This is a genomic window from Mycolicibacterium sp. lyk4-40-TYG-92 (genome assembly GCF_030209435.1).
Classification (GTDB): domain Bacteria; phylum Actinomycetota; class Actinomycetes; order Mycobacteriales; family Mycobacteriaceae; genus Mycobacterium.
On sequence record NZ_JARVRX010000011.1, the window covers coordinates 170,527 to 275,186 of the forward strand.

116 protein-coding genes, 1 tRNA gene and 1 pseudogene (1 of these 118 running past the window's edge) are annotated in these 104,660 nt (G+C 67.2%); 55 read left to right on the forward strand and 63 right to left on the reverse strand.

All coding sequences use genetic code 11. The features are described from left to right. From clpB to QRN63_RS17735, 5 genes are all read left to right on the forward strand, one after another. Positions 1-1,826, forward strand: the 3' portion of a protein-coding gene (clpB, locus tag QRN63_RS17715) for an ATP-dependent chaperone ClpB (protein ID WP_267315917.1). 721 nt of this gene lie to the left of the window's left edge; 1,826 of the gene's 2,547 nt are visible here — the last part of the coding sequence; its start codon lies beyond the left edge, outside the window; it ends in the stop codon at positions 1,824-1,826. A 191-nt stretch (positions 1,827-2,017) separates the two neighbouring features. Then, on the forward strand, positions 2,018-2,830 hold the full coding sequence (ttfA, locus tag QRN63_RS17720; protein WP_267315916.1) for a trehalose monomycolate transport factor TtfA: 813 nt from the start codon (positions 2,018-2,020) through the stop codon (positions 2,828-2,830). 24 nt (positions 2,831-2,854) lie between these two features. Next, complete coding sequence (locus QRN63_RS17725; RefSeq protein WP_267315915.1) at positions 2,855-3,766, forward strand: hypothetical protein; 912 nt, start codon at positions 2,855-2,857, stop codon at positions 3,764-3,766. After that, a complete protein-coding gene (locus tag QRN63_RS17730) occupies positions 3,738-4,424 on the forward strand; it encodes a TrmH family RNA methyltransferase (protein ID WP_285032063.1) in 687 nt (228 codons plus the stop codon). The genes QRN63_RS17725 and QRN63_RS17730 overlap by 29 nt, the downstream gene beginning before the upstream one ends. A gap of 15 nt (positions 4,425-4,439) precedes the next feature. Further along, positions 4,440-5,606: a glycoside hydrolase family 76 protein gene (locus QRN63_RS17735; protein ID WP_285032064.1), complete on the forward strand. Its 1,167-nt coding sequence runs from the start codon at positions 4,440-4,442 to the stop codon at positions 5,604-5,606. Position 5,607: 1 nt separating this feature from the next. Here QRN63_RS17735 and QRN63_RS17740 read toward each other — a convergent pair whose 3' ends face one another. Continuing rightward, positions 5,608-5,925 (reverse strand): DUF732 domain-containing protein, encoded by a 318-nt coding sequence (locus QRN63_RS17740; protein WP_267315912.1) that lies wholly within the window; start codon positions 5,923-5,925, stop codon positions 5,608-5,610. 264 nt (positions 5,926-6,189) lie between these two features. Here QRN63_RS17740 and QRN63_RS17745 point away from each other — a divergent pair, with 264 nt between their 5' ends. The 3 genes from QRN63_RS17745 (at position 6,190) to chrA (ending at position 8,110) form a co-directional block, all read left to right on the forward strand. Continuing rightward, positions 6,190-6,372: a hypothetical protein gene (locus QRN63_RS17745; RefSeq protein ID WP_267315911.1), complete on the forward strand. Its 183-nt coding sequence runs from the start codon at positions 6,190-6,192 to the stop codon at positions 6,370-6,372. A gap of 88 nt (positions 6,373-6,460) precedes the next feature. After that, entirely contained in the window at positions 6,461-6,913 is a 453-nt protein-coding gene (locus tag QRN63_RS17750; protein WP_285032066.1) for a lipoprotein LpqH, read from the forward strand. A 39-nt stretch (positions 6,914-6,952) separates the two neighbouring features. Then, positions 6,953-8,110 (forward strand): chromate efflux transporter, encoded by a 1,158-nt coding sequence (gene chrA, locus QRN63_RS17755; protein WP_285032067.1) that lies wholly within the window; start codon positions 6,953-6,955, stop codon positions 8,108-8,110. Between the two features lie 11 nt (positions 8,111-8,121). On the opposite strand, the gene QRN63_RS17760 is transcribed toward chrA, so the two are convergent. After that, entirely contained in the window at positions 8,122-8,475 is a 354-nt protein-coding gene (locus tag QRN63_RS17760) for an Rv2640c family ArsR-like transcriptional regulator (protein WP_267315908.1), read from the reverse strand. 98 nt (positions 8,476-8,573) lie between these two features. Here QRN63_RS17760 and QRN63_RS17765 point away from each other — a divergent pair, with 98 nt between their 5' ends. Both QRN63_RS17765 and arsB read left to right on the forward strand, forming a co-directional pair. Further along, a complete protein-coding gene (locus QRN63_RS17765) occupies positions 8,574-8,999 on the forward strand; it encodes an ArsI/CadI family heavy metal resistance metalloenzyme (RefSeq protein WP_285032068.1) in 426 nt (141 codons plus the stop codon). Then, positions 8,996-10,464 (forward strand): annotated as a pseudogene (gene arsB / locus QRN63_RS17770) (ACR3 family arsenite efflux transporter). The gene QRN63_RS17765 and the pseudogene arsB overlap by 4 nt, the downstream one beginning before the upstream one ends. Before the next feature lie 10 nt (positions 10,465-10,474). Here arsB and QRN63_RS17780 read toward each other — a convergent pair. After that, positions 10,475-10,999 carry a DUF1254 domain-containing protein gene (locus QRN63_RS17780; protein WP_267315906.1) on the reverse strand — a complete coding sequence of 175 codons (525 nt, stop codon included), beginning with the start codon at positions 10,997-10,999 and terminating at the stop codon, positions 10,475-10,477. Between the two features lie 159 nt (positions 11,000-11,158). After that, positions 11,159-11,431 (reverse strand): hypothetical protein, encoded by a 273-nt coding sequence (locus QRN63_RS17785; protein WP_267315905.1) that lies wholly within the window; start codon positions 11,429-11,431, stop codon positions 11,159-11,161. 179 nt (positions 11,432-11,610) lie between these two features. On the opposite strand from QRN63_RS17785, the gene QRN63_RS17790 reads away from it, so the two are divergent. Then, a complete protein-coding gene (locus QRN63_RS17790; RefSeq protein ID WP_285032071.1) occupies positions 11,611-12,609 on the forward strand; it encodes an AraC family transcriptional regulator in 999 nt (332 codons plus the stop codon). Between the two features lie 206 nt (positions 12,610-12,815). Then, entirely contained in the window at positions 12,816-14,018 is a 1,203-nt protein-coding gene (locus QRN63_RS17795; protein ID WP_285032072.1) for an MCE family protein, read from the forward strand. 53 nt (positions 14,019-14,071) lie between these two features. Here QRN63_RS17795 and QRN63_RS17800 read toward each other — a convergent pair whose 3' ends face one another. The 8 genes from QRN63_RS17800 to QRN63_RS17835 all read right to left on the reverse strand — a co-directional run bounded on the left by QRN63_RS17800 (position 14,072) and on the right by QRN63_RS17835 (position 21,045). Then, the gene (locus QRN63_RS17800) at positions 14,072-14,713 is read right to left on the reverse strand and encodes a TetR/AcrR family transcriptional regulator (RefSeq protein WP_285032073.1); all 642 of its coding nucleotides are present in this window, start codon (positions 14,711-14,713) and stop codon (positions 14,072-14,074) included. A 71-nt stretch (positions 14,714-14,784) separates the two neighbouring features. Next, complete coding sequence (locus QRN63_RS17805) at positions 14,785-15,276, reverse strand: hypothetical protein (RefSeq protein WP_285032074.1); 492 nt, start codon at positions 15,274-15,276, stop codon at positions 14,785-14,787. A gap of 2 nt (positions 15,277-15,278) precedes the next feature. After that, positions 15,279-17,303, reverse strand: coding sequence for a DUF4185 domain-containing protein (locus QRN63_RS17810; RefSeq protein ID WP_285032075.1), 2,025 nt, complete (start codon positions 17,301-17,303; stop codon positions 15,279-15,281). A 94-nt stretch (positions 17,304-17,397) separates the two neighbouring features. Then, positions 17,398-17,763 (reverse strand): hypothetical protein, encoded by a 366-nt coding sequence (locus QRN63_RS17815; protein ID WP_267315901.1) that lies wholly within the window; start codon positions 17,761-17,763, stop codon positions 17,398-17,400. A gap of 6 nt (positions 17,764-17,769) precedes the next feature. Next, positions 17,770-19,167, reverse strand: a complete 1,398-nt coding sequence (locus tag QRN63_RS17820) for a threonine/serine exporter family protein (protein WP_285032076.1) — start codon at positions 19,165-19,167, stop codon at positions 17,770-17,772. A 30-nt stretch (positions 19,168-19,197) separates the two neighbouring features. After that, positions 19,198-19,602 carry an HNH endonuclease gene (locus tag QRN63_RS17825; RefSeq protein WP_285032077.1) on the reverse strand — a complete coding sequence of 135 codons (405 nt, stop codon included), beginning with the start codon at positions 19,600-19,602 and terminating at the stop codon, positions 19,198-19,200. A gap of 44 nt (positions 19,603-19,646) precedes the next feature. After that, a tRNA-Thr gene (locus tag QRN63_RS17830) sits at positions 19,647-19,721 on the reverse strand. A gap of 28 nt (positions 19,722-19,749) precedes the next feature. After that, positions 19,750-21,045 (reverse strand): hypothetical protein, encoded by a 1,296-nt coding sequence (locus QRN63_RS17835; RefSeq protein WP_285032078.1) that lies wholly within the window; start codon positions 21,043-21,045, stop codon positions 19,750-19,752. Positions 21,046-21,183: 138 nt separating this feature from the next. Between QRN63_RS17835 and QRN63_RS17840 the strand changes: the two genes are divergently transcribed. After that, positions 21,184-21,903 (forward strand): response regulator transcription factor, encoded by a 720-nt coding sequence (locus QRN63_RS17840; protein WP_020098732.1) that lies wholly within the window; start codon positions 21,184-21,186, stop codon positions 21,901-21,903. A gap of 67 nt (positions 21,904-21,970) precedes the next feature. Next, positions 21,971-23,485, forward strand: a complete 1,515-nt coding sequence (locus QRN63_RS17845) for a sensor histidine kinase (protein ID WP_267315897.1) — start codon at positions 21,971-21,973, stop codon at positions 23,483-23,485. Here the strand turns inward: QRN63_RS17845 and QRN63_RS17850 are convergent. The 9 genes from QRN63_RS17850 to QRN63_RS17890 form a co-directional block, all read right to left on the reverse strand. Then, positions 23,432-23,836 (reverse strand): HIT family protein, encoded by a 405-nt coding sequence (locus QRN63_RS17850; protein WP_285032079.1) that lies wholly within the window; start codon positions 23,834-23,836, stop codon positions 23,432-23,434. The two genes, QRN63_RS17845 and QRN63_RS17850, sit on opposite strands and share 54 nt — an antisense overlap. 194 nt (positions 23,837-24,030) lie before the next feature. After that, positions 24,031-24,453, reverse strand: coding sequence for a nuclear transport factor 2 family protein (locus QRN63_RS17855; RefSeq protein ID WP_502888156.1), 423 nt, complete (start codon positions 24,451-24,453; stop codon positions 24,031-24,033). Between the two features lie 71 nt (positions 24,454-24,524). Beyond that, positions 24,525-25,655 (reverse strand): NDMA-dependent alcohol dehydrogenase, encoded by a 1,131-nt coding sequence (locus tag QRN63_RS17860; protein ID WP_267315894.1) that lies wholly within the window; start codon positions 25,653-25,655, stop codon positions 24,525-24,527. A 92-nt stretch (positions 25,656-25,747) separates the two neighbouring features. Continuing rightward, entirely contained in the window at positions 25,748-26,311 is a 564-nt protein-coding gene (locus tag QRN63_RS17865) for a nuclear transport factor 2-like protein (RefSeq protein ID WP_285032081.1), read from the reverse strand. A 17-nt stretch (positions 26,312-26,328) separates the two neighbouring features. After that, positions 26,329-26,535: a ferredoxin Fdx gene (fdx, locus tag QRN63_RS17870; RefSeq protein WP_267315892.1), complete on the reverse strand. Its 207-nt coding sequence runs from the start codon at positions 26,533-26,535 to the stop codon at positions 26,329-26,331. Between the two features lies 1 nt (position 26,536). Next, positions 26,537-27,925, reverse strand: coding sequence for a lanosterol 14-alpha demethylase (cyp51, locus tag QRN63_RS17875; RefSeq protein WP_285032082.1), 1,389 nt, complete (start codon positions 27,923-27,925; stop codon positions 26,537-26,539). Next, entirely contained in the window at positions 27,922-28,776 is an 855-nt protein-coding gene (locus QRN63_RS17880) for an SDR family oxidoreductase (RefSeq protein ID WP_285032083.1), read from the reverse strand. The genes cyp51 and QRN63_RS17880 overlap by 4 nt, the downstream gene beginning before the upstream one ends. Continuing rightward, positions 28,777-29,976, reverse strand: coding sequence for a cytochrome P450 (locus tag QRN63_RS17885; protein WP_285032084.1), 1,200 nt, complete (start codon positions 29,974-29,976; stop codon positions 28,777-28,779). It lies immediately after the preceding gene. Beyond that, complete coding sequence (locus tag QRN63_RS17890) at positions 29,973-30,578, reverse strand: TetR/AcrR family transcriptional regulator (protein ID WP_267315888.1); 606 nt, start codon at positions 30,576-30,578, stop codon at positions 29,973-29,975. The genes QRN63_RS17885 and QRN63_RS17890 overlap by 4 nt, the downstream gene beginning before the upstream one ends. Before the next feature lie 209 nt (positions 30,579-30,787). Between QRN63_RS17890 and QRN63_RS17895 the strand changes: the two genes are divergently transcribed. The 5 genes from QRN63_RS17895 to QRN63_RS17915 are packed head-to-tail and all read left to right on the forward strand — an operon-like array spanning position 30,788 to position 35,599. Next, positions 30,788-32,257 carry an aldehyde dehydrogenase gene (locus QRN63_RS17895; protein WP_285032085.1) on the forward strand — a complete coding sequence of 490 codons (1,470 nt, stop codon included), beginning with the start codon at positions 30,788-30,790 and terminating at the stop codon, positions 32,255-32,257. Positions 32,258-32,308: 51 nt separating this feature from the next. Continuing rightward, complete coding sequence (locus QRN63_RS17900; RefSeq protein WP_267315886.1) at positions 32,309-33,061, forward strand: SDR family oxidoreductase; 753 nt, start codon at positions 32,309-32,311, stop codon at positions 33,059-33,061. Then, positions 33,058-33,909, forward strand: a complete 852-nt coding sequence (locus tag QRN63_RS17905; RefSeq protein WP_285032086.1) for an NAD(P)-dependent oxidoreductase — start codon at positions 33,058-33,060, stop codon at positions 33,907-33,909. The genes QRN63_RS17900 and QRN63_RS17905 overlap by 4 nt, the downstream gene beginning before the upstream one ends. Before the next feature lie 30 nt (positions 33,910-33,939). Further along, positions 33,940-34,383: a carboxymuconolactone decarboxylase family protein gene (locus QRN63_RS17910; protein WP_061002502.1), complete on the forward strand. Its 444-nt coding sequence runs from the start codon at positions 33,940-33,942 to the stop codon at positions 34,381-34,383. Next, positions 34,373-35,599, forward strand: a complete 1,227-nt coding sequence (locus QRN63_RS17915; RefSeq protein ID WP_285032087.1) for a hypothetical protein — start codon at positions 34,373-34,375, stop codon at positions 35,597-35,599. The genes QRN63_RS17910 and QRN63_RS17915 overlap by 11 nt, the downstream gene beginning before the upstream one ends. 5 nt (positions 35,600-35,604) lie before the next feature. Here QRN63_RS17915 and QRN63_RS17920 read toward each other — a convergent pair whose 3' ends face one another. After that, the gene (locus QRN63_RS17920; protein WP_267315883.1) at positions 35,605-36,096 is read right to left on the reverse strand and encodes an EspA/EspE family type VII secretion system effector; all 492 of its coding nucleotides are present in this window, start codon (positions 36,094-36,096) and stop codon (positions 35,605-35,607) included. Between the two features lie 72 nt (positions 36,097-36,168). Here QRN63_RS17920 and purD point away from each other — a divergent pair, with 72 nt between their 5' ends. Further along, complete coding sequence (purD, locus tag QRN63_RS17925) at positions 36,169-37,437, forward strand: phosphoribosylamine--glycine ligase (protein WP_267315882.1); 1,269 nt, start codon at positions 36,169-36,171, stop codon at positions 37,435-37,437. A gap of 66 nt (positions 37,438-37,503) precedes the next feature. Here the strand turns inward: purD and QRN63_RS17930 are convergent, their stop codons facing one another. Next, on the reverse strand, positions 37,504-38,400 hold the full coding sequence (locus QRN63_RS17930) for an alpha/beta hydrolase (protein WP_285032143.1): 897 nt from the start codon (positions 38,398-38,400) through the stop codon (positions 37,504-37,506). Positions 38,401-38,485: 85 nt separating this feature from the next. Between QRN63_RS17930 and QRN63_RS17935 the strand changes: the two genes are divergently transcribed. Genes QRN63_RS17935 through QRN63_RS17945 form a run of 3 tightly spaced genes read left to right on the forward strand, consistent with a single transcriptional unit; the run spans position 38,486 to position 41,757 of the window. Further along, positions 38,486-39,100 (forward strand): TetR/AcrR family transcriptional regulator, encoded by a 615-nt coding sequence (locus tag QRN63_RS17935; protein WP_267316643.1) that lies wholly within the window; start codon positions 38,486-38,488, stop codon positions 39,098-39,100. Between the two features lie 24 nt (positions 39,101-39,124). Further along, a complete protein-coding gene (gene purB, locus QRN63_RS17940; protein ID WP_267315881.1) occupies positions 39,125-40,543 on the forward strand; it encodes an adenylosuccinate lyase in 1,419 nt (472 codons plus the stop codon). Next, positions 40,540-41,757 (forward strand): cytochrome P450, encoded by a 1,218-nt coding sequence (locus QRN63_RS17945; protein ID WP_285032088.1) that lies wholly within the window; start codon positions 40,540-40,542, stop codon positions 41,755-41,757. The genes purB and QRN63_RS17945 overlap by 4 nt, the downstream gene beginning before the upstream one ends. A 45-nt stretch (positions 41,758-41,802) precedes the next feature. Here QRN63_RS17945 and QRN63_RS17950 read toward each other — a convergent pair whose 3' ends face one another. The 3 genes from QRN63_RS17950 to QRN63_RS17960 form a co-directional block, all read right to left on the reverse strand. After that, positions 41,803-42,690, reverse strand: a complete 888-nt coding sequence (locus QRN63_RS17950) for a cyclopropane mycolic acid synthase family methyltransferase (protein ID WP_285032089.1) — start codon at positions 42,688-42,690, stop codon at positions 41,803-41,805. A gap of 74 nt (positions 42,691-42,764) precedes the next feature. Continuing rightward, entirely contained in the window at positions 42,765-43,628 is an 864-nt protein-coding gene (locus tag QRN63_RS17955) for a cyclopropane mycolic acid synthase family methyltransferase (RefSeq protein WP_267315878.1), read from the reverse strand. Positions 43,629-44,005: 377 nt separating this feature from the next. Beyond that, positions 44,006-44,635 (reverse strand): hypothetical protein, encoded by a 630-nt coding sequence (locus tag QRN63_RS17960; RefSeq protein ID WP_267315877.1) that lies wholly within the window; start codon positions 44,633-44,635, stop codon positions 44,006-44,008. A 30-nt stretch (positions 44,636-44,665) separates the two neighbouring features. Between QRN63_RS17960 and QRN63_RS17965 the strand changes: the two genes are divergently transcribed. Both QRN63_RS17965 and QRN63_RS17970 read left to right on the forward strand, forming a co-directional pair. Beyond that, positions 44,666-45,565 carry a phosphoribosylaminoimidazolesuccinocarboxamide synthase gene (locus QRN63_RS17965; protein WP_267315876.1) on the forward strand — a complete coding sequence of 300 codons (900 nt, stop codon included), beginning with the start codon at positions 44,666-44,668 and terminating at the stop codon, positions 45,563-45,565. After that, a complete protein-coding gene (locus QRN63_RS17970) occupies positions 45,562-47,724 on the forward strand; it encodes a S9 family peptidase (RefSeq protein ID WP_285032090.1) in 2,163 nt (720 codons plus the stop codon). The genes QRN63_RS17965 and QRN63_RS17970 overlap by 4 nt, the downstream gene beginning before the upstream one ends. Here the strand turns inward: QRN63_RS17970 and QRN63_RS17975 are convergent. Further along, positions 47,653-48,099 (reverse strand): DoxX family protein, encoded by a 447-nt coding sequence (locus tag QRN63_RS17975; RefSeq protein ID WP_285032091.1) that lies wholly within the window; start codon positions 48,097-48,099, stop codon positions 47,653-47,655. The genes QRN63_RS17970 and QRN63_RS17975 overlap by 72 nt on opposite strands. Positions 48,100-48,178: 79 nt before the next feature. Here QRN63_RS17975 and QRN63_RS17980 point away from each other — a divergent pair, with 79 nt between their 5' ends. The 3 genes from QRN63_RS17980 (at position 48,179) to QRN63_RS17990 (ending at position 51,340) form a co-directional block, all read left to right on the forward strand. Next, complete coding sequence (locus tag QRN63_RS17980) at positions 48,179-48,730, forward strand: TetR/AcrR family transcriptional regulator (RefSeq protein ID WP_285032093.1); 552 nt, start codon at positions 48,179-48,181, stop codon at positions 48,728-48,730. Positions 48,731-48,946: 216 nt separating this feature from the next. After that, positions 48,947-49,651, forward strand: coding sequence for a DUF2334 domain-containing protein (locus tag QRN63_RS17985; protein WP_267315872.1), 705 nt, complete (start codon positions 48,947-48,949; stop codon positions 49,649-49,651). Between the two features lie 48 nt (positions 49,652-49,699). After that, on the forward strand, positions 49,700-51,340 hold the full coding sequence (locus QRN63_RS17990) for an FAD-binding dehydrogenase (RefSeq protein ID WP_285032094.1): 1,641 nt from the start codon (positions 49,700-49,702) through the stop codon (positions 51,338-51,340). A gap of 4 nt (positions 51,341-51,344) precedes the next feature. On the opposite strand, the gene QRN63_RS17995 is transcribed toward QRN63_RS17990, so the two are convergent. Both QRN63_RS17995 and QRN63_RS18000 read right to left on the reverse strand, forming a co-directional pair. Further along, positions 51,345-51,926 (reverse strand): phosphatase PAP2 family protein, encoded by a 582-nt coding sequence (locus QRN63_RS17995; protein WP_285032095.1) that lies wholly within the window; start codon positions 51,924-51,926, stop codon positions 51,345-51,347. 29 nt (positions 51,927-51,955) lie between these two features. After that, complete coding sequence (locus tag QRN63_RS18000) at positions 51,956-52,606, reverse strand: MBL fold metallo-hydrolase (RefSeq protein ID WP_285032096.1); 651 nt, start codon at positions 52,604-52,606, stop codon at positions 51,956-51,958. A 112-nt stretch (positions 52,607-52,718) separates the two neighbouring features. Between QRN63_RS18000 and purS the strand changes: the two genes are divergently transcribed. Beyond that, on the forward strand, positions 52,719-52,958 hold the full coding sequence (gene purS, locus QRN63_RS18005) for a phosphoribosylformylglycinamidine synthase subunit PurS (protein ID WP_267315868.1): 240 nt from the start codon (positions 52,719-52,721) through the stop codon (positions 52,956-52,958). Continuing rightward, entirely contained in the window at positions 52,955-53,629 is a 675-nt protein-coding gene (purQ, locus tag QRN63_RS18010) for a phosphoribosylformylglycinamidine synthase subunit PurQ (protein WP_285032097.1), read from the forward strand. The genes purS and purQ overlap by 4 nt, the downstream gene beginning before the upstream one ends. A 105-nt stretch (positions 53,630-53,734) precedes the next feature. Here the strand turns inward: purQ and QRN63_RS18015 are convergent, their stop codons facing one another. Then, the gene (locus tag QRN63_RS18015) at positions 53,735-54,532 is read right to left on the reverse strand and encodes a family 1 encapsulin nanocompartment shell protein (RefSeq protein ID WP_285032098.1); all 798 of its coding nucleotides are present in this window, start codon (positions 54,530-54,532) and stop codon (positions 53,735-53,737) included. Next, positions 54,529-55,545 (reverse strand): Dyp-type peroxidase, encoded by a 1,017-nt coding sequence (locus QRN63_RS18020; protein WP_285032099.1) that lies wholly within the window; start codon positions 55,543-55,545, stop codon positions 54,529-54,531. Before QRN63_RS18020 ends, QRN63_RS18015 begins: the two co-directional genes overlap by 4 nt. 51 nt (positions 55,546-55,596) lie before the next feature. Between QRN63_RS18020 and QRN63_RS18025 the strand changes: the two genes are divergently transcribed. Then, on the forward strand, positions 55,597-56,856 hold the full coding sequence (locus QRN63_RS18025; protein ID WP_285032100.1) for a M18 family aminopeptidase: 1,260 nt from the start codon (positions 55,597-55,599) through the stop codon (positions 56,854-56,856). A gap of 14 nt (positions 56,857-56,870) precedes the next feature. Continuing rightward, entirely contained in the window at positions 56,871-57,224 is a 354-nt protein-coding gene (locus tag QRN63_RS18030; RefSeq protein WP_285032101.1) for a VOC family protein, read from the forward strand. Here QRN63_RS18030 and QRN63_RS18035 read toward each other — a convergent pair. After that, positions 57,221-57,391, reverse strand: coding sequence for a hypothetical protein (locus tag QRN63_RS18035; RefSeq protein ID WP_267315861.1), 171 nt, complete (start codon positions 57,389-57,391; stop codon positions 57,221-57,223). The genes QRN63_RS18030 and QRN63_RS18035 overlap by 4 nt on opposite strands. 137 nt (positions 57,392-57,528) lie before the next feature. Between QRN63_RS18035 and QRN63_RS18040 the strand changes: the two genes are divergently transcribed. Genes QRN63_RS18040 through QRN63_RS18050 form a run of 3 tightly spaced genes read left to right on the forward strand, consistent with a single transcriptional unit; the run spans position 57,529 to position 60,719 of the window. After that, positions 57,529-57,945, forward strand: a complete 417-nt coding sequence (locus QRN63_RS18040; protein ID WP_285032102.1) for a DoxX family protein — start codon at positions 57,529-57,531, stop codon at positions 57,943-57,945. Between the two features lie 51 nt (positions 57,946-57,996). Continuing rightward, positions 57,997-60,285 (forward strand): phosphoribosylformylglycinamidine synthase subunit PurL, encoded by a 2,289-nt coding sequence (gene purL / locus QRN63_RS18045; protein WP_285032103.1) that lies wholly within the window; start codon positions 57,997-57,999, stop codon positions 60,283-60,285. Positions 60,286-60,338: 53 nt separating this feature from the next. Continuing rightward, a complete protein-coding gene (locus tag QRN63_RS18050; protein ID WP_285032104.1) occupies positions 60,339-60,719 on the forward strand; it encodes a sterol carrier family protein in 381 nt (126 codons plus the stop codon). A gap of 3 nt (positions 60,720-60,722) precedes the next feature. Here QRN63_RS18050 and QRN63_RS18055 read toward each other — a convergent pair whose 3' ends face one another. Further along, positions 60,723-62,066: a DoxX family protein gene (locus QRN63_RS18055; protein WP_285032105.1), complete on the reverse strand. Its 1,344-nt coding sequence runs from the start codon at positions 62,064-62,066 to the stop codon at positions 60,723-60,725. A 216-nt stretch (positions 62,067-62,282) separates the two neighbouring features. Here QRN63_RS18055 and purF point away from each other — a divergent pair, with 216 nt between their 5' ends. Beyond that, positions 62,283-63,815: an amidophosphoribosyltransferase gene (gene purF, locus QRN63_RS18060; protein ID WP_267316642.1), complete on the forward strand. Its 1,533-nt coding sequence runs from the start codon at positions 62,283-62,285 to the stop codon at positions 63,813-63,815. 63 nt (positions 63,816-63,878) lie between these two features. Continuing rightward, the gene (gene purM, locus QRN63_RS18065; protein WP_020098790.1) at positions 63,879-64,961 is read left to right on the forward strand and encodes a phosphoribosylformylglycinamidine cyclo-ligase; all 1,083 of its coding nucleotides are present in this window, start codon (positions 63,879-63,881) and stop codon (positions 64,959-64,961) included. Positions 64,962-65,019: 58 nt separating this feature from the next. Here the strand turns inward: purM and QRN63_RS18070 are convergent, their stop codons facing one another. Then, complete coding sequence (locus tag QRN63_RS18070; RefSeq protein WP_267315856.1) at positions 65,020-65,226, reverse strand: DUF3073 domain-containing protein; 207 nt, start codon at positions 65,224-65,226, stop codon at positions 65,020-65,022. Between the two features lie 204 nt (positions 65,227-65,430). Then, positions 65,431-66,495 carry a CAF17-like 4Fe-4S cluster assembly/insertion protein YgfZ gene (gene ygfZ, locus QRN63_RS18075; RefSeq protein ID WP_285032106.1) on the reverse strand — a complete coding sequence of 355 codons (1,065 nt, stop codon included), beginning with the start codon at positions 66,493-66,495 and terminating at the stop codon, positions 65,431-65,433. Between the two features lie 70 nt (positions 66,496-66,565). Here ygfZ and QRN63_RS18080 point away from each other — a divergent pair, with 70 nt between their 5' ends. Continuing rightward, a complete protein-coding gene (locus QRN63_RS18080; RefSeq protein ID WP_502888158.1) occupies positions 66,566-67,354 on the forward strand; it encodes an aminodeoxychorismate lyase in 789 nt (262 codons plus the stop codon). A gap of 394 nt (positions 67,355-67,748) precedes the next feature. Here the strand turns inward: QRN63_RS18080 and QRN63_RS18085 are convergent, their stop codons facing one another. The 7 genes from QRN63_RS18085 to lmeA form a co-directional block, all read right to left on the reverse strand. Beyond that, complete coding sequence (locus QRN63_RS18085) at positions 67,749-68,408, reverse strand: heme-binding beta-barrel domain-containing protein (RefSeq protein ID WP_285032144.1); 660 nt, start codon at positions 68,406-68,408, stop codon at positions 67,749-67,751. A gap of 293 nt (positions 68,409-68,701) precedes the next feature. Continuing rightward, positions 68,702-69,004: a DUF1416 domain-containing protein gene (locus QRN63_RS18090; RefSeq protein ID WP_020098804.1), complete on the reverse strand. Its 303-nt coding sequence runs from the start codon at positions 69,002-69,004 to the stop codon at positions 68,702-68,704. A 1-nt stretch (position 69,005) separates the two neighbouring features. Continuing rightward, positions 69,006-69,842, reverse strand: a complete 837-nt coding sequence (locus QRN63_RS18095; RefSeq protein WP_285032108.1) for a sulfurtransferase — start codon at positions 69,840-69,842, stop codon at positions 69,006-69,008. 38 nt (positions 69,843-69,880) lie between these two features. After that, a complete protein-coding gene (locus QRN63_RS18100; RefSeq protein ID WP_267315852.1) occupies positions 69,881-70,348 on the reverse strand; it encodes a DUF4395 domain-containing protein in 468 nt (155 codons plus the stop codon). Between the two features lie 101 nt (positions 70,349-70,449). Continuing rightward, positions 70,450-70,542 carry an Ms5788A family Cys-rich leader peptide gene (locus tag QRN63_RS29675; RefSeq protein ID WP_350224456.1) on the reverse strand — a complete coding sequence of 31 codons (93 nt, stop codon included), beginning with the start codon at positions 70,540-70,542 and terminating at the stop codon, positions 70,450-70,452. 29 nt (positions 70,543-70,571) lie between these two features. After that, positions 70,572-70,997, reverse strand: a complete 426-nt coding sequence (locus tag QRN63_RS18105; protein ID WP_285032109.1) for a thioredoxin family protein — start codon at positions 70,995-70,997, stop codon at positions 70,572-70,574. Continuing rightward, a complete protein-coding gene (lmeA, locus tag QRN63_RS18110) occupies positions 70,994-71,791 on the reverse strand; it encodes a mannan chain length control protein LmeA (RefSeq protein WP_285032110.1) in 798 nt (265 codons plus the stop codon). The genes QRN63_RS18105 and lmeA overlap by 4 nt, the downstream gene beginning before the upstream one ends. Positions 71,792-72,000: 209 nt before the next feature. Here lmeA and QRN63_RS18115 point away from each other — a divergent pair, with 209 nt between their 5' ends. From QRN63_RS18115 to pstB, 6 genes are all read left to right on the forward strand, one after another. Beyond that, positions 72,001-72,777 carry a winged helix-turn-helix transcriptional regulator gene (locus QRN63_RS18115; RefSeq protein ID WP_285032111.1) on the forward strand — a complete coding sequence of 259 codons (777 nt, stop codon included), beginning with the start codon at positions 72,001-72,003 and terminating at the stop codon, positions 72,775-72,777. Further along, the gene (mshD, locus tag QRN63_RS18120; RefSeq protein ID WP_285032112.1) at positions 72,774-73,664 is read left to right on the forward strand and encodes a mycothiol synthase; all 891 of its coding nucleotides are present in this window, start codon (positions 72,774-72,776) and stop codon (positions 73,662-73,664) included. Before QRN63_RS18115 ends, mshD begins: the two co-directional genes overlap by 4 nt. Before the next feature lie 149 nt (positions 73,665-73,813). After that, positions 73,814-74,923: a phosphate ABC transporter substrate-binding protein PstS gene (gene pstS / locus QRN63_RS18125; RefSeq protein WP_285032113.1), complete on the forward strand. Its 1,110-nt coding sequence runs from the start codon at positions 73,814-73,816 to the stop codon at positions 74,921-74,923. A gap of 72 nt (positions 74,924-74,995) precedes the next feature. Then, entirely contained in the window at positions 74,996-76,027 is a 1,032-nt protein-coding gene (gene pstC, locus QRN63_RS18130) for a phosphate ABC transporter permease subunit PstC (protein ID WP_285032114.1), read from the forward strand. Between the two features lie 8 nt (positions 76,028-76,035). Continuing rightward, positions 76,036-76,950, forward strand: a complete 915-nt coding sequence (pstA, locus tag QRN63_RS18135) for a phosphate ABC transporter permease PstA (protein WP_285032145.1) — start codon at positions 76,036-76,038, stop codon at positions 76,948-76,950. Positions 76,951-76,966: 16 nt separating this feature from the next. Continuing rightward, positions 76,967-77,743, forward strand: coding sequence for a phosphate ABC transporter ATP-binding protein PstB (gene pstB, locus QRN63_RS18140; RefSeq protein ID WP_267315847.1), 777 nt, complete (start codon positions 76,967-76,969; stop codon positions 77,741-77,743). Here the strand turns inward: pstB and QRN63_RS18145 are convergent. Then, positions 77,740-78,264: a MarR family transcriptional regulator gene (locus QRN63_RS18145; protein ID WP_285032115.1), complete on the reverse strand. Its 525-nt coding sequence runs from the start codon at positions 78,262-78,264 to the stop codon at positions 77,740-77,742. The two genes, pstB and QRN63_RS18145, sit on opposite strands and share 4 nt — an antisense overlap. 74 nt (positions 78,265-78,338) lie before the next feature. Between QRN63_RS18145 and QRN63_RS18150 the strand changes: the two genes are divergently transcribed. Then, on the forward strand, positions 78,339-79,313 hold the full coding sequence (locus tag QRN63_RS18150) for a quinone oxidoreductase family protein (protein WP_285032116.1): 975 nt from the start codon (positions 78,339-78,341) through the stop codon (positions 79,311-79,313). Here the strand turns inward: QRN63_RS18150 and QRN63_RS18155 are convergent. Both QRN63_RS18155 and QRN63_RS18160 read right to left on the reverse strand, forming a co-directional pair. Continuing rightward, on the reverse strand, positions 79,303-80,715 hold the full coding sequence (locus tag QRN63_RS18155; RefSeq protein WP_285032117.1) for a DHA2 family efflux MFS transporter permease subunit: 1,413 nt from the start codon (positions 80,713-80,715) through the stop codon (positions 79,303-79,305). The genes QRN63_RS18150 and QRN63_RS18155 overlap by 11 nt on opposite strands. Continuing rightward, entirely contained in the window at positions 80,712-81,332 is a 621-nt protein-coding gene (locus tag QRN63_RS18160; protein ID WP_285032118.1) for an NADPH-dependent FMN reductase, read from the reverse strand. The genes QRN63_RS18155 and QRN63_RS18160 overlap by 4 nt, the downstream gene beginning before the upstream one ends. Positions 81,333-81,398: 66 nt before the next feature. Between QRN63_RS18160 and QRN63_RS18165 the strand changes: the two genes are divergently transcribed. After that, the gene (locus QRN63_RS18165; RefSeq protein WP_285032119.1) at positions 81,399-82,007 is read left to right on the forward strand and encodes a TetR/AcrR family transcriptional regulator; all 609 of its coding nucleotides are present in this window, start codon (positions 81,399-81,401) and stop codon (positions 82,005-82,007) included. 29 nt (positions 82,008-82,036) lie between these two features. Here QRN63_RS18165 and phoU read toward each other — a convergent pair whose 3' ends face one another. From phoU to QRN63_RS18190, 5 genes are all read right to left on the reverse strand, one after another. Continuing rightward, a complete protein-coding gene (gene phoU / locus QRN63_RS18170; protein ID WP_267315841.1) occupies positions 82,037-82,705 on the reverse strand; it encodes a phosphate signaling complex protein PhoU in 669 nt (222 codons plus the stop codon). Positions 82,706-82,783: 78 nt separating this feature from the next. Next, positions 82,784-84,883, reverse strand: a complete 2,100-nt coding sequence (locus QRN63_RS18175; RefSeq protein WP_285032120.1) for an LCP family protein — start codon at positions 84,881-84,883, stop codon at positions 82,784-82,786. A gap of 2 nt (positions 84,884-84,885) precedes the next feature. After that, a complete protein-coding gene (gene dusB / locus QRN63_RS18180) occupies positions 84,886-86,019 on the reverse strand; it encodes a tRNA dihydrouridine synthase DusB (protein ID WP_267316638.1) in 1,134 nt (377 codons plus the stop codon). Between the two features lie 38 nt (positions 86,020-86,057). Next, complete coding sequence (locus QRN63_RS18185; protein ID WP_267315839.1) at positions 86,058-87,059, reverse strand: acyl-ACP desaturase; 1,002 nt, start codon at positions 87,057-87,059, stop codon at positions 86,058-86,060. Positions 87,060-87,191: 132 nt separating this feature from the next. Then, a complete protein-coding gene (locus tag QRN63_RS18190; RefSeq protein WP_267315838.1) occupies positions 87,192-87,779 on the reverse strand; it encodes a TetR/AcrR family transcriptional regulator in 588 nt (195 codons plus the stop codon). A gap of 63 nt (positions 87,780-87,842) precedes the next feature. Between QRN63_RS18190 and QRN63_RS18195 the strand changes: the two genes are divergently transcribed. The 3 genes from QRN63_RS18195 (at position 87,843) to QRN63_RS18205 (ending at position 90,536) form a co-directional block, all read left to right on the forward strand. Continuing rightward, complete coding sequence (locus QRN63_RS18195; RefSeq protein ID WP_285032121.1) at positions 87,843-88,853, forward strand: oxygenase MpaB family protein; 1,011 nt, start codon at positions 87,843-87,845, stop codon at positions 88,851-88,853. A 111-nt stretch (positions 88,854-88,964) separates the two neighbouring features. Continuing rightward, complete coding sequence (locus tag QRN63_RS18200; protein ID WP_267315836.1) at positions 88,965-89,330, forward strand: group I truncated hemoglobin; 366 nt, start codon at positions 88,965-88,967, stop codon at positions 89,328-89,330. A 63-nt stretch (positions 89,331-89,393) separates the two neighbouring features. Beyond that, complete coding sequence (locus QRN63_RS18205) at positions 89,394-90,536, forward strand: serine/threonine-protein kinase (protein ID WP_285032122.1); 1,143 nt, start codon at positions 89,394-89,396, stop codon at positions 90,534-90,536. 8 nt (positions 90,537-90,544) lie between these two features. Here QRN63_RS18205 and QRN63_RS18210 read toward each other — a convergent pair whose 3' ends face one another. After that, positions 90,545-91,162, reverse strand: a complete 618-nt coding sequence (locus QRN63_RS18210) for an NADPH-dependent F420 reductase (RefSeq protein WP_285032123.1) — start codon at positions 91,160-91,162, stop codon at positions 90,545-90,547. A gap of 3 nt (positions 91,163-91,165) precedes the next feature. Then, entirely contained in the window at positions 91,166-91,492 is a 327-nt protein-coding gene (locus QRN63_RS18215; RefSeq protein WP_285032124.1) for a putative quinol monooxygenase, read from the reverse strand. A gap of 82 nt (positions 91,493-91,574) precedes the next feature. On the opposite strand from QRN63_RS18215, the gene QRN63_RS18220 reads away from it, so the two are divergent. The 4 genes from QRN63_RS18220 (at position 91,575) to QRN63_RS18235 (ending at position 94,914) form a co-directional block, all read left to right on the forward strand. Further along, the gene (locus tag QRN63_RS18220) at positions 91,575-92,417 is read left to right on the forward strand and encodes a MarR family transcriptional regulator (protein ID WP_267315832.1); all 843 of its coding nucleotides are present in this window, start codon (positions 91,575-91,577) and stop codon (positions 92,415-92,417) included. A gap of 44 nt (positions 92,418-92,461) precedes the next feature. Beyond that, positions 92,462-92,800 (forward strand): ArsR/SmtB family transcription factor, encoded by a 339-nt coding sequence (locus tag QRN63_RS18225; protein WP_267315831.1) that lies wholly within the window; start codon positions 92,462-92,464, stop codon positions 92,798-92,800. Next, complete coding sequence (locus tag QRN63_RS18230) at positions 92,800-93,438, forward strand: cation efflux transmembrane domain-containing protein (protein WP_285032125.1); 639 nt, start codon at positions 92,800-92,802, stop codon at positions 93,436-93,438. The genes QRN63_RS18225 and QRN63_RS18230 overlap by 1 nt, the downstream gene beginning before the upstream one ends. Positions 93,439-93,636: 198 nt before the next feature. Further along, complete coding sequence (locus QRN63_RS18235; protein ID WP_285032126.1) at positions 93,637-94,914, forward strand: PE-PPE domain-containing protein; 1,278 nt, start codon at positions 93,637-93,639, stop codon at positions 94,912-94,914. Between the two features lies 1 nt (position 94,915). Here the strand turns inward: QRN63_RS18235 and QRN63_RS18240 are convergent, their stop codons facing one another. Genes QRN63_RS18240 through QRN63_RS18250 form a run of 3 tightly spaced genes read right to left on the reverse strand, consistent with a single transcriptional unit; the run spans position 94,916 to position 98,363 of the window. Then, positions 94,916-96,538: an AMP-binding protein gene (locus QRN63_RS18240; RefSeq protein WP_285032127.1), complete on the reverse strand. Its 1,623-nt coding sequence runs from the start codon at positions 96,536-96,538 to the stop codon at positions 94,916-94,918. Positions 96,539-96,551: 13 nt separating this feature from the next. Continuing rightward, positions 96,552-97,538, reverse strand: coding sequence for an SDR family NAD(P)-dependent oxidoreductase (locus QRN63_RS18245; protein WP_285032128.1), 987 nt, complete (start codon positions 97,536-97,538; stop codon positions 96,552-96,554). Positions 97,539-97,571: 33 nt separating this feature from the next. Beyond that, positions 97,572-98,363 (reverse strand): SDR family NAD(P)-dependent oxidoreductase, encoded by a 792-nt coding sequence (locus tag QRN63_RS18250; RefSeq protein WP_267315826.1) that lies wholly within the window; start codon positions 98,361-98,363, stop codon positions 97,572-97,574. Between the two features lie 80 nt (positions 98,364-98,443). On the opposite strand from QRN63_RS18250, the gene QRN63_RS18255 reads away from it, so the two are divergent. Continuing rightward, positions 98,444-99,166, forward strand: coding sequence for a MerR family transcriptional regulator (locus tag QRN63_RS18255; protein WP_267315825.1), 723 nt, complete (start codon positions 98,444-98,446; stop codon positions 99,164-99,166). 11 nt (positions 99,167-99,177) lie between these two features. Here QRN63_RS18255 and QRN63_RS18260 read toward each other — a convergent pair whose 3' ends face one another. Both QRN63_RS18260 and QRN63_RS18265 read right to left on the reverse strand, forming a co-directional pair. Further along, positions 99,178-99,636, reverse strand: coding sequence for a PaaI family thioesterase (locus QRN63_RS18260; RefSeq protein ID WP_285032130.1), 459 nt, complete (start codon positions 99,634-99,636; stop codon positions 99,178-99,180). Positions 99,637-100,290: 654 nt separating this feature from the next. Beyond that, positions 100,291-100,509 (reverse strand): hypothetical protein, encoded by a 219-nt coding sequence (locus QRN63_RS18265; protein WP_502888157.1) that lies wholly within the window; start codon positions 100,507-100,509, stop codon positions 100,291-100,293. Between the two features lie 90 nt (positions 100,510-100,599). Here QRN63_RS18265 and QRN63_RS18270 point away from each other — a divergent pair, with 90 nt between their 5' ends. After that, positions 100,600-100,770 (forward strand): hypothetical protein, encoded by a 171-nt coding sequence (locus QRN63_RS18270; RefSeq protein WP_285032131.1) that lies wholly within the window; start codon positions 100,600-100,602, stop codon positions 100,768-100,770. Between the two features lie 37 nt (positions 100,771-100,807). On the opposite strand, the gene QRN63_RS18275 is transcribed toward QRN63_RS18270, so the two are convergent. The 6 genes from QRN63_RS18275 to QRN63_RS18295 form a co-directional block, all read right to left on the reverse strand. Further along, positions 100,808-101,509, reverse strand: coding sequence for a hypothetical protein (locus QRN63_RS18275; protein WP_285032132.1), 702 nt, complete (start codon positions 101,507-101,509; stop codon positions 100,808-100,810). Between the two features lie 4 nt (positions 101,510-101,513). After that, entirely contained in the window at positions 101,514-101,723 is a 210-nt protein-coding gene (locus QRN63_RS18280) for a hypothetical protein (RefSeq protein ID WP_285032133.1), read from the reverse strand. Positions 101,724-102,006: 283 nt separating this feature from the next. Beyond that, positions 102,007-103,302: an Rv2253/PknI dimerization domain-containing protein gene (locus QRN63_RS18285; RefSeq protein WP_285032135.1), complete on the reverse strand. Its 1,296-nt coding sequence runs from the start codon at positions 103,300-103,302 to the stop codon at positions 102,007-102,009. Positions 103,303-103,429: 127 nt separating this feature from the next. After that, positions 103,430-103,813: a DUF732 domain-containing protein gene (locus tag QRN63_RS29680; protein WP_350224458.1), complete on the reverse strand. Its 384-nt coding sequence runs from the start codon at positions 103,811-103,813 to the stop codon at positions 103,430-103,432. Between the two features lie 76 nt (positions 103,814-103,889). After that, the gene (locus tag QRN63_RS18290; protein ID WP_285032136.1) at positions 103,890-104,183 is read right to left on the reverse strand and encodes a hypothetical protein; all 294 of its coding nucleotides are present in this window, start codon (positions 104,181-104,183) and stop codon (positions 103,890-103,892) included. Between the two features lie 267 nt (positions 104,184-104,450). Then, positions 104,451-104,660, reverse strand: a 210-nt coding sequence (locus QRN63_RS18295) for a hypothetical protein (protein ID WP_285032137.1), incomplete at its 5' end; no start/stop codon positions are given.

Consider the following 104,660-nt stretch of genomic DNA (forward strand, 5'->3'; position numbering starts at 1 on the left):
ACCTCGGGTCCATGGTCGCCGGGGCCAAGTACCGCGGTGAATTCGAGGAACGGCTCAAGGCCGTCCTCGACGACATCAAGAACTCGGCGGGGCAGGTCATCACCTTCATCGATGAGCTGCACACCATCGTGGGTGCCGGCGCGACCGGCGAGTCGGCGATGGATGCCGGCAACATGATCAAGCCGATGCTGGCCCGTGGCGAGCTGCGGCTGGTCGGTGCGACCACGCTCGACGAGTACCGCAAGTACATCGAGAAGGACGCCGCCCTGGAACGCCGATTCCAGCAGGTGCTGGTCGGCGAGCCGTCGGTCGACGACACCGTCGGCATCCTCCGCGGGCTCAAGGAGCGCTACGAGGTGCATCACGGTGTGCGCATCACGGACTCCGCGCTGGTCGCGGCAGCCACGTTGTCGGACCGCTACATCACCAGCCGGTTCCTGCCGGACAAGGCCATCGACCTGGTCGACGAGGCCGCGTCCCGGCTGCGTATGGAGATCGACTCCCGGCCCGTCGAGATCGACGAGGTCGAACGGTTGGTCCGTCGCCTCGAGATCGAGGAGATGGCGCTGTCCAAGGAAGAGGACGACGCCTCCAAGGAACGCCTGGAGAAGTTGCGGAGCGAGCTTGCCGACTACAAGGAGAAGCTGGCCGAGCTGACGACGCGGTGGCAGAACGAGAAGAACGCCATCGACATCGTTCGTGAACTCAAGGAACAGCTGGAGACGTTGCGTGGCGAGGCTGACCGCGCCGAACGCGACGGCGACCTGGCCAAGGCCGCCGAGCTGCGGTACGGCCGGATTCCGGCGGTCGAGAAGCAACTCGATGCCGCGCTGCCGGTCGCCGAGGCCCGCGAGAACGTCATGCTCAAGGAGGAGGTCAGCCCGGACGACATCGCTGACGTCGTTTCGTCGTGGACCGGCATTCCCGCCGGCCGCATGATGGAGGGCGAGACCGCCAAGCTCCTGCGCATGGAGGCCGAGCTGGGGAACCGGGTGATCGGTCAGGAGCGTGCCGTCGAGGCCGTCGCCGACGCGGTGCGTCGCAGCCGGGCCGGGGTGGCCGATCCGAACCGGCCGACGGGCTCGTTCATGTTCCTGGGCCCCACCGGCGTCGGTAAGACCGAACTGGCCAAGGCGCTGGCGGAGTTCCTCTTCGACGACGAGCGCGCCATGGTCCGCATCGACATGAGCGAGTACAGCGAGAAGCACGCGGTGGCTCGCCTGGTGGGGGCTCCTCCGGGCTACATCGGATACGACGCCGGCGGTCAGCTGACCGAGGCGGTACGCAGGCGGCCGTATTCGGTGGTGTTGTTCGATGAGATCGAGAAGGCGCACCCCGACGTGTTCGACATCCTGTTGCAGGTGCTCGACGACGGCCGGTTGACCGACGGTCAGGGCCGCACGGTCGACTTCCGCAACACCATCCTCATCCTCACGTCCAACCTGGGCGCGGGCGGTACCGAGGAGCAGGTGATGGCGGCGGTGCGCTCGCGGTTCAAGCCCGAGTTCATCAACCGCCTGGACGACGTCATCATCTTCGAGGCGCTCAAGCCCGAGGAGTTGGTGCGGATCGTCGACATCCAGTTGGCGCAGCTGCAGAAGCGGCTGTCGCAGCGGCGCCTGCAGCTCGAGGTCTCGCTCGAGGCCAAGAAGTGGCTCGGCGACCGCGGCTTCGACCCGCTGTACGGCGCCCGTCCGCTGCGCCGGTTGGTGCAGCAGGCCATCGGCGACCAGCTGGCCAAGATGCTGCTGGCGGGCGAGGTGCACGACGGCGACGTCGTCCCGGTCCACGTCAGCGCGGACGGCGAGAGCCTGGTTCTCGGCTGAGCCTGAGGTAGGGGAAAGCCCCGTCACACTCCGGTATGGCGGGGCTTTTCTCGATTTTTCGCAGTTTGTGCACGTCGCGTCACGCAGAGCGCTACCGAACGTGCCCAAAGCACTGCACGAAACAGCCTGTGACCAGCTTGTTACCTTTTCGAGTTCGAGCATTCCGGGTACCAACCAGTAGGCTTGGCCCGATGGTCCCGCTCTGGTTCACGCTTTCCGCACTCTGCTTCGTGGGTGCGGCAGTGCTGCTGTATGTCGACATCGACCGTCGACGCGGCCTCGGCAGGCGCCGCAAGTCATGGGCGAAGTCGCACGGGTTCGACTACGAACACGAGACTCCCGACCTGGTCAAGCGGTGGAGCCGCGGCATCATGTCGACCGTCGGTGAGAACGTGCACGCCCGCAATGTCGTGCTCGGACAGATCCGCGGCGAGGCCGTGTTCATCTTCGACCTCGACGATGTGGCGACCGTGATCGCGCTGCACCGCAAGGTCGGCACCAACGTGGCCGTGGACGTCCGCCTCAAGGACATTCCGGAGCCGCGCGAAAACGACATCTGGCTGCTCGGTGCCATCGGCCCCCGCATGGTCTACTCCACGAATCTCGATGCCGCCCGTCGAGCCTGCGACCGCCGCATGGTGACGTTCTCGCACACCGCCCCGGATTGCGCCGAGATCATGTGGAACGAGCAGAACTGGACTCTGGTGTCCATGCCGATCACCAGCACCCGCGCACAGTGGGACGAGGGCCTGCGCACCGTCCGTCAGTTCAACGACCTGCTGCGCGTGCTGCCGCCGGTGCCGTCCGGCCAGAACAGCGTCGCCGGCCAGGCCGTCGCCCGGCGCAGCGGCTCGCCGAGCCGTCCGCTCAGCGCCGGCCCGATGCGTCAGAACGAACTGCCCGCCGGTCGTAGTAACCAGGCCCCCGGCCGCGCCGACGTCGGCCGCTACACGCAGTTCGCACCGGCCCGTAACGGCCGCCCCGCGCCGAATTATCAGCGCTGATTCCCTCCGGCTAACCTTGGCCGCATGTCTTTTCGCAGGTTGGCCTCGCGGCTGCTGACTGTGCTGCTGGCCGGCGTGCTCGTCGCGTGTTCAGGCGACGGTTCCGCCAACTCGGCCATCTTCGGCGCGCCCAGCGTCAAGGTCGGCGAGTCGCAGGCGCTGCTGGGCTGGAACGTCTCGGTATCCAACCTGCGCTTCCAGGACGACCAGGTGCTCATCGACGTCGACCTGGCCGCCGCGAAGGCCGGCGGGGAACATGCCAAGCCCGAGACGCTGCGCTTCGGCCTGTACGGCGCACTGGCGCACCCCCTCGAATCGAACCTGATCGGTGGCTGCGACGGCGTCCCCAACCTCAAGATCAACCCGGCCGTCGTGCAGAACCCGGACAAGGTAACGGGCACAGTCTGTTTGGGCCCGATGCGCGATCAGTCGCAGGTGCGTGGCGTCTACCTGTACTCGCCCGCCGACCGGATCAAGGACACCACCGTCGCCTACGGTGCGGCGTACCCCGTCGGTCTGACGCCGACCAACGAGTCCGACACCGGGCTGACCCTCAAGGCCACCAGCGTCGACGGGTTCCGGGCCGACGGCGGCCAGCTGATCCCCGCGGCGCTGGGGGACCCGACGGCCTTCACCGGCAAGGGCTACATGCTGCTCGGCCTCGAGATAGCCGGTCTGGCAAGCAGATACAAAGATGACTCGGCCAAGCGCGGCGGACCGCTGATGATCGCGGTGGCGCCGACGCTGCCGCCGCCCGGCCTGTCGCACATGTGTGATCTCTACGGTGCCACGCTGCTGGTGCTGCCGGACGCGAAGGTCGGGGCGATCAACACCCGTGCCTCGCTGTGCACGCAGGGCGACATCAACCAGGCGCTGCTGTACGCCACCGTCACCGTGGTGGGAACGCATGCGGCGGTGTGGATTTCGCGTGAGTGATCAGGTCACCGACCACGCTGACGTGCCGGGCCCCACCGAATGGGGAGCCGGGCCCGGCGTCGGCCCCTGGCCGGGCGCGCTGCCCGACGATCCGCGCTACGACCCGGAGTTGTTGCGCGAGGGCGACACTCGCAATGTCGTCGACGCCTACCGGTATTGGACACGTGAGGCGATCATCGCCGACATCGACCAGCGCCGGCACCCGCTGCACATCGCGATCGAGAACTTCGGCAACGACGCCAACATCGGGGCGGTGGTCCGGACCGCCAACGCGTTTGCCGTGGACACGGTGCACATCGTCGGTCGCCGGCGGTGGAATCGCCGGGGCGCCATGGTGACTGATCGCTACCAGCGACTTATGCACCACGCCACCACGGCAGAATTGCTGGCCTTCGCCGATGACAGGGGGCTGACCCCGGTGGCCGTCGACAACGTGCCCGGCTCGGTGCGGCTGGAGGAGACGACGCTGCCCCGCGAGTGTCTGTTGATCTTCGGGCAGGAAGGGCCGGGCATCACCGACGACGCCAAGACGGGGTCGATGATGACGGTGTCCATCGCGCAGTTCGGCTCGACCCGGAGCATCAATGCCGGAGTGGCCGCCGGGATCGTCATGCACACCTGGATCACGCAACACGCAGGACTGGATCGCGCCTGGTAGGGCAGGATGGAACGCATGGATCAGCGTCCGGTGGAGCGGAGCGACGGGGATGCAGTCTGGGCCAACCGTGCGGCCAGCGCCGAAACGGCTGTGTTCAATCGACATATCCGGCGGCTCTGGGGGATACCCGGCACCCAGCTGGGCGTCGTGGCCTGGCCGTCGACGCGTGCCGACCGGCTGTTCAAGAGCTGGGACTACTGGTGGCAGGCGCACCTGCTGGACTGCATGATCGACGCGCAGCTGCGCGACCCGCAGGAGTACCGGGTCGCCCGCATCAGCCGTCAGATCCGCGGACATCGACTGCGCAACAACGGGTCCTGGACCAACAACTACTACGACGACATGGCATGGCTGGCGCTTGCGCTGGAGCGTTCGGGCCGGCTGGTCGGCGTGGCCCGGCCCAAGGCGCTCAAGACATTTGCGGATCAGTTCCTCAATGCCTGGGTACCCGAGGACGGCGGCGGTATCCCGTGGCGCAAGCAGGACCAGTTCTTCAACGCCCCGGCGAATGGCCCGGCCGGCATCTTCCTGGCCCGCCACGACCGCCTGCGACGGGCGCAACAGATGGCCGACTGGATCGACGACACACTGATCGACCCCGATACGCACCTGGTGTTCGACGGCATCAAGGGCGGTTCGATGGTGCGCGCCCAGTACACGTACTGCCAGGGCGTGGTTCTGGGTCTGGAAGTGGAGCTGGCCGTGCGCACCGGCGATCCGCGGCACGCGGAGCGGGTGCACCGCCTGGTGGCCGGGGTCAGGGATCACATGCTCGACGACGGCGTGATCAGGGGTGCCGGCGGCGGCGATGGCGGTCTGTTCGGCGCCATCCTGGCTCGCTACCTGACGCTGGTGGCCACCACTCTGCCCGGGGAAGCCGCGGAGGACGACGCCGCCAGGACGACTGCCCGCGAGTTGGTGCTGAAGTCGGCGCGGTCGGCGTGGGACTACCGGCAGTCCGTCAACGGCATCCCGCTGTTCGGCGCGTTCTGGGACCGCGCGGCCGAGCTGCCGAAGGACACCGGCGAGGCCGCGAAATCCGTTGACGGCGCGGTGAATTCATCCGACATCCCGGAACGCGACCTGTCGGTGCAGGTGGCCGGCTGGATGCTGATGGAAGCTGCCCACGTCTTGACCGGCTTGACCGGCTTGGCCGGCGACGCTGAGGCCGAGGAGTCCTGACCTACTGTGACTTCGGCGTCAACTCGCGGCAGTACGCGTAGATGGCGAGCCCGCCGAACTTGACGGCGTCGTCGTTGGACAGGTTGCCGGCGTTCTTCTTCAGATAGCTCAGCGCCGAGTTGACGCCACCGCTGCGCATCGCGCTACAGGTGCCGTGCGCGAGCTTGATGGCGGTGCTGTTCGGCATGAGGATGCCCTTGTCGTGCACCGCCTGTAAGAACATCGGGTCGACATCGTCGGCGTGGGCGGGGACGGCCATCAGGATGGCGACCGTCGACGAGGCTGCCGCGAGCAGAGCTGCCGTGCGTGTGCGTTTCATCCGGATCTCCCATGCCAGATCTATTTGCTGACAGGCTACGCGAGGCCCGCCGATCCGGGGCGGAGTCGCGTGTCGACGGACGCCGGAATTTCTTCAGAAGCGTCAGCGTCATATACTTAGACCGCATATTGCATTTTTGATTTTGCTTATTTCGGAGGTTTGGCGATGGCCATGTTGATGAAGATTGCGTCGACCACAGCACTTGCCGCAAGCCTGGGAGCTGCAGCTTTGGGCTTTGGCGCGGGTATTTCCGCAGCTACGCCGGTGACTGACCCCGCCGTGATCCCCATGGACCGCGGCTGGGGTCACGGCCACGACGACTGGGACGGCCATGGCCGTGGTTGGGGTGGTCCGGGCTGGCGCGGTGACGGCTGGGATGGCCCGCAGGTGTACGTCAACCTTCCCTGCGTGACCGGCCCCGCCGGGTTCGTCACCGTCTGCCCGTAGCTGTTCGCCGCCGACGATTGATCTCTGTCGCTCTGGGGAACCCCTGGCGTTGTACCGCCAGATATCCCGGAGGCGAAGGAGGAGAACGTTGGTACGCAAGAGTGTCGTGATCTGTGTGGTCGCCCTAGGGCTGGCCGGTTGTGCCACGGAGAGCCCCGCACCCAAAGCCGGCTCGCCGAATTCGGGCCTGCGCGCACCGCAGATCATCGTCGACGGACAACAACGGGCGGTGAGCGGTGGGGTGACCTGCCATCAGGCCGGTGACAACGTCACGATCGGCATCGGCGACGTGTCCAGCGGGGTCGGTGCCGTGGTGACGACGAACGATCCGCCACAGGTTCGTACCGTCGGCCTCGGCACCGTCGACGGTGTCGCGCTGGGGTTCACGAGTTCCGAGCCCGGCGAGGCGGACAACGCTGTAGCCGCGGTGCGGGGCAAGTCGTACACCATCAAGGGCACCGCCAGCGGCAGCGACCTGAGCAATCCGCGGTCGCCGCAGCAGGTGAGCAAGAACTTCGAGATGGATGTGGCCTGCCCGTGAGGGTGCGCGATACGGCGTGACCCGCCAGGATGATTGGTCGTGACCACGCCCGCAGAGGATGCATCGCCCCGTGTGCCCCTGGGCACCGTCCTGCGGGAGTGGGGCACCATCGGATGTATCGGTTTCGGCGGCCCGCCCACGCACATCAAGCTGTTGCGCAGCCTGTGCGTGGAGCGGCGCCGCTGGATCGGCGCCACTGAGTTCGAAGACGCGATCGCGACGTGCAACCTGTTGCCCGGGCCGGCGTCGACCCAGCTGTCGATCTACTGCGCCTGGCGCGTCCGCGGCCGGCTGGGCGCGCTGGTCGGTGGCGCCGCGTTCATCGTGCCGGGGCTCATCGTCATCCTCGGGCTGGCGGCGTTGTTCCTGGCCGGGTCACCACCACGGTGGGTACTGGCCGCCGGTGCCGGCGCGGGCGCGGCGGTGGCCGCCGTCGCCGTACATGCCGGTGCCGCACTGGTCCCCGCCAGTTGGCAGCGGCGCACCAGTTCCATCCGGTGGCCGGTGTACGTCGCGGCGGGTACGGTGGCGGCGGCGCTGCTGGGTCCATGGCTGGTAGTGGTGCTGTTGGTCTGTGGCGCAATCGAATTGGTGCGCACGACGACGCTGCCCCACTCTGGTGCACGCAGCCTGCCGGTGTTGGCTTTCCAGTCCCTGACGCTGGGCACGGTGGGTTCGCTGTGCTGGGTCGCGCTGAAGGTCGGCGCGCTGTCGTACGGCGGCGGCTTCGTCATCATCCCGCTCATGCAGGCTGACGCCGTCGACCGCTACCACTGGATGACCGGTGCACAGTTCCTCAATGCTGTTGCGCTGGGCCAGATCACGCCGGGACCGGTGGTGCAGACCGTCGCCGTCGTCGGCTACGCCGCCGCGGGATTGCTCGGCGGGGTGCTGGCCTCGGTTGTGGCATTCAGCCCGTCGTTCCTGTTCATCCTCTTGGGCGCCAAGCACTTCGACCGGATCCGCAGCAACAGCTACGTCCGGGCCTTCCTGGACGGCGCGGGTCCGGCTGCCATCGGTGCGATTCTGGGTTCGGCTGTACCGCTGGCCATGTCGATCAGCCAGACCTGGCAGTACGTGGTGCTGGCGCTGGCGGTGGTCGCGGTGTTCAGTCGGGTGAACGTCGTGATCACGTTGCTGCTGGCCGCCGGGGCCGGTGTCCTCGCCACCTCGCTGGGGCTGCCCCTGCCGAGCTGAGCGGGCGCACGTCAGCAGCAGTTCGGGTCGAGCACCCTGCAGAGTGCCGCGAGTGCGTCGCGTCGCGGCGTGTGGTGCACGTTCATGCCCTGTCGTTCGGAGATGACGAACCCGGCGGCACGCAGTTGGCCGAGGTGGTGACTTACGGTCGATTCGGCCAGGCCCACCGCGGCGGCGAGGGAGCCGGTGGTGCAGGGCTCGCCACAGGTGAACAGCAGCGACATCAGTTTGACGCGCGCCGGGTCCGCCAGCGCCTTGAGCCGCATGGCCAGGTCGAGTGCGGCGTCGTCGTCGGTCGGACTCGCGGCGACGGGTGCGCAGCACAACGGCTCCGACATGTCGATGACGGGGAGTGCCTTGGGCATGTAACCGATGCTACCGCAGGATGTTGACATATATCGAAAAGGTGCGGTAGAACGGTCCCAAGGATTTCGATATACGTCTCAGGCCTTAGGGGTGTCCCATGTCACGTGTCCAGCTCGCCCTGAACGTCGACAACCTCGACGAATCAATTGCCTTCTACCGCAGGCTCTTTGGCGTCGAACCGGCGAAGGTGAAGCCGGGCTACGCCAATTTCGCAGTGGAGAACCCGCCGCTCAAGCTGGTGCTGCTGGAGAACCCCGGTCACGGTGGGTCGGTCAATCATCTGGGTGTCGAGGTCGAATCCAGCGATACCGTGCACGCGGAGATCGCCCGCCTCACTGACGCGGGAATGTTCACCGAAGAGGAGATCGGCACCACCTGTTGCTTCGCCACTCAGGACAAGGTGTGGGTGACCGCCCCCGGCGGGGAACGTTGGGAGGTCTACACCGTCCTGGCGGACTCCGACACGTTCGGTGCTGCCTCGCGGGAATCGGCCGACGCGGCGTGCTGCGGGACGCAGGCATGACGCAGACCGCTGACGCCGGTGCGGCGACAGCTCGGCTCTCGACGCTCGACCGGTATCTGCCGGTCTGGATCGGGTTGGCGATGATGGCCGGGCTTCTGCTCGGCCGCTGGGTCCCCGGTCTGGACGTCGTACTGGAAAAGGTTCAGGTGGACGGCATTTCGCTGCCGATCGCGCTGGGCCTGTTGGTCATGATGTATCCGGTCCTGGCCAAGGTCCGCTACGACCGGCTCGACACCGTCACCTCCGACCACAAGCTGCTGGTGTCCTCGCTGGTGCTGAACTGGGTCTTCGGGCCCGCGCTGATGTTCGCGCTGGCGTGGCTGTTCCTGGCGGACCTGCCCGAGTACCGCACCGGGCTCATCGTCGTCGGCTTGGCGCGGTGCATCGCCATGGTCATCATCTGGAACGATCTCGCGTGCGGTGATCGGGAAGCCGCCGCGGTGCTGGTTGCGCTGAATTCGATCTTCCAGGTGCTGATGTTCGCGGTGCTCGGCTGGTTCTACTTGTCGGTGCTCCCGGGCTGGCTGCACCTGCCGCAGACCGAGATCGCGACGTCGCCATGGCAGATCGCGAAGTCGGTCCTGATCTTCCTCGGCATCCCGTTGGCTGCCGGCTACCTGTCGCGTCGGTTCGGGGAAAAAGCCAAGGGCCGTATTTGGTATGAGTCGACGTTCCTGCCCCGGATCGGACCGTGGGCGCTGTACGGGCTGCTGTTCACCATCGTGATTCTCTTTGCGCTGCAAGGGCATCAGATCACCACGCGCCCGTGGGACGTCGCCCGCATCGCGCTCCCGCTGCTGGCGTACTTCGCCATCATGTGGGGCGGTGGCTATGTCCTCGGCGCTGTCCTCGGCCTCGGCTACGAACGCACCACGACACTGGCTTTCACCGCGGCGGGCAACAACTTCGAACTCGCCATCGCCGTTGCCATCGCGACGTGGGGCGCGACCTCCGGGCAGGCCCTGGCCGGCGTCGTCGGACCGCTGATCGAGGTACCGGTTCTCGTCGCGCTGGTCTATCTGTCGCTGGCGCTGCGGCCGCGGTTGGGGGGCCTGCGCGCATGACACCCAAACCCAGTGTCCTGTTCGTCTGTGTACACAACGCGGGCCGGTCGCAGATGGCCGCCGCGCTGTTGACGCACATGTCGGAGGGACGGATCGAGGTACGTTCTGCGGGAACGGCACCCGCTGCTGAGCTCAACCCCGTCGCCGTCGCGGCCATGGCGGAACTCGGCATCGACATCACCACCGAAACCCCGAAGGTGCTCACCGCCGACACCGTGCAAACCAGTGACGTGGTGATAACCATGGGCTGCGGCGACACCTGCCCGTACTTTCCCGGGGTGTCCTACCGCGACTGGAAACTCGATGACCCGGCGGGCCAGCCCCTCGAGGCCGTCCGGCCCATCCGCGATGCCATCGCCGGCCGGGTCCGGGATCTGGTGGACGAGCTGTTGCCCGGCTAGGCCAAGCTGCCTAGTCGGCGATGAGTTGAGTTACGTAGGCACTCAACGGAACTAGCGAGATCCGGTCCAGCAGCTCTTGCGCGGCGGCGCGATCTTCGGCCGTATCCGTGCACTCGACGCGGCCCAGCAGCCAGATGATCGGGGCGAGCGAACGGTGTTCGGTGACACTGGCAGGCAATTCGCCGTTCCAGCTCGGGCCGGTGATGGCATACGTCTGCGGCGTCGTCCAGGCGACGTGCTCGTCGACGTCGTCGAACACATCGGCGCGGCCGGACAGCACCTGGAACAGATATCTGCGGTCGGCTGCGTCCGGCAGGGTCAGCACCCAGGGCTCGGCGTTCACGTCAAGGAATCGGTCGACGTACATGGCGTCGGTTGTGCTCGTCCGCATGAGCTGCTGCAGCGGGCAGCGCCTGGATACTGTCTCGTCCTCGGCGCGACGGCCGCGGCGTCCCGGGGGTCCGGCCAGGATCACCAGTGCGGCGACAGCGATGGACAACGTGCCGCACCACGGCAGAATATCGGCTGCTGACACGACCGCCGTACTCCAATCCGGTTGTGGCCCATTATCGATCGCGGGCCGGGTTCGGTCCGCTCATCCCACTGTGCAGGACGGCGCTGCCCGAAGTCTTGACACCTAGAGACTGATTCTTGACAGTTCGGGACAGCGCCGTCCGGGCCGGCGGCAGAGGTCTCAGCAGGGGGCGCCGGGCGGCGTGTAGTAGGGCACGCCTTCGTCTGTGTAGCAAGGCACTTCGCCGGCGACATACGGGACATGGGCCGCCGCGATCGCGGTGCCGACGGCGACGTCGCCCGCGATGTTGGTGCAGCCGCCGGCGGAGAAGTGGCGGCCGCCGGCACTGGCGCAGACGTCGGCGGCGGCGGTGGGGGCCACCACCAGTGGTGCAACGGTCAAGGCGCCGGCCATCAGTGCGACGGATACCAGCGCGGTGATGCGTGGGGTCATGGTGTTCCTCGGGTTGTTGAAGACGAACGGTCGCGCTTTGCTGCATATCCGGCTTTCGGGGGATGCAGGCAGCGATGGGCCGGTGCGGCGCTGCGCCGGCCCATCGCGGAATTCGACTGTGCTGCACCGTACACGTTTGTGTCTTGACATTTCACGACAAGTTTTTGACAGTTAGAGACATGTCGGTGATCCGGGGGACGGCGCTCACGAGCTTTCCTGAGTTGGTTGCTGAACTCGGCGGCGACAGCGACGCGCTTCTTGCTGCGGCGAACATCGCGGGCGCGGACGTCGGCCGTCACGATCGGTTCATCTCGCTGCCCCGCGGTGTCCAGATGCTCGAGTCCGCCGCGGCGGCTTTGCGCGCTCCCGATTTCGGCCGTCGGCTGGCGCTACGGCAATCCATCGACATCCTCGGCCCGGTCGGGTTGGCGGCGCGCAACGCCGAAACGGTCGCCGATGCCTTCGTCGTCTTCGACAAGTTCATGGCCGCCTACAGTCCGGCGATCAGTGCTCGCATCACCGTCTCCGTCGGCACGGACCTACGCCGCTTCGAGTTCGAATATCTCTTGGACCCGGCGCCGCCACAGGCACAGGCCATCGAGTTGTCACTGGGCGTCACGCTTCAAGTGCTGCGACTTTTCCTCGGGCCGGGCTACCGACCGCTGTCGGTGCACCTGCCGCATTCGGCACGCACGTCGGCCGACGAGTACCAGGCCTACTTCGGCTGCCCGCCGTCGTTCGGTGCACCGGTCGCCGGGTTCACGCTGCGCGCCACCGACTTGGCGCGACCGTTGCCCACCGACCGGATCGCGCATCAGACGGCCATGGACTACCTCATCAGTACCATCGGTGAATCCGAGCCTGCCACAACGCAATTGGTTCGGACCTTGGTTCGTCAGCTGCTGCCCGGTGGGGCCGTGGGACTGCAGGACATCGCCCGCCATGTCGGGCTGCATCCGAAGACACTGCAGCGGCGCCTATCGGCCGAGGGGGCGACGTTCGGGGACCTGGTCGATCAGACCCGCCGGGACACCGCGCAACGGTTACTGCTCGATACCGAGCTGACCCTCGACCAGCTCTGCCGAAATCTCGGCTATGCCGAACAGAGCGTGCTCACCCGGTCGTGCAAGCGGTGGTTCGGTATGACGCCCACGGCATTTCGGAGCAATCGAAGCTGAGGTTCTAGTGGATCCGCGGCCGGCGGCAGTAGTCCGAGAACTCGACGTAGAACGCCGTGCGTTGACCCGGCTGCCGAAGATTCGGCAAACGGCCTCGAACATTCTCAGCAAAACATACACTTTTTGAATAACCGTATGTTGCTATTGAATCGACCAGGGCACATCTGCGTTATTCAACACAGATGACGCAGACGAGGACGAGGCCGATGGCTATCCGCGAAGCGAAACGCAGTCATACGAGGGTGGCGGCAGCGGTGCTGATCAGCATCATGCTGGCCGCGGTGGTGTTCACCTACTTGTCGTACACCGCGGCGTTCACCCCGACCGACACCGTGTCGGTGCTGGCGCCCCGCGCGGGTCTGGTGATGGATCCCGATGCCAAGGTCAAGTACCGCGGTATCCAGGTGGGCAAGGTCGAGCAGATCGACTATGCCGGTGACCAGGCGAAGCTGACGCTGGCGGTTCTCAGTGACCAGATGCGCTACATCCCCTCGAACGCGCGGGTCCGGCTCGGCAGCACGACGGTGTTCGGCGCCAAGTCGGTCGAGTTCCTGCCGCCGGAGCAGCCGTCGAAGGAGTCGCTGCGTCCGGGCGCGCAGGTGCAGGCCAAGGATGTCCAGCTGGAGATGAACACGGTCTTCCAGACGCTGACGGATCTGCTCGACAAGATCCATCCGGTCAATCTGAATGCCACGGTGACCGCGCTGGGTGAAGGCCTGCGGGGCCGCGGCGATGACGCTGGTGCGGCTGCGGCCGGGCTGAGCCAGTACCTGGCGTATTTCAACCCGAAGCTGCCGACCCTGCAGCAGGATTTCAAGGACACCGCGACGGTCGCGGGGATTTACGGTGACGCGGCGCCCGACCTGGCCAAGGTTTTCCAGAACGCGCCGACGGTCAGCAAGACGCTGACCGACGAGCGGGATGACTTGAACGCGGCGCTGCTGGCGTCCACCGGGTTCGCCAACAATGCGTACGCGACCATCTCGCCGGCCGCCGACGACTACATCGCCGCCATCCAGCGGCTGCGCGCGCCGCTGAAGGTCCTGGGCGACTACTCACCGGAGTTCCCCTGCCTCCTGCAGGGCGTGTCCAAAGCCGTCGCGAGGTTCGGTCCGGTATTCGGTGGCATCAAACCGGGACTGTTCGTCGCGGCCAACTTCTTCCCCGGCGCGCCCAACTACACCTACCCCGAGAGCCTGCCGATGGTGAACGCCTCCGGTGGCCCGAACTGCCGTGGCCTTCCGGACCTGCCGTCCAAGCAGTTCGGCGGCTCCTGGTACCACTCGCCGTTCCTGGTGACCGACAACGCCTACATCCCGTTCCAGCCCAACACCGAGTTGCAGTTCGACGCTCCCTCGACACTGCAGTTCCTGTTCTCCGGTGCCTACGCAGAGAGAGACCGCTACTGATCGTCGGCGCTTGAACCCGTCATCGCCGAATACAACGCGACCAACATCCGCCACTAGACGGGCGCGGCAGGCGTGGCCGCGCCACCGGCAGCGGCAGCTTGAGCCAGGACCGCTCCACCGAGCCAGCGACGAAGGTAGTCACGCAGTTCGTCGCGACTGCGACCCGCGGGATTGGGCGCGATGAAGAACGACAAGATGGTGCGCAGGGTGTGCTCGACGAGTTCACGAAGCAGCGTTTCATCGAAACTGTAGTGCGCCCAGTCGACGTCGAACCGGGTGATCACCTGCATTCCCAATTCCATCGCCTGTTCGGAAGCCATCGCGGGGGCGTGGCTGCCTCGGTTGGCCTCCGACAGCACGATCCCCAAATGTGGTGTCCGCGTGATCTCTTCGAGCGTGAACAGCACCCCTTCGGTCATCGCATCGGCGGGGTCGGTGATGCCGGCAACAGCCACAATCAGCCGGTCGAAGAAGGCCCCCACTGTGGTGATCGCCGCCGCCGCCATGAGCGATTCGGCGTTGGGAAAGTACCGGTACACGGTTTGCCTGATCACGCCGAGCGCGTTGGCGACCTCGGCAATGCTGATGCCAGAACCTTTGTCCGCCATGAGTTTGGCTGCCATCGAGACGATCCGGGCGGCGGCGTCCTCATCACTGGCAGGCGGCTGACCATCCCACCCACGCCTACCCGCCATGGCGTCGAGTCCCCCGCATTCGGCCAGGATACCGGCACGCTGTGCTCACGCGGTCGTGCAAGCGCGGTGGCTCAGCCGAGCCGCGTCCAGAGGCAATAGCCGGAAAACTCGACCGAGGACGCCGTGGGAGCGACGTCGAAGTGCAATGTCTGGTCCGGCGCGCCGTCGGTCACCGCGGGCGCGCTGACCACGCCGGCACTGAGCACTGCGCGCTGCTCGACGTGGCACCGGTTCCCGGGGCCGAGCGGGGTGCCACTCCACTTGCCGGACATCAGGTTTGGATTCCGCATGCCCTGACCGCGCAGGGCGATGACGGGGCCGGTGCTCCACCAGCGGTCGCTGGGCTCCGCGGGTAGCGCGACGGCCTGCCAACGCCCTTCGTGACACTGCAGCGGGGTGTTGGCGCCCGCCGTGGGCGCGGGCGTCGTCGGCATGGTGGTGGCTTCGTCGGCCGTGGGCGGACACAGCTGATCCTGTTGGGGCGCAACGGGGTCGGCCGAACATGGTGGCGCCACCGCGGTCGCCAGGGCGACTGCGGCCGTCGCGACGGTCGTGCGGAGCATGGCTACAACTTCGTGAGATCGGTCTTCATGAGCATGACGTTGTACTCGCTCCACAATGACAGGTTCCAGTACAGATCGGTACCCGTGCCCAGGGTCGACGGCGACCAGGGCTGCATCATGGGCGCGTAGATGCCGCCATTCTGTTGCGGCATCAGCACGGTGGCCGCGGACCAGGTGCCCTGCGGGGTATCGGCGGTGCGCAGCACGACGTTGTTGAACTGGTCGGCGTAGAGCGTGACGTACTTGCCCAGCGTCGGGTTGTACTGCACCGACATCTCGCTGACGTGGTTGCCGGCCTTGGCGATACCGCATGCGCCGGTGTCCTGGCCGAACACGACGCCGGCCTTCGACGGGTCCTTGTACCAGCCCTGTTTGATCGCGCCGATGCCGAACCAGCCGCCCGCGCTGCCCTTGTTGTAGTACTCGTACTTGGACGCGTCGAGGATGTCGGCCTCGGCGACCCGGGACACGTAAGCGGCGCCGCCGCGTCCGTTCGGGGTGCCGTACGAGTAGACGTAGCCATCGCCGGGACGAACCAGGGCTGCCTGTTGGAAATTGGCGTTGCCGCCCCAGTTCTGGCGGACGCTCTGCGGTGCGATGGTCCAGTTCTCACCGTTGTCGGTCGAGTACGCCATCGCCGAATAGTTCGTCGTCCATTGGCCGGGCGCGCCCCACTGCTTGACCGACATGAAACTCAGGTACTGGGTGGCGCCGAATTGGGTGCCCGGCGTCGGCACCGAGATGCCCGAGGTCGGGATCAGCGTCACTCCGGACGGCAGGCCCGCGGGGAGCTTGGCGGGCAGGATGATCTGGCGCGCTGTCGTCGGCGACGACAGCGGTGTACCGCCGAACATGTTGCCGTTGAACCACTGGCCGGCCGGAATCGAAATGCCGTCGGCGAGGTTGGCATCCGACGAGCGGAACAGGATGTTGTTCAGCCAGTTTCCGGTCATGTTCGGGCCGCTGAAGGTGTCGCCGAACGCCATCAGCACCTGGTGCTCGTTGATCGGCGTGTTCGGATCGTCGGCAATTCCGTTGTCCCACACGGTGCCGACGTCGGTCCCCCAGACCCCGAACCGGTTGTAGGTGTCGTTGGGGGCGAAGTTGCCTGTCACCCAGTCGACGAAACTCGTCGACGGACTGAGCTGTTGACCTGGCGTGGGGAAGACCGGCCGGGGGTTCATGGCCGCGGTGAGCGCCGCCATGGGATTGCTCAGCACCTGGCCGGTGGTGGTGAGTGCGCTGACGAGGTTCTGCGGCTTGATGGCCGTCAGCAGGTTGTCGATCTCTTTGCGGGCGAAAGCCAGCACGGTCCACGCCAGCGTCGGCTGGGCCGGGCTGCCCGCCGGGTTGAACGCCCAATTCAGTGCGCCGGACACGGCTTTCATCACGGCGGCCACCGGGTTCAGGGGCTTGGCCGCGGGCGCGGTGACGTTCGGAGTGAGCAGGTTCGTCGTCGCGGATACGGGGCTCGGTGCCGCCGTGACCGCGCTGGTGGTGACCTTCATGACCGTCGGTGCGACTGCCGCGGCACTGACCGGCTTGGTGGACGCCGCGGTCTGCGGGGTGGCGAGCGGCTTCGCGGCAGGGGGCGTATCGGGGGTCAGCCGTGGGCGCTTCGGAGTCTTCGGCACCCCGGCGGCGGCCACGGCGGCGTCGGTGGCGTTGTTGTTCTTCGGCTGGTTCGCGCGATCACGCACCTTGCCCGGTGTCTTGGCCGGCTTGTCGGCCTTGGGGTCGGTCTTGGGATCGGCCGCGCTGTCGTCGGCGGTGCCTGTAGCCGGCGTCTCGGTCTTGTCGTCGCCCTTCTTGGGGCGGGGTTTGTCGCGACGCGGTTTGGTTGTGCTTCCCGAAGTGCCGGACGGCCCGGCGTTCTCGCCGGTCGCGGACGTCGCTGCCGGGCCTCCGGATGCTCCTGCTTCGGTCTGGTCGGCCCACGCGGCGCCCTGCCCGGACGCGATCGCGGTTCCGATGCCGAGTGCGACGGCGAGCCTGCCGACCCGGCCGATGTAGCGTGCGGCGCTCATCGTGTCTCCCTGCTGTTCCAGCTAATTAACCAATGGAACAACATCGGGTCGAACCGCGGGAGACTTTCGACGGGGTTGTTTCCGTCTCGATACGTCAGCGGAGCAGACCGGCCTCGCGGAGTGCGTCCTCGTACAACTCGATGGCGTGGTCGATGCCGCGATCGACCCAGCTGTCGACGAAGGCCACCCGGTCGGCGATCAGCTGAATTCCGGTGGCCCAGCGCTCGAAATCCCCAGTGCGGCGCAGGATATCGATTTGGACGCGGGTGCCCTTGACGTGGATGAACCCGCCCAACTCCGTCGTCTGGGGGCGCAGCACCGTGACGTCGAAGCCTTCGATCCGGCCGTCGTCGACGAGTGCCTGCAGGTAGCCACGGGCGTCGCGCAGAGCCGCGAGGGCCTGCAGTTCCCGTCCCTGGGTGGGCAATCCCCAGGCAATCCAGATTCCGGTGTCGGACATGGCGCCTTACGCTACGCGCGCGCCGAGCAGCCGGCGGGGAAGACGCGGGCGACGCATGGTGCGCGCCACCCATTCGCCGAGGGTCACCCCGGCGGCCAGTGTGCAGCCCACCATGACGGCGGTGAACAGGTTTGAGATGGCCGCCAGGGTCTGGCCGGCCATGATCTCGGACAATCCGCGGTAGACCGCGAGACCGGGCACCAGCGGAGTGATGCCGGCGACGGCGACGATGATCGGCGGGACGACGGCGCGCCGGGCCAGCAGGCCGCCGGCCAGACCCACGACGGTGGCGGCCACCGCGGACGCGACGATCGGGCCGAGCCCCGCATTCAAGGTGGACCCGACGAGGCCCGCACCGACAGCACCCGACGCGAACGAGGTGGTGAGCGCCTTCAGCGACGCGTAGCTGGCGAGTGCGAAGGCCGCTGACGCCAGGCCGCCGGTGAGCACCATGATCGGCAACGGCGCATAGGGGAGCACCTCCTGCTGCATGGGCGGCAGGCTCGCGCCGAGGGCTGAGGTGAGTCGGAGCGCGATGCCCACGCCGCCGACCAGTCCTGCGGTGAAGACCATCACCTCGATGAACCGGCCCGCCGCCGTGACCGGCGCGCCCGTGATGGCGTCCTGCACCGAACCGACGAGCGACAACCCGGCCATGAGCACGATGATGCCGGACACGATGATGCGGTACGGCGCAACAATGGCGCTGTGTTCGATGGCCAGCTTGTAGATGAACGCGGCCGGTACCGTCGCCATGAAGCCGCCCATGACCTGCTGGAAGAAATAGGGCAGACCGAGCTTGCCGAGAGCGACGTTGGTGCCGTAGATCGCTGCGGTGGTGACGAACGAGACGACGGCGAGCGTCGGGCTGCCGCCGAGCATGAGCGTCACTGCGGCCGCCATCAGGGCCCAACCTGACAGCGCGACCTTGCGTGAATACGGATGGTCGGCGGCGACGATGTGGTCCAGCGCCGCGCGGGCGGGCTTGAGGCCGAGGTGGCCGCGGCCGATCTGCCGCAGGAGCGTGTCCACCTGTTCGAGGCGCGTGTAGTCCAGCGAGCGGTACTTCACCGTGCGCATGTAGTTGGTCGGTGGCAGGCCCGGACCGCGCCGCGCCGAGACGTGGATGGCGTTGTAGGTGACGTCGACGGCGCAGTCCGGCAGTCCGTAGGTGGCGGCGACGAAGGCGATCTGCTTACTGGTGTCGATGGCGCCGGTACCGGAGTCCAGCAGCACCTCGCCGACGTTCATCGCCAGCTCGACGACCTCGGTGACGGCGCGCTCGTCGCTCAGGTCGACAGGCTGCGCCGGCGCGATGACGGGCAGGCCCGCGGTGTCGGCGGTGGACGGCCGGTCGCCGAGTATGCGGCGTCGAGCGGAGGCGACGCGGTCACGCAGTGTCACACCAGAAGCGTAGGTCCCAGCTCGGCTGCCCTAGTACGACTGTCCATTGGCGTAGCGCTCACGACGGAAGTGGCGACCGTTGCCGCGGTTGCGGCTCTTGTACGTCGGCAGCTGGGAGTCACAGTTCGGGCAGATCAGCCGCAGGTTCTCCCGGCAGTTGTTCGTCGGGTTGCCGTCGATGTGGTCGAGTACCAACACCAGTGACTGGTCGTGCCAGGTCGTGTCCCCGCCGCAGATCGCACAGCAGTTGGATTGAGCGCCGGCGAGGTACTGCCTGATGTAGTGATCGTGATAGGTGGCGACATACGCCTCGCCTGTCTCGAGCCACCGCTTCGTTCGGGCGTCGCTGCGGGTCGCCGCCTGACATGAGTTGCTGCAGTAGACCTTCTGGCTGCGCTTCACGAGCGGAGTGCCACAACCACGGCATGACCTCATAGAGCGACGCTACGACGAGCCACCGACAAGCCGCGGCTGCGTAGTGGAGCCCCCGGTCAGGATTGAACTGACGGCCTTCCGCTTACAAGGCGGGTGCTCTACCACTGAGCTACGGAGGCATGCGGTTCGACGGAACCGCCCCAAATCTTAACCTGTGCCCGGACCCGGTTGCTCTTGGCCGTTCTCGCCGCCGGTTCTCTGGGCGGCCCGAGCCGCTGCCCGCTTGCCGCGCTGGCGGCTCAGCGGGATGCGCCCGGCGATGTTGCTCAGCGGATTCACCGCGTCGTTGAGGACGAGAACCGCGTCGTACAGCTTGTCGACGGTCGGGGCGAGCCCGGCGAGCACGGGCGCCAGTTGGTTGAGGTTGTCGACGACGTCGTTCAACTTCATCAGGGCACCGTCGGGTGCGGTCAGGACGTCGATGGCGCCGCCCTCGTCGAGGAGTCGTTCGGCGATACCGCCCTCGCTGAGCAGGCGGTCCACGAGGCCGCCGTCGGCGAGCATCTTGTCCACCGACCCGCCGTCGCCGAGGAGGCGGTCGGCGATGCCGTCAGGGCGCAGCACCCGATCGACCACGCCGTTGTCGGCCAGTAGTCGATCGGCGATACCGCCTTCGCCGACCAACCGATCGGCGATGCCTTCGGGTCGAAGGACCCGGTCCACAATGCCGCCGTCTGCGAGCACCTGGTCCACGACGCCGCCTTCGGCGAGCCCACGATCTGCCACCCCACCCGGGGCGAGCACCCGGTCAAGGATGCCGTCGGCGGACAGTACGCGGTCGACGACACCGCCGTCGGCAAGGACGCGGTCGGCTGGGCCGCCCGGTTCGAGCAGTCGGTCGACGATGCCGCCCGTACTCAGCAGCCGGTCCACCACACCGTCGTCGGCGAGGAAGCGGTCGGCCGGCCCGTCTTTGGCGATCAGGCGGGCGGCGATGCCGTCTTCGCTGAGTACCCGGTCCACGACACCGTCCGGGGCGAGCACCTGTTCGGCGAAGCCGCCGGGGGCGAGTACTCGCGACAACGCCCCTTCGTCGGATGTCAATTGGTCCAGCAGGCCGCCGTCGAGGGTCAGCTGGTCGATGATGCCGCCGGGTGCCAGTGCCCGTGTCACGGCGCCGCCCTCGGCGGTGAGGCGGTCGAGGAGGCCGCCGTCCTGGCTGATCTGGTCGACCAGACCACCCGGGCGGAGCAACCGGTCGAGCACGCCGCCCGGCGCCAGCGCCCGGCCGAGCGGAGCGTCGTCGTCGACCAGTCGGGTGAGGCGGCCGGCCCGGCTCAGCGTGTCATCGAGGCCGAGCATGGACATGACGGGCGAACCCACGCTGGTGTCGCCGAGTGCGTGTTGCACGGTCGACAGCGTGCCGCTGGCGATTTCGAGACCGGCGCTGGCGATCTTGAGCGGCGTCGAGGCCAGGTCTGACAGGGCTTTACCCAGATCCATCGGCCAAGTGTATGGCGCGGATCACATTTGATGTTGCTGAGGTAGATACCGGCGGTCCGGCTATTTAGCTGGATGACTCACAGTATGTTCACAGCTATCGAGCAGGGAGGATTTAAGGGCCGCGAGGACCATGGCTGCATGGCTATGGCTGCAGTTCCTGAAGCGACGCCCGAAGCTCGGATTCTCGTCGTCGACGATGAGACCAACATCGTTGAGCTGCTTTCGGTGAGTCTGAAGTTCCAGGGCTTCGAGGTGCACTCCGCCTCCAACGGCCCCGCCGCACTCGACAAGGCCCGCGAGGTCAAGCCCGATGCGGTGATCCTCGACGTGATGATGCCCGGTATGGACGGGTTCGGCGTGCTGCGCCGGATGCGCGCCGACGGCATCGACGCGCCGGCCCTGTTCCTCACCGCCCGCGACAGCCTGCAGGACAAGGTGGCCGGCCTGACGCTCGGCGGCGACGACTACGTCACCAAGCCGTTCAGCCTGGAAGAGGTCGTGGCGCGACTGCGGGTGATCCTGCGCCGCACCGGCCGTGGCGTCGAAGAGCCGCGCAGCGCCCGGTTGACGTTCGCCGACATCGAGCTCGACGAGGACACCCATGAGGTGTGGAAGGCCGGCGAACCGGTGTCGCTGTCGCCCACCGAGTTCACCCTGCTGCGCTACTTCATCATCAACGCGGGCACTGTCCTGTCGAAGCCGAAGATTCTCGACCACGTGTGGCGCTACGACTTCGGCGGTGACGTGAACGTCGTCGAGTCCTATGTGTCGTACCTGCGCCGCAAGATCGACACCGGTGAGAAGCGCCTGCTGCACACGCTGCGCGGGGTCGGTTACGTGCTCCGCGAGCCGCGGTGATGAGCGCTCGCGCGAAGAACAGACGGCGCTGAGACGTTTTTGGCGAGCCATCGCCAACAATGGAGTGATGACACGCCGACAGGGCGAGCGCAGCGACGGGATAGGCCGCGTTACCCATGGCATTCCGCTGCGGGTGGGGCTGGTCGCCGCGACGGTGCTGCTGGCCGCTCTCGGTCTGCTGGCCTCCGGCGTCGCCGTCACCTCGATCATGCAGCACAGCCTGATCAACCGCGTCGACGAGACGCTGCTGGACGCCTCGCGTAGCTGGGCGCAGGAGCCGCGGCGGATTCCGGCCACGCCCATCGAAGGCCCGAACCCGGCGCGGCCGCCGTCGAACTTCTATGTCCGGGGCATCGACCCCGACGGCCGGGTGTGGATTGCCGTCAACGACAACGACGCACAGCCGGCGCTGCCGGACAGCAATGACGTCGGCCCGGTGCCGACGACGGTCGGCTCGATCCACCACTCCGACGTGAAGTGGCGGGCCATGACGGTGCGTAGTCCGTCGGGCGAGCTGACGACGGTGGCGATCGACCTCTCCGATGTGGCATCGACGGTCCGCGCGCTGGCGTGGTCGCAGGTCGGCATCGGTGCCGCGGTGCTGCTGATTCTCGGAATCGCCGGTTATGTCGCGGTGCACCGCAGCCTGCGCCCGCTCGACGAGGTGGAGCGGACGGCCGCCGACATCGCCGCCGGGCAGCTGGACCGTCGTGTTCCGGAGCGGGACTCACGTACTGAGGTCGGCCGATTGTCGTTGGCGCTGAACGGGATGCTCGCGCAGATTCAGAATGCGGTGGCCTCGTCTGAACAGTCGGCGGAGTCGGCGCGCACGTCCGAGGACCGGATGCGCCGCTTCATCACCGACGCCAGCCACGAGTTGCGGACGCCGCTGACCACCATCCGCGGATTCGCCGAGCTGTACCGGCAGGGTGCCGCCAGTGACGTCGAGATGCTGATGAGCCGCATCGAGAGCGAGGCCCGGCGCATGGGGCTGCTGGTCGAGGATCTGCTGCTGCTCGCGCGGCTGGACCAACAGCGGCCGCTGGAGCAGCGGCCCGTCGACCTGCTGATCCTGGCCACCGACGCCGTGCACGACGCGCGGTCCATCGCGCCGCAGCGGTCGGTGTCGCTGGAATTGCTGGACGGCCCCGGCACTCCCGAAGTCCTGGGCGATGAAGCGCGGCTGCGCCAGGTGCTGGGCAACCTGGTGATGAACGCCGTGCAGCACACCCCGGAGACGGGCGGCATCACGGTTCGCGTCGGCACCGTCGACGGCGACGCGGTGCTCGAGGTCTGCGATCAGGGCCCGGGCCTGTCGGCCGAGGACGCCCACCGCATCTTCGAACGCTTCTACCGCACCGACTCGTCGCGCACCCGGACCAGCGGCGGAACGGGGCTCGGGTTGTCGATCGTCGACTCCCTGGTGCGGGCACACGGCGGCGTCGTCACCGTGACCACCGCGCCGGGCCACGGCTGCCGGTTCACGGTGCGTCTGCCGCGTATCGGCGGCGCGGCCGACTCTGCAGAATCAGCCGGCGGTGGCGAGGGCGGCGATGATCTTGGCCTGAGCCTCGTCGAGTGATTCCGGCGACGGGTTGCGGTCGACGTTGGCGAACCCGAAGTCGGACAGGTTGCGGGCCGGGAACACGTGCACGTGCAGGTGCGGCACCTCGAGCCCGGCGATGATGACGCCGGCCCGTTCGGTGTCGAACGCCGTGCACACGGCGCGGCCGATCTTCTGCGACACGGCCATCACCTTGCTCCACAGCTCGGGGTCCACGTCCTGCCAGTTGTCCACCTCGGCCCGGGGCACGACCAGGGTGTGGCCCTGCGTCATGGGCTCGATGGTGAGGAACGCGACGACGTCGTCGTCCTCGTAGACGAATCGGCCCGGCAGGTCGCGGTTGATGATCATGGTGAAGACGGACGGCATGTGCCCAGCCTATTGCTCGACGCGGGTGCCGGACAGCCAGGGCTCGATGTCGGTCGCGAAGGGGCTGTCGCCGATGGACTCGTAGTCCTGCTGAAAAGCGTCCGCCGTCAAGTGCTTTCGTGGATTGCGGCCGGTCCGCACAAATCCCGAGAACTCGAATTTGACGGCCGCGCGGCCCGGTTCTACGCCGCCAATCAGTTGGTCTGATCGGCAGGCTGCTCGAACGTCATGGCTTCGAGGTTCCAGTACCCGCGCAGGTTCGTGATGAGCCCGTCGCCGTTGACCTTGTAGGTGAAGACGCCGCGGACGCTGGCGACGAAGCCGTTCGGGAATTCGGTGCGCAGCACCAGGATGTAGGCGATCTCGTCGGGCGAGCTGGACGGGAACGTCTCCTCGCACGTCACCGTCAGCTGGTTGGGCCCGATGTTGGTGTCGTAGAAGGCGGCGAGGGCCTCCTTGCCCTTCACGCCGGTGCCATCCGGGTTGGTGACGGCCTCACCGATGGGGTCCTCGACGACGATGTCGTCGGCCATCAGGGCGAGCCAGCCCTCGCGGTCGTGGCTCTGCACGCAACGCCACGACGACTGCGAGGCGGTGACAACTGGGTTCTCGGACAAGGGTTTCCTTCCAATCATGCCGAAACGGCATTCCAGCAGCTGGAATGCCGTCTCGGGGTGGCGCGTCTCGCTCAGCGGTCGGCGTCGGTGTACCGGATGACACCGCGGATGTTGCGGCCCTCCAGCATGTCCTGATAGCCCTCGTTGATCTGTTCCAGCTTGTACTGGCGGGTGACCATGTCATCGAGGTTGAGGCGGCCGGCCTTGTACATGGCCAGCAGTGACGGGATGTCGTGGTGCGGGTTGCCGCCACCGAAGATGGTGCCCTGCAGGCGCTTCTGCATCAGCGTCAGCATCGACAGGTTGAGCTTCACATCGAGGCTGGCCATGTTCGCCACCGCCGTCACGACGCAGGTGCCGCCCTTGCTGGTGATGTTCAGGTAGTTGTCGATGTCCTCGCCGTGCAGCTCGCCGACGGTGACGATGGTCTTGCTGGCCATGCGGCCTTCGGTGACCTCGGCGACGCCGGCCATGGCGCTGAAGATGTCCGGGTAGGCGTGGGTGGCGCCGAACTTCAGGGCGTTGTCGCGTTTGAACTCAACGGGATCCACGACGAAGACGTTGCGCGCACCGGCGTTCAGCGCACCCTGGAGCGCGCCGGTGCCGACACCGCCGACGCCGACGATGCACACGTCGTCGCCGGGGCGGACGTCGCCGCTGCGGACTGCCGAGCCGTAGCCGGTGGTGACGCCGCAACCGACCAGGCACGCCACCTCGAACGGGATGGTCGGGTCGATCTTCACGACCGAGCTCTTGTGCACCACCATGTACGGGCTGAAGGTGCCCAGCAGCGTCATCGGCAGTACCGGGGTGCCGTCCGCAGTGTGGACGCGGTTGGTGCCGTCGGAGACGGCGGCGCCGGTCAGCAGATACATCCCCAGGTCGCACAGGTTGCGCATGCCGGCCTGACACGACGGACACTCGCCACACGACGGGATGAACGACAGCACGACGTGGTCGCCGACCGCGATGTGGTCCACGCCCGGTCCGACCTCGACGACGACGCCCGCACCCTCATGACCGCCGAGCACGGGGAATCCGGCCATCGGGATGTCGCCGGTCACCAGGTGGTGGTCCGAGTGGCACATGCCCGAGGCTTCCATCTGGATCTTGACCTCGTCCTTGACGGGGTCGCCGATCTCGATCTCCTCGATCGACCACGGCTTGTTGAACTCCCAGATGAGAGCACCTTTTGTCTTCACCGCATGTGCCTTCCACTAGAACCTGTTTCAGTTAGCGTAGAGGGAATAGTTACGTTCGTCACACCCACCCCCCAACCAACTGCTTGGCCGGTTCACCAGATCGGGACCGGAGCCTCGCCCAGCGGGTAGTAGCCCGGCAGCTGCTCGCCGGCGAGGCTGCGCTGGATGCGTTGCTGCATGCCTTTCGACAGTTTTCCGGCCGTCATCAGGTCCAGATAGAGCTTCTGCACGTGACCGAAGTCGAAGAAGTCGCGCTGCCAGGCGATCTTCGGTTCGCCGTCGACGTTCTCCAGCCGGAACCAGCTGCCGCCGATGCCGTAGATCTCGCGCGCGGGGGCAGATGCGTCGTCAGGATCGCCGACGATCTGCTTCCAGAAGCCGACAACCTCGCCCTGCTTGTCGTCGATCACCACCCGCTGGTACGGGTATTTCCAGCCCTCGAGGCCTTCCATCTCCAAACCCAGAGCGATGTCGCGGATTTCGGCCTTACCGAGGCACATGACGTCCTCCTTGGGACCGATGTTCCAGCCGTAGGTGGCGTCCTCGGTGTAGAAGTCGGCCATGGGCTTCCAGTCGCCGGCCGCCTCTGCGTCACGGTTGACCTGCAGCCACCGTTCGACCCACTCTTCGAGTTGTGCGCGGGGGAATGACGTCATTGTCTTGTCCTTTGTTTTCAGCTGGTTTCGCGGATGAACAGGGCCTGCGTCGGGCACTCGGCGACAGCGCGCTCGATCTCGTCGCGCGCCTCGTCGGGTGGCGTCTCGTCGAGGATCTCGACGGTGCCGCGCTTGGGGACGTTGAAGTAATCCGGTGCTTCCAGGGAACACATCGCGTGGCCCTGGCAGAGCTCTCGGTCGACCTCGACGCGGTAGGAACCCATCTCAGGCAACTTCCCCGGTCGCTGCGCTTCCACCCGCCGAATCGCGCCTCCGGTAGCGGACGGTGGCGGGACGGGCCAGCTGGACGACCATCTTCGAGTGGTCGTTCTGGTAGCTCTCCGGAGGCTGCGCCATCTCGAACTCGTACTCGCGCAACAGAACCGAGAAGATCGCCTTGATCTGCATCTGGGCGAACGCGGCCCCCACGCAACGGTGCTTGCCGGCGCCGAACGGGATCCAGGTCCACCGGTTCAGCAGGTCTTCCTGCCGTGGCTTCTCGTACCGGTCGGGGTTGAAGGCGTCGGGGTCCGGGAAGTCCTCGGGAAGCCGGTTGGAGATCGCCGGGGAAGCGGCCACCATCTGACCCTTGTGGATCGGGTGCTCGGCGACCTCGAACTCGTCCTGCGCGACGCGCATCAGGATGATCAGCGGCGGGTGGAGGCGCAGCGTCTCCTTGAGCGCGTTGTCCAGGTTCGGAATCTGGCGCAGCGCATGGAAACTCACCTCCTGGCCGTCGGCGTAGAGATCGTCGAGCTCCTGCTGGACCTTGGCGTAGAAGTCAGGGTGACGCAGCAGTTCGATCAACGTCCACGACGACGTGCCCGAACTGGTGTGGTGCCCGGCGAACATCAGTGAGATGAACATGCCGGTGACCTCGTTGGCGCTGAAGCGGTGGTTGCCCTGTTCGTCCTTGATCGAGACCAGGACGTCGAGCAGGTCGCGATCGCTCTTGTCGGTGGGCGGGTTGGCAATTCGGCCGTTCATGACCTCCTGCACCAACTCCACCAGGTTGGCCCGGGCCTCGTCGCGGATGCGGAAGCTCTCGATGGGCAGGTAGGGGTCGACGTAGCAGAGCGGATCGGTGCCGCGCTCGAGCAGGTGGTAGTAGTTCGCGAACCGCGAGTCGAGCTGGTTGCGGAACTTCGGGCCGATCAGGCAGGCCGTCGAGGTGTAGATGGTGAGCTCGGAGAAGAACTCCAGCAGATCGATTTCGCCGGAGTCGCCCCAGGTCTCGGTCATCCGCCGGACTTCGCGCTCGATGGTGGCGGCATGGCCCTTCATCTGCTCGCCGCGCAGCGCGGTGTTGTGCAGCATCTCGGCCCGGCGTTCGGGGTCGGCGTCGAACACCACGCCCTCACCGAAGATCGGGGTCATGAACGGGTATGCCTCGGCCTGGTTGAGTTCGCTGTCGCTGGAGCGGAAGAAGAACTCGTTGGCCTCGGAGCCCGTCAGCAACACCACCTGCTTGTCGGCGAGCTGGAACCAGCCGACATCGCCGCATTCGTCGCGGACGCGCTGCATCAGTCCGATCGGGTCGGTGCGGAACTCCTCCAGGTGGCCGTGTTCCTCGGCGCCACCGGAAACCCGTTGTACCTCTTTGGTGATGGTCATTGACCGGTCTCCTCTTTGCTCCTCGCGTCCGCGGGCATCCCTTCCTCGCCCAGAGCGAGCGACTGACGTTCCTTTGCTTCGGCCAGCGGTGCTTCGGGCTGAAGTTCCATGTTGGCGATGTATCCGCCGCGCGGGGTCTCGGCGACGAACGTGATGGCGCGGGCCAGGTCGGCCGCGCGCAGGAAGTAGCTGTGGCGGGCCTGGCCCCACTTGGCCCAATCCTCAAGTGCCGGGCCGATTTTCTCGGCCGGCAGGCTCCAGCCCATCGAGGTCATGGTGGGGCCGGGATGCACCACCGAGGCGCGCACGCCGGTGCCTTCGAGCTCCATCTGGAAGTTGGTCACCATCGCGACCAGACCGGCCTTCGCGGCGCCGTACGCGCCCATGTGCGGGCGCTGGCGCAGCGCCACGTCCGAGCCGACGAAAATCAGGTCGCCGCGGCGGCGCTCCACCATGCCGTCGAGCGCGGCGCGGGCCATCCGGTTGGCGCCGACCAGGTGAATCTGCAGCTGCTCGGCGAATTCGTCGGTGCTCATCTCGTGCAGCCGGCCGAAGTTGGTGTCACCGGCGCCGGTGACCAGCACCTCGATGTCGCCGAGCGCGGCGGTGGCCTTCGCGACGAAGTTCTCGACCGACGCGGTATCGGTGACGTCGAGCGGCAGCGCAATCGCCTCGCCGCCTTCGGCTTTGATCTGGTCGACGAGTTCCTGACACTTCTCCACCCGTCGGGCGCCGAGCGCGACCGGGAAGCCGTGGGCGGCGAGGGCAGTCGCCGTCGCGGCGCCGATGCCCGAGGAGGCGCCGGCCACGATGGCGGGCCGGCGGGCGGGATGCGGTTCAAAACGGGCCATTTAGCGTGCCTTCACTGTCATCGGGAGGTGGGCAAATCCGCGGACCGAACTCGAGTGCACACGGACGCAGTTGTCCTCGTCCACCTCGTAGCCGCGGATACGTTTGAACAATTCGGTCAGGGCGACTCGGGCTTCCATCCGGGCCAGGTGGGCACCCAGGCAGAAGTGGGCGCCGCTGCCGAAACTCACCAGCTTCGAACCGATATCACGGCCGATGCGGTACTCGTCGGGCCGGTCGAACACGCGGTCGTCGCGGTTGGCCGAGCCGGCGAGCAGAATCAGCACCTCGCCCGCCGGGACGGTGGTGCCGTAGAACTCGAGGTCTTCGACGACGGCCCGGGCCAACAGCTGGCTGGAGGTGTCATAGCGCAGCGTCTCCTCGATCCACGGCGAGATCAACTCGTGGTCGTCGAAGACGGGGGCCAGTTGGTCGGGGTTCTGGTAGCCCCAATAGGCAGCATTGGCAAGAAGTTTCGTGGTGGTCTCGTTGCCGGCGATCACCATCAGGAACAGGAACGCCATGATCTCGTCGTCGGTCAGCTTGTCGCCGTCGATCTCGGCTTCCACCAGCGCCGAGGTGAGGTCGTCGGACTGGTTCTTGCGGCGCTGCTTGACCATGGCGGCGTAGTACATCAGCAGCTCACCCGATGCGGCCATGGCGGACGCCGGGACGTCGGCCGTCCCGTCCTCGCGGTGCATCACGCCGTCGGCCAGCGCGCGGATGCGTACGCGGTCTTCTTGCGGCACGCCCATCAGTTCACTGATGACGTCCATGGGCAGCTTGCCCGCGAAATCGTCGACGTAGTCAAAAGTGTTCTGCTGCAGCGCCTCATCGAGGTGCTGGACGGCGATCTCCGTGACCCGAGCTTCGAGCTCGCGGATGCGCCGCGGCGTGAAACCCTTCGAAACCAGGGTGCGCAGCCGCAGGTGTGCCGGATCATCAAGGGCCAGAAAAGACATCACGCGGTGGGCTTCGTCGTTGCGGGAGATCGGATCCAGCGAGACGCCGTGCTTGTTGGACAGGGCGGTGCTGTTGCGGAAACCGCGCAGCACGTCCTCGTGGCGGGACAGCGCCCAGAAGTTGAGCTTGTCGTTCCGGTAGATCGGCGCCTCGTCCCGCAGCCGCCGGTAGTACGGGTACGGGTCCTCGTGGAAGTCGTAGCTGTAGGGATCGATCAGCAGTTCTACATTGGCTGTCATGCATTGTCTCCCACGATGAGTCCGACGACATACGACAGCCGGTCAGCGATCTGGTGATAGGTGTAGACGCCGCTGCCGGCGTTGACGAGCGCACCGAAGTACGTCATCTCGAGGGCCGAGAGCAGACGCGGATCGGCGTCGGGGCCGACGGCTGAGCGGATGCGCTTGTGGATTTCGCCACCGATCCGGTCGCGCACCTTGCGGACCGTCTCGTCGTCGCCCGACAGCAGGGCCGTCGTGCAGGCCGCGGCCACCCCGGGTTCGTCGGCGACCACCAGCGCGAGGCTGCGCAGGGCCTGCTCGACTCGGCTGGCCATCGACTGGTTGACGTCGGTGAAGTAGGGCACCTGCCGAACCATGTCCAGGTACACCTCGGCGATGAGGTGGTTCTTGGACGAGAAGTACGTATAGGCGGTTGCCGGCGCGACCTTGGCTCGCGCGGCGACCGCGCGCACCGTCAGGTCGGCGTAGGAGGACTCCCGCAGCATCTCGCGACCGGCGGCCAGGACCTTCTGGAAGGTCTCCTCCTGGCGGCGGTTGCGCGGCTGGTCGTCCGCTTCTTGGCTGGCGCTTGTGAGCGCGGCCACTGCATCGCTGGACACATGTCCAAGTTAGTCGATGGCGTGCCGTGGAAGCAAGATGGTCCAGGAAAATGCCTGACAAATCGGCATTTATGTGCCGTTTTCGGTTTGTGATTCTGCCCAACCCTTGCTACCCGGCGGCGCGTGAGGTTATGGTTCGACTGAACATATCGGACAGCTGTCCAACTGAAATCACATTGCTGGACTGCGTCCAGTGGGCAGGAGTGCAGATGACCTTGCTGGGTGATCGCGAAAGTCGCCTTCTCATCGACGGAAAATTGGTGCCGGGTTCGCGGGGCACGTTCCCGACCGTCAATCCCGCGACCGAGGAAGTCCTCGGGGTGGCTGCCGATGCCACGGTGGGCGACATGGCCGACGCCATCGACGCCGCCCGCCAGGCCTTCGACGAGACCGATTGGTCCACCAACGTCGAGCTCCGCGTGCGGTGCCTGCGGCAACTGCAGCAGGCCATGCGCGACCACAGTGACGAATTGCGCGAACTGACCATTTCCGAGGTCGGCGCGCCCCGGATGCTCACCGCCGGAGCGCATTTGGACGGACCGATCGCAGACCTGAGCTTCGCCGCCGACACCGCGGAGAGCTACCAGTGGACCACCGACCTGGGACATGCCACGCCACAAGGGATTCCGACCAACCGGACCATCGCTCGCGAGGCCGTCGGGGTCGTCGGCGCCATCACGCCGTGGAACTTCCCGCACCAGATCAACCTGGCCAAGATCGGCCCGGCACTCGCGGCGGGCAACACCCTGGTCCTCAAGCCCGCCCCCGACACCCCGTGGGTCGCCGCGGTGCTCGGCGAACTGATCACCCAGCACACCGACTTCCCGGCGGGCACCATCAACATCGTCACCTCCCGGGACCACGGGGTCGGCGCCCTGCTGTCGAAACACCCTGATGTGGACATGGTTTCGTTCACCGGCTCGACCGTCACCGGTCGTGCCGTGATGACCGACGCCGCGGAGACCATCAAGAAGGTGTTCCTGGAACTCGGTGGCAAGTCGGCCTTCCTCGTGCTCGACGACGCCGACGTGGCCGGCGCCTGTGCCATGGCTGCATTCACGGCATCGATGCACGCCGGCCAGGGCTGCGCGATCACCACCCGCCTCGTGGTGCCGCGGGCCCGCTACGACGAAGCCGTCGCGGCCGCGGCAGGCACGATGGGCGGTATCAAGCCGGGTGACCCGTCCAGCCCGCGCACCGTCTGCGGTCCGGTGATCTCGGCCCGACAGCGTGACCGGGTGCAGAGCTACCTCGACCTCGCCATCGAAGAGGGTGGCACCTTCGCGTGCGGTGGCGGCCGGCCCGCGGACCGCGACACCGGCTTCTTCATCGAGCCGACCGTCATTGCCGGCCTGGACAATTCGGCGCGCGTCGCCCGCGAGGAGATCTTCGGACCGGTGCTCACCGTCATCGCCCACGACGGCGACGACGACGCCGTCCGCATCGCCAACGACTCGCCGTACGGCCTGTCCGGCACGGTGTTCTCGGCGGACCCGCAGCGGGCGGCCGGCGTGGCGGCGCGTCTGCGCGTCGGCACCGTCAACGTCAACGGCGGCGTCTGGTACTCCGCCGACGCGCCCTTCGGCGGCTACAAGCAGTCCGGCAACGGCCGGGAGATGGGCATCGCCGGGTTCGAGGAGTACCTGGAGACCAAGTGCATCGCCACGCTGGCCACCTAGGCCTGGTGAGCGAAAACTTATGGCTGACAAGAATTTAGACGAAAGGTAATCATGAGCAGGTTCGAGAACAAGGTCGCGATCGTGACCGGGGCCGGCGGCGGTATCGGTCAGGTCTACGCCGAGGCGCTGGCCCGCGAGGGTGCTGCCGTCGTCATCGCCGACATCAACGTCGAGGGCGCGGAGAAGGTCGCCGCCGGTATCAAGGCCGATGGCGGCAAGGCACTGGCTGTCCGGGTCGACGTCTCCGACATCGATTCGGCCAATGACATGGCCGCCCAGGCAATCGCGGAGTTCGGCGGTATCGACTACCTGGTGAACAACGCCGCGATCTTCGGCGGGATGAAGCTCGACGGCCTGCTGACCGTCGACTGGGACTACTACCGCAAGTTCATGAGCGTCAACCTCGACGGGGCGTTGGTGTGTACCCGCGCGGTATTCCCGCACATGGAGAAGCGTGGCGGCGGCGCCATCGTCAACCAGTCCTCCACCGCGGCCTGGGTTTACGCCAACTTCTACGGCCTGGCCAAGGTCGGCGTCAACGGCCTGACGCAGCAGCTGTCGCGTGAGCTGGGGTGGCGCAATATCCGGATCAACGCCATCGCGCCGGGACCTATCGACACCGAGGCCAACCGCAGCACCACGCCGCAGGCCATCGTCAAGCAGATCGTCCAGACCCTGCCGCTGGCGCGCATGGGCACCCCTGAGGATCTCGCCGGCATGTGCCTGTTCCTGCTGTCCGACGAGGCCAGCTGGATCACGGGGCAGATCTTCAACGTCGACGGCGGACAGATCATCCGGTCATGAGTTCTGACGTGAAGCTCGGATACATCGGTCTGGGCAACCAGGGCGCCCCGATGGCCAAGCGGCTGGCCGAGTGGCCGGGCGGGCTCGTCGTTTTCGACATGCGCGCCGAGGCCATGGCGCCGTTCGCCGAACTCGGCGCCGCCCTGGCCGACGGCATCGCGGAAGTCGCCAAGGCCGACGTCATCAGCGTGACGGTGCTCAACGACGAGCAGGTCCGTGACGTCGTGGCGCAGCTGACCTCTCGCGCCGCGCCCGGCACGGTGATCGCGATCCATTCCACCATCGAGCCCACGACGGCCGTCGAACTGGCCGAGCAGCTGCGGCCCAAGGGGATTCACATCGTCGACGCTCCGGTGAGCGGCGGCGCGCATGCGGCGAGCAAGGGCGAGCTGGCGGTCATGGTCGGGGCCGACGACGCCGCCTACGACAAGGTCAAGCCCGTCTTCAAGCAGTGGGCATCGTTGGTGGTGCGCGCCGGTGAGCCCGGCGCCGGCACCAAGATGAAGCTGGCACGGAACATGTTGACGTTCATCGGTTTTGCCGCCGCGTGTGAAGCGCAGAAGCTGGCCGAGGCATCGGGTATCGACCTGCAGAAGTTGGGCCGGGTGGTGCGGCACAGTGACGCGCAGTCGGGCGGTCCCGGCGCGATCATGGCGCGCGACGACACCAAACCGCTGGCGCCCGACCACTTCCTTTACCACATGTTCGTCCATACCCGTGGACTGGCCGAAAAGGATCTGTCACTGGCGCTCGGTCTGGGTTCGGCTGTGGGAGTGGACCTTCCGCTCGCCGAGCTGGCACTGGCCAACCTCGCCGACGGACTCGGCGTACCGCATGACAAGGATTGATGTCCCCGGACGCGAGGAGGAGCAAAGATAATGGACGAGTTGCGCGCCAAGGGCCTGGCGAAGATGAACGAGGTCTACGGCTGGGAGATGCCCAACATCGAGGGCGACCCGTACTTCGACCTCACCGTGGACCACCTGTTCGGCACCATCTGGAGCAAGCCCGGGCTGTCCATGCGAGAGAAGCGGCTGATGACGTTCACGTGCGTGACGGCTGTCGGTTCGCAGGACCTCGCCGAGATCCAGATCAACGCCGCCTTGCTCAACGAGGAGTTCACGGAGGCCGAGCTCAAGGACATCGGCATCTTTCTGACGCAGTACCTCGGCTTTCCACTCGGTTCGGCGTTCAACGGTGCCGTGTCCAAGGTGGTCGCCAGGCGGCGCAAGGCAGCCGAGAAGGGTGTGGCCGAGGACCGCAAGGCCAATGTCAACGCCGCCGTGAAGATGAACACGGGGAGCGAGCTCGATGACAAGTAGGTACGCGTCGCTGTCGCGTGCTGAGCTCGCGGCACTCGTGCCGGAGCTGCTGCTGATCGGCCAGCTCATCGACCGCGCCGGGATGGCTTGGTGCATCGTCGAATTCGGCCGGGAAGAGATGCTGCAGGTCGCCATCGAGGAGTGGGCCGGGTCCAGCCCGCTCTACACCAAGCGGATGCAGAAGGCGCTGAAATACGAAGGCGTGGATGTCATCACGATCTTCAAGGGCCTGCAGCTCGACATCGGTGCGCCGCCGCAGTTCATGGATTTCCGGTACACGGTGCACGACCGTTGGCACGGCGAATTCCATCTCGACCACTGCGGTGCGCTCATGGACGTCGAGCCGATGGGTCCGGACTACGTGCGCGGCATGTGCCACGACATCGAGGACCCGACGTTCGACGCGACTGCGCTCGCGACCAACCGGCGCTGCCAGGTGCGGCCGATCCACCGGCCGCCGCGCGTCCCGGCGGACCGGACCCCGGCGTGCGCGTGGACCGTCATCATCGACGAGTCCTACCCCGAGGTCGATTTCATCCCGCAGCTCGACATCATCGGCGCGACCAACGCTTACCGCTGCGAGCTCGACGACATCGACCCCGCGGACGAGGGCCAGGCCGACTACTCCGGCCCGCTGGTGAGCGACGTCGACTTCTCGGTGTTCTCGCACTCGGCGCTGGTGCGCATCGCCGATGAGGTGTGTCTGCAGATGCACCTGCTGGTGCTGTCGTTCGCGCTGGCGGTGCGGGCCCGCTGCAATGGCGACGCCGACAAGGAACGGTCCATCCGGACCAAGTCCCTCATCGGTATCTCCGGCGTGGCGGCCGAGCGCATCCAGAAGGTGCTGGACCTGCCGAACGATGCCACCGGGGCGTTGCGCGTACTGGAACTGCACCCGCTCATCAACCCGGCCGCGTATGTCTCCGTTGATGTTTCGGGCGACGAGGCACATGTGCGCCCGTCACCCGCGCATGAAGACGGTGCCTGGGTCACCCTGGTGTCCCCGGAATCCGACCTGCCGCTGCAGGCCATCGCGACGGCCGTCAACCCGCTGCTGCGGGCCGAAGTGTCCGGCGACGCCACCGACTGGACCGTCCGGTTCATCGAAACCGACACCCCGGCAAAGGAACTCGGTGAGGTCTCGGTGTGCAAGGTCAGTAGCGGCGCGGCCTGGGTTTTCGAGGAACGCAAATCCCTGCCGTTGACGGTGGTGTAGCGCGCTCAGAAGTCGTCGAACTCGCTGTCGAGACTCTGGATTCGGCCGGCCACTCCCGACAGGTCGGTGTGTGAACGCTGGATGATGTCGGCGACGTCGCCGCTGGCCTTGCCGATCGCCGACCACAGCGCGTGGTCGGCCGCGGCGGTCGGCGTCTTCTTGGATTCGTCGGCGAGGTCCGTCACCCAGCGCTTGAGCGCGTCGAGTTCGCGGCGTCCGCCGTTGACCACGTCGGCGGACCGCTCGAGTTCGTCGCCCACGCGCTTGTCGAGATCGGCCAGCCGGCCGAGGGCTTGGGCGTGCTTGTCGTTGGCGTCGGCGTAGCGGTCGGCCGCGCCGCCGGTCCAGTGGGCGCCGGGACCCGCCGCCTTCACCTGCTCCTGCAGCTCGCGCAACTGGTCGCTCTTGTCGAACTCGGCGCGGTCGTGCGGAACGCCCTCGCCGAAGGTCGCGCGGGCCCGCTCCCACATCAGCAGGAAGGCATCCAGCGGCTCCACCGGTGCGGACCTCCTCGCGTGCGTCGGGCCTGCCCAGTTTAGGACGAGCCGACCAGCTACTAGGGTGTGGCTGTGCGCGTCCTCGTGATCGGCTCCGGTGCCCGTGAACATGCCCTGCTGCTCGCCCTGAGCCGCGACCCCCAGGTGGACCACCTGGCCGTCGCTCCCGGCAATGCCGGTACCGCCGCTGTAGCCGAGCAGCACGACGTCGACATCACCGCCGCCGACGAGGTGCTCGCGCTGGCCAAGAAGCTGGCCGCCGATCTCGTCGTCATCGGCCCCGAGGTGCCGCTGGTGCTCGGCGTGGCCGACGCGCTGCGCGCCGCCGGCATCGCCACCTTCGGGCCGTCCAAGGACGCCGCCCGCATCGAGGGCTCCAAGGCGTTCGCCAAGGACGTCATGGCCGCGGCCGGCGTTCGCACCGCCACCAGCGAGATCGTCGACAACCCGGCCCACCTCGATGCCGCCCTGGACCGCTTCGGCCCGCCCGCCGGCCAGCAGGCCTGGGTCGTCAAGGACGACGGTCTGGCCGCCGGCAAGGGCGTCGTCGTCTCCGCCGACCGGGAGGCCGCCCGCGCCCACGCCGCCGAACTGCTCGAATCCGGCCACCCGGTGCTGCTCGAGTCGTTCCTCGACGGGCCCGAGGTGTCGCTGTTCTGCGTTGTCGACGGCGAGACCGTGGTGCCGCTGCTGCCCGCCCAGGACTTCAAGCGCGTCGGCGACAACGACAGCGGACCCAACACCGGTGGCATGGGCGCCTACACGCCGCTGCCGTGGCTGCCCGCCGCGGTCGTCGACCAGATCGTCGACGAGGTCGTCAAACCCGTTGCCGCGGAACTGGTTCGGCGAGACAGCTCGTTCTCGGGCCTGCTGTACGCGGGCCTGGCCATCACCTCGAAGGGCCCGGCCGTCGTCGAGTTCAACTGCCGCTTCGGCGATCCCGAGACCCAGGCGGTGCTGGCACTGCTGGAGACGCCGCTGGGCACGCTGCTGAACGCCGCCGCCACCGGCACCCTGGACTCTGTCGGTGCGCTGCAGTGGAAGGACGGGTCGGCCGTGACGGTCGTCGTGGCGGCCGAGAACTACCCGGGACGCCCCCGCGTCGGGGATGTGATCACCGGATCGGAGACGTCGGGCGTGCTGCACGCGGGCACCACCCGCAAGGCCGACGGCAGCATCGTCTCCTCCGGCGGCCGGGTGCTGTCGGTGGTCGGCACCGGTGCGGACCTGGCGGCCGCGCGGGCCGAGGCCTACCGCATCATCGAGTCGATTCGCCTGCCGGGCAGCCATTTCCGGACCGACATCGGCCTTGCCGCCGCCGAGGGCCGCATCTCGCTCTAGCTCGCGTGCAGACGCACAACTGTCGATTTCAGTGCGAAGTCGACAGTTTTACGTCTGTTCACGGGACTACTGGACGAGGTGCGGGGCCAGCCAGGAAATCTCGGCCGGCAGCTGCGCGCTCCAGAACGACGCGTCGTGCCCGCCGGGGGAGAAGCCACCCGCCGCGCCGTTCGGTAGTTGCGCGATGAACTGCTTGGTCGCCGAGTAGAACGGGTCGCTGTCACCGCAGTCGATCCGGATCGGGATACCGGCCAGCCCGGGCAGACCCCACACCGAGTTGGCCGCGTAGTCGGCCGCGCCGTCGAACGCGCCCGGGGCCGTCGCGCCCGAGGACGTCCACAACGCCGGGCTGACGGCGCAGATCGCCGCCGTGCGGGCCGCGCCCAGCCGGGCACCGAGCAGCAGCGCGCCGTACCCGCCCATCGACCAGCCGAGGAAACCCACCCGCGAGGTGTCGAGGCCCTGCGCGGCCAGCATCGGGATCAGTTCGTCGAGCACCATCGCGCCCGAATCCTCCCCGGAAGCCCGCTTGTGCCAGTAGCCGCCACCGCCGTCGACGGCCACCACCGCGAACGGCGGCAGCCCGGCGGACACGGCCTGTGCCAGCCCCTGCTCGACACCGCCGGCCATCACCGTCGCGGCGTCGCTGCCTTTGCCGTGCAGCGCGATCACGGGCCGCAGCGGGACGGTCTGGCCCGGCGGGCGGGCGATGGCCCAGTTGGTGGAGATGCCGCCGCGGGCCTGCGAGACGAATGAACCGGTCACGTAGGTCGGTGCCGGATCTGCGACGGCCGGGGGTGGCGCAAGAGGCGCCCCGACGCTCGTCATGGTCACCGGGGTCGCGGTGACGGTCGGGCGGTTCAACGTCGACCCCAACGCGAAAGCGCCGGCGGCCCCTGCGGCGGCGCCCGCTCCGAGACGGAGGACGGCGCGTCGACTGAGTTCTGCCATGGCCGCCATCATGCCATCGGCATTTCTGAGCATTGCCTAATGGATTACGTGAAATCGTGATCGCCGCGTGACCATTCCTGGCAGCATTTAGTGGGTGATGACAGCAGTCACCCCAAAGGGGGAACGGCGACGGTATGCGCTGGTCAGCGCGGCCGCCGAGCTGCTGTGTGAGGGTGGCTTCGACGCCGTCCGGCACCGCGCGGTGGCGCAGCGGGCCGGGCTGCCGCTGGCCTCCACGACGTACTACTTCTCGTCGCTGGACGAGCTCATCGAAAAGGCGGTCGAGCGCGTCGGAGAATCGGAATCCCAGCAGCTGCGCATGCGGGTCTCGTCGTTGTCGCGGCGCCGCCGCGGCGCGGACGCGACAGCGGATCTGCTGGTCGATCTGCTGGTAGGTGACGGTAACCGGGCGTCCGACCAGTTGATCTCCCGCTACGAGCGGTACATCGCCTGCGCCCGCCAGCCCGGGCTGCGCGACGTCCAGCGGCGCATCCTCAAGCAGCGGTCCGACGCCGTCATCGAGGTGGTGGAACGGTCCGGGCGCTCGGTGCGCGCCGAACTGCTCACGGCGCTGGTCTGCGCGGTGGACGGGGCAGTCGTGGCGTCGATGGTGAGCGACGGAGACGGCCCGCGTGCGACGGCCCGGGCGACCCTCGTGGACGTCATCGACGTCTTGGCCCCCTTCGACCAAGAACGCCGGGTCGCCTTATAAGCGGGCTTAGTAGGCTGTAACCCCGTGAGCATCCCCAACGTGCTGGCCAATCGTTACGCCAGCGACGAGATGGTGGCCATCTGGTCCCCGGAGAACAAGATCGTCGCCGAACGCCGGCTGTGGCTGGCTGTGCTGCGCGCGCAGTCCGAACTGGGCGTGGCGGTGCCGTCCGGCGTCGTTGCGGACTACGAGCGGGTGCTGGAGCAGGTCGACCTGGATTCCATCGCCGCGCGGGAACGCGTCACCCGGCACGACGTCAAGGCGCGTATCGAGGAGTTCAACGCGCTGGCCGGCCACGAGCACGTCCACAAGGGCATGACGAGCCGCGACCTCACTGAGAACGTCGAGCAGCTGCAGATCCGGCAGTCGCTGGAACTGGTGTTCTCGCACGGCGTCGCGGTGGTGGCCCGGCTCGCCGAGCGCGCCGCGCTGTACCGCGACCTGGTGATGGCCGGTCGCTCGCACAACGTGGCGGCGCAAGCGACCACGCTCGGCAAGCGATTCGCCTCGGCCGCGGAGGAGACGCTGGTCGCGCTCACCCGGCTGCGGGAGCTGATCGACCGCTACCCGCTGCGCGGCATCAAGGGCCCGATGGGCACCGCGCAGGACATGCTGGACCTGTTCGGCGGCGACGCGTCGCGGCTGGCCGATCTGGAGCGCCGGGTCGCCGAATTCCTGGGATTCACCGAAGTTTTCACGTCCGTCGGGCAGGTGTACCCCCGGTCGCTGGACCACGACGTGCTGTCCGCTCTGGTGCAGCTGGGCGCCGGCCCGTCGTCGTTCGCGCACACCATCCGGCTGATGGCGGGCCACGAACTGGCGACCGAGGGCTTCGCGCCTGGGCAGGTCGGCTCGTCGGCCATGCCGCACAAGATGAACACACGCTCGTGCGAGCGCGTCAACGGCCTGCAGGTCGTGCTGCGCGGCTATGGCTCAATGGCCGCCGAACTGGCTGGGGCGCAATGGAATGAGGGTGACGTCTTCTGCTCGGTGGTGCGCCGCGTGGCGCTGCCCGACGCGTTCTTCGCGATCGACGGCCAGACCGAGACGTTCCTGACGGTGCTCGACGAGTTCGGCGCCTACCCGGCGGTGATCCAGCGTGAGCTCGACCGTTACCTGCCGTTCCTGGCGACGACCCGCATCCTGATGGCGGCGGTGCGGGCCGGTGTCGGCCGCGAGACCGCGCACGAGGTCATCAAGGAGCACGCCGTCGCGGTCGCGCTCGCGATGCGCGAAAAGGGTTTGGAGCCCGACCTTCTCGACCGGCTGGCTGCTGATCCGCGGCTGCCGCTCGACCGCGTCGAGCTCGATGCGGCACTGGCCGACAAGCAGGCGTTCAGTGGTGCGGCCGGCGACCAGGTCGACGCCGTCGTCGCTGCGGTGGACCGGCTGGTGGCGCAGTACCCGGAAGCGGCCAAGTACACCTCGGGCGCCATCCTGTGACCTTGGCGGGAAGTTTGGCCGGGGTCGACCTGACCGACCTCGACAACTTCGCGTCGGGCTTCCCGCACGAGCTGTTCGCGCGGCACCGCGGCGAAGCTCCGGTGTACTGGCACGAGCCGACCGACAACACCCCCGATGGCGAGGGCTTCTGGTCGGTTGCCACCTACGCGGAAACCCTTGCGGTGCTGCGTGATCCGGCGGCCTTCTCGTCGGTGACAGGCGGCTCGCGGCCATTCGGCGGAACCCTGATCCAGGACCTGTCCATCGCCGGCCAGGTGCTGAACATGATGGACGACCCGCGGCACGCGGAGATCCGGCGGCTGGTCTCGTCGGGGCTGACGCCGCGGATGATCGCGCGGGTCGAGGACGACCTACGCGCGCGCAGCCGGGCGCTGCTGGACGCGGTGTCGCCGGGGGTTCCGTTCGACTTCCTGGTCGACATCGCCGCCGAGCTGCCCATGCAGATGATCTGCATCCTCATGGGTATCCCTGAATCGCAACGGCATTGGCTTTTCGAGGCCATCGAGCCGAGCTTCGATTTCGGCGGTTCGCGCAAGGCCGCCATCACCCGGTTGTCCGTCCAGGAGGCCGGCTCGCGGATGTACAACTTCGGCATGGAGCTGATCGCAGCCAAGCGGGCCGAGCCCACCGACGACATGCTGTCGGTGGTGGCCAATGCACCCGACGTGTCGGACATCGAGGTGTACCTGTTCTTCAACCTGCTGTTCAGCGCGGGCGCCGAGACCACCCGCAACGCGGTGGCCGGCGGACTGTTGGCGTTGTGCGAGAACCCCTCTCAACTGGCACTGCTGCGCGCCGACCTGTCGCTACTGCCGTCGGCGGTCGAGGAGATGGTGCGCTGGACCTCGCCGTCGCCGTCCAAACGGCGCACCGCCACGCGTGCCGTGTCGTTGGGCGGCCGCGATATCGAGGCGGGGCAGAAGGTGGTGGTCTGGGAAGGTTCGGCCAACCGCGACGAGCTGGTATTCGAGCGAGCTGACGTCTTCGACGTGACCCGGAAACCCAACCCGCACTTGGGCTTCGGGCAAGGTCTGCACTACTGCCTCGGCGCGAACCTGGCCCGCCTGGAGTTACGGGTGCTTTTCGAGGAGCTGCTCACCCGCTTCCCGGACATCCGGGTGGTCGAGCCGCCGGAATGGACCCGCAGCAACCGGCATACCGGGCTCCGGCACCTCTGGGTCTCCCTGTCGTGACTTGTGCACGAAAATCCGCGCGCGGCGCGGAAAATCGTGCACAAATCACGCGGCCGTGCGCTTGTGATAGCTGGCGAGGGTGACGTCGAGCAGGCCTTCGGTGAAGTAGCGTTCGCAGCCGCGCAGATACTTCATGAAGCGCTGGTAGACCTCCTCGGATTGGATTTCCACCGCCTTCTCGTGGTTGGCCTCGAGCGCGTCGCCCCACGTCTTGAGCGTCCGGATGTAGTGCGGCCGTAGGGATATGGCCTCGGGGACGACGAAACCGGCAAGTGCGCCGTGCTCGATCATCATGTCTGTCGTCGGAATCCGGCCGCCGGGGAAGATTTCGGTGACGATGAATTTGATGAAGCGGGCGGTTTCGAAGGTGACTTTCTTGCCGTCCGCGTTCAACTGGTACGGATGGAAGCCGACGCTGCTCTGAATGGTCATGCGGCCGTCGGCGGGAAGAATCTCGAAACACCTCTTGAAGAAATCCGGATAGCGTTCGAAACCGAAGTGCTCGAAGGCTTCGATGGACACGATGCGGTCGACGGGTTCGTCGAATTGTTCCCACCCGTGCAGCAGCACCCGGCGGGTTCGGTCGGTGTCGATGCCGTTCAGGAGTTCTTGGGTGAACGCCTTCTGGTTCTTCGACAACGTCAATCCGATGACGTTGACGTCGTACTTCTCGACTGCTCGTCTGGCCGTGGCGCCCCAGCCACAACCGATGTCCAACAACGTCATTCCGGGTTTCAGGTCGAGCTTGTCGAGGTTGAGATCGATTTTCGCGAGCTGCGCGCCTTCGAGGTTCAGGGTCGGAGGTTCGAAGTAGGCGCAGCTGTAGGTACGCGACGGGTCTTGGAACAGCGCGAAGAAATCGTCGGACAGGTCGTAATGGGCTTGGATCTCTTCGAAGTGCGGGCGCATTTCTTCTTGGGAACCAGCAGGCATGGATCCGTGCTTTCCAACGCAGCGCTATGCCACGTCTTTGTGATGGCGGTCTGGTAGAAGGCTGTTGTGGTCGGTCACTTCTGCAAGGTGAATTGGTTGACGTCCACCTGGCGGCGACGGAACATGTCCGCACAGCCCGTCAGATATTTCATGTAGCGGTCGTAGACCTCTACGGATTGCACCGCGATCGCCTCGTCGCGATGCGCCTCCAGCGCCTCGGCCCACAGATCCAGGGTCCGCGCATAGTGCGGCTGCAGCGATTGCACCCGGGTCACCCGGAATCCGGCCGCGCCGGCCTGGTCACAGACCATCTGAATGGACGGCAGACGGCCGCCGGGGAAGATCTCGGTGATGATGAACTTGATGAACCTCGCCAGCTCGAAAGTCAGTGGTACCCCGAGTTCGGCGGCCTCACCCGGATTGATGCCGCAGATGGTGTGCAGCAGCATGACGCCATCAGGCGGCAACGCGTCATAGGCCATCTGAAAGAACGCCGGATATCGGTCGTGACCGAAATGCTCGAACGCGCCGATCGACACGATGCGGTCCACCGGTTCGTCGAACTGCTCCCACCCCTCCAGATACACGCGGCGCGAACGCGTGGTCTCCAGGCCGTCGAGCAGTTGATTGACATGTGCGGCTTGGTTTTTCGACAGGGTCAGCCCGACGACATCGACGTCGTACTTCTCGGTTGCGCGCCGCATCGTCGCGCCCCAGCCGCAGCCGACATCGAGCAGTGTCATGCCCGGCTCGAGGCCCAGCTTGCCCAGCGCGAGGTCGATCTTCGCCAATTGGGCCTCTTCCAGCGTCATGTCGTCACGCTCGAAATATGCACAACTGTAGGTCTGGCTCGGATCCAGAAACAGTCTGAAGAAATCGTCTGACAAGTCGTAATGCGCCTGGACGTCCGCAAAATGCGGTTTGAGTTTTTCTGCCATGGCTTCCTCTCCTGGCCGACGGCCTGGGAATGCTGATCGCGCGTACACCTGCTCAGCCGGCGACGTCGACGGCGCGTAGGAGGTGTGTTGTGCCCTGTACACGTTTGCGGTGCCCGCACGGTTCACGAGCACGACAACTGGTATTCGTTGCCAGGTTTGAGTTGGATGGGTCCGGCGCCGAAATTGATGGATTGCCCGGTTGCTGGAGCGACATCGGCGCAGCGATCAGCAGCGCAGGAATTCGCGGTCTGGCGGCGCCCGCGCTGCTGGAGCGGTGAACCAGAGAAGCCCTGAAATATGTTGCCGACGGCTTACCAGTGAAGCAACGACTCAGCGGCAATGCAAGGGCAAACCTTGAGAATCGTCGGTGTCGTCCGTCAGGACGATGTGGGGCGGGCCGGGCGTAGACCGGCCGACCGCAACTCGAGTGCCGCCAGCTTCCGGATGGCGATGGTGTCGTGGGTGCGCCAGGCGGTCACCGGGTCGTCGGAAACCTCCGTCAACTGTGCCAACGGCCGGTTGGCCAGCGCCCGCAACGCCAGCAGCTGCTCGCCGGCATCGGTCGACGCCAGCGTCACCGCCGTCCACTTACGGCGGAAGAACCTGATCCGCAGCACCAGCCACGGCATCGCGACGGCGAGGATCGGCGGCAGCGCCACCGCCAGCGCCAGCACCCACGCCAGCCAGCCGGCTGTGCTGTGCAGGCTGTCACCCGCGCCGGCGATGTCGACCGCGGCGTTGCCGGCCGACCGCAACGGGCCGCCGAACGCCTTCCCGATCAGGGGAATGCCGTCGGCGTTATGGCCGGCGGAGGCCAGGCTGCCGGCGACGCCGTCGGCGCCGTCGTGCACCTGGCGCCCGACGTCGGCGATGGTGGCGATCGCGCTGTGCACCGCGACGCCGACGGAAACCCAGATGGCGAACCACACCAACGCGACGACGTCGCTGGTCAGCTGGGCGAGCAACCGGCCCGGCGTCCGGGCGTAGGGCACGTAGCGCGAACTCATGCCAACCATCCCAACAGATAGGGTGGTCCGATGCGCCCAGCTTTGTCCGACTACCGGCATCTGACCAGCGGCAAGGTTCGCGATCTGTACCGCATCGACGACGACCACCTGCTGTTCGTCGCATCGGACCGGATCTCGGCTTTCGACTATGTCCTCGACAGCGAGATCCCGGACAAGGGCCGCGTGCTCACCGCCATGAGCGTCTTCTTCTTCGACTATCTGGCCGAGCAGCTGGGCACCGCCAACCACCTCGCGGGTCCGGCCGACGACGAGCGCATCCCCGCCGAGGTGCTGGGCCGCGCGCTGGTGGTGCGGAGCCTGGAGATGATGCCGGTCGAATGCGTGGCGCGCGGATACCTGACCGGTTCGGGGCTCATCGACTACCGCAACACGGGCCAGGTGTGCGGCATTGCGCTGCCGGCCGGCCTGACCGAAGCCAGCCGCTTCGCCGAGCCGCTGTTCACGCCGGCGACCAAGGCCGAGATCGGTGCGCACGACGAGAACATCGCGTTCGACGCGGTCGTGAAGCTCGTCGGCGCCGAGCGGGCCGCGCAGCTGCGCGACGAGACCCTGAAGGTCTACAGCGCCGCCGCCGCGCATGCGTTGACCAAGGGAATCATCCTGGCGGACACCAAGTTCGAGTTCGGCGTCGACGCCGACGGCGGGCTGGTGCTGGCCGACGAGGTGCTGACCCCGGACTCGTCGCGGTACTGGCCGGTGGACGGCTACGCCGAAGGTGTGGTGCAGCCCAGCTTCGACAAGCAGTTCGTCCGGAACTGGCTGACCGGTCCGGACTCCGGCTGGGACCGCGCCGGTGATACCCCGCCGCCGGCATTGCCCGACGACATCGTCGAGGCCACCCGGGCGCGGTACATCGAAGCGTACGAACGGATTTCAGGCCGCCGCTTTGCCGATTGGATCGGCGCATGAGCATGAGCACGCCGCCCGTCGCCAAGAAGGTCGAGCACCGCCGCGAGCACCACGGCGATGTGTTCATCGACCCGTACGAGTGGATGCGGGACAAGAACGACCCTGAGGTGATCGCGCTACTGAACGCGGAGAACGCCTACACGGAGGAGATCACCGCGCCGCTGGAACCGTTGCGGCAGAAGATCTTCGACGAGATCAAGGCCCGCACCAAGGAGACCGACCTGTCGGTGCCGACGCGTCGCGGTGAGTGGTGGTATTACGCCCGCAGCTTCGAGGGCAAGCAGTACAGCGTGCACTGCCGGTGCCCCATCAGCGATCCCGACGACTGGACCCCGCCGCAGCTCGACGAGCACACCGAGGTCCCCGGCGAGCAGGTGCTGCTGGACGAGAACGTCGAGGCCGAGGGCCACGACTTCTTCTCGCTCGGCGCGGCCACCGTCAGCGTCGACGCCAACATCCTGGCGTACTCCGTCGACACCGTCGGCGACGAGCGATACACGCTGAAGTTCAAGGACTTACGCACCGGCGAGCTGTACGACGACCGGATCACCGGCATCGGTGCGGGCGGCACCTGGGCGGCCGACAACCGGACGCTCTACTACGTCACGGTCGACGATGCCTGGCGGCCGGACACCGTCTGGCGACACCGGCTGGGTTCCGGGCTGCCCGGCGAGAAGGTGCACCACGAATCCGACGAGCGGTTCTGGGTGGGCGTGGGCCGCACCCGCAGTGACAAGTACATCTTCATCGCCGCGGGCAGTGCCGTCACGTCCGAGGTGCGCTACGCCGACGCGCGTGACGCCAAGGCAGAGTTCGCGGTGGTGTTGCCGCGTAAGGACTCCGTGGAGTACTCGGTCGAGCACGCGGTGGTCGGTGGCGAGGATCGGTTCCTGATCCTGCACAACGACGGTGCCGAGAACTTCGCGCTGGTGGATGTGCCGGTGGCGGAGGCCCCGCTGACGAACCTCGACGGCGCCCGCACGCTCATCGAGCACCGCGACGATGTGCGACTCGACGGTGTCGACGCCTTCGCCGACCAGCTGGTGGTCAGCTATCGCCGGGAAGCGTTGCCGCGAATCCAGCTGTGGCCCTTCGATTCCGACGGAAACTACGGCGAAACCCAGGAGATCGCGTTCGAGTCGGAATTGATGTCGGTCGGTCTGTCGGGCAACCCGAACTGGTCGTCGCCGCGGCTGCGGGTGGGGGCGACGTCATTCGTCATCCCGGTGCGGATCTACGACCTGGACCTGGCCACCGGCGAGCGAATCCTGTTGCGCGAGCAGCCGGTTCTCGGTGACTACCGGCCAGAGGACTACCTCGAGCGCCGGGACTGGGCGGTGGCTGCCGACGGCACGAAGGTGCCGCTCTCGATCATCCAGCGGGTGGGCGCGCCGACCCCGGCACCGGCGCTGCTGTACGGCTACGGCGCCTACGAGTCCTGCGAGGACCCGCGCTTCTCGATCGCCCGGCTCTCGCTGCTGGACCGCGGCGTGGTGTTCGTCATCGCGCACGTGCGCGGCGGCGGTGAGCTGGGTCGTGGCTGGTACGAGCACGGCAAGCTGCTGGAGAAGAAGAACACCTTCACCGACTTCATCAGTGCCGCAGAGCATCTCATTGCAACCGGGGTCACCCGGCCGGAGAATCTCGTCGCCCTCGGCGGCAGTGCCGGCGGTCTGCTGATGGGTGCGGTCGCCAACATGGCGCCCCAGCTGTTCGCCGGCATCCTGGCGCAGGTGCCCTTCGTCGACGCCCTGACCACCATCCTCGACCCGTCCCTGCCGCTCACCGTGACCGAGTGGGACGAGTGGGGTAATCCGTTGGCGGACAAGGAAGTCTACGACTACATGAAGTCCTATACGCCGTACGAGAACGTGACGGCCCAGGACTATCCGAACATCCTGGCCATGACGTCGCTGAACGACACCCGGGTGTACTACGTCGAGCCGGCGAAATGGGTTGCCGCGCTGCGCAGTACCAAGACCGACAACCATCCCGTCCTGCTCAAGACCGAGATGGCGGCCGGGCACGGCGGCACGAGCGGGCGCTACGAACGCTGGAAAGAAGCTGCGTTCCAGTACGCCTGGGTGCTAGCCACCGCGGACCGCGACAAATATGGCAGCGGCCAGGTAGACGACCTCCTGGACGGAGCGCACGCCTAGGTTCGACGCCATCGACGGCGGAGTATCGGGCATCTGCGCGGCGTAGATGTTGGCCGGAAACATGGCCAGCATCAACAGGAACAGGCAGATCGCGGCCGCGACGCGCGTGGGTGGAAACAGGAGCCCGGCGGCGCCGAGCAGTTCGAGCACGCCGGTGACGGCCACCAGCCGTTCTGGCGACGGCAACTGCGGCGGGACGATCGCGATCATGTCGCGCCGCATGCCGGGGGTGAAATGTGCGACACCGGTCATGAAGAACATCAGGGCCAGGCCGACCGCGATGGCGCTCGGCCAGCTGTCGAAATACCCGACTCCGAGCCAGCCGGCCACGCGTGCGCCCAAACTGCCCAGTACGAGAGCGAGAAGAACGGCCACGAGCTGTGCCTCCATAATCTAGTCGGTGTCTAGATTGAGGATAGCGCTGAACTTGGCGCTGTCAAGATAAGATGCCGCCATGGCCAAGGACAGCTACCACCATGGCGACCTGAAGGCCGTGATCCTCGAGCAGGCGGCCGCCCTCGTTGCCGAACGTGGCGCCGACGGCATCTCCTTGCGCGAGTTGGCCCGTGCCGCCGGGGTGTCGCATGCCGCGCCGGCGCACCACTTCACCGATCGGCGGGGGCTGTTCACCGCGCTCGCGACCGAGGGGTTCACGCAACTGGCTGCCGCCCTCGGTACCGTCGAGTCCGAATTCGCCTACGCGGCAAAGGCTTACGTGCAGTTCGCCCTCGACCACCCCGGCCACTACGCCGTCATGTTCGACAAGACGCTCTACGACGCGGCCGACCCGGCGCTGCGCGCCGCCGAAGCCGAGGCGGCCGCCGCGCTGACGGGCGGCGTCGCGACCCTCGCCGATCCCAATGCGCAGAACGACCCCGAGGGCTCGGCCCTGGCTGCCTGGTCGCTGGTCCACGGTTTCGCCCTGCTGACCCTCAACGGCGCCGTCACCGACGGCGACCCCGTCGATACCGCCGAACGTCTCGCCCGGATTCTCTTCTCCGGCTGAGTAGAACTTCCCGCGAGCGGCCGTGTCTGCGCGGCAACACGCCGGGTTTCGCGTGCAGGGAGGTGTCGCTCACCGCTGCCGAGCGGCCGCGTTTTGTACACATACGTCGGCGTTTCGCGTACAAACACGGCCGCTCGCGCTAAAGGGGAGCCAGTGTTCAGGCGGCACCAATGTCACGGCAACCGCCGGGACACCTGACGTTGTCACACTGCTTACATGGCTGGCCAATTGATCGTCTCGATCTCGGGTATCCGGGAGCGCACGCTGGGCGACGTCGCCGACTTCTGTACCGAACTCGACGCCCGGCAGATTCCCGCGTCGCTGCTGGTCGCCCCGCGACTCAAGGGCGGTTACCGGTTGGACCGGGACGCCGCGACGGTGGACTGGCTGACCGCCCGTCGCGCCGGCGGTGCCGCGGTGCTCCTGCACGGGTTCGACGAAGCGGCCAGCAAGAAGCGCCGCGGCGAGTTCGCCGCCCTGCCCGCGCACGAGGCCAATCTGCGGCTCATGGGCGCCGACCGGGTGCTCGAACACCTCGGTCTGCGCACTCGCCTGTTCGCCGCGCCCGGCTGGACGGCATCACAGGGCACCGTGACCGCATTGCCCCGCAACGGCTTCCGGTTGCTGGCCGGCGACAGCGGCATCACCGACCTGGTGCGCTCGACGACCCTGCGGTCGCGCGTATTCGGCATCGGCGAAGGCTTCCTCACCGAACCGTGGTGGTGTCGTACCCTCGTGCTGGCCGCCGAGCGCACGGCCCGGCGCGGCGGCACCGTCCGGCTTGCGGTGGCCGCCGCTCAACTGCGGCGGACCGGACCGCGGCAGGCCATGCTCGACGCGATCGACCTGTCACTCATGCACGGTTGCGCCCCCGCGGCCTACGAGTGGACCCCGGACCCGGCGTTGAACGAGGCAGCCTGAACCGAGCCATCTGACTCGCCAACCGCGAGGGGGCGCTAGCGTGACCCCATGGACGCTGACGTCATCGTCGTGGGGGCCGGGCTGGCCGGATTGGTCGCCGCCGCCGAACTGCTCGAGCGGGGCCGGTCGGTTCTGATGGTCGACCAGGAGAACGAGGCCAACATCGGCGGCCAGGCGTTCTGGTCGTTCGGGGGACTGTTCTTCGTCGACAGCGCCGAGCAGCGCCGGGTCGGCATCCGCGACAGCTACGAACGGGCGCTGGAGGATTGGCTGCGCACAGCAGGTTTCGACCGCGACGAGGATCACTGGCCCCAGCAGTGGGCGCGCGCCTACGTCGACTTCGCGTCCGGCGAGAAGCGGAGCTGGCTGCGTGAGCGCGGCCTGCAGACCTTTGCCCTGGTCGGCTGGGCCGAACGCGGCGGCTGGGACGGCAAGGGCCCGGGCAACTCGGTGCCGCGCTTCCACATCACCTGGGGCACCGGTCCGGCACTGGTCGACATCTTCGCCCGCCGGGTCGTCGGGCACCCCAAAGTGCGGTTCGCGCATCGCCACCGGGTCGACGAGCTGATCGTCGACGGCGGAGCGGTCACCGGCGTGCGCGGTGCGGTGCTGGAGCCGTCGGCGACGGCCCGCGGTGCAGCGTCGTCGCGTAACACCGTGGGGGAGTTCGAGTTCCGGGCGCAGGCGGTGATCGTCGCCAGCGGCGGCATCGGCGGTAACCACGACCTGGTGCGCGAGAACTGGCCCAAGCGCATGGGCCGGGTGCCCGGCCAGTTGCTGTCCGGCGTGCCCGCACACGTCGACGGCCGCATGCTCGGCATCAGCGCGGCCGCCGGCGCGAGCGTCATCAACAACGACCGGATGTGGCACTACACCGAGGGCATCACCAACTACGACCCGATCTGGCCGCTGCACGGCATCCGCATCCTGCCGGGGCCGTCGTCACTGTGGCTCGACGCCACCGGCAAGCGGTTGCCCGACCCGCTGTATCCGGGCTACGACACCCTGGGCACGCTGGAGCACATCTGCCAAACCGGTTACGACTACACGTGGTTCGTGCTCGACCAGAGCATCATCGCCAAGGAGTTCGGCCTGTCCGGCCAAGAGCAGAATCCCGACCTCACCGGCAAGAACCTGCGGGAGGTGCTGGGGCGGAGCCGTAACGGTGGACCCGGTCCGGTGCGCGCATTCGTCGACAAGGGCGTGGACTTCGTGTCGGCGAACACGTTGCGCGACTTGGTTTCTGCCATGAACAAGGTGCCCGACGTCGAACCGCTGGACTACGCGACCGTCGAGGCCGAGGTCGCCGCCCGCGACGATGAGATGACCAGGAAGCTCAGCAGTGACGGTCAGACCGTCGCCTACCGGGCCGCACGTTCCTACCTCCCCGACCGGTTGGCCCGCATCGCCGGACCGCACAAACTGACCGACCCCAAGGCCGGCCCCATGATTGCCGTCAAGCTGCACATCCTGACCCGAAAGTCGTTGGGTGGCTTGCACACCGACCTCGATTCCCGGGTGCTGACGCCGGCGGGCGCGGTGCTCGACGGATTGTATGCGGCGGGCGAGGCGGCCGGTTTCGGTGGCGGCGGCGTGCACGGCTACCGGGCGCTGGAAGGCACCTTCCTGGGCGGTTGCATTTTCTCGGGCCGGGCCGCCGGGCGGGCCGCCGCCCGCGCCGTCGGCTGAGTTCCTACCCGCGAGCGGGCGACTGTGACTTGGCGGCGCCCCTGGCACGCGGGGAACGGTGCAACACCTGCGGGCCGGCGGCCAGGATCGCCAGACACACCATCGAGGTGGCATAGAGCGCGCCGCCGATGATGTCGGTGAAGTAGTGGAAGTCGTTGCAGGCCATGCCGATAGAGGGGATGGCGGCGCCGATCGTGGCGATCGTGACGCTCCACACGTGCACCCCGATCCCGAGCACCAGCATGGCCGCGACGGTGATCGCCACGGTGGTGTGACCGCTGGGATACGCCAGATTCTCGCCGTACCAGGGCCGGCCGAACAGCACTTTGAGCACCTTCGCGCCGATTATCGAGATGACCGGGCACAGCGCGGCGACGGTGGCCAGCCGCCACTCGCGCCGCCACAGCGGGATGCCGATCGCCAATAGATAGAGCGGCACCAGCACCTTGACGCGGTTCAGCAGCAGCATCCAGTACGGGTGGTCGCCGAGCAGTGCGCGCGACGTGTCCATGAACCAGTGATCCACGGCCGAGTCCCCCGACCGGACGACGATGCCCAGCGCGATCATCGCGGTGAACCCGACCACGGGCCACCACACCAAAAACCGTCGCGCGTTCAGAACCGCGTCTCCTGCTCGGGCGTCAGCACCCGGAAGTCGGTGTCGGTCATCTCGTCGAGCCGGCCGTAGTAGATGCCCTTGGCCTGTTCGGCGACGACGCCCTGATGGATCGGTACCGCATGCTGCGGCGCGACGGCCCGCAGGAAGTCGACGGCCTCGGCGATCTTCATCCACGGTGCCGCGGCCGGTGCGGCCAGCACCTCGACCGGCTCGTCCGGCACGAACAGCGCGTCGCCCGGATGCATCAGACGGGCTGCGTGACCGGCATCACCGACGAGGTACGAGATGTTGTCGATGATCGGAATCTCCGGGTGGATCACGGCGTGCTTGCCGCCGGTGCCGCGCACCGTCAGGTGACCGATCGACAGCGTGTCGCCGACGTGTACGGCCTGCCAGGACCCGCCGAGCTGCGCTGCGGTCATCGGGTCGGCGTACAGCCTGGCCTGCGGATTCGCCTCGACGAGGGTCGGAAGCCGGGCCGGATCGGCGTGGTCGGGGTGCTGATGGGTGATCAGGATGGCGTCCAGTCCGGTGATGCCCTCGAACCCGTGCGAGAAGTTGCCGGGGTCGAACAGGATGGTCGCCTCCGCATCGCCATCGGTGAATCGGGCCAACAGGCAGGAATGTCCGAAGTGCGTCAGCTCCATCAGTCCATTGTGCGGGCAACGCGGCTGACGAGGGCGCCGGTAGAGTAACTCTGCATATTCCCGTCGCTGCGCTCGCCCAGTCGAGCAATCCGACCCGAACAAAGGAGCGCGCGTGGCCCGCGTCGTTGTGCACGTGATGCCCAAGGCCGAGATCCTGGACCCGCAAGGCCAGGCGATCGTGGGAGCGCTGGGGCGCCTCGGGATCACCGGAGTGTCCGACGTCCGCCAGGGCAAGCGGTTCGAGCTCGAGGTCGACGACACCGTGTCCGACGAGACGCTCGAGCACGTCGCCGAGACGCTGCTGGCCAATACCGTCATCGAGGACTTCGCGGTCCACCGGGAGAACGCATGACCACCAAGGTCGGTGTCATCACCTTCCCCGGCACCCTCGACGACGTCGACGCGGCGCGCGCGGTGCGCGCCGTCGGTGGCGAGTCCGTCAGCCTCTGGCACGCCGATCCCGACCTCAAGGGCGTCGACGCCGTCATCGTCCCCGGCGGTTTCTCCTACGGCGACTACCTGCGCTGCGGCGCGATCGCCAAGTTCGCGCCCGTCATGACATCGGTCGTCGAAGCGGCCGGCAAGGGCATGCCCGTGCTGGGCATCTGCAACGGCTTCCAGGTGCTGTGCGAGGCCGGGCTGCTGCCGGGCGCGCTGACCCGAAACGAAGGCCTGCACTTCATCTGCCGCGACGTGTGGCTCGAGGTCACCGCGACGTCGACCGCATGGAGCAGCCGCTACGAACCCGGCGCCGACATCCTGATCCCGCTCAAGTCGGGTGAAGGCCGGTACGTCGCGTCGGAGAACGTGCTCGACGAACTCGAAGGCGAAGGCCGCGTGGTGTTCCGCTACCGCGACAACATGAACGGGTCGATGCGCTCGATCGCCGGGATCAGCTCGGCCAACGGCCGCGTCGTCGGTCTGATGCCGCACCCCGAGCACGCCACCGAGGCCCTCACCGGTCCGTCCGACGACGGGCTGGGCATCTTCTTCTCGGCGCTCGACGCGGTTCTGAGCGCCTGATTCGTCGCGCCCGATCAACAATGTCGGGCTGAGAGCGCAGTCGAGGCTATATAGCGCTTCTCGGCGCTCTCAGACCGACATTGTGTCGGCGTCGCGGTTTGAGACTCAGCTGTTGAGCGCGACCGACGCCTCGGCGGTGTACACCAGGAACGTCAGCGTCTCCTGCAGGTACAGCTGCACCGTCTCGGCATCGTGCGACAGGTAGCCGATGGTCACGTCGGTGCCCAGCTGCAGATCGAAATCGCCTCCGCGCGTGGACAATACGAACGCGCCGTCGATGGCGGGCGCCCAGATGATCTCACCGTCGACCAGTCGGTTGAGGTGCTCCAGCAGCGGGTAGCCGTGCTCGGTGGTCTCGCTGACCTTGGTGTAGGCCTCCGCCGACAGCAGCACCGAGTAGGGCCCGTCCACACCGGCCAGACGCAGTTCCGACAGCGCCTGCGAGATGACGTCCGGGTAGCCGCGCGGGTCACTCGGCAGGGCCAGCGCCGGGTTGGAGCTGGCGGCGCGGATGCCCTCGATCTGCGCGGCGGGGTAGCCCTCGAAGATCGCCCGGTCCTCGGAGAACGCCAGCTTCTTGGCGGCTTCCTTCACCGGGTCCCAGTCGGAGTCCTGGGCGCCGCGCTCGACGTCGTCGATGGCCGTGCGCGTCACCGTGAATGGCACCCGAAGGCGCACCAGCGGGCGCGCCTCCCGAAGATGCGCCACCACACCGTCCGCCGGTGACGTGACGTCGACGAGGTGGCCGGTGCTGACCGCGGCCGTCTTCGGCCCACCCGGTTCGCTGACGTCGACGACGCGACGGCCGGCGATGTGCCGCTTGAACGTCCGGGCGGCCTCCTCCTCGATCTGGGCCCACGCGGCCGCGGTGATCGGAGCGAGATCGCGGTACAGGTTGTTCATTGCGGTTGACCTTTCAGACTGCCGATGGACAGGGTGCCGGTGGACTTGGGTTGGGCTTCGGGTTCGGCCGGTGGTGCGACGGGCAGGGGCGGCGGGGCATCGAGGAAATCCACTGTGGGAGTGAAGAACAACACGCCGGTGACCGCGGTGGAGAAATCCAGGATGCGGTCGGTGTTGCCCGGCGGATCGCCGATGAACATATTGCGCAGCATCCGTTCGGTGACGGCCGGGTCGGCCGAGTACGCGATGTAGTACGTGCCGAATTCCCCTGAGCCGACGCGGCCGAACGGCATGTTGGCCCGCACGATCTGCAGTTGGTTGCCGTCGTCGTCCTCGATGACGTTGAGGGCCAGATGCGAGTTCGGGGGCTTGACGTCGTCGGCCATCTCGATGTCCTCGAGCTTGCTGCGGCCGATCACCCGTTCCTGCTCGGTGACGCTGAGCGACTCCCACGACCCCATGTCGTGTAGGTACTTCTGCACGTGAACGTAACTGCCACCGGCGAATTCGGGATCTTCGTCACCGACGAGCGCCGCGACGACGGCATCGGGACCGTCCGGGTTCTCGGTGCCGTCGACGAAACCCAGCAGGTCGCGGTTCTCGAAGAACTTGAATCCGTGGACCTCGTCGACCACCGTGACCGCGCCGTCGAGCGACTTCAGAATCTGGCTCGCCAGCTCGAAACACACGTCCATGGCGTTGGCCCGGATGTGGAACAGCAGATCACCCGGGGTCGACGGCGCGTGGTGACGTGCACCCTGCAATTCGGGGAACGGGTGCAGCCCGGCCGGTCGCGGCCCGCTGAACAAGCGGTCCCAGGCGTCCGAACTGACCCCGGTCACCAGGCTCAGACGGCTTGCGGGCGTGCGGAATCCGACTGCCCGGCCAAGTCCGGACAAGCCCGTGAGCGCTTCGTGCACTTGGGGCTCGGCGCCCTCATCGATCGTGGCGATGAGGAAGATGGCGGCAGACGTCAAAGTCGTGAGTACGGGCTGAGGCCGTGCGGGACACACGAATCCGACCCTAGCGGCAACGGTCTCGGATTTCCGGGTGATGATGGCCTCATGACCGGAGCTACTGCCGCGGGCCTCTGCGGGTTCATCGACGCATCGCCCTCGCCGTTCCATGTGTGCGCGACGGTGGCCGCGCGTCTGACCGCCGCCGGCTTCACCGAACTCGCCGAGACCGACGCCTGGCCCGCCTCGCCGGGCAACTACTTCACGGTGCGGGCCGGCTCGTTGGTGGCCTGGAAGGCGACGGACGCCGCGACTCCGTTCCGCGTCGTCGGCGGCCACACCGACAGCCCCAACCTGCGGGTCAAGCAGCACCCGGACCGGTTCGTCAGTGGCTGGCAGGTGGTGGCGCTGGAGCCCTACGGTGGTGCCTGGCTGAACTCCTGGCTCGACCGCGACCTCGGCATCAGCGGCCGGCTCTCGGTGCGGCGCGGCAACGCCGTCAAGGACGTCCTGGTCCGGATCGACGACCCGATCCTGCGCGTGCCGCAGCTGGCCATCCACCTGTCCGACGACCGCAAGGGCGTCAGCCTCGACCCGCAACGGCACGTCAACGCGGTGTGGGGCGTCGGGACCGGGACCCGCGACTTCGTGGCCTTCGTTGCCGACCGCGCGGGCGTGGACGGCGGCGACGTGCTGGCCGCCGACCTGATGACGCACGACCTGGCGCCCTCTCGGCTGATCGGCGCAGACAGTGATCTGGTGAGTGCGCCCCGGCTCGACAACCAGGGCACGTGCTACGCCGGCTTGGAAGCGTTCCTGGACGCCGACGCCGACCGGTACGTGCCGGTGCTGGCGCTGTTCGACCACGAAGAGGTCGGGTCGACGTCCGACCACGGCGCCCAGTCCGATCTGCTGCCGACGGTGCTGGAGCGCATCGCGCTGGCGGCCGGCGGCGCGCGCGAAGACCTGCTGCGGCGGCTGGCCGGGTCGATGGTGGCCTCGGGCGACATGGCGCACGCCACCCACCCGAACTATCCCGAGCGGCACGAGCCCGGCCACCTCATCGAGGTCAACGCCGGCCCGGTGCTCAAGGTGCAACCCAACCTGCGGTACGCCACCGACGGCCGGACGGCCGCGGCGTTCGCGCTGGCGTGTGCGCAGGCCGGGGTGCCGCTGCAGCGGTATGAGCACCGCGCCGACCTGCCGTGCGGGTCGACCATCGGCCCGATGACCGCTGCGCGCACCGGCATCCCGACCGTCGACGTGGGCGCCGCACAGCTGGCCATGCACTCGGCGCGCGAGGTGATGGGCGCGCTCGATGTGCCGGCCTACGCCGCGGCGCTGCAGGCGTTCCTGTCACCGGCCTGACCTACAGTCGGGCCATGGCACTCAAAGTGGAGATGGTCACGTTCGACTGCACTGACGCGCAGGCGCTCGCCGACTGGTGGGCCGCGCAATTCGGCGGCAAGGTGCACACCCTGATGCCGGGGGAGTTCTTCGTCGTCAATCTGGCTGAAGGTCCGAACCTGGGTTTCCAACAGGTCGACGACCCGACGCCCGGCAAGAACCGGCTGCACCTGGACTTCCACCTCGAAGGCGACATCGAGCCCGAGCTCGAGCGCCTCAAAGCCGCGGGCGCCACGGAAACCGCGCGGCACGCCTTCGGCGAGGTCGCCCGCTGGGTGGTGCTGGCCGATCCCGAGGGCAACGCGTTCTGCATCGCGGGCGCGGCCTAGGGGCCGGTCTGGTCGACCAGTTCGACGCCGGGGGAGACCAACGGCTCAGACGCGGCATGCCACGCCTTGGACGCGACGACGATCGCGCCGGCACAGATACACACCAGGGCCACGATCACGGCGAACACCGCGAGCGCACCCCGGTTGAGGCCAAGGTGGAGTCTCATCCGGCCACGCTAAAACCGCGGGATGAGGCCCCGATGGGTCCTACCTAGCAGCCCGCTGTGTGTGCCGTCGCGATGAGTTCCCGCGGTCGCACGAGTCGACTTAGTGTTGAACCGTCGATCGAGAAACGGAGTCCGCCATGGCCGAGGATGTATCGAAATCAAAGGCCGCCCTGGCCGGCCGCACCACACCGGAGAAGGTCGGCCTCGGGCTGAGCGCCATTCTCTTCCTGTTCCTGCTGGCCGATGCCATCCCGAAGATTCTCGGGGTGGAGTTCGCGCGCACCGCGACCGAGGGACTCGGCTTCCCGCCGTATCAGACGTACGTCATCGGATGGGTCCTGCTGGCCTGCGTCATCGCGTGGGTGATCCCCCGCACCGCAGTGCTGGGCGCGGTCGGACTGACGGCCTATCTCGGCGGCGCCGTGACCATCGACATGCACCACGAGGCGTGGTTCCCGGTGGTATTCGCGGTGACCTTCGGATTGCTCATCTGGGCCGCTCTCATCCTGCGGCGTCCCGCGCTACTCAAGGTGCTGGTCGACGGGGACGAGTAGCCGGCGTTCGCCGTGGCGGGCGGGCCAGTTCGGCAACGGTAGACTCTCTGCGTGACGTCCTCGGTCGATACCGTCAATAACGCGACTACCACGCCCGATCAGCCGCAGCCGTATCGCGAGCTCGGTCTCAAGGATGACGAGTACCAGCGCATCCGCGAGATCCTCGGCCGTCGGCCCACCGACGCCGAGCTGGCCATGTACTCGGTGATGTGGAGCGAGCACTGCTCCTACAAGTCCTCCAAGGTGCATCTGCGCTACTTCGGTGAGACCACCACCGACGAGATGCGCGCCGGCATGCTGGCCGGTATCGGCGAGAACGCCGGCGTCGTCGACATCGGCGACGGCTGGGCCGTCACCTTCAAGGTCGAATCGCACAACCACCCGTCGTACGTCGAGCCCTATCAGGGCGCGGCCACCGGCGTCGGCGGCATCGTGCGCGACATCATGGCCATGGGCGCCCGCCCGGTCGCCGTCATGGACCAGCTGCGCTTCGGTGCGGCCGACGCGCCCGACACCCGCCGCGTGCTCGACGGCGTCGTCCGCGGTGTCGGTGGCTACGGCAACTCGCTGGGCCTGCCGAACATCGGCGGCGAGACGATCTTCGACCCGTCCTACGCCGGCAACCCGCTGGTGAACGCCCTCTGCGTGGGCGCGCTGCGGGTCGAGGACCTGCACCTGGCCTTCGCGTCCGGCACCGGCAACAAGATCATCCTGTTCGGCGCTCGCACGGGCCTCGACGGCATCGGCGGCGTCTCCGTGCTGGCCTCGGACACCTTCTCGGGCGACGAGTCCGGCGCCGGCCGCAAGAAGCTGCCGAGCGTTCAGGTCGGCGACCCGTTCACCGAGAAGGTGCTCATCGAGTGCTGTCTCGAGCTGTATGCCGCGCACCTCGTGGTCGGCATCCAGGACCTCGGTGGCGCCGGATTGTCCTGCGCCACTTCGGAACTGGCGTCCGCTGGCGACGGCGGCATGCACATCGACCTCGACAAGGTGCCGCTGCGCGCAACGGGTATGACCCCCGCCGAGGTGCTCTCCAGTGAGTCGCAGGAGCGCATGTGCGCCGTCGTGACGCCGGAGAACGTCGACGCCTTCATGGCCGTCTGCCGCAAGTGGGACGTGCTGGCCACCGTCATCGGTGAGGTCACCGACGGCGACCGGCTGAAGATCAGCTGGCACGGCGAGACCGTCGTCGACGTGCCGCCGCGCACCGTCGCCCACGAGGGCCCGGTGTACAACCGGCCCGTGGCGCGCCCCGACACCCAGGACGCGCTGATCGCCGACACCTCCGCCAATCTGCCCCGGCCCAAGACCGGCGACGAGCTGCGCGCCACCCTGCTGCAGTTGCTCGGCAGCCCGCACCTGTGCAGCCGCGCCTTCATCACCGAGCAGTACGACCGCTACGTCCGCGGCAACACCGTCCTCGCCGAGCACGCCGACGGCGGCGTCCTGCGCATCGACGAGGCCACCGGCCGTGGCATCGCGGTGTCGACCGACGCGTCGGGCCGCTACACGCAGCTGGACCCGTACACCGGCGCACAGCTGGCGCTGGCCGAGGCCTACCGCAACGTCGCGGTCACCGGCGCGACGCCCGTCGCCGTCACCAACTGCCTCAACTTCGGCTCGCCGGAGGACCCGGGCGTCATGTGGCAGTTCTCGCAGGCCGTCCGCGGCCTCGCCGATGGCTGTGCGGCACTTGGCATTCCGGTCACGGGCGGCAACGTCAGCTTCTACAACCAGACCGGCTCGACCGCGATCCTGCCGACGCCGGTGGTGGGCGTGCTCGGCGTGATCGATGACGTGCACCGCCGCATCCCGACCGGAATCGGCCTGGAACCGGGCGAGACGCTGATCCTGCTGGGCGACACGTACGACGAGTTCGACGGCTCTGTCTGGGCGCAGGTCACCGCCGACCACCTGGGTGGCGTGCCGCCTCGCGTGGATCTCAAGCGCGAGCAGCTGCTGTCCGAGGTGCTGACGGCCGGTTCGCGCGACGGCCTGATCTCGGCCGCGCACGACCTGTCCGAGGGCGGGCTCATCCAGGCCGTCGTCGAGGCCGCTCTGGCCGGCGAAACCGGTTGCCGCGTGCTGCTTCCCGAGGATTCGGATCCGTTTGTGCAGCTGTTCTCCGAGTCGTCGGGCCGGGTGCTGGTCGCGGTGCCGCGCACCGAGGAGAGTCGCTTCACGGCGATGTGCGAGGCCCGCGAACTGCCGGCCGTCCGCATCGGCGTGGTGGATCCGGGCAGCGACTCGGTGGAGGTGCAGGGTCAGTTCAGCATCACGCTGGATGAGCTGCGCACCACCTCCGAGAGCGTGCTGCCCGCCCTGTTCTCCCATGAGTGATTTGTGCACGAAAATCCGCGCCGGCCGCGGAAAATCGTGCACGAATCGCTGAGATGGTGACGCGCAAGGCGCCCGACCCGGCGGCGACCCGCGCGGCGGTGTTGCAGGTCGCCGACTGGCTGCGCGACGAGCGGGCCGAGGCGCCACCGCGGGCCGCGATCGCGGAGGCCGTCCGGCTGACGGCGCGCACGCTGGCGGCCGTCGCGCCCGGCGCGAGCGTGGAGGTCCGCGTTCCGCCTTTCGTTGCGGTGCAGTGCATTTCGGGCCTCAGTCACACCCGTGGCAATCCGCCCAACGTCGTCGAGACGGACCCGCGCACGTGGCTGCTACTGGCCACCGGGCTGTTGTCGCTCGACGACGCGGCGGGCGTCATCGGGATGTCCGGGTCGCGGGCGCCGGAGATCGGCCCGTGGCTGCCGCTGGTCGACCTGTAGCGCTCACTTGAAGAACGGGTACTCCTGAACCCAGTGGAAACCCCTGTTGCGCAAGGTGAATCGGTCGAGATCGACCTGATCGAGGGTGATCTGTACCGGACGGCCGTGCAGCGTGCCGGTCAGCTGCAGCTGCTGGGCCGAGGGGCGTGACACCTTGAGGTCGGCCAGCGTGGCACCGCCGGGTTCCGTCGCCTTGATGGTGTCGGAACTGATGGTGGCGGCCGTGTTCACCAGCTCGCCGTTCATCCGCTGGTACGTCAGTGCGCCGTCCTTCTCGAAAACCAGGCGTTGCCAACGGGTCTGATCGGTCGTCAGGGGTGGCAACGGCCTGCCGTCCACGCTGAACTCCCGCACCGACCAGATGCCGTACAGCTCAGGCTTGGCGTGGCCGCCGCCGTAGGCGTGCCACGCCTGCCAGCTGCTCCAGGCGCAGCCGATGAGGATCCACAGTCCCAGCGCGGCCTGCACGGTGGCGGCTCGGCGATTGGCCCGCTCGGAGCTGAACAGGGCGGGTTGGCTGACCGGCTCCGACGGGCGTTGCAGGACAAACAGGTCCAGCAGCCGGCGCAGCTGCGGGGCGAGGAGCACCAGGCTCATCAGCAGCAGATGTCCCGACAGGATCTTGACCGGCACATCGAAGGTCATGTTCAACAGGAACACCTGGGCCATGCTGGCCAGCCCGAGCAGCGTCCCCAGGGTCGCGGTACGCGGCAGGAACATGAGCAACCCGGCCAGCACCTCGACGGCGCCGAGCGTCATCTCGTACGGGTGCGAGCTGCCCACCTGCAGCCACAGCACCGACGTCGGGCTCAAGTCCCCGTAGGACCGCAGCAACGCGCTCGGCGGCGGCGTCGGCATCTGGGTGGGCACCAGTTTGGCGAACCCGTAGAACAGCATCTGCCCGGCGACGCACAGCCGCACGAACGTCAGAAACCACGCCGACAGCCGCGCGTAGTCGGGCCGCTGCCGGTCCACCAGCGTCCACACCGCGGTCCCGACGGCTGCGACCACCAGTAGGCAGAACACCAGCACCCAGATGGCGGCCTGGTCGCCGCTGCCCGAGTCCGGGTGCAGCACCGCCTCGGCGCCGAAGACCTCGCGGCCGACCCAGGTGAGCGCCGGGCCCAGCACCGTCATCTGCCACATCACCGCTTGCTCCGGCAGCCACTGGCCCACGATCCCGAAGAACGCGAAGGTGATCTGCGCGAACAACACACAGAACAGGCCGAAGTACAGGAAACACCACCTGAATGCGATCTTCGTCACTGCGGACCATGGCCGGGTCGGGTCGGCGGCGACGGGATCTGGGGCGGCAGTACCGGGACACTCGGAAAGTTGGCTGGCCATGAAATCCATATAAACAGCCGGACTGAAGTGGGCTGATGGGACGGCTCGCGGCCGGGCACGAAGCCGTTCGTGGCGCGCGAGCCGGGCCGGAAACGGACCCGACAAATGCGCCTCCGGTGAACGACGCGCCAACAGACGGGAGATTCGATTCCGTTTCGCGCCCAACGGGACCGTAGACTCGGACACGTCACCAACCGCCTCCCCGGGAGCAGCCCTATCGTGACCGAACAGACCGAGAACGAGCCACGCGAGGAATGCGGCGTATTCGGGGTCTGGGCCCCAGGCGAGGATGTGGCGAAGCTCACGTACTACGGCCTCTATGCGCTGCAGCACAGAGGGCAGGAAGCAGCCGGCATCGCCGTCGCTGACGGATCTCAGATCCTGGTGTTCAAGGACCTCGGCCTGGTCAGTCAGGTGTTCGACGAGCAGACCCTCGCCGCCATGCACGGCCACGTCGCTGTCGGGCACTGCCGCTACTCCACCACCGGCTCCACCACGTGGGAGAACGCGCAGCCGGTGTTCCGTAACACCGCCGCCGGCACGGGCGTCGCGCTCGGCCACAACGGGAATCTGGTCAACACCGCCGAACTGGCTGCCCGGGCCCGCGAAGCCGGCCTGATCAACGCGCGGGGCCACGTCGCCGCCACCACCGACTCGGACATCCTGGGCGCCCTGCTCGCGCACGGCGCCGCCGACTCGAGCTTGGAACAATCCGCGCTGGAACTGCTGCCGCAGGTCCGGGGCGCGTTCTGCCTGACCTTCATGGACGAGAACACCCTGTACGCCGCACGCGACCCCCACGGGGTGCGTCCGCTGTCCCTCGGCCGGCTGGACCGCGGCTGGGTCGTCGCCTCCGAGACCGCCGCGCTGGACATCGTCGGCGCCTCGTTCGTCCGCGACATCGAGCCCGGTGAGCTGCTGGCCATCGACGCCGACGGCGTGCGCTCCACCCGGTTCGCCAACCCCGAGCCCAAGAGCTGCGTCTTCGAGTACGTCTACCTGGCCCGCCCGGACAGCACCATCGCCGGCCGCTCGGTCCACGCCGCGCGCGTCGACATCGGCCGCCGGCTGGCCCAGGAGAAGCCCGTCGACGCCGACCTGGTCATCGGGGTGCCCGAATCAGGCGTGCCCGCGGCCGTCGGCTACGCGCAGGGCTCGGGTATCCCGTTCGGTCAGGGCCTCATGAAGAACGCCTACGTCGGGCGCACCTTCATCCAGCCGTCGCAGACCATCCGTCAGCTCGGCATCCGGCTCAAGCTCAACCCGCTGAAGGAAGTCATCCGCGGCAAGCGGCTGATCGTCGTCGACGACTCGATCGTCCGCGGCAACACCCAGCGCGCCCTGGTCCGCATGCTGCGAGAGGCCGGCGCCGTCGAGGTGCACGTGCGCATCGCGTCGCCGCCGGTGAAATGGCCGTGCTTCTACGGCATCGACTTCGCCACCCCGGCCGAGCTCATCGCCAACGCCAAGAGCACCGAGGCGAGCGAGGACGAGATGCTCGAGGCGGTCCGGCATGCGATCGGCGCCGACTCGCTGGGCTACATCAGCCGCCAGGGCATGATCGCCGCCACCGAGCAGCCCGCCACCCGGCTGTGCGCGGCCTGCTTCGACGGCAACTACCCGATCGAACTGCCAGGTGAAGCTGCCCTCGGCAAGAACGTCGTCGAGCACATGCTGGCGTCCGCGGCCCGCACCGGCCTGCCGCTGACCGCCGACAACGACAACGCCTCAGCCCTGCGCCGTCCCTGACCTGACGGCCGTCAACAGGCGCGACGTGCATCCGCGAGGGTGCGACCGGTAGCCTTGGGGCCGATGACTAGCCAGGATGAGCGAGCTGAATCGATTGGCGCCTCCTACGCTTCGGCGGGGGTTGACATCGAGGCAGGCGATCGCGCCGTCGAATTGTTCAAACCCCACGCGAAGAAGGCCACCCGCCCAGAGGTGCGGGGCGGCCTCGGAGGTTTCGCCGGGCTGTTCGGCCTGAAAGCCGGGTACCGCGAGCCGCTGCTGGCCTCGTCGACCGACGGTGTGGGCACCAAGCTCGCCGTGGCGCAGGCCATGGACAAACACGACACCGTCGGCATCGACCTCGTCGCGATGGTCGTGGATGACCTCGTGGTGTGTGGCGCCGAGCCACTGTTCCTGCAGGACTACATCGCCGTGGGCCGCACCGTGCCCGAGCGGGTGGCCGAGATCGTCTCGGGCATCGCCGAAGGCTGCGTGCAGGCCGGCTGCGCGCTGCTGGGCGGTGAGACCGCCGAGCACCCGGGGCTGATGGAGCCCGACCACTACGACATCTCCGCGACCGGAGTCGGCGTCGTCGAGGCCGACGATCTGCTGGGCCCCGAGAACGTCCGCCCCGGCGACGTGATCATCGCCATGGCCGCCACCGGCCTGCACTCCAACGGCTACTCGCTGGCCCGCAAGGTGCTGCTCGAGATCGACCGCATGAGCCTGTCCGGACATGTCGAGGAGTTCGGCCGCACGCTCGGTGAAGAGCTGCTGGAGCCGACGCGCATTTACGCCAAGGACTGCCTGGCACTGGCCGCCGAGACCCAGGTGCGCACCTTCTGCCACGTCACCGGTGGCGGACTGGCCGGAAACCTGGAACGCGTCATCCCGCACGGCCTGACGGCCGAGATGGACCGCGGTACCTGGACGCCGGCACCGGTGTTCCAGATGATCGCCCAGCGCGGCCGCGTGGAGCGTGCCGAAATGGAGAAGACGTTCAACATGGGTGTCGGCATGGTCGCCGTCGTCGCGCCGGAGGACACCGACCGCGCGCTGGCGATTCTGACTGCCCGGCACCTGGACTGCTGGACTCTGGGCACCGTGAACAAGGGTGGCAAGAGCAGCGTTCGCGCCGAGTTGGTGGGCCAGCACCCGCGCTTCTGACCTTCAGGTCTGCGCGGGGCTGGGCCTGCGGCCCTGGACTCAGGGCCGCTCGTGGGGTCTAGTGACGCCAGTCGTCCTCGGGTACGACCCAACGACCGTCTAGATCGTCGGCGTCGTCGTCCAAGTCGTTGTCGACGGCACTGCTGTAACCAACGGAGTCGTTCGAGAGCTCTCGTTGCAACCGAGTGAAATCGGTCTGCGGTGAGCTGTACTTAAGGTCTCGAGCAACCTTGGTCTGCTTTGCCTTTGCCCGGCCGCGGCCCATAGGGGACCCCCTCGCGCAATAACGGAGCGGCCCGATGTGCAGGCGGCTCCGATCTGAGTGTTGTTTATTGTCCTGCCGTTAGCTTACCGTGCCCGGCGGTCTCATGCTGGCAGGCCACCCTCACCGGGGATCCGGAGGGCGGATAAGGCGAGCGGTCCAGGCGTGATGCAGGAAGACAGGGGACAACTGGCACACCGACGGCGCCTACCGGGCGCCGCCGCGCAGCCGGTCCACCGCGGCCCGGCCCGCACCGGCGGACGTGTCCGCTCCCGGCAGCGAGTCCGCGTCGATCGCGGCGGGCACCTGGGCGTCGCCGCCGGTGGTCAGCTCGGTATCGGCCGGAACGCCGCGCTTGAGCAGCGCCAGCGCGATCGGGCCCAGGTCCACATGCTCCGCGACGGTGCCCACCCGGCCGATCGTCCGGCCACCGGCAAGCACCGGATCACCCGTCGCGGGACGGTCGTCACCGCCATCGAGATGCAGCAGCACCAGCATGCGGGGCGGCTTGCCCAGATTGTGGACGCGCGCGACGGTCTCCTGGCCGCGATAGCAGCCCTTGTCCAGATGCACGGCGCCAACGCTCGGCCCGCCGATCCAGCCGACCTCATGCGGAATCGTGCGCTCATCGGTGTCGACGCCCAGCCGCGGTCGCAGCGCCGCCACCCGAAGCGCCTCGTAGGCCCACAGCCCGGCCGGCCGGACGCCGGCGTCCAGCAGCCGCTGCCGCCACGCTGCGGCATCGGCCCGCGGCACCACCAGTTCGATCTCCTGCGGGCCCAGCCGACGCACGAAACCGCCCTGGGGCAGTGCGGCCGCGGTCCACTCGGTATCCGGGGTCGGCAGATCCAGCTGGTTGACGGCGGGCCCGAGCAGTGAGAGCACCGCGAGGTCGGCCGGGTTCACCTCGACCTTCGACCAGAACACCATCTTGCGGAGGAAGTCGGCGAGCGGCTGCCCGCGCCACGACTCGGTGTCCAGCGTGGTGACGCCGCCGAGCTCGGTCTGCAGCCAGTGGTCCTCGACCCGGCCCTGTCCGTCCAGGCTCAGGTTCTGGACGACGGACCCCTCCGGCAGCGAGCTGACGTGCTGGCTCGAGATGGTGTGCAGCCAGCCCTGGCGGTCATCGCCGGTGAGCTCGATGGTCGCGCGGTGGCCGCGGTCCACAATGATCGCGTCGACGGCCGCACTGCGCTGCTCCCCGAGCGGGTCGCCGTAGTGCCAGACGGCGCCGGCGTCGGGTCCGGATTCGGGGGCGGGAACTGCACTCATGCTTCGAGCCTAGTTCGCGCGCCCGACTAGCCTTCTGGCCGTGACCACCAGGCCGACCGTCCCGCCGCCCATCGTCGTCGCGGTCGACGGCTGCCGGGCCTCGATTCGCGCCGACGATCCGGTGTTCTCCCGCGGCGACGGGGTCTTCGAGACGGCGTTGGTGCGCGACGGCGTCGTGGTCCTGTTCGACGAGCACCTGACGCGGTTGGCGGGGTCGGCCGCGCTGGCGGGCCTGCCGTGTCCCGACGCCGTCAGGTGGCGGACGGCGGTGTCGGCCGGAATCGGCCAGTGGCCGGGTGGGGAAGCGGTGCTGCGGCTCGTGCTGGGCCGCGGCAGCGACGCTGCGGTCGCCTTCGTGATGGTCTCGGCCGTGCCGGCGCGCGCTGCCGCAGCCCGTCGGGACGGCGTCGCGGCGGTGACGCTGGTGCGGCCGCCCTGGCCGCTCGCCGCGGCGAAGTCGCTGTCCTATGCGGCGAACGTGGCCGCGCTACGCCATGCCGAACTGGCCGGCGCCGGCGACGCCGTGTTCGTCGACGCGACGGGCGCGGTGCTCGAAGGACCACGGTCGGCCGTCGTTCTGGCGGTTGCTGGTTCAGCGGGCGAACCGGTTCTGGTGACGCCCGATGCGTCGTCGATCCTGCCGTCGACCACACAGCGTGCGCTGTTCGCGGCCGCCGCGACACGCGGGATCGACTGCGTGTACCGGCGCGTGACGGTACACGATTTGATTGCGGCACAAGGTGTTTGGCTGCTGTCGGCGATCACGCTGGCGGCGCGGGTGCACACCCTGGACGGGCGGGCGCTGGCGCGTTCACCGTTCGAGACCCTGATTGCCGAGCTGATCGACGGGCAGATCTGAGCCCGAGAAAAAACGGTTGTCGAGGCTCAGAGCCGGGAGTACGGTCGCACGTACACAGGGAAGGAGGTGGTCCGACAAATTGATTGATTCTTTGAGGACATGTGAGGTGGCTGCCCGCCAGTAGCGCCGGGTAATTCGTCCGAGCGCACTCGCGAATTCCCGCAGCCACCCGGCCCCCGAGCCTCCCGGTCTTGTCCAACCAGGAACCTTGGCTCGGGGGTCGCCTCATGTCCGGGGGCGGTGCTCGCCGCCGCGAGTGCAACACCATGGCGATTTTCGGAGCTGGTTTCCGCCGCTTGGTTACCTTCGCGGCCGGCGGCGATCAGGATCAGTGCCGGCCGGCGTGTGTGCGGTCGTCGACGCGGACGTCCCCGCGTCGACCACTTGGCTGAGGTCAGCCGACGAAACGCGACAGCCGCGCGGACAGGTGCGGCGTCAGGCCGCCGTCGGCGTCGACGCGCTCCTCGACGTAGGCCAGGTCGCCGTTCTCGATGATCCCGTACAGCCGCTTCGCGCCGCCGACGAGCATGCCGGACTTGCTGCGGGCCAGGGCGTCGGTCGCCAGTTCCCAGGACGCGTGGTTCAGCGGGGTGCCGTAGAACAGCTCGACGTAGCCGGCCGAATGCGCCAGCAGCAGCTCGATGGCCTGCGACTCGTCCTGTCCGCGGGGATCGTTCGGGTCGTTCACGAACCGCCAGTAGCCGGTCTCGCGCAGCCCCGGGCCGGCGTAGTCGCCGTTCTCGTCGAGCCGCCAGGAGCGGGCGTCCCAGTTGAGATAGTCGCCGCCGTTGTGCGACACGATGATCTGCTGGCCGAACCGGTAGTCGCCGGCGGAATCGCGGCCTTCGCCCTCGCCGCGCCAGACGCCGACGAGCGGCAGCAGGGCGAGCAGGGCATCGTTGAAGTCCGCGCCTTCACGCAGATTGGCGGTGTCCGCGGGCAGCGGCAGGTCGTCGAACCCGGGCACGTTGCGCGCGGCCGTGGCCTTGGCGCGATCAGCCGCCGCGGCGATGGCACGGTCACCGGAACCGGCCAGCGCGCCGAGTTCGCCCAAGCCGTCCGAGGCCGAATCGCTCCTCGCTTGCGCGGGGTCCTGGTCGGACGTCACGACTCGTCGGTGATCAGGCGGTACAGCGCGTACAGCGCGAACCAGGTGATGGCCAGCGTGGCCGCGACCAGCAGGATCTCGAAGAAAAGCACCACGGACAGACAGGTTACTAGGGATGCCGGTGTGACGTGCGCCGCACCGGCCCCTGACATGCGACGAGCGGCCGCATTTGTACGTCCGGACACGGTGTGTCGGGTACAAACACGGCCGCTCGCGGCCAGAGAGTGGAGCGCCGGCTCCTAAGCGACCTTGACGTCGACCTCGTGGATGCCGGCACCGGTCGGCGCCACCACGGCGTCGCCGTTGCCGACCTTGGACAGCGCACGCAGCGTCCAGGTGCCGGGCGCGGCGAAGAACCGGAAGTCACCCGTGGCCGACGCGACGACCTCGGCGGTGAACTCGTCGGTGCTGTCCAGCAGCCGCACGAACGCGCCACCGACCGGCTGGCCCGAGCCGTCGACGACGCGGCCGGTGATAACGGTTTCCTTCTCCAGATCAACGCTGGCCGGCAGCGTCAGGCCTTGCTTGGGTGCAGAGCACATATCAGTTTCCCAACTCGATCGGGGCACCCACCAGGGAGCCGTATTCGGTCCAACTGCCGTCGTAGTTCTTTACATTCCGGTGGCCCAGCAGTTCCTGCAGCACGAACCAGGTGTGCGACGAACGCTCACCGATGCGGCAGTAGGCGATGGTCTCCTTCTCGCCGTCAAGGCCGGCGTCGGCGTAAATCTTGGCCAGCTCCTCGTCGGTCTTGAAGGTGCCGTCGTCGTTGGCGGCCCGGCTCCACGGCACGTTGATGGCGCTCGGCACGTGGCCGGGGCGCTGGCTCTGCTCCTGCGGGAGGTGCGCCGGCGCCAGAATCTTGCCGGAGAACTCGTCGGGCGAGCGCACGTCGACCAGGTTCTTGGTGTTGATCGCGGCGATCACCTCGTCGCGGAATGCGCGGATGCTGTTGTCGATCGGCTTGGCCTCGTACGAGGTCGCCGGGCGGACGGTGGCGTCCTTGACCAGTGGGCGGTCGTCGAGCTCCCAGCGCTTGCGGCCACCGTCGAGCAGCTTGACGTCGTCATGCCCGTACAGCTTGAAGTACCAGTAGGCGTAGGCCGCGAACCAGTTGTTGTTGCCGCCGTACAGGACGACGGTGTCGTCGTTGCTGATTCCCTTGTCGGACAACAGCTTCGAGAACTGCTGCTGGTCGACGAAGTCACGCTTGACCGAGTCCTGCAGATCATCGCGCCAATCCAGCTTGACGGCGCCGGGGATGTGCCCCTCGTCGTCGTAGGCGCTGGTGTTCTCGTCGACCTCGACGAACACCACGCCGGCGGTGTCGAGGTTGTTCTCGGCCCATTCGGTCGAGACCAGGACGTCGGAACGTGCCATGTACGAATTCCTTTCGGTTGCTTTTGAGCTCTGGCAGGTCAGGCGGCGGGGGCCGCGGTGCGGCGCAGCCGCGCCACCAGGGGATAGATCTGGCAGCCCAGGCAGATGCCGAAGGCAGCGTTGAGGAAGGCGGCGATCAACGCGAACGCGGTGGCACCGAGTCCCAGCGCGGTGATACCCGTCGCGAAGCCGACGAATCCGGCGATCGCGAACAGCAGCCCGACGAGTTGGGCGAACTTCAGCGGCGCGACGGGTTCCTTCTCGGTCACCGGACCCAGCCGCGGCGCGATGAAGGTGGCGAAGATCCGGCCGTAGGGGTGCTTGCGCGGCCCGCCGATGGCGCCGATCGCGAACACCACGGCCTGCACGCCGAGAATGACGGCCGCGGCGGTCGGGCTCGCAGCCGACGCCAGCAGCGCAGCGACCAGTACGCCGGTGGTGACCCAGGCCGCGAAGCGGGGGCCACGCACGTCGACCTGCGGGGTTTCGATGGAATTGTCTGACATGGGAAAGCTCCTGTTGTTAATGGGAGGCGGCCGCAGGGTCTGATTCGCGGCCCGCCGCGGAAAGCTGCTCGGAGCGCAACACGAAACGACGGCGCGGCTACTCAGCAGCTACAACAACAACAGCAACAACCCGCAACGCGGCACAGATCTACTGCGCGACGCTTGGTGAGCAGGAGCTCGCGGGGGGCTAACACGGCAGACAGCTTACCCAACAACGGGGTGCTCAAGCCAACAGCGGTAGCAGGGCCTCGCGCAGATCAGCGGATTTCGGGACCCCCGCGGTGCGGTACCGCTGCTGCCCCGAGGCGTCGAAGATGAACGTCGTCGGCAACGAGAGCACCGACAGGCGTCGGGCCGCAACGGGATTGGCGTCGAGGTCCAGCTCGACGTGCGCGACCCCGAGGTCGTCACACACCTGGTCGACGACGCGGCGGACGGCCGCGCAGGGTCCGCACCACGTTGCGCTGAAATGCACGACGGTCGGGCCGGTGGTGGACAGGCCGAGATCGGAGTTGTCGTTTTCGGCGGACGGTTCGGCCGGCGCCACTTCCCTCATCAGGCCCGCGCGCAGCGTCAGCAGGCGGCCGATGATGTAGGCGATCCCGAGTGCGGCGACCAGGACCGTCAGCACCACAACTGTGGAGTTCATGATTGTCTGAACCCATCCAGCGGCACGGTTACTCCCGTCGCGATGCCTTCGATGATCACGTCGGAGCCGCGCGCCCCCTCGCTGGTCGGGGTCAGCCCGAACGGCAGCTTCATTCCCGGCATCGTGGTGGAGAACGCGCGCAGGACCGCGGGCTTCTTGTCGTCGGGCACCGGCTCTTCGGCGGTGCCCGGGCCGGTGAGCACCTCGGTGGCGGTGAAAACCAGGTTCGTGTGGTCGGCACCGGTGATGGACAGGTCCACCGAGACGCTGACGCGCTTGTTGAGGCCGGCGGCGGTCGGGGTCCCGGTGAACACCAGGCCGTGGTTCTCGGAGATGCCGGATTCGGTGGTGCCGCCGGTGGCGTCGTTCGAATCATTGGTGGGGGCTTCCACCAACAGGTCCTTGATGCCCATGAAGCGGCCGACATGGGTCGAGTCGACGATGATGCGGCTTTCCAGCTTCGCCGCGGTCAATTTGGCGTCGGGTCCGATCAGCCAGGACTTGGGAGTTGCGACCATGTCGTACAAGGTGGCCTCGATGGAAGCCTTCCCCACGACGGGGTGCGCGACGGCGGCCGCCTTGACCTCGACCTGCTGGTAGCGGCCCCGTGCCGCCTGGGTGCCGAAGGGGAATCCGAGGATCGACACCCACGGGTCGAAGTGCAGGTGGGCCGCGGTCCGGACGCTGCGGGCCATGCGGTATTCGGCGAAGATGGCAAAGCCGAAATCGGTGCCGACGACCGCGAGGATCAGCACGGCCGCTGGGATCAGCAGCCGCTTCAGCACCGTACGCATCCGGACATTCTGGCGTACGCCCAGCCGCGTGACGTCGCGACCGGCCGTTCAAAGCCGCTAAATCGCAGGTGGCAAGCTATCGTTAGGTCATCGTTGGCCGGTAACGGTCACGTGTCAGCCATGATTCTCCGGGGTTGAATCGGATTGAACCGCGACAGCGTCGTCGCCGGGGACGGTCCGGTGCGGCCCCGGACGCACTGGAGGACCCGTTGGATCTTCTGCTACTGACCGTCGACCCGCACCCGGAGTCTGTACTCCCGGCGCTGGCGCTACTGCCGCACAGCGTGCGGCCGGCACCCTCCGAGGTGTCGTCGTTGCTGGAAGCCGGCAACGCCGATGTGGCGATCGTCGACGCACGCACTGATCTCGCGGCCGCCCGCGGACTCTGTCGTCTGCTGGGCAGCACCGGCGCGTCCGTGCCCGTGGTGGCCGTGGTCAACGAAGGCGGCCTGGTGGCCGTCAACGTCGAGTGGGGCATCGACGAAATCCTGCTGCCCGGCACCGGCCCGGCCGAGATCGACGCCCGGCTGCGGCTGCTGGTGGGACGCCGCAACGGTGTCGCCGACCAGCAGAGCGCCGGCAAGATCACGCTCGGCGAACTCGTCATCGACGAGGGCACCTACACCGCCCGGCTGCGGGGCAAGCCCCTGGACCTGACTTATAAGGAATTCGAGTTACTGAAGTATCTGGCGCAGCACGCCGGCCGGGTGTTCACCCGCGCCCAGCTGCTCCAGGAGGTGTGGGGCTACGACTTCTTCGGCGGCACCCGCACCGTCGACGTGCACGTCCGGCGCCTGCGCGCCAAGCTCGGCCCCGACTATGAATCGCTGATCGGCACCGTCCGCAACGTCGGTTACAAGGCCGTTCGGCCCGCGCGCGGCCGCACCAACGGTGCCGCCGAGGCGGTCGACGACATCGACGACGATGACGACGGCGACACCGGTGACGTCGAGAACGGCGCCCGGCAGACCCTGCCCGCGCAGTGACGGAACTGACGTGGCACACCGCGCTGAGTGCTGCCGACCAGACCGCCATCCGTGAACTCGTCGCGGCGGCAACCGCCGCCGACGGCGTCGCCCCCGTCGGCGACCAGGTGCTGCGCGAACTCCCGCTGGACCGCACCCGGCACCTGCTGGCACGTGCCTCGGGCGCGTTGGTCGGCTATCTGAATCTCGCGCCCGACATGGCCGAGGCCGTCGTCGCCGTCGACGCGCGGCGGCAGGGAATCGGCAGCGAACTCATCCGCACCGGCCTGGCCGCCGGTGGCCCGGCCACCCGAATCTGGGCGCACGGCAACCTCGATGCCGCGCGGGCCACCGCCGCCGCGCTCGGTCTGACCGCGGTGCGCGAACTCTGGCAGATGCGCCGCTCGCTGGCTGCGCTGCCTCCTCTGACCCAGGTACCGGGCGTTCGGCTGACCACATATCCGGGACCCGAAGTCGACGCCGAACTGCTGCGCGTCAACAACGCGGCGTTCCACTGGCACCCCGAACAGGGCGGCTGGACGCAGGCCGAGGTGGACGAGCGCCGGGGGGAGTCGTGGTTCGACCCGGCCGGGCTGTTCCTGGCGTATGACGCCGCCGACACCGCCGGCGAGCGGTTGCTCGGCTTCCACTGGACGAAAATTCACCCAGGTTCCGGCCTGGGTGAGGTGTACATCGTCGGGGTGGGCCCGGACGCGCAGGGCCGTGGCCTCGGTGCGTTGCTGACGCTGGCCGGTCTGCACTATCTGGCCGACCGGCTGGGGCCGGACGGGACCGTACTGCTGTATGTCGAGGCAGACAACACCGCGGCGGTGAAAACCTACCGACGGCTGGGGTTCGAGTTGTACAGCGCCGACGTCGCCTACGCCGAAGCCCCAACCGTTAGCTGAATCAGCGAGTTGGCTGAAAAGTCCCTGACCGTGTTCACCCGGTGTTCATTCGGCATCAGGAATACGTCCACCACGGCCGCATACGTTGCGCGGGAGTCGGAAGCCGACCCTTGAAAGCCGACCATCGGCCGACACCGAAAGTAGGACCCGTGAAGTTCACCAGCATCGGTAAAGCATTCGTCGTCACCGCAGCGGCCGCATCGCTTGCCGTCGGTATGACCGCATGTGGCAACGACAACAAGTCCGGCACCGCGTCGTCGTCCGGTTCCGCCTCGGCTGATTGCGGCGGCAAGAACGCGCTGACCGCCGAGGGCTCGACCGCGCAGCAGAATGCGATCGCCGAGTTCAACAAGGCTTGGGGCCAGGTCTGCTCGGGCAAGAACCTGTCCTACAACGGCACCGGCTCGGGTGCCGGCCGCCAGCAGTTCATCGCCAAGCAGGTCGACTTCGCCGGTTCCGACTCGGCGCTGGCCAAGGAGCAGATCGAGAAGGCAGCCGAGCGCTGCGGTGGCAACCCGGCGTGGAACCTGCCGCTGGTCTTCGGCCCCGTCGCCCTGGCCTACCACCTCGAGGGCGTGAGCAAGCTGGTCATCAACGCCGACGTGCTGGCCAAGATCTTCCAGGGCGAGATCAAGAAGTGGAACGACCCGGCCATCGCCGCGCTGAACGCCGGCACCACGCTGCCCGACACCGACATCAAGCCGGTCTACCGTTCGGACTCGTCGGGCACCACCGACAACTTCCAGAAGTACCTGTCCGCCGCGGCTCCCGACACCTGGAAGAAGGGCGCCGGCAGCGAGTTCCAGGGCGGCGCCGGTGAGGGCGCGCAGAAGTCGGCCGGCGTCGTGCAGGCCGTCCAGGCCACCCCGGGCGCCATCGGCTACGTGGAGAAGAGCCCGGCCGCGGCCGCCGGACTGCCGTTCGCGCAGATCGACACCGGTTCGGGCGCAGTCGAACTGACCGACGACAACGCCAAGAAGGCCATTGCCTCCGCCAAGTTCGCCAAGGACGGCAACGACCTGGCCCTCGACCTGAAGTCGCTGTACTCGACCAAGGAAGCCGGCGCCTACCCGCTGGTGCTGGCCACCTACGAGATCGTCTGCTCCAAGGGCTACGACGCCGACACCGCCGCCGCGGTGAAGTCGTTCCTGAAGGTCGCCGCCAACCAGGGTCAGGCCAACCTGTCGAAGGCGGGCTACATCCCGCTGCCCGACGCCTTCAAGTCGCGTCTGCTGCAGTCCGTCGACGCAATCGCTTAAGTAGCGCTGGCGCTCCGGTTCCATCGCAGCGAGGATGGAACCGGAGCCCACGATCGTTAGGTTCCTGACAGGATGACAGTGACAACACCGAACCCAGCTGACGCGGGGTCAGGGGAGGCGCTCGCCGCACCCTTCCCCACGCCGTCGCCGGTGGCCACCGACCCGTCAAAGGGGTCGAAAGTGCGCGTGGGCGACCGGGTTTTCCGTCTGCTCGCCGAGGGCTCCGGCGTTCTGATCGTCGCCCTCATCGCGGCCATCGGTGTGTTCCTGCTGTGGCGCGCCGTCCCGGCATTGGCCCGCAACAAGGAGAACTTCTTCACCTTCGGCGGCAACTGGGTCACCACCGACACCTCCGCGATGCACTTCGGCATCTTCGATCTGTTGCAGGTCACCGTCTTCGTGTCGGTGTTCGCGCTGCTGATCGCGATGCCGGTCGCCTTGGGTATCGCGATCTTCGTCACGCAGTACGCGCCGCGCCGGCTGTCCGGTCCGCTGGCGTATGTGGTGGACCTGCTGGCCGCGGTGCCGTCGATCGTCTACGGCGTGTGGGGCCTCTACGTGCTGGCACCCGTGCTCAAGCCATTGGCGTTGTGGCTCAACGAGAATCTCGACTGGCTGTTCCTGTTCAAGACCGGCAATGCGTCGGTGGCCGGTGGCGGCACCATCTTCACCGCGGGCATCGTGCTCGCGGTGATGATCCTGCCGATCATCACCGCCGTGAGCCGTGAGGTCTTCATCCAGACGCCACGCGGCCAGATCGAGGCCGCGCTGGCGCTGGGCGCCACCCGGTGGGAAGTGGTGCGCACCACGGTGCTGCCCTTCGGTCTTTCGGGCTACATCAGCGGTGCCATGCTCGGCCTCGGCCGCGCGCTCGGTGAGACCATCGCACTGCTGATCATCCTGCGCGGTACGCAGACGCAGTTCAGCTGGACCCTGTTCGACGGCGGCTACACGTTCGCCAGCAAGATCGCGGCCACCGCAAGCGAATTCAACGACCAGTACAAGGCGGGTGCCTACATCGCCGCCGGCCTGGTGTTGTTCATCCTGACGTTCGTGGTGAACTCCGCGGCGCGCGCCGTCGTGGCCGGAAGAGGGGCGAAATGAACGCCAAGATGGCGGCGATGCTGGAGCGCCCGGTCAAGCACCAGTCGTTCGAAGGGGTGGGTCTGCGCCGGAAGGTGACCGACAACCTCGCGACGGTGCTCGTCAGCTTCTCGGTGCTCGTGGCGCTGATTCCGTTGGTGTGGGTGCTGTATTCCGTCATCACCAAGGGCTATAAGGCACTCACGTCGGCGGAGTGGTTCACGAACTCGCAGTCCGGCATGACGGCATTCGTCGAGGGCGGCGGCGCGTACCACGCCATTGTCGGCACCGTGCTGCAGGCGCTCGTGTGTGCCCTCATCTCGATCCCGATCGGCGTGATGGTGGCGGTGTACCTCGTCGAGTACGGCGCCGGCACCCGACTGGGCAAGGTCACCACCTTCATGGTCGACATCCTGACCGGTGTCCCGTCAATCGTCGCCGCACTGTTCATCTACGCGCTGTGGGTGGCCACGTTGGGCTTCCAGCGCACAGGTTTCGCGGTGTCGCTGTCACTCGTGCTGCTGATGATCCCCGTCATCGTGCGGTCCACCGAGGAGATGCTGCGCATCGTCCCGATGGACTTGCGTGAAGCCAGCTACGCACTGGGCATTCCCAAGTGGAAAACCATTGTGCGCATTGTCATTCCGACAGCGCTGTCGGGCATCGTCACCGGCGTGATGCTGTCGCTGGCCCGCGTGATGGGTGAGACGGCCCCGCTGCTGGTCCTGGTGGGTTACGCACAGGCCATGAACTTCGACATGTTCGGCGGCTTCATGGGTTCGCTGCCGGGCATGATGTACGACCAGATCGGCGCCGGTGCCGGTGCCAACGAGGTCCCCACCGACCGGATGTGGGGCGCGGCGCTGACCCTGGTGCTGCTGATCGCGCTGCTGAATGTGGCAGCGCGGTTGGGCGCCAAGTTCTTTGCCCCCAAGAAAGTTTGAGCAGGAGTACGGGATAATGGCCAAGCGTCTGGATCTCAAGGATCTCAACATCTATTACGGTTCCTTCCACGCCGTGCAGAGCGTCAGCCTGTCGGTGGAGCCGCGCAGCGTGACGGCGTTCATCGGACCGTCGGGTTGCGGCAAGTCCACAGTGCTGCGCACCCTCAACCGCATGCACGAGGTGATCCCGGGCGCCCGCGCCACCGGCTCGGTGCTGCTCGACGGTGACGACATCTACGCCGCCGGCGTGGACCCCGTCGGCGTGCGCAAGACCATCGGCATGGTGTTCCAGCGCCCGAACCCGTTCCCCACCATGTCCATTCGCGACAACGTGGTGGCCGGGCTGAAGCTGCAGGGCGTGCGCAACAAGAAGACGCTCGACGAGGTCGCCGAGCGATCGCTCAAGGGCGCCAACCTGTGGAACGAGGTCAAGGACCGTCTCGACAAGCCCGGCGGTGGTCTCTCGGGTGGTCAGCAGCAGCGGTTGTGCATCGCCCGCGCCATCGCGGTGCAGCCCGACGTGCTGCTGATGGACGAGCCGTGCTCGGCGCTCGACCCGATCTCGACGCTCGCCATCGAGGACCTGATCGCAGAACTGAAGCAGGACTTCACGATTGTGATCGTCACGCATAACATGCAGCAGGCCGCGCGGGTGAGCGACCAGACGGCGTTCTTCAACCTCGAGGCCACCGGCAAGCCCGGCCAACTGATCGAGATCGACGACACCGAGAAGATCTTCTCCAACCCGACCAAGAAAGCCACCGAGGACTACATCTCCGGCCGCTTCGGTTAGGGCTCGCGAGGCTTCTGCTGGGCAGGGACGAGGCGCACGCCGTCGCGGTCGGCGGCCAGCAGGTCCTGCAGCATCCGGTCCAGCACCGCCAGCTCGGCGGCGGTGTAGCGCGACAGGAAGTCGTACCTGCCGGCGTCCATCTCGTCGTGCATGCGCTGGTGTACCTCGATGAGGAGTTTCCCGTCCGGGGTGGGGTTCAGCTGCAGCTCTTTGCGATTACCCGGCACCGGTGACCTGCTGACCAGCCCGGCATCGACCAGACGCTGCACATGCTTGGACACCGTGCCCTTGAGCTGCCCGGAGCGGGCGGCCAGCCCCACCACGCTGATCGGCCCGTCGGCGAGCACCGCCAGCAGATGCAGGCTGAGGGTGGGCAGCTCACGCACGGCGCGTTCAAGCCGCGCCGGACAGCGTTCGGCAAGGTAGTCGCGTTCGGCATCGCTCTCGTCGGTGTCGAACTTGTCCGCCACCGCACCCACCAGTGCACTGATCTCGGTGATCAACGCAGACTTGGTTTTCACGGAAACCATCTTGCCATCCCGGCTGTGCGCGGCATATAGTTTCCAAAGAAACCATTTCGATCTGAGGAGCGCGCATGAAAGCAGCGGTCGTGCACGAGTGGGGCCGGCAGCCCCGGTACCTGGATTTTCCCGAACCCCAGCCGCGCGACGGCGCCGTCATCGCCACCGTGGAGGCGTCGGCACTGACCAACCTCAGCCGCATGGTGATCATGGGAAAGCACTACAGCAGCAAGGAGATTCAGCTACCAGCCATCGCCGGGGTGGACGGTGTTGCCCGCCTCGATGACGGCTCCCGGGTGTACACCGCGTCGCTGGCACCGTACGGGCTGATGGCCGAACGCACCCTCGTCAACCCGGCCGACGCCGTCCTGGTGCCCGAGCACGTCGACTCCATCACTGCAGCCGCGGTACCCAATCCCGGCATGTCGGCGTGGATGAGCCTGGACTACGCCGCCCAGACCAAACCCGGCGACCACGTGCTGGTCCTCGGCGCCACCGGCGTCACGGGATCACTGGCCGTGCAGTTGGCCAAGTTCGTGTTCGGGGCCGGACGCGTTGTGGTGGCCGGCCGCAACCCCGAACGACTGGAGTGGCTCCGCACTGTCGGGGCCGACGACGTCATCACACTCGGGTCGGCCGATCTCACGGAAAGCGTTGTCGCCCAACACTCGGCGCAGCCCTTCGATGCCGTCATCGACTACCTCTGGGGCATGCCCGCACAGCAGACCCTCGCTGCCCTGGCCGCCGCGCATCCGTCGGCCCACTTCCACGCCACGCGCTTCATCCAGGTCGGGTCGATGACCGGCGCGAGCATCGACATCGACGCTGCAACATTGCGCAGCACCGGAATCACGCTCCAGGGCGTGGGCATCGGCAGCGTCCCGCCAGAGGCGCTACGGCGTGCGCGCACCGAAGGTCTGCCCCGCTTGTTCGCGATGCTCGACGCCGGCGAACTACAGCTGACCACCGTAGCCCGCCCGCTCGCCGGCATCGAAAGTGTCTGGGCGGCAAAGGAACCCTCCGGCACCCGAGTCGTCATCACGCCCTGATGTTTGGCTGCCGATTCGTTCGGTGAATGAGCGTGGCTCCGCCCAGTGCGCCGACCGCACAGATGGTGAGCGCGGCGAACACGGTATGGAAAGCGGCAGTGGTGTTCGGAAGTCGGGATGCGATCAGGACGGCGCAGATCGCTCCGCCGAGCGAGCCGCCGATCCGTTGAATGATGTTGATCTGGGTGATGGCGTCCGGAAGCTGCGCCGCGGTCACGGCTGCGTAAGCGGCGACGCCCGCCGGAGTGGCCACCATGGCGACGGCGGCTCCGTACGCGATCAGCATGGGCTGAATGATCCAACCGCGAGCGTCCACCGGCAGGATCATGAACGGCGCCGTGGTTGCCACCGCGATGACGGAACCGACGAGCGAGACCCTGGCCGGGCCGTAACGGTCGATCCATCTCCCGGTGAGTGGTGCGAACACGACGGTCGCGGCCGCCACGCCGAAGAGGCTCAGGCCGGCGTGGATCGGGTCCAGGTGTCGGCCGATTTGGAAGTACAGCGTCTGCACAATGCCGCTGCCGAAGACCAATGCTCCGGAAAAGATCGCCGCGATGGCGCCGGCACGGTAAGCGGCGTTGCGGTAGAGGCGCACATCCAGCAGCGGGTCGGCGGTCCGGGAGGCGTGGGCGACGAACCAGGCCAGCGCGGCGATCCCGGCCGCCGCGGCTGCGGCGGTGGTGGCACTGATCGTTCCAGAGTTGCCCCATTCGGTCAGCGACAACACGACCAGTGGCATCCCGATGGTGACCAGCGCGAGCCCCGCCTTGTCGATGCCCTTGGTCTCGGCAGGTACCCCGCGGGGGATGTAGCGGCGACCCAGGACCAGCCCCACGGCGCCGATGGGCAGGTTGATCGCGAAGAGCCACGGCCACGGCAACGCGTGCAGGAGGAGGCCACCGACGAGGGGGCCGATCGCCGGCGCCGCGCCGACGGCGATGCCGAGGGTCCCCATCACGCGACCGAGACGGTCTGGTCCGACGGCTTGGCCGAGCAGGGTCTGTCCGGCGGGGATGAGCACGCCTCCGGCAAGCCCTTGCAGGACTCGTGCGGAGATCAGCAGACCGATGCTCGGTGCCAGGGCACAGAGCCCGGAGGCCAGGGTGAAGCCGGCCAGTGCCGTCAGCCAGACCCGCCCGGTGCCGAACCGGCGGCTCAGCCAGCCGGCCAGCGGAAGCGAAAGTCCAAGCGCGAGCAGGTAGCCGCTGGCCACCCATTGGGTTTCGCCGAGCGATGCGTCGAGGTCGCGGCTGATGGTGTCCAGACCGATGTTGACCAGGGATGCGTCGAGACCGCTGGCGAACGCACCGAAGACGACAACCCAGCACATCCGCCACGTCGTCCGATCGATCGGCGCAGCTCGGTTCGTCGCGTCGGGCCTGATCTGTGCCCGGCTCACGGTTCGGCTCGCTCCCGCAACGGGCGCAGGACGCGCGCCCAGTCGACGATCTCGTCGAGCATCCGGTTCAACACGCCGCTGTGGTGCTCAGCTGGTGCGAACGTGCCGGGCTCGGTCATGTCCGGGATGTCGAAGTCGGTGAACAAGCCGAGCGCGACCTGTGTACGCACCGTGGCGACTTTCACCTCGGCCAAGGTCAACCGCAGGTGCTCCACCGCGCGGGTGCCGCCGCTCAGCCCGTAACTGACAAACCCGGCGACTTTGTCGTTCCATTCGGCGAACAGGAAATCGATCGCGTTCTTGAGCACCGCCGGCATCGAATGGTTGTACTCAGGAGTGACGAAGATGAAGCCGTCGAACCGGGCCACCGTCGCCGCCCACTGTTTGGTGTGGCTGTTGCGGTATTCGCCGATCGCCGCGGGCATCGGCTCATCCAGGAGCGGCAGGTCGAACTGGGTCAGATCGACAATCTCGACAGCTGCATGCTTGCCGAGGTGCGCCGCGGCGGCCTCCAACACCCAATCGGCGACCTGGGGGCTTCGTCGGCCCGGCCGGGTGCTTCCCAGCACGATGGCGAGGCGGACAGGGTGGTGTGGGTTCTGCGTCACGTGTGTCATGTCCATCAAAGTACAACGATCATTGCATTGGTTGCAATGATCGTTGTACTTGGGCAGACTTAAGCCGTGCCTACCGTGAGAGCCGACAAGCAACGCGATCTGCTGGACGGGGCCCTGCGCGTCTTCGCCCGCGACGGGTACAGCCGCGCCAGCATCGACGCCCTCGCGCAGGCGGCCGGCGTGTCGACCCGCACGATCTACAACCACTACGGGGACAAAGCGGGTTTGTTCAAGGCAGTGATCCTCGATAGTGCGACCCGGGTCGCGGAGCACGAGATCGCCCTCGCTGATCGGCTACTCGGGCGCATCGTCGACCTGGAACGCGACCTCGTCACCTTCGGGATCGCCTGGTCAACGCCAGACCCGGCCACGGCCGACCATTTCGCGCTCGTCCGGCAGATCCGGGCCGACTCGGCCCACATCGACCCCGACACCCTCGCTGCGTGGCAGGATGCCGGGCCCATCCGAGTGCGCCGCGCCCTGGCCGTCCACCTGAAAGCGCACGCCGCCGCGGGTCTGCTGCACATCGACGATGCGGATATTGCCGCGCTGCACCTGGTTCAACTCACCGCGGGCAGTGTCGCTGCCGCGTCCGACATCAGCGCAGAACACGTCGTCCGTGCCGGCATCAGCGCGTTCCTCGGCGCCTACCGACCAGAACACGCCCGCCGCTGAAACCGGCGGGCGTCCGCAGCAAAGACGGCCTAGCGGATTGTGGGCAGGCCGTCGTCGTCGGAGAAACGGCCGGTGACCTGGAAGATCACCCGGCGCGCGACCTCGACGGCGTGGTCGGCGAAGCGTTCGTAGAAGCGGCTGAGCAGCGTCACGTCGACCGCCGCGGTCACGCCGTGCTTCCACTCGCGGTCCATCATCACGCTGAACAGATGACGGTGCAGGTCATCCATCGCGTCGTCTTCTTCCTGGATGCGGGCGGCGCGCTCGGGGTCCTGGGTGAGGAGCACCTCTTGCGCGGTGTTGCCCAATTCGACTGCCAGGCGGCCCATTTCGGCGAAGTAGCCGTTGACCTCCTCGGGCAGTGCGTGCTGCGGGTGCCGGCGTCGGGCGATCTTGGCGACGTGCAGCGCCAGCGCGCCCATGCGGTCGACGTCGGCGACGATCTGGATGGAGCCGACGACGGAGCGCAGGTCACCGGCGACCGGGGACTGCAGGGCCAGCAGGACGAAGGCCTGCTCCTCGGCCTGCGCGCTCAGGGTGGCGATGTTTTCGTGGTCGGAGATGACCTGCTCGGCCAGCACCAGATCGGCCTGCAGCAGGGCCTGGGTCGCGCGCTCCATGGCAACACCCGCCAGTCCGCACATCTCGCCCAGGCGGTTGGTCAGGCCTTCAAGCTGCTCGTGGTACGCGGTACGCATGCGCTCCAGACTACTTTCTGGCCATGAGACGTGCCGTGATCTGGCAGTGAACGCCCGGTGAATGGGACAGGTCAGATGCTATTTGCAGGTGGTGTCGGCCGCATTGGTGATGCTGAGGTCTTCCGGCAGCTTGGTCGGCTCTCCGGACAGGCTGCCGTGGGTCACCCGCATCTGGGCCGCTGAGCCGCCGGCCGCCGGGGTTCCCACTGCGGTGAAATCGGTTCCGAGCACCACCCGTACCACGTCTCCCAGGCCGGACACCCGCTCGACGTGGGCGCCGGGCAGCGTGGACGCCACGGTCGCGGCGGCCTGTTCGTGCCCCGCCGAGAAGAACACCGTCGTCGACGTCACCTGGCCCTGATAGTCGTCCGGCGAGTTGACGGTGAAGCCGTGCTGCTCGAGTTCCTTGGTCGCGGTCGCGGCCAGGCCGTCCTGACCGGTCGAGTTGGACACCCGGACCGTCACCTGGCTCGGGTCGGTCGTGGTGGTGTTGACCTCTTCGCCGTCCGGGGCGGCCGCGGTCGTGCTGGGCGTGGCCGCCGCGGATGGGACCGGGGCCTTGTCGGAGTTGCGTTCCTCGGGCAGCGGATCGTCGTTGATGATCGCGTCGAACAGCGCGCGCATGTCGTCGACCCGCGGCGGTTCGTTGCCTTCGGAGTCGGTGACGCCGGTGGGCACGGTGACGAAGGTGACGCGGCCGGCGCTGACGCCCTGGATGGACTGACCGAGCTGCACCAGGTCCTTGGTGGTGACGTTGTCGACCGAGGAGTCGTTGATGAACAGGTTGACGACGTTGTTGAGCTTGCCGACGTTGAAGAACGTGTCCTTGGAGATCATCGACCGCAGCAGGGATGACAGGAACATCTGCTGACGCTTGATCCGACCGTAGTCGCCGTTGACCTCGGTGGTGACCTGACGGGCGCGGACGTACTGCAGCGCGGTGTGGCCGTCGATGACCTGACGGCCGGAGTGCTCCAGCACGGTGCCCAGCTCGTAGTCCTCGAGGGGCGTGCTGCTGCAGACCTCGACGCCGCCGACGGCGTCGACGAGTTTGGAGAATCCGGCGAAATCGACTGCCATGAACCGGTTCACCGACAGGCCGGAGAGCTTCTGGATCACCTTCACCAGGCACTTCGGTCCGCCGAACGAGTAGGCCGAGTTCAGCTTGGTCTCGGTGTAAACCTGGTCGGGCCCATAGCTTTTGGTGTCTTCGTCGTAGATGGGCCCGTAGCCGCCGGTCTTCGGATCCCAGGCTTCACACTGTGTCGGCTTGATCGCCAGGTCGCGCGGGAACGACACTGCCACAACACGTTTGCGGTTCGCTGGAATGTTGACCAGCATGATCGTGTCGGAACGTGTGCCGCCCGCGTCTTCGGTGGTACCGGCGCCCATGTCGGCGTTCTGGCCGTAGCGGCTGTCCACGCCGACGATCAGGAAGTTCTCGTCACCGAATTGGGCGTTGGGGTCGATGATGTCGCGGGAGTTGAGGTCCAGCGCCGAGACCCGGTTCATGTTGTTGTTCTTGATGTTCTGCCACTGCCAGGCAGCACCGGTCATCGACAGCGCGATGACGGCCACCAGGGCCATGAGGATGCGGCCGGCCACCGCGAACCGATGGCGGGTGTGGTGATCGACCGGTGGCGGAGTGTCGGCATGCGTCGGACGCTCCGGATGGTCGATGTAGTTCCGGACGTCAGTGCGCACCACGGCGTGCGGCCGTTCGGGCAGCGTGCCGGGTTCGGCCGGCGGTGCGCCGAAAACCTCTGTGACGGGATCGGATTCGATTCGACGGCGGGCGGTGCGCGGCGGTTCTTCAGCAGCGGGTGCATTCGGTGCGCCGGCAGGCTCGGGCGCCGGCTCGGGCCGCGTCGGGCGTACCGGCTTCGGCGCGGTGCGCGGTGGCGCGGCAGTTTTCTGTTGCGACGTGGTTTCGGGTGGCGCGGGTGCCTCGATGGCGGGCGCCGGCGGGACCGCGCCGCCGGAGAGCCGGGCGATGAGTTCGGCGACCGTGACGCCACCACCGCCGTGGCTGCCGGTGACCTCGTCGGCCGGCGGTTCGGGTAGGTGACCGGCGCGTTCCCACGGCGCCCGGACGGGGCCCGCGGCCCGCGTCGTACGGGTTACCCAGGGGTTGTCGCCGTCACCCTCACCGGGGGTGGTCCGGTCGCGGTCGCTCACGTCTACCCGCCAGAGTTGACCACGTCGGCGCCGAACGGCACCGTGCAGTCGTCGGGGTCGTCCAGCCAGCCTTCGGGCAGCACCACGGAACCCGGCGACCCCTGCCGGCCTCGCGGGCCCTCTGCGCAGTCCGGGAACGGCACATCGGAATCCAGTTGGGTGAGCAGCTCGTCCAGCTCGGCCAGGGTTTTCACCAGGGCCAGCGCGCGGCGCAGGTCGGCACCGGCGGGCAGCCCGTGCAGGTACCAGGCGACGTGCTTGCGGATGTCGCGCATGCCTTTGTCCTCGCCGAAGTGGTCGGCGAGCAGTTGGCCGTGCCGGCGGATGATGTCCGCGATCTCGCCGAGCGTCGGCGGCGTGGGGCGGGGCTGACCGTTGAAGGCCGCCGACAGTTCGGCGAACAGCCAGGGCCGGCCCAGACAGCCGCGGCCGATGACGACGCCGTCGCAGCCGGTCTCGGCCATCATGCGCAGGGCGTCGTCGGCGTCGAAGATGTCGCCGTTGCCGAGCACCGGGATGCCGGTGACGTGGGCTTTCAACGCGGCGATCTGGTTCCAGTCGGCGGTGCCGGAGTAGCGCTGCGCGGCGGTGCGGGCATGCAGCGCGACGGCGGCGGCACCTTCCTCGGCGGCGATCCGGCCGGCATCGAGGTGGGTGTGGTGGGCGTCGTCGATTCCGATCCGGAACTTCACCGTGACGGGGATATCAGTGTTTTCGGTGGCGCGCACGGCGGCCGCCACGATCTGACCGAACAACTTGCGCTTGTAGGGCAGCGCCGAACCGCCGCCGCGGCGGGTGACCTTGGGTACCGGGCAGCCGAAGTTCATGTCGATGTGGTCGGCCATGTTCTCGTCGACGATCATCTTGGCCGCAGCGTACGTGGTGGCCGGGTCGACGGTGTAAAGCTGCAGCGAGCGGGGTGACTCCTCGGGCGCGAACGTCGTCATGTGCATGGTGGCGGCGTTGCGCTCGACGAGGGCCCGCGCGGTGACCATCTCGCAGACGTAGAGGCCGCTCACGGTGCCCACGCGGGCCAGCTCCTGCTCGCGGCACAGAGTGCGGAAGGCGACGTTCGTCACGCCCGCCATGGGGGCGAGGACGACCGGGGATTGCAATGCGATCGGCCCGATCTGCAGGGCAGATCGGGCCGTCGTCGGGCCATTGGCGGTAAGGGTCATCCGGCCGAAGTGGACACCAGGAGGTTCTTCATCGCCTTCTTCTCGGCAACCTTGCGCTCGCGCTCCAGACGACGCTGCTTGGCCACCTCGAACTTCGCGCAGGTGTCCTCGAGCTCGTTGATGATCCGGCCCAGGTCGTCACGCAGGCGCGCGCCTTCACCGGTGAAGTCTTCGCGCTCGAAGATGCGCCACTTCTTGAGCACCGGCATGAGGACGTCATCGAGGTGGATGCGCGGGTCGTAGACGCCACCGACGGCGATGATGACGGCCTTGCGGCGGAAGTCGGGCACGGTGTACCCGGGCATCTTGAAGTTCTCGACGATGCGGTGCAGCGAGGCCATCGCCTGGTTCGGGTTGATGTCCAGGCCGGCGGCCGAGACATCGCGGTAGAAGATCATGTGCAGGTTCTCGTCACCCGAGATGCGCTGCAGCAGCTGGTCGGCGACGGGGTCATTGCAGGCCTTGCCGGTGTTGCGGTGCGAGACGCGGGTGGCGAGCTCCTGGAACGAGACGTACATGACCGAGTCGAACAGGCTCTCGGCGAACAGGTCGCCCTGCAGGTTCTGGCCGGGCGAGAAGCCGCGGGTGACCTGCTCGACGCGCAGTTCCTCGAGCTCGACGGGGTCGCAGTTGCGGGTGACGACGAGGTAGTCGCGCAGGGCGATGCCGTGGCGGTTCTCCTCGGCGGTCCAGCGGTTCACCCAGTAGCCCCAGGCGCCGTCCATGCCCATGTTCATCGCGATCTCGCGGTGGTAGGACGGCAGGTTGTCCTCGGTCAGCAGGTTCTGGACCATGGCGGTCTGGGCGACCTCGGAGAGCTTGGCCTGGTCCGGATCCCAGTCCTGGCCGCCGAGGGCGTAGTAGTTCTTGCCCTCTTTCCAGGGGATGTAGTCGTGCGGGTTCCAGTCTTTCCGCATGCTCATGTGGCGGTCGACGAGCTTCTCGACGACCGGCTCCAGCTCGTGCAGGAGCTGCAGGTCGGTGTAGTCGGCTGTCATGGCGCCTCCCGGTGCGATGTATCTGTACCTGTTGGTAGCAGTCAGAGTATCTGTGTCGGGTAGTGACATCAAGTTGCTGTGACGCATGTCTGTTCGGTGATTCTGAACTGTGATGTCGGCGCGTGCTAGGTGTTACCGGTGTGAGGGCACCCGGCTCATCAGCATGTCGACGCAGTAGTCGACGAACTGTTCGCGCGTGACGGGCAGCTTGCCGCCCAGATATCCGGTGAACAGTGCGGTGAGAGCGCCGATCAGGCTGGTGGCCTCGAGCGCCCGCCGCGCCGGCTCGCCGTCGGGGAACATCTTGTGCTGCAGCAGTTCGATGAAGCTCGGCATCCAGTCCGCGCCCGAACGGGTGAGTACCGGTTCCTGGGCCGGTGCGATGAGCAGCACGCGGCCGCGGGTGGGGTCGTCGACCATCATCGTGACGAACCGCTCGACGGCGTCGCGGGGGCTCTGCGATGTGGTCAGCGCCGCCATGGCCGTGGTGCACACCTCGTCATACACGGCGCGGACGAAATCCTCACGGTCGGTGAAGCTTTCGTAGAAGTAGCGCTCGGTCAGGCCCGCCGTGCGGCACACCGCCCGGACGGTCGCCGCCGGGCCGTCGGAATGGCCGAGGGCGGCGATGCCGGCTTCGATGAGCGCCTCGCGACGCCGCGTCGGGCGGTCCGCCAGTGGGACGGTGGACCAGCGGCCCTGTCGTTGACCGGAAGGCACGTGACTCCTAAGCTGTGGCTGACAACGCGTGTAGTCAGGATACCCGCTGACATCCAGGAAAGAATGCCGGTGACCCAAAATACTTCCGACGCATGCCCCGTGACCAGCGATTCTGCCCCCGTGGCGGCAGGCTGCCCGGCCTCGCCCGGGGGGTACGACGCGGTGCCGCTGGGCCCTGACTCTCTGACGTGGAAGTACTTCGGCCAATGGACCGGGCTGTTTCAGGGCACGTGGGCGGGCTCCATGCAGAACATGCACCCGCAGCTCGGCGCGGCGGTGGAGGAGCACTCGATCTTCTTCATGGAGCGCATTCCGCGGCTGCTCCGTTCGATCTACCCGATCGGCGGCGTGGTCTTCGACGGTGACCGCGCGCCCAAGACCGGCGCCGAGGTACGCGACTATCACATCGGGATCAAGGGCGTCGACAAGCAGGGACGCCGCTACAGCGCGTTGAACCCCGACGTCTTCTACTGGGCCCACGCGACGTTCTTCAAATCCACCCTGCTGGCCGCCGAGAAATTCGGCGGCGGCATCTCCGAAGCCGACAAACGACAGCTGTTCGATGAGCACGTGCAGTGGTACCGCATGTACGGGATGAGCATGCGGCCCGTGCCGAAGAGCTGGGAAGACTTCCAGGTCTACTGGGATCACATGTGCCGCAACGTGTTGGAGAACAACTACGCGGCGCGCGAGGTCATGGATTTGTCCACCATGCCCAAACACCCTTCGCTGCAGTGGATTCCGGACTGGCTGTGGTCCCAGAACCTCAAGGTGATGCAGCGCTTCCTGACCTTCATGACGGTGGCTCTCTACGACCCGCCGGTGCGCGAACTCATGGGGTACTCGTGGTCCGCCCGTCAGCAGTGGGTGCACGACAGGCTGTGCGAAGTGATCACGCTGGTCACGAAATACGGCCCGAAGCGCAGGCTGATGCATCCGCGCAAGCGGTCGGCGATGGACCGCGCGACCGGCCGGCTGCCCATCGATTCGCCGCTGGTCGAGACTCCCGCACGCAACCTGCCGCCCCGCGAATATCGGGGCCAGCCGCAGTTCTACTGCCCAATTGTGGACTGACCCAGGCACTTTGCGGCACTCGCAGCAATCCGAGGGGTCTGTGAGGCCGATTTAGTCGCCGGGTCACCGTCGAGCAATGGTTAGGCAACACGGCGGGTGTTGGCTCGATGCATGACGAGCATCTATGAGCAGATCGGAGGGGCCGAAGCGCTCGAACAGGTGGTGGCGGACTTCTACGAGCGCGTGCTGGCCGACACCGAACTCGCCGGCTTTTTCGCCGGCGCCAACATGTCACGGCTCAAAGGCCGGCAGGTGGAGTTCTTCGCCGCGGCTCTGGGTGGTCCGGAGCCATACACCGGCGCGTCCATGCGGGACATCCACCGCGGCCGCGGGATTTCCCGGCAGCACTTCAATCTGGTGGCCGCGTATCTGAGTGAAAGCCTGGCCGCGGCCGGCGTCCCGGCGCGGACCGTGCAGCGGATCATGGCAGCGATCGCGCCGCTGGCCGGCGACATCGTCGCGGCAAAGAGCGCCTGAGAGCCTGCTCGTTTTCGGCTGACGCGGGGGTCGGTCGAGAGTGATTCGGGCTAGCGTGGGGTTATGCGTCACCCCGGGGTTCTCGCCGACCGCTACCAGTTGCGGGGGACGCTGGGCCACGGAGGTATGGCGGAGGTCCGCGACGCCTGGGACGCCCAGTTGCAGCGTCCGGTGGCCGTAAAGCTGCTGCATGCGCCGCTGAGCGCACAGCCGGAGTTCCGGCGCCGTTTCGCGGTCGAGGCCCGCGCCGCGGCAGGACTGAGCCACCCGCATGTCGTTGCCGTCCACGACTACGGCGAGCAGGACGGCACGCCGTACATCGTCATGGAACGGCTGCCGGGACGCACGCTGGCGGATGCCATCGCCGCGGGTCCGCTCTCGCTGCAGCAGGTTCGGTCGGTGCTCGACGATGTGCTCTCGGCGCTGGCGGTGGCCCACGCCGCCGGCATTCTGCATCGCGACATCAAGCCCGGGAACATCCTGCTGGACGATTTCGGGTCGGCCAAGATCGGCGACTTCGGCATCGCCAAGAGCGCGGAATCGAACCACACCATCGCGGGCCAGGTCGTGGGGACGATGGGCTATCTCAGCGCCGAGCGGCTGTCGGGGCATCCGGCGACCGTCGCTGACGATCTCTACGCGGTCGGTGTGGTCGGATACCAGGCGCTCACCGGCCGCGCGCCCTTTCCGCAGGACAATCTGGTTGCGCTGGCCCGCGCTGTCTCCGAGGGGCATCCGGTACCGCTCAACGTGTTGCGGCCCGACGTCGATCCGGCCCTGGCGGCCGTCGTCGAACGTGCGATGGTTCGCGACCCCCGCCTGCGGTTCAGCAGTGCCGACGAGATGCGGGCGGCCCTGCACGGGGCGGTGCCGGTGGGGCGGCCGCCGACGTTGGTGCTCGCCGATCCGCTCCCCGATCCGGTGACGAGGCCGTTGTTGGTCCGCAGCCCGCGGCGCCGGTCGCGGATTCTGTTGTGGGCCTTGGCAGCTCTGGTGACCGCGGTGACGGTCATCGCCGTGATCGTCGATGCCGCGTCACGGACGTCGACGCCGGCGCCGGTCGGGACCAGCACGCCGGAGCCGGTACCGACCTCGACCCCGGCACCGGTATCGACTCCGTCACCGGTGGATGACGCTCCTCCGCCCAACGGCCACGGCAATGGAAAAGGCAAGGGCCACAACAAGCCTGGGCACCGCGCCGATTGACGGCGGGATCAGCTGTCGATGTGCAGGACCCCCAGCGCCCATTGCGTACCGAGGCCCCGGCGCAGCGCCATGTGGATCCACAGCAGCGCCAGCGGCTCGAGCAGCCGAGCCGCAGTGAGGTCTCCGGCGTCGAGGGTTTCGAAACCGAGCTCCTGAACCAGTTGTGCCGCAATGTCTTTGGCAGTGTTGTCGTCGCCACAGACGAACATGACCGGAGCTGTCGGCAGTGCCGGGGTATCCATCATCGGGGCGCCGATCTGATTCATCGTCTTGCACACCCGGGCGCCGGGGGCCCAGGCGGCGATCTGTTCGGCGCCGGATGTCGTATGGCCCAGATCGAGCGCGGCGACGTCCGGGGTGAGCGGATTGGTGCAGTCGATCAACACTTTTCCCGTCAGGTCTCCGCAGGCAGTGACCGCCGCCTGCGTGCCCTGCCACGGTGTGCAGACGGCCACTACCTCGGCGTCGGCCACGGCGGTCGCGTTGTCGGTCACTGCCGTGCCGAGGCCGGCGTGCCTGGTGTCCCCGGGTTGCCTGACGCCATAGGTGATCTCGTGTCCGAGGCGCTGCCAGGCGCGCCCCAAGGTGCTGCCGACGTTTCCGGCGCCGATGATCGCGATACGCATCGGTCAGCCCGCCAGTGCCACGTCGTAGTGCTGCATCTCGTCGACCTGATCGACGAACGGCGCGATGTGCGAGAAGAAGGCGCGGAACTGCGGGCTGCGCCGGAACTTCTCGAGGTGATCCTCGACCGAGGTCCAACGGATCCGCAGAATCCAGCGATCCGATTCTTCGACGCACCTGGTCAGTTCGTAGCCGAGGCAGTGGTCGCTCTCCGACAGCGGAACGGCCGCGGCTTCGTACGCCGCTACGAAGGCTGCGGCGCGGTCAGGTGGAATCCGGTAGCGAATGTATTCGACGACGGGCGAGTGGTCCGTCGATTTGGAGCGATTCATATGGTAACAATGCTTGAACTCAAGCAATGTTGCAATGGATTGTTGCCGAAAGTTGGCGTGACCTGGCGGTATCGTCGTCGTCGTGGGTGAAGCGAGGCGGACTTATGGCGTCCCAGAACACGAGGCGACCTGGGACAGCGTCGACTACCTCCTTGCCGACTGGGCCCGGGAACGCCCAGATCTGGATTTCAGCCCGCTGGCGGTCGTGTACCGGATGGGGCAGGTGCGCCGACTGTTGGAGCAGCGCATGGCGGAGGTGTTCGCGCGGCACGGGCTGACCGCCGCCGACTTCCTCGTGATCGTCACGCTGCGGCGCGCCGGGCAGCCCTATCGCATGCCCCAAGCGCGGTTGATGGACGCGCTGGGGCTCACCTCGGGCACCGTGAGCCTGCGGCTCGAGCGGTTGGTGAAGGCCGGCAGTGTGATCCGCGAGCCCGATCCGAATGACCGGCGCGGCAGCATCATTCAGCTGAGCGAGTCGGGTCTACAGCTCTTCGATGCGGTGGCGCCCGAGCATCTGGCCAACGAGGACCGCCTGTTGTCGGCGCTCACGGCCGGCCAGCGCACCGAACTGGCCGGGCTGCTTCGTCACCTGCTCGTCTCACTGGAACCGCCGCGAACCTCGGCGGACGCGTACCTGGGGATGTCGCTCGAACCGGCGCATGTCGCCCGCACTCTGCGCACCGCCGTCGGCCTGAGTGACACCGCGGGGCTGCTGGTGTCGACGGTCGAGGTGGGTAGTCCGGCCGCGGCCGCCGAACTGCAGCGCGGAGATCTGATCACGGAGGTCGCGGGGGCGCCGGTGTCCAATCTCGGCGCCCTGGCCGTGGCCCTTGCCGAACTGGATGAGGGGGCAGCCGTCGAACTTGTGGTGCTGCGCGGCGACGAACCGCGCCGAGTGGTGCTGCGACGGCCGTCGACTTGAGTACATGATTTCTTGAATACAGAAAATGATGTACTGTCGGCGGCGTGGCGACACTGCAGCACACCGACGCCCTTGCTCGGTTCGGTCATGCCCTGTCCGATTCGACACGCACGCGAATCCTCTTGAGCCTGAACCGGACTCCGGGCTATCCGTCCGACCTGGCCGAGCAACTCGGCGTCTCCCGGCAGATCCTCTCCAACCACCTGACGTGTCTGCGGGGCTGTGGCCTGGTGGTGGCGGTGCCGGAAGGCCGTCGCATGCGATACGAACTGGCGGACCGCCGCATCGGCCGGGCGCTGGACGACCTCATGGGGCTGGTCCTCGCCGTGGATCCCGACTGCGTGTGCGTCGGCGCCGACGGCGAGCCGTGCGGGTGCGCCTGATGACGCTCACCGAGGTCCGGCGCGGGCAGCTGGCGCGGCGCATCCGGTGGCTGGTCGCGGCGACCATCACCTACAACGTGATCGAAGCCGTCGTGGCGCTGGCGGAAGGGGCTCGGGTGTCGTCGGCAGCGCTGGTCGGTTTCGGCCTCGATTCGGTGATCGAGGTGTCCTCGGCCGCCGCAGTCGCCTGGCAGTTCGCGGGCGCCGACCCGGAAGCTCGCGAGAAGACCGCGCTGCGCATCATCGCGTTCTCGTTCTTCGCGCTGGCCGCCTACGTGATGGTCGACGCGGTCCGCGCCCTGCTGGGCTTCGGTGAGGCCCGGCACTCGACCATCGGCATTGTTCTTGCGGCCGTGAGTCTGGCCGTCATGCCGGTGCTGTCGTTCGCGCAGCGCCAAGCCGGCCGCGAGCTCGGATCCCGTTCGGCGGTAGCCGATTCCCAGCAGACACTGCTGTGCACCTACCTGTCGGCTGCGCTGCTGATCGGCCTGTTGGTGAACGCGGTCCTTGGGTGGTCGTGGGCCGACCCGATCGCCGCAGTGGTGATTGCGGGGATCGCGGCGAAGGAAGGCGTCAACGCATGGCGGGGCGACGCCTGTTGTGCGCCCGTCGTTGGTGGGCGTGGTTGCTGCGACTGATGCGCTGGCGAAGCTGTATAAATTTGCCGCTGGCGTAGTGATTCGGGCGAATCAGCGGCAATGTACGTTGAAATACCCTGCTATTGACTGACTGGCCATTGATGATTTGGATTTGCCATGTGTGCCACTGGGCAACGTAGTACGGTGCCGGATTAGCTGGTGGGTGATCCAGCGTGAGACCGACGAATGGCAGGTCCCATGGCCGGGAAGCATCGCGAAGCTCGACGTGCCGCGACGCGGCGATTCTCGCGCGGGGCCACCGCGGCAACTGTCGCCGCTGCCGGCGTCGCGACAGCGTTCAGCACGGCCGCGACGCATGTCCCGGTGATGTCGGCGCCGGTGGCATTGGCGGCATTGATCACGCCGGCCAACTCGACGGCGCAGTTCTTCGCGGGGTCGCAGTACTACAACCGCGACTGGAGCCAGTACGGGCAGCCGCAGGTGGTGCCGTTCCTTGCCGGGCCGAACGGGATCGCGAATGCGGTGGCGGCGAATGCCGACGACCCGCGCGGCATCGTCGTGCTGTCGTCGGGCTGGGGCGCGGGGCAGACGGGCACCGCGATCGGAATCCTGCAGAACCGGAACGATCCCGCGTTCGACAACGTGACGCTCGTGGTGCTCGACAACAACACCAACCGCGCCGGCGGCGGGTTCTGGACCACGTACTGGTTCGGTGCACCGTTTCTGCTGACCTCGGCCGCCCCGACGCCGAGCAACACCAAGGTCCCGATCGTCGACGTCGCCTACGAATACAACGTCAACTCGGATGCGCCGACCTACCCGATCAACGTGCTGGCCGACGCCAACACGTTGGCCGCCTACCTCGGGGATTACGGCGTCGAGAGGACGGCGCCGGTGCCGGATGCCGCGCTCGAACCCGTCGCCCCGGGTGCGCAGCACTACCACTACATCGTCGCGCCGGACGGCACCGTCGTTGATACGGTGCCGGTTCCGGGGAACATCACCTACGTGACCTTCACGTCGCCCGGGCTGCCGCTGCTGCGTCCGCTGCGAATGATCCCGGGCGGCAACATCATTGCGGACCCCATCGAGCCGGCGCTGAAGGTGATGGTCGATGCCGGCTACAAGGACAATTCGCCGATACCGCAGAATCCGGGGGAGACCCGGCCGGTCGGTCTGTTCCCGTCCGCGGCGGAAACGCAGACCGCCTTGGGGAAGCTGCCCGGTGCCGTCCAGGAGGGTGCGCAGGCGGCGGCGGGTGACGCCCCTGCGCCGCTGGCAACGACCCAATCGAGCCCAAAGACGTTGGCCGCGAACACCGATGGGCCGCCGGCCAAGAACCCTGTCGATATGACGGCGGGGAACAAGGTCGCTCCCCATGTCGGCCTGCCGAACCCGGTCGGCATGGCGAGCCATGCCGCGGGAGCCGTCACCTCGACGGTGGGCGGGTTGGTAAGCGGGCTGCTCGGCGGGCTGCCGAAGGTGAGTGCCCCCAGCAGCAGCCCGTCGAAATAGGTCAGTCCGTCCGCGCGGCCAGATCCCGCTTGAGCACCTTGCCGGTGGGGTTGCGCGGCAGCTCGTCGAGGAACACCACCTCGCGCGGCACCTTGTAGCGGGCGAGGTTGTCCTTGACGAACTGCTTGACCTCCGCCTCCGATACTTCGATCCCCTTGACGGTAACCACGAAGGCGCACAGGCGTTTTCCGAACTCCTCGTCGTCGACCCCGACGGCGGAGGCCTCCACGATGGCCGGGTGGGTGACCAGCAGTTCCTCGACCTCGACGGGGAAGACGTTCTCGCCGCCGGAGACGATCATGTCGTCGTCCCGGCCATCGATATAGAGGCGACCCTTGTCGTCGAAGTGCCCGACGTCGCCGCTGGCCATCAGGCCGTCGATGAACTCCTTGGTGCCGCCACCGGTGTAGCCTTCGAATTGCGTTGCCGCCCCGACGAATATCCGACCCGTTCCGGGGGCGGGCACCTCACGGCCGCTGTCGTCGAAGATCTTGATCCGGCAGCCGAGCATCGGCTTGCCGACCGAGGTGGGCGCGTCGCGGATGTCGGACGGCGTCGCCATGGTCGCGAGTGCCACTTCCGTTGAGCCGTAGAGGTTGTAGACCACCTCGCCGAGCAGGTCCTGCGCCGCGGTGGCGACGGCGGCCGGCAATTGCGAGCCGGCGCAGAAGATGGCGCGCAGGCTCGTGGTGTCGTAGCTGCGGACGGTGTCGTCGCCGAGGCCGAGCACGCGCTGCAGCATGACCGGCACGACGCAGACCGTGGTCGCCTTGTGCCGCTCGATATCCGACAACAGTTGCTCGGCCTCGAACTTGCGGCGCAGCACCAATTTCGAGCCGAGGGCGATCGTCATGATGGCGATCAGCAGTCCGGTGCCGTGGAAGAGCGGCGGCCCGATGATGGTGGCTTCGCGGGCCCGCATCGGCAGCCGCTCCAACAGACCACCCGGCAGGATGAAGCTGCGCGGCTCGGCGCGCGGTGCGCCCTTGGGGGTGCCCGTCGTCCCGCTCGTCAGCAGGATGATCTTTCCCGCCTTGGGCGGTGCGGGCGGCGCCTTCGGCGAGGCGTCGGCCGCGAGGGCATCGAGATCGTCACTGGCGCTGTCGATGTCGGCGACGAACGTACCGTGCCTGGCCTCGATGTCCGCGACCAGATCGGTGAACTCGACGTCGTGCACCAGCAGATCGACACCTTCGCGGTTGGCGACCTCGGCCGCCTGGCGGGCCGAGAACGCCGTGTTGAGCCACACCGCGTTGACCCCGGCACGCGACGCGGCGAACGCCACGATCAGCGGACCGCGGTGGTTGCGACACAGGATGCCGACGGTATCTCCCGGGGCCAGACGGGCGCGGAATGCGTTGGCAATTCGGTTGACCGCCTCGTCGAACTCGGCGTACGTCAGCTCGCCGCGTTCGTCGGCGATCGCCGGATAGGCGCCGTGCCGAATCGCGGCGATGCGCGGCGCGGCCCCGAACGGCCCGTAGGTGTTGAGCGCCTGGAGGACCTGCACCAACCGGTGCGGCAGGTCGACGCCGATGGCGCCGGCCCGCACCAATGCCGCGAGGGCGCGGGTTTCGAGGCCGGCCCGCCGGGCCGGCTCGGCAAGCAGTGAGTTCAGGTCCATCGGCATTCCTTTTCTATTCCGCCGCAACGGTTTCGGGCGACTCCGGTGCCGCCTGGGCAGCGGCGGACTCGCCGAACATCGAGTAGACCTTGTTCCGCACCAGGTCGAACGGACGTGGGCTGAGGGCGTCGGTGAGGGCCGTCAGCTGTCCGGACGGCGGGCTCAACCGGCGCGGCCGGTGCATGATCGCGTCGCACAAGGTGGCCGCAGCCTGCTCGGGCGTCAGGGTGGGGAAGCGGTCGTACATCTTGGTCGGGGCGATCATCGCGGTCCGCACCAACGGCATGTGCACCGTGGTGAACGTGATGTTCTCCGACACTGTTTCACCTTGCAACGTGTCGCAGAGTCCGTCCAGTGCCGACTTGCTGGCGATGTAGGCGCCGAAGCGCGGCAGCTTGGTCTGCACGCCGATCGAGGACACATTGATGATGTGCCCGAAGCCGCGCTCGCGCATGCCCGGCGTGAACTTCAGGATCAGCTGGACCGGCGCGAAGTAGTTCAGCTGCATGGTCCGCTGGTAGTCGTGCATGCGGTCATGCGACAGCTCCAGCGAGCGCCGGATGGAGCGGCCGGCGTTGTTGATGAGGATGTCGACGTGACCCAGGTCGGCCAGCACCTGGTCGGCCATGGCGCCGATGGCGTCGAGGTCACTCAAGTCGCAGGGATAGACGTGCGCGGTTCCGCCGTCGGCGCGGATGTCGTCGGCGACGCGCTCCAGGTTCTCCCGGGTCCGGGCCACCAGCACGACCTCGCCGCCGGCCGCACCGATGCGGCGGGCGGTGGTCTCACCGATACCCGCCGAGGCGCCGGTGATCACGACGATCTTGCCCTTGACGGCGTCTTCGAGGGTGTAGCCGGTGAGCGCGTCGACCACGGTCTGCAGGTAGATCGGGCGGGTCTTGATGGGCGTGTTCATGACGCTGGCGAACACGGCAAGCGGTTTGGCGCTGACGGCGGCGACGGGCTTGGTCGCCAGTGCGGTGAGGTCGGAGAGATTCATGGCAGGGGTCCGTTCTTGGGGTTGCGGGTGGTTTCAGCCCAGGGCCCGGCGGGCCAGGCGCAGGGCGGGCAGCAGCAGGGCGTGGGGAGTGATCGAGCCGGTGATGGCCATGAGCTTGACGACGGTGCCGGGGATCACCTGGCGGGCGCCGGCCTGCATGCCGTCGACGGCCTGGGCCGCGACGTCCGCGGGGGAGACCTGAGCCGGGCGCAGGCTGAATTCGTGGGCTGACGCGATCTCGGCCCATTCGGTGGGGACCGGTCCGGGGCACAGCGAGGTGCAGGAGACGCCGGTGCCGCGCAGCTCTTCGTGGACGGCCTCGGAGAACGAGTTGACGAACGCCTTCGACGCGCCGTAGGTCGCCATGGACGGCATGGGCTGGAAGGCGACGACGGAGGCGACGTTGAGGACGGCGCCCGCGCCCCGCTCGACCATGCCCGGCAGGACAGCGTGGGTGAGTTCCTGCACCGCAACGACATTGAGCTCTACCTGCTCACGTTCGCGGTCCATCGGCAGGGTGTGGAAGGCGCCGCTGGTGCCGAAACCCGCGTTGTTGATGAGGCCGGCGACCGGCCGGGTGCGCAGTTCCTCGATCAGGTTCTGGCGTGCCGCGCCGTCGGCGAGATCGCACGGCCGCACCGTCACGCCGACGCCGTGCTCGGCGCGCAGTTCGTCGGCCAGGGCGTCAAGCCGGTCCTGACGGCGGGCGACCAGATAGAGGCTGTAGCCGCGGGTGGCGAGCACGCGGGCGAGTTCGGTTCCGATTCCGGACGAGGCACCAGTGATGACGACCTCGGTGGTGCCAGAGGGCTTCGGCAGAGTCATGTGGCTCTCATTTCATGTCGACGTGTGACTGTGCCAGTAACACTGGCACAGTGTGAATGTTGGTGTCTATACTTCGTGGAATGACAGATGTCACAGTCGAGGAATTCACCATCGACGAACTCGCTGCGCGCACCGGCACGACGGTGCGAACCATTCGCTTCTACAACGAGAGCGGCCTACTGCCGCCGGCTGAGCGGCGTGGCCGTCTCGCGTATTACGGTGCGCCGCACCGCATTCGGCTCGAGCTGGTGCAGCAGCTGCAGCAGCACGGCTACACCCTCGCGGCCATCACCAAGGTGCTGGCGCGGCTGCCCGACGGCGCGACGGCCCATGACCTCGCCGTGCGTGCGGCACTTCTCACACCGTGGAGCCCGGCCGAGGACGAGACCGTCGACCTACGCGAGCTCGAACAACGCGCTGGTCTGTCGCTGGACGACAGGGCGCTCGAAACCCTCGAGGCGCTGGGTGCCATCCGGCGCCTCGATGACGGCACGTTCAGCGTCCGGCAGTCGGTGCTCGGCGCGGCCATGAACCTGCGCGACACCAACGTCCCGGCTGAGGACGTCCGCCGCCTGGCCGGCGTCGTCGACAAGCACATCGACGCCCTTGCCAATGAGGTGACGGATGTCGTCCTCAGCCGGATTCGGGAAGCCGAGGACCCCAACGCGTACCTCGCGCGGATCGCCAAGGTGGTGCCCAACTTGCGGCCGCTGGCGGCGCAGATGATGGCCGACCGGTTCACCGCCGCGATCAATCAGGCGGTGCAGGAGCGCGTGGCGGAGCTGGAGATTCCGGCTAAGTAGGCCGCAGGCGGTTACTTCCGGCGGAGTTGGCAGGTCGCCCTGGTGGTGGCGACGACGGTCCCCTCGGCATCGGTCACGACCGCTTCGACGACGTACTCGGACTTGCCGTTCTGGGTGGCCTCGGCCTCGATCCGCGCGATGTCCTCGTCGCTCAGTTCGGCTTGCGCCCGCACGTCGGATTTCGCCGGTGCCGTGTACTGGATCGACATGTCCTTGACCAGCGGGAAGAACTGGCTCTGGTCGAACGCGGTGAGGGCGAGAATCCCGCCGAGCACCTCGGCGACGGTGAACAGCACGCCGGCGTACATGACGCCAAAGTGGTTGCCGTTACCGGCGATTGGGGCCGTCGTGGCGGCGAAGCCGGGACGGACGTCGACGACTCTGACGCCCAAGCCGTGGGCGGACGGGATGGTGGTCGCGAACATCGAGTTCATGAACTCGAGCTGGGCGGCGTCGGCGGTGTTCGTCACGCCGTTCAGGCTATCCAACGCGGTTAGTCCGGCTACTGACTTCGCGGACTTGTGGTGCCCCCACCAGGGCTCGAACCTGGGACCTGCGGATTGCAGGCGATGATTCCCGACACGCCGCGTTGGTTGCGGATAGTTCTGTGGCGCAACTGCTTTGCGGCGCGGTGAACACTCGGTGATTGCCGCTGATTCTCGGTGTGTCCTGGGTATTTCAGCCCAATAAGCGTCAGATTCGTCGCCATGAGTAGCTGACTATGCGTCGTCGATCGTTTTGAGGACACGTTTCGTACTCATACTCGTGAGTCGGATCTGGGTGAGTCTTACGTTCAAGCCAGAGCTCCATTAGAGAGGCGCCGACATGTGCGAGCTCCTTGATGAACTTTCGACGACGTGCCAGCTTTGTCGCCGGTTGCACATCGACTGCGATACCTGCCCCTGCGTTCAGCGCCTTGGGCATTGGGTCATCGAAGGATGCGATCACTGCAGAATCCGAGACGACACGTCAGGGGCCAACTCTGCGATGACGACCGGTTGAGAGACGAGTCAGCGCACGGCCGGCCGTCTCAACGGTCAGGGGTTCTTGAGCGCCCACCCCGGCACCCAGTGGGTGACGGTCTTCTGCTGCTGCCCGAACACGATCGGGTAGGTCACGAGTCCTCACCATTGGCCTTTGACGCAGCGCGCCCAGCAGGTGAGCTGGCCCGTGACGACCAGGTGGAGCTGTAGGCCACCCGGCTGGTAATGCTCGTGGTGGTGCGGTTGCCGTGGAAACAGGGTGGCTAGGTCGATCTGCGCGTTGCGCGGTGGGTCGACCCGGCGGAAGTCTGTCGCCGGGTGTCGGCCGGTATTGCTGATCGCCGGCAGGTCATCCTCCATTCGATACTACGTTCGAATGGAGGATGGTCCCGGATGAAACTACCGGCGCACTAGTCACCAACCTTGGGTCCGGTCCTGCAAACTGACGGTATGACGACTGAATCAACGGGCGCACATTTCGACGCAGGCAAGCCGCTCTACATCGTGGTGGACCAGAATGGCCAGGCCCTCAGCTATCACGAATCGGAACACGGCGCCGAGAGCCAGTTGGGTAGCCGAAGCGACGCGACCGCAATCCGGCTGGCGGAACTCCATCACTAGCAGGGTTACAAACGCGTCTGGCCTTACTGGCCGCGGCTCATTCCGAAGGCGCGTTCACCGACCAGCCCAAGTTTTTTAGTGCTTCGGCGGCCAGTCCGGGGTACTTGCGCACCGCTGCCCTCAGCTGCAGCTCTTGAAACGGGCGCCTCGTCGCGTTCAGCGCTTCTTGCCAGCCTTGCCGTGCTTCAACTAGGCCTTCCACGATCAGCAGCTCAATCACGTCCTCAACGCTTGGGCGGAACCGCCGCCCCCCGACGGGACCTACGGGTAGGTGCAGCTTCGACAATGGCCGATCGCCGAGCATGGCGCTCACAACATCCCAATGCTCGGACGATGCGCATATCTGAAGATGCGCCTCCGGGTATCCCCGCTCTTTGTCCTTATCCCGTTCGTAGTCGTAGTGGAGCAGTTCCTTCGACAAGTCCGCATCGAGGGCAAGCATGGTCATTGACTGCTTGACCATCATGTAGTCGTTCGTGTCATCCACTTCTAGATGCATGAAGAAGCCCAGGTACAACTTCGCCTGCCTGGTCCCGATGGTCAGAGGAATCCCAGTTTGAAGGTCCTGATCCTGGGCGGAAATCTGGTAGCCGATGTTCATGCCGGCCTTAGCGCCAGGTGTAACCGCTGGACGCACAACGGCCTTGAGCTTGACGCCGTTGCAAACTGTCTTGTTCAACGTGTCGCTCAGGGAACTCGCGAGTGCTTTGGCCTCCGCTTGAATGTTGATCCCGGGCAAGACTTCAGCCGGCGTCAATCAAGCCGTACAGGTCCCCTATGGCCATCCAGGCAAGGCGCGCGCGAGTACTGGTGTAATGACCGTCTTTTGCCTGTTTTGCGAGGTCGTCGAAGCTAGCAGCGCCAGCCCGCCTCAGCGCGTTCCGAATCGCCTGCCGGGTGTCGTCCAGGGAAGCCGTTTCGACGAAAGCTTCGGGCTCGGTCACAGCAGTCATGTCAGTAACTCTCTTTCCTCGTCGAACGCGACGATAAAGCGTCCCTCTGACAACTTCTAGTCCGTACGTGTCCCAGTATGCCCGCAGGTGTCCACCGGCTTCGCCTCAAACACGAAACTACGCGGCGGGATGCTCAGCAATCGCTTCGCCCAAGATATCCGCTCCGGGACCCTGTGAGACCCGACGCGCGTGGAGGATAGGTCTCCGCTGATTCCATTCCGCCAGTCAGGCGCGGTGCGTACGGGCCTGGGGGTCGGTACGAGTCTGGTGTGTATGGGTTCGGTCAGTCGAGGAACAGCGTCGGGTCGGCGATTACGACGCTCGGCGGGATGTCGCCTGTCCGGATGGCCGTCATCGGCGACTCGTACACCCGGCCCTCATGGCCGCATTGGTTAGTGATGGTGACCGCGGTTGTCGCCCCACGTAGCGAGCCGTCGGATTGCCTGGTGAGCGTCCACTTGATCCCGTAGATATCGGACTGCGCACCACCTCCAGGGCAGGCGTCAGGCGGCATTGGAGAGAGAAGTGGTTGAGTCCACTGACCATCGATGTAATCCAGAGTGATCGCCTGGCCGGTGTTCTGCTGCGGATTGTCTGTGATCACTTGGGCCGCGGTGGCAACACATCCAGCACTGGCGCAAAGAGATCGAATCGCCCACACCTCCGTACGCGCCTTCGCAGGCCCGGTGGCGGGGAGTCCGTTGACTGTTTGCTTGGTGTGATCGATGGTGAATCGATACATGCCGTCGAGCGGCCCGGGGCGCCGAGTCGGGTCCGGGGTCGACGCCTTGATTGGACTCGGCTCAGGTAGGTGCACGGTGGATGGCGTGTCGCCGATCCTGTTCATCGTGACCGGCAAATCGATGACGTTGCCGCGGAACCCGCACTCATTGGTCACTGTGTGCCCGAATGACGAACCGCGTAATTCCTCCTTACTCACTGGCTCGATGTCCCAGAAGGTGCGTTGGGTGTGGCTACCCGGGGCGATGCGATTGCCCGTGAATAGGCATTCTTGCTGAGGGACTGGACCAAAGAGTGGGTCTGATATCCAGTGCCCTCCGATGTATTGCAGGTTCAGGATGACGGTCGGCGACCGGGGTTGATCATGGTGGTTCGAATCGAGCGGAGTGGCGCTGGCAAGGCAGGCTGCGTCTCCGCATTGGGACCGAAACGCCCAAAAGGTCGTGTTGCCTTCCGGCGCGGCGGCTGCGATGCCGTTGACCTTCTGTTTCGCAGCGTCGTAGGTGATGCGATAGACGCCGTCCAGTGGTGGCGGCTTTGGAGCGCCGGCGGCCATGCTGGCGATGGACGGCGTGGCGGGTGAGCTAGCGGTTGGCGATGGCCGACTGCCCAATGCGTACCCCACATAGACAGCCACTGCGACGATCAGGACGAGGCTGACGACGACCGCCGCGACTGTGATGCGTCCCGGTGTAAACCACTCGCGGCGAGGCGGGTCGAGAACCTCGGTCTCGGCGCTGTACGCGAGGGCGTCACCCGATGCTGGGCTCAATTGTGTTGGGCCGGCCGACGTTAGGGCATCGTGGTCGACGTGATCAGGCTCTGCATCGGCTGGCACTGCTACTCCTGGCGGACTGGTGACATGTGCCGATCCTATGAGCCGGCTATATCCCGATATTGGGAATTGGCCGCCCTACTTTGCACGCTTAACATCGAGACGCCGACTAAGCGCTTTGGATGTCTTACTAGGAGACGTGAACGCCGGGACAGATGTCCTGAACAGCCTCTTCGAGTACCTGGCCTCCAGCGCGACGGTCTATTCCGAGATAAGCCCCGACTTCGGTCGCCACATATTGCCCGCTGGCCCCGGCACTTAACTGGGTGCAGATTGTTCGGCCGGCAACCAGTAACTTGGCCTCGGTAGTCCCGAGGGGGCCGCGCAGCACGCCAATGAACGTCGACTCCCCAGCCGTTGGCGGGCTCGTTTGATTGCGTGCGGTGCAGACGAACGGGTCTTCGTGAGCGCCACAGAAGCCTGGCGGCTGCGCATGGGCGGCAATTATCGGCAGGAAGCATCCAACGAAGGCTGTTGCGGCCAAGGCGCCAATGTGCGTGCGAGTGTTGACCATGGGGCGGACGGTAGTCCACTGGGGTGGCGCAACAACCGCTTTTCGTTGACTCCTCCGGCCCGCAACAGATTGACGATCAGGCGAGGTAAGCCTCGGCGCGGCTGATGAACGGGTCGAAGTACTTACGACCGGTGTTCTTGTAGAACTCCTCGCCTGCGCGAATCCTCGCGGCGTCTGCTTCCGCAGCTTCGCGTGTGCCCCAGAATCTGACGATGGAACCGGCGCGCAACTGATGGGAGTTGCTATTCTCGACCTTGGCGTCGACCGCCCAACAGTCACCGGGCGATGTGATCCCTTGGACGCTCTTATCTGTTGCAGCACGGTCGCTTTCGGAGTCGCAGCGGCCCTTGCTTCTCACTCGCAACGTCATCGGGCCCTCCTCGCTCATCCGATGGCTGCGGTGCCTTGGTTGGCGACCGCACGGCGGTAACTCCGAAGCCTGTTGACCGGTGGAGACCACCGGATAGTGACCGGCGTACTGACCGGCTTGTCCTCGCGGACGACGCGAAATGACTTGCGCGGCTGGATATTTTTTCATTGCAGGCACTCTCATACTCGGGTTCTGAGCCATGCCGTGCCCTACCATGCGCAGGTCGGATACTTGGGCGTCACGGTTGCCCTACCGACGCATCGGAGCTTACAGCGCCTTGTCGTCGGGCGGGAGGTCGTTGGTGACCTCTATGAGACTCAGCTCGAGGTCCTGCCGTGCGGCGCCCCAGTCGCCGCCCTTGATGATGTAGATCGCCTGGGCGTTGTGCCGACGAGTAAACGTCGACTCGATGAATAGTTTTTGTGCCCCTGTCGGACTTCGGTTGATGGGTGACGGATCTGTTTCGGTTGATCCTTG

Bases quoted from the DNA above. Each gene is read 5' to 3' on its own strand.
- QRN63_RS17730 (WP_285032063.1), top strand. From the start codon at position 3,738: ATGCGGCGGTGTGGATTTCGCGTGAGTGATCAGGTCACCGACCACGCT.
- ttfA (WP_267315916.1), top strand. From the start codon at position 2,018: ATGGTCCCGCTCTGGTTCACGCTTTCCGCACTCTGCTTCGTGGGTGCG.
- QRN63_RS17965 (WP_267315876.1), top strand. From the start codon at position 44,666: ATGCGCCCAGCTTTGTCCGACTACCGGCATCTGACCAGCGGCAAGGTT.
- QRN63_RS17850 (WP_285032079.1), bottom strand. From the start codon at position 23,836: ATGCCGTCCGTCTTCACCATGATCATCAACCGCGACCTGCCGGGCCGA.
- QRN63_RS18160 (WP_285032118.1), bottom strand. From the start codon at position 81,332: ATGACACACGTGACGCAGAACCCACACCACCCTGTCCGCCTCGCCATC.
- pstB (WP_267315847.1), top strand. From the start codon at position 76,967: ATGGCCAAGCGTCTGGATCTCAAGGATCTCAACATCTATTACGGTTCC.
- lmeA (WP_285032110.1), bottom strand. From the start codon at position 71,791: ATGCGTACGGTGCTGAAGCGGCTGCTGATCCCAGCGGCCGTGCTGATC.
- QRN63_RS18280 (WP_285032133.1), bottom strand. From the start codon at position 101,723: ATGACTGCTGTGACCGAGCCCGAAGCTTTCGTCGAAACGGCTTCCCTG.
- QRN63_RS18210 (WP_285032123.1), bottom strand. From the start codon at position 91,162: ATGCGTATCGCGATCATCGGCGCCGGAAACGTCGGCAGCACCTTGGGG.
- QRN63_RS18090 (WP_020098804.1), bottom strand. From the start codon at position 69,004: ATGTGCTCTGCACCCAAGCAAGGCCTGACGCTGCCGGCCAGCGTTGAT.
- QRN63_RS17985 (WP_267315872.1), top strand. From the start codon at position 48,947: ATGGCTGGCCAATTGATCGTCTCGATCTCGGGTATCCGGGAGCGCACG.
- cyp51 (WP_285032082.1), bottom strand. From the start codon at position 27,925: ATGACCATCACCAAAGAGGTACAACGGGTTTCCGGTGGCGCCGAGGAA.
- QRN63_RS17805 (WP_285032074.1), bottom strand. From the start codon at position 15,276: ATGCTCCGCACGACCGTCGCGACGGCCGCAGTCGCCCTGGCGACCGCG.
- QRN63_RS17915 (WP_285032087.1), top strand. From the start codon at position 34,373: ATGACAAGTAGGTACGCGTCGCTGTCGCGTGCTGAGCTCGCGGCACTC.
- QRN63_RS17790 (WP_285032071.1), top strand. From the start codon at position 11,611: ATGTCGGTGATCCGGGGGACGGCGCTCACGAGCTTTCCTGAGTTGGTT.
- pstC (WP_285032114.1), top strand. From the start codon at position 74,996: ATGACAGTGACAACACCGAACCCAGCTGACGCGGGGTCAGGGGAGGCG.
- QRN63_RS18000 (WP_285032096.1), bottom strand. From the start codon at position 52,606: ATGGAGCTGACGCACTTCGGACATTCCTGCCTGTTGGCCCGATTCACC.
- QRN63_RS18245 (WP_285032128.1), bottom strand. From the start codon at position 97,538: ATGAATCTCTCCGACCTCACCGCACTGGCGACCAAGCCCGTCGCCGCC.
- QRN63_RS18255 (WP_267315825.1), top strand. From the start codon at position 98,444: ATGACAGATGTCACAGTCGAGGAATTCACCATCGACGAACTCGCTGCG.
- QRN63_RS17825 (WP_285032077.1), bottom strand. From the start codon at position 19,602: ATGAGGTCATGCCGTGGTTGTGGCACTCCGCTCGTGAAGCGCAGCCAG.
- pstA (WP_285032145.1), top strand. From the start codon at position 76,036: ATGGCGGCGATGCTGGAGCGCCCGGTCAAGCACCAGTCGTTCGAAGGG.
- QRN63_RS18095 (WP_285032108.1), bottom strand. From the start codon at position 69,842: ATGGCACGTTCCGACGTCCTGGTCTCGACCGAATGGGCCGAGAACAAC.
- QRN63_RS17955 (WP_267315878.1), bottom strand. From the start codon at position 43,628: ATGGCAGAAAAACTCAAACCGCATTTTGCGGACGTCCAGGCGCATTAC.
- QRN63_RS17815 (WP_267315901.1), bottom strand. From the start codon at position 17,763: ATGTCCGACACCGGAATCTGGATTGCCTGGGGATTGCCCACCCAGGGA.
- QRN63_RS17905 (WP_285032086.1), top strand. From the start codon at position 33,058: ATGAGTTCTGACGTGAAGCTCGGATACATCGGTCTGGGCAACCAGGGC.
- QRN63_RS18265 (WP_502888157.1), bottom strand. From the start codon at position 100,509: ATGGAGGATGACCTGCCGGCGATCAGCAATACCGGCCGACACCCGGCG.
- QRN63_RS18270 (WP_285032131.1), top strand. From the start codon at position 100,600: ATGACGACTGAATCAACGGGCGCACATTTCGACGCAGGCAAGCCGCTC.
- QRN63_RS17810 (WP_285032075.1), bottom strand. From the start codon at position 17,303: ATGAGCGCCGCACGCTACATCGGCCGGGTCGGCAGGCTCGCCGTCGCA.
- QRN63_RS17725 (WP_267315915.1), top strand. From the start codon at position 2,855: ATGTCTTTTCGCAGGTTGGCCTCGCGGCTGCTGACTGTGCTGCTGGCC.
- QRN63_RS18290 (WP_285032136.1), bottom strand. From the start codon at position 104,183: ATGACGTTGCGAGTGAGAAGCAAGGGCCGCTGCGACTCCGAAAGCGAC.
- QRN63_RS17970 (WP_285032090.1), top strand. From the start codon at position 45,562: ATGAGCATGAGCACGCCGCCCGTCGCCAAGAAGGTCGAGCACCGCCGC.
- QRN63_RS18025 (WP_285032100.1), top strand. From the start codon at position 55,597: ATGACCGGAGCTACTGCCGCGGGCCTCTGCGGGTTCATCGACGCATCG.
- QRN63_RS17760 (WP_267315908.1), bottom strand. From the start codon at position 8,475: ATGCCCAAGGCACTCCCCGTCATCGACATGTCGGAGCCGTTGTGCTGC.
- fdx (WP_267315892.1), bottom strand. From the start codon at position 26,535: ATGGGTTCCTACCGCGTCGAGGTCGACCGAGAGCTCTGCCAGGGCCAC.
- QRN63_RS17740 (WP_267315912.1), bottom strand. From the start codon at position 5,925: ATGAAACGCACACGCACGGCAGCTCTGCTCGCGGCAGCCTCGTCGACG.
- QRN63_RS17795 (WP_285032072.1), top strand. From the start codon at position 12,816: ATGGCTATCCGCGAAGCGAAACGCAGTCATACGAGGGTGGCGGCAGCG.
- QRN63_RS17930 (WP_285032143.1), bottom strand. From the start codon at position 38,400: ATGATGGCGGCCATGGCAGAACTCAGTCGACGCGCCGTCCTCCGTCTC.
- QRN63_RS18055 (WP_285032105.1), bottom strand. From the start codon at position 62,066: ATGGCCAGCCAACTTTCCGAGTGTCCCGGTACTGCCGCCCCAGATCCC.
- QRN63_RS17980 (WP_285032093.1), top strand. From the start codon at position 48,179: ATGGCCAAGGACAGCTACCACCATGGCGACCTGAAGGCCGTGATCCTC.
- QRN63_RS18035 (WP_267315861.1), bottom strand. From the start codon at position 57,391: ATGAGACTCCACCTTGGCCTCAACCGGGGTGCGCTCGCGGTGTTCGCC.
- QRN63_RS18050 (WP_285032104.1), top strand. From the start codon at position 60,339: ATGGTGACGCGCAAGGCGCCCGACCCGGCGGCGACCCGCGCGGCGGTG.
- ygfZ (WP_285032106.1), bottom strand. From the start codon at position 66,495: ATGAGTGCAGTTCCCGCCCCCGAATCCGGACCCGACGCCGGCGCCGTC.
- QRN63_RS17845 (WP_267315897.1), top strand. From the start codon at position 21,971: ATGACACGCCGACAGGGCGAGCGCAGCGACGGGATAGGCCGCGTTACC.
- QRN63_RS29680 (WP_350224458.1), bottom strand. From the start codon at position 103,813: ATGGTCAACACTCGCACGCACATTGGCGCCTTGGCCGCAACAGCCTTC.
- QRN63_RS17935 (WP_267316643.1), top strand. From the start codon at position 38,486: ATGACAGCAGTCACCCCAAAGGGGGAACGGCGACGGTATGCGCTGGTC.
- QRN63_RS18185 (WP_267315839.1), bottom strand. From the start codon at position 87,059: ATGACAGCCGACTACACCGACCTGCAGCTCCTGCACGAGCTGGAGCCG.
- QRN63_RS17900 (WP_267315886.1), top strand. From the start codon at position 32,309: ATGAGCAGGTTCGAGAACAAGGTCGCGATCGTGACCGGGGCCGGCGGC.
- QRN63_RS17835 (WP_285032078.1), bottom strand. From the start codon at position 21,045: ATGGATCTGGGTAAAGCCCTGTCAGACCTGGCCTCGACGCCGCTCAAG.
- QRN63_RS17880 (WP_285032083.1), bottom strand. From the start codon at position 28,776: ATGGCCCGTTTTGAACCGCATCCCGCCCGCCGGCCCGCCATCGTGGCC.
- QRN63_RS18105 (WP_285032109.1), bottom strand. From the start codon at position 70,997: ATGAACTCCACAGTTGTGGTGCTGACGGTCCTGGTCGCCGCACTCGGG.
- QRN63_RS17950 (WP_285032089.1), bottom strand. From the start codon at position 42,690: ATGCCTGCTGGTTCCCAAGAAGAAATGCGCCCGCACTTCGAAGAGATC.
- QRN63_RS18100 (WP_267315852.1), bottom strand. From the start codon at position 70,348: ATGTCAGACAATTCCATCGAAACCCCGCAGGTCGACGTGCGTGGCCCC.
- QRN63_RS17895 (WP_285032085.1), top strand. From the start codon at position 30,788: ATGACCTTGCTGGGTGATCGCGAAAGTCGCCTTCTCATCGACGGAAAA.
- QRN63_RS18230 (WP_285032125.1), top strand. From the start codon at position 92,800: ATGACGCTCACCGAGGTCCGGCGCGGGCAGCTGGCGCGGCGCATCCGG.
- QRN63_RS18205 (WP_285032122.1), top strand. From the start codon at position 89,394: ATGCGTCACCCCGGGGTTCTCGCCGACCGCTACCAGTTGCGGGGGACG.
- QRN63_RS17865 (WP_285032081.1), bottom strand. From the start codon at position 26,311: ATGACGTCATTCCCCCGCGCACAACTCGAAGAGTGGGTCGAACGGTGG.
- QRN63_RS18040 (WP_285032102.1), top strand. From the start codon at position 57,529: ATGGCCGAGGATGTATCGAAATCAAAGGCCGCCCTGGCCGGCCGCACC.
- QRN63_RS18240 (WP_285032127.1), bottom strand. From the start codon at position 96,538: ATGGACCTGAACTCACTGCTTGCCGAGCCGGCCCGGCGGGCCGGCCTC.
- QRN63_RS18030 (WP_285032101.1), top strand. From the start codon at position 56,871: ATGGCACTCAAAGTGGAGATGGTCACGTTCGACTGCACTGACGCGCAG.
- QRN63_RS17765 (WP_285032068.1), top strand. From the start codon at position 8,574: ATGTCACGTGTCCAGCTCGCCCTGAACGTCGACAACCTCGACGAATCA.
- QRN63_RS18200 (WP_267315836.1), top strand. From the start codon at position 88,965: ATGACGAGCATCTATGAGCAGATCGGAGGGGCCGAAGCGCTCGAACAG.
- QRN63_RS17785 (WP_267315905.1), bottom strand. From the start codon at position 11,431: ATGACCCCACGCATCACCGCGCTGGTATCCGTCGCACTGATGGCCGGC.
- QRN63_RS18215 (WP_285032124.1), bottom strand. From the start codon at position 91,492: ATGAATCGCTCCAAATCGACGGACCACTCGCCCGTCGTCGAATACATT.
- QRN63_RS18195 (WP_285032121.1), top strand. From the start codon at position 87,843: ATGCCGGTGACCCAAAATACTTCCGACGCATGCCCCGTGACCAGCGAT.
- QRN63_RS17735 (WP_285032064.1), top strand. From the start codon at position 4,440: ATGGATCAGCGTCCGGTGGAGCGGAGCGACGGGGATGCAGTCTGGGCC.
- QRN63_RS17990 (WP_285032094.1), top strand. From the start codon at position 49,700: ATGGACGCTGACGTCATCGTCGTGGGGGCCGGGCTGGCCGGATTGGTC.
- QRN63_RS18015 (WP_285032098.1), bottom strand. From the start codon at position 54,532: ATGAACAACCTGTACCGCGATCTCGCTCCGATCACCGCGGCCGCGTGG.
- QRN63_RS17800 (WP_285032073.1), bottom strand. From the start codon at position 14,713: ATGGCGGGTAGGCGTGGGTGGGATGGTCAGCCGCCTGCCAGTGATGAG.
- QRN63_RS17960 (WP_267315877.1), bottom strand. From the start codon at position 44,635: ATGAGTTCGCGCTACGTGCCCTACGCCCGGACGCCGGGCCGGTTGCTC.
- QRN63_RS18235 (WP_285032126.1), top strand. From the start codon at position 93,637: ATGGCCGGGAAGCATCGCGAAGCTCGACGTGCCGCGACGCGGCGATTC.
- QRN63_RS17840 (WP_020098732.1), top strand. From the start codon at position 21,184: ATGGCTATGGCTGCAGTTCCTGAAGCGACGCCCGAAGCTCGGATTCTC.
- QRN63_RS17885 (WP_285032084.1), bottom strand. From the start codon at position 29,976: ATGACAGCCAATGTAGAACTGCTGATCGATCCCTACAGCTACGACTTC.
- purM (WP_020098790.1), top strand. From the start codon at position 63,879: ATGACTAGCCAGGATGAGCGAGCTGAATCGATTGGCGCCTCCTACGCT.
- QRN63_RS17910 (WP_061002502.1), top strand. From the start codon at position 33,940: ATGGACGAGTTGCGCGCCAAGGGCCTGGCGAAGATGAACGAGGTCTAC.
- purQ (WP_285032097.1), top strand. From the start codon at position 52,955: ATGACCACCAAGGTCGGTGTCATCACCTTCCCCGGCACCCTCGACGAC.
- phoU (WP_267315841.1), bottom strand. From the start codon at position 82,705: ATGCGTACCGCGTACCACGAGCAGCTTGAAGGCCTGACCAACCGCCTG.
- QRN63_RS18250 (WP_267315826.1), bottom strand. From the start codon at position 98,363: ATGACTCTGCCGAAGCCCTCTGGCACCACCGAGGTCGTCATCACTGGT.
- QRN63_RS18150 (WP_285032116.1), top strand. From the start codon at position 78,339: ATGAAAGCAGCGGTCGTGCACGAGTGGGGCCGGCAGCCCCGGTACCTG.
- QRN63_RS18070 (WP_267315856.1), bottom strand. From the start codon at position 65,226: ATGGGCCGCGGCCGGGCAAAGGCAAAGCAGACCAAGGTTGCTCGAGAC.